This is a genomic window from Lysobacter brunescens, assembly GCF_042677005.1.
Classification (GTDB): domain Bacteria; phylum Pseudomonadota; class Gammaproteobacteria; order Xanthomonadales; family Xanthomonadaceae; genus Lysobacter_I; species Lysobacter_I brunescens.
On record NZ_JBHTIF010000002.1, the window covers coordinates 284,799 to 394,805 of the forward strand.

A 110,007-nucleotide genomic window follows, 5' to 3' on the forward strand; every position below is an offset into this window, starting at 1 on the left:
ACCGCACCGCGTCGAATCGCATCCTGCCGAATCGATGCCGTCGCGCGGCGTGGCACAGACGGCGGCCGCTGGTGCAGTCCCGGTCGCGGTCGACCTGCTCGAACTGCGCATCGCCGTCGTGTTCGACGATGGCGATTGCCTGCTCGGCAATGGTGCCCGCGCCACGCGCGCGGTGAGCTGCCTCGTCGAGCCGCACGCCGGCGACCGCGTGCTGGCCAGCGCGGGTGCGGACGGGCGCTGGCACGTGCTGCATATCCTCGCGCGCGAGGCGGGCGGCGCCGCACAGCTGAGCGTGCAGGGCGCGGATGCGCTGGCGCTGCGCCAGTCGCGCGTGTCGCTGCACGCGGTCGAGGCGCTGGAGCTGGCCTGCGCCGGCGACGCCTCGCTGACCTCGGCACGCACGCTGTCGATCAACGCCCGCACGCTGTTCTGCACCGTCGCAGGCACGCTGGTCGAACAGGCCGCGCAGTATGTCGGGCGGATGGGCCAGTACCTGCTCGACGCCCGGGAACTGCTGCGCCTGCACGGGCAGCACGCGCTCATCACCGCCGAACGCGACGTCAAGGTCGACGGCGAACGCATCAGCATGGGGTGACCGATGTTCGCGAACACCAATCTCTTCGTCATGAACCTGGGATTCCCCGACGTGTGCATCGTCGGGATCATCCCGGTGCCGCTGGTCAACATCGATTTCTCGATCACCAACATCCCGACGGTGTTCAACGTGCTCTACGGCGGCGGTCTCGCCGAGAACCTGGTGACGATCAGCGCACTGAGCACCGCGGACGTGGGCGTCGGCGTGGTCTCGGGCATGTGCATGGGCCAGAAGCGCTCGTTCCTCGGCAGCTTCAAGCTGCTGGTCGGCGCGATCTTCGCGTCGCGGCTGACCTCGATCAACGGCCAGAACGGCATGCTGCCGAACACGGTCGGGATCAGCCTCACGCCTGCGCAGTTCCGCGTGCTGGTGCTGTCATGAGCGGGTTCGCCATGCGCACCAGGCCGGTCCTCCGCACGCTCGCCGTGCTGCTGTGCCTGGCGCTGCTGTCCGGCTGCAGCGTCAAGCGCATGCTCGGCATCGGCCCACCGCGCCCTTCGGTGAAGACCGTCTCGGTCGGCGCGGACATCGACGCCAACCAGGGCAACGCGACGCGGCTGGATGTCGTGGTCGTGTACAGCGACGCGGCGAAGAACGCGATGCCGAAGACCGGGCCGGAGTGGTTCCGTGACCGCGACGCGCTGCGCACGATGCTCGCCACCGACGTGGACGTGGTCTCGCTGGAAGTGCCCACGCCCAGCCCCGTCTTCCAGGTGAAGCTGCCGAGGAAGGCGCGCAACAAGGGTCTCGCGGTCTTCGCCTACGCCAACTACGTGGCGCCGAGCGGCTGGCCCGTGGTCGCGCTCACCCCCTTCAAACACCCGACGCTGCAACTGCAGGCCGCGAAGATCGCGGTCCAGGATCCATGAGGCCACCGGCATGTCACAGAACCACACTCCGTCCAACGCACACCTTGGCGCCGCGATGAACGCGGACTTCCTGCCCGATGCGGTGCAGTGGTCCGAGGGCATGCTGCTCTCGCCGCAGCACTTCCAGCAGAACGACATCCACGCCCAGGCGATGCTGCACCAGCGCTTCACCGGTGCCGTGCCCTACGGCTGGGGCCTGCGCCACCTGCGCATCGATCCGGTGCGGCTGGCCGACGGCATCGTCTGCGTGCACGAATGCGACGCGGTGATGCCCGATGGCCTGCCGCTGGTCTATCGCGCGACGCATTCCGCGAGCAGTCTCGCGGTCGACGTGAAGAAGCATTTCGAGGGCGATGCGAAATCGGTGCGCGTGTACCTCGCGATCCCGCCGCGCGCCGGTGCGCTGGACGTGCCCAGCACCTCGATCCGTCGCTACGACAGCCTGCCGGGCCGACCCACGCTGGACGAGACCCTGGGCATGGGCGATGTGGTCGTGGAACGCCAGCGCGTGCGCATGGAGCTGTACGCGGGCGCGCCGCCGGTCGGGCATCCCGCATTGCCGCTGCTCGACGTGGTGCGCGACGCCAGCGGGACGCTGGTGCTCGGTGCCTACCACGGCCCCATGCTGCGCATCGACGCCTCGCGCGCGCTCGGCGTGCTGGGCCTGCAGCAGCGCTTCGGCGACCTGCGCACGACGATGTGGAAGAAGCTGCGCGAGCTGTCGCCGGATGCGGTCGATGATGCGCCGGAAACCGCGGCATCGATGGGCAGCGAAGCGCGTACCCATCTGCGTGCCGCGCGCGAGATCGGCGCCTGCCTGCCGCTGGTCGACACCGTCCTGTCGGACCCGCTGGTCTCGCCCTCGGTGGCCTGGTGGGCGATGTCGCAGGTGGTCGGGCGCATGGCCGCGATCGGCAGCAATCCGCGTCCGCTGGCGATGGATCCGTACCGGCACGACGACTGCCAGCCGCAGTTCGACGCTGCGATCACCTACATCCGCCGCAAGCTGGCGATGCTCAACACCGACTGGGACGTGATGGCGTTCGAGCGCATCGCCGACGGCCAGTACGCGCGCCGCCTGCCGGGCGATGCCGGCAGCACCGTGCTGGTCGAGCTGCGCACGGGCGAAGGCCAGAGCGCGCACGACCTGCACCAGTGGATCTCCGAGTCGCGCATCGCGAGCGAGGATCTGCTGCCGCTGCTGCGCCAGCGCCGCATGCCCGGTGCCGAGGTGCGCGTGCTGGGCGCGCGCGAAGTCGCAGAGCTCGGCCTGCGTCCCGACGCGATCATCTGCGCGCTGCGCAGCCGTCGGCTGGAGGCCAACAACGGCCAGCTGGTCGACTGTTTCCGCGCCGGGCATCGCCTGGTGATCCAGGGTGAGCGCGCGCAGGCGCCGGCCGCGATCATCCTGCACCACCGCAAGGGCGCGGAGTCCGAGCAGCGTGCGCAGGACAGCACCGGCGCGACCTTTGGCGCGACCTCGAGCGCGAATGCCGGTGCCCACGGCGCTGCGCATGGAGATTCCCATGCCTGAACGCGTCGGCGCCCCGCTGTTCCTGCTGGCCCGCTTCGCCGAGTACTTCGACGAAGTGGTGGCCATCAAGCTGGCCATCGCGGATGGGCGGCTGGGCGCGATGCTGGCCGTCGGCGACGAACCGACGCCCACCGAACCGGCCGACCTGGCTGCACGGACGAGTGCGCGACTGGCGATGACCCTGCTGGCCCAGCGCAACGAGATCGCGCGCACCGGCACCGCGCGCGAGATGGATGCCTACGAACAGGCGCTGTACGTCATGACCGCGCTGACCGATGAGCTGTTCATCCTCGAAACCGACTGGTCAGGCAGCGATGCCTGGATGGACACGCTGGTCGAACACCGGATCTTCCGCAGCCGCAATGCCGGGGTGCGCGTGTTCGAGATGGCCGAAGCGCTGCTGGCCGAGCCTGCGGTCGATCGGCTGCAGGCCGATGTCGCGGCGGTGATGGTGCTGGCGCTGCGCCTGGGCTTCCAGGGCTGCTATCGCGGCGAGCACGGCGAGCCCGAGCTGCGTCGCGTCCGCGCCCGGCTGTACCGGCTGGTGCAGCGCGAGCACGACGGTGGCCTGCAGTTGCCGACCTTCCCGCAGGCGGGCGAGCAGACGCAGGCAGGCGGCACCCCGGCGCGGCTCGCGCCGCTCACGCCCTGGTACATCGGCGCCGCGATCGCGCTGATCGTCTACCTGGTGCTGTCCAGCGCGGTGTGGCTGGTGTTGATCGAACCTTTCAGGCAGGCGGTGGGGACGCATTGATGGATCTCGAGACTGTCACCGCAATGTTGCAGAAGCTCGATGTCGGGAGGACATCGGGACTGGTCGCGGGCATCGCCATCGGTCTGCTCGTGCTGGTCTGGTGGTTCCGGCGCATGCTGCGCAAGCCGAAGATCGTCGGCATCGAGGTGCCCGGCGACGGCTGCGTGTTCTGCGCCCGCGTGCGTGGCTGGTTCAGCGGATTCCTGGATGCGCTGGATTACCTGGCGACGCGGCGCGAGTGGCGCTACGCGCAGCCATGGGTGCTGGTGCTGGGCGGCAGGGGTGCGGGCAAGAGCAGCTTCGCGGCGTCGGTGTCTGCGATCGAGCGGCATCCGAAGCCCGCGAGAGCCGGCGAGCTGAAGGCCGACGGCATGCAGTGGACCTTCCTGCGCCGGGGCGTGCTGATCGACGCCGACGGCGCGCTGGCCAGCGCCGCCGAAGGCAGCGACGGCGCGCGCGCGTGGCTCAAGGGCCTGGACATGCTCGATGCGCTGCGCCCGGAGCGCGCGCTCGACGGCATCGTGCTGTGCGTGTCCGCGCGCAGCCTGCGCGGCGCGAAGCGGTCCGAGCGCGCCGCGCTCGCGGCCGAAGCCAATCGCCAGCTGGGCCAGCTGCAGTCGGCGGTCGAGTTCATGCTGCCGGTGTACGTGGTCGTGACCCAGTGCGACGACCTGCCGGGCTTCGGCGCGTTCTGGTCCAATCTCGCGCCGGAGCATCGACGCGAGATGTTCGGTTATTCGGCGGTCTCGCAGGACCTCAGCCACGCGCCGGCGGAGTGGGCCGAGGCTGCGTTTGACCGGATCGGCGAACGCCTGCGCGAAGTACAGGTCAACGTCGCTGCGGCGAGCGAGCGCGTCGAGGACGTCGACGGCTTCTTCCTGTTCCCGGCGCGATTCCACGAACTGCGCGCGCCGCTCTCGGAGTGGCTGGAGACCGTGTTCCGGACCACCGCCTGGCAGAGCGGCCACCTGTTCCGCGGCCTGTATTTCACCGGCGCGGTGCATGGCGCGGGCGAACGGCGCAGCGGTGCGCGCACCGATGTGTCCTTCGTCGATGCCCTCGTCGCCGACAAGGTGCTGCGCGAGACGGCCCTGGCGCGACCGACGCGCCAGGGCGTGTGGTCGCGGAACGACGTGATCCGCCGCGTGCAGTACGGCGCCATCGCCGGCCTGGCCGCGCTGCTGGTGGCGCTGGGCGTGGCCGGCTATCGCGTGTCGCGCCAGGTCGACACCCTGGTGACCGGCATGCACACGCTGCGCGAGGTGGTGCCGCGCGTGCCGCCGGCGGAGAGCGGCGAATGTCTCGCCAGCGAGGACGTCTATCCGCTGCTGGCGCATGTCTCGCGCGTCGATACCCGTTCGGCCCGACTGGCCATCCCGCTGTCGTGGGTCGACAGTCGCCTGACCAACCGCAGCGCGAAAGTCGTCGGCACCACCACCGTCGAAGGCGTGCTGCTGCCGACGCTGTCCTGTCTGCTGGAGAAGCGCGCGCGCGACCTGCTCGGCAGCAGTCGCCTGACCGCGGCGAGCGAAGGCGCGGGCTATTCCGTGCAGCGCACCGCATTCCGCGACCTGTTGGCCGAAGCGCGGGCGCTGGAAGACAATCTGAAGCGCTACGAAAGCCTGTCCAAGCGCGCCCCGATGATGGCCGAAGGCGAGGTCCTGGCCACGCTCGCCCAGCTCTCGCAGTACGCCTTCGGCGAGCCCGTGCCGCGCATCGTCATGCGCCGCGGCGGCGTGGTCGACGACGCCTTCCGCAACCTCGAAGGCAAGGTGCCGCAACCGGTGATGCCCAATGGCCTGCAGGCGCGCCTCACCTCGGCCATCGACGCGCGCGCGGCGAGCCTGCGCACCGCGCTGGGTCGCGAGGTCGCCGCCGGTTCCTCGCTGCTGACCGCGCTGGACCAGGGCCGCCAGCCGATCCTCGACAACACCTGGCGGATGGGCCGGTGGCTGACCTGGGTGCAGGGGCAGTGGTTGGGCTCGTCGCCGGAGCGCAATCCGTGCCAGGAAATCGTCGATGCCAACAAGCCCGATGTCGAGGCGCTGATCGCCTACTACGGCAGCAGCGACACGCTCGAACGCCTGCTGCGCAAGTTCGGCGAAACGCAGTGCTACCAGCCCGAGATGCGCGTGCTGGCGCAGATGGAGATCGCGCCCTACGGGCCGCTGTTCCTCACTGGCAAGGCCGGGCTGACGCTGTCGCCTGCGGTGCAGGGCGAACTCGGCGGCATGCCGGCGCTGGTCGCGCTGCCGTTCATGCAGTTGCGCTCCGCCGCGCCGTTCCGCTGCCTCGGCGGCGCCGCACGCTGGCGCGCGAGCGAGATCGCCGAAGCGGCCGGCTATCTCGACCAGTACGAAGCGTTCGCCAAGGCGCGCAAGCTGCCGTCGCTGCCCGAGGGCGGACGACCGCTGTACGACCGGCTCGCGCGCGCCTCGCTGGCGCATGCGATGGACGACGCGCTGCGTCGCGCGCAGCAGGCCTCGGCCGATATCGAAGCCGAAACCACCGCCGCCACGCGCAGCGATGCTGCACTGGCGGAAGTCGGCAACGAACTGGCGCGCGGACTGCCGTCGCTGCAGCGCGTGCTGACCGCGTACGCGCAGCTGGGTTTCGCCGACGACGGCGCGAAGGTGCGCCAGTGCGCGCGCGATTTCGCGGCCGACAACCTCGGCGGCGTCGATGCGCTGGCCGACGCCAGTCGCCTGTATTCGCCGACCGTGCCCGCCGGCGGCGAGTTCCTGTATGCGCTGGGCAGCGTGCCGGTCGCGAAGGACTTCCTCGCCCGCCAGGTCGCGCGCGCCGAAGTGCTGGCCGGCTATGCCGATCCGTTCCTGTCGCTGCTGTCCGGCAGCACCGGCGTGGACGATGCCTGGCGCGACACGCCGCAGACCGACGCGTTCTGGCGCAACACGCGCACCGAGATCGCCAGCTACACCAAGGGCAAGGAGCCGAGCGGGCAGGTGGCGAACCTCGATGCGCTGGTGATCGGCCAGCTCACCGGTATGACCTACCAGAACTGCGGCAGCCTGCTCGCGGCGTACAAGTCGCCTGAGTTCGGCAACGACCTGTTCTCCGAGCGCCGCCGCAGACTGGAGCGCCAGGTGCAGTTGCGCTGCACGGATCGCCGCGCAGCCGATGCCGAAGAGGTGTACGGCACGCTGGCCACGCGCTTCAATCGCGACCTGGCCGGGCGCTATCCGTTCGGGCCGCTGGAGGCGCGCGACGCCAGCCCGGCGCTGGTCCGCGAGTTCTTCCTCGACTTCGCCCGCGACCGCGCGCGGATCGGCGATGCGCTGCGCGACCTGCAGGGCGCGCGCTGGCGCGAAGCGAACGCCTTCGTCGAAGGCCTCGATGCCGCCGCTGCCTTCCTTGGCGCGAATGTCGCCGCACCCGAAGGCATGGGCGTGATCGGGCTGGACGCGACCTTCCCGGCCGACGCCGCGCGCGCCCTCGGCGCCAACGAGGTCACGACCTGGCGCCTGCGCATCGATGACATGGCCTCGGAGTTCCCCAATGCGCAGAAGGCGCTGTCCTGGCTGCCGGGCGACGGCGTGGCCCTCGAACTGCAGTGGGCCGAACGCTCCGGCTGGCGACCGCTGGCCGATGCGCTGCAGCCGCAGCTGCAGGCGCAGGCCGCGACCGCGCGCTTCGCCTTCGAGGGCCCGTGGGCGCTGCTGCGCATGATCGACACGCATTGCCCGCCCGGTGCCGGCGGACGCACTGCATCGCCGCTGCTGCTGCGCTTCACGCTGCCGGTGCAGTCGGTTGCGCCGGGCGCGGATGGCAAGCCCGCGCAGGCAGAAGCCCGGGTGTTCATGCAGTGGCGACTGACCGGCACCGACCCGGCGAGCAAGGCGGTCAGGCCGCTCGCGCTGCCGGCGGAATTCCCGCGCAGCGCGCCGACGCGATGAGGCCTTCCATGATGCGAAACGAAACAGGATTCGAGCCAGTGCGCGACGGCATGTCGGAACAGGTCGCGCACGCCACCGCCGGAGAGACCAGATGAACGAACAACAGCAGGCCCATGATCGCTACTTCCGCGCCACGGTCGGGCAGGCCTGGGACGCCTTGCTCGCGCCGCTGCCCGGCGCATCGCCCGCCGGCCATCCCGCGCACGAGGACGAGGACTATCGGCGCATCCGCCACGAACGCACCGAGGAGGATGCGACCCTGCCGCAGGGGGCGTGGGAACGCGAGCTCAAGCGCGCGGACTGGCAGGCAGTGGGCGAACTCTCGGCGCGCGCGCTGGCCTATCGCAGCAAGGATCTGCAGTTCGCAGCCTGGCTGTTCGAGTCGCTGATCGTGCGCACCGGCTTCCAGGCGCTGACGCCCTGCCTCTCGCTGGTCGAAGCGCTGATGTCGTCCTACGGCCAGGACCTGCATCCGCGATCGGAGGAACACGTCGCCAACCTGTGGACGTGGATCGCACACAAGTTGCTGTTGCCGCTGCGGAAGGTGCCGCTGACCGCGACCGGCGGCGACCGCGACTACGCCTGGAACGACTGGGAACAGGCGCGGCGCAACGAGCAGATCCGTGCCAGCCTCGGCCGCCAGCGCGAATCGGAAATCGAAGGCGCCAGCCTGGCCGATGTCGGCGCGGGCCTGGCCTGCACGCCGAACGAGCGCCTGGCCTTCCTCCACGGCTGCATCAGCGATGGCCTGCAGGCGCTGGATCGACTGGAGCACGCCGGCGATGCGGTCTGGGGCGACAAGCTGCCGAGCCTGGCGCCGATGCGCGACCTGCTGGAGGAGATCGGCATCCTGCTCACCGGCGAAGCGCGTCGTCGCGGCCTGGTGTCCCTGCCCGCGCAGGAAGAGGACGCGTCCGACGACGAAGCGGCCGACGGCATGCATGCGCCGGCCGTCGTCTCGGGCAACCACGACCGTCGCCAGGTCTACGTCGCGCTGGCCGAGATCGCGCACGCGCTGGAAGTGATCGAGCCGCACAGCCCCGTGCCTTACCTCATCCGTCGCGCCGTCGCCTGGGGCGGACTCAATACCGCGCAGCTCTACAGCGAAGTGTTCGTGCGCTGCGGCGGACAGATCAACATCTTCGAGCTGCTCGGCCTCGGCGACCCGGTCGCCGGGCAGGAGCGGTCGGCCGCAGGCTGAGGCGCCGCGTCGCGCGCGTCATCGCAGGAGACACACCATGTCCAGCACGCCCACACGCAGTCCCGGGCAGAAGCCCCTGGCGATCCTGATCGCCGCGCAGATGCGCCCCATGCCGGGCGGGTTGCCCGGTGGCGTCAAGTCGGGCAAGCCGATCAATGTCAACAAGGCCCTGCGCAAGGCGATGAACAGCTCGCCGCAGGCGAAGGTCGCGTTCAAGCAGAACAAGGCCGCCGTCAACCAGGCGAAGCCGCATCTGCAGGCGCTCGCCAACCGGCAGGGGCAGGGACTGATGTCGTCGCTGAAGCACGGCGTGTCGGCGATGCGCTCGCTCAAGCAGGTCACGCGCGACATGGCCAAACAACCGGGTGCGAACAAGCTGAAGGTCGAATCGAACGTGCCGCTCAACGCCAAGGCGCAGAAGCACATGGACGGCATCACCCAGGCGATGGAAGGACCGAAACCGAAACTGTTCTCGGCACTGGGCCAGGGCATCGGCCTGATGCGCGAACTGCGCAAGACGACCCAGCAGATGAAGCAGGAATCGAAGCGCGCTCAGCACGCCGACGCGCGCACGCTGTCGCCGATGCCGAAGACCGGCGGCGGCCCGGAACCGGGCGATGGCAAGTCGACGACTCAAGCGATCGGCAAGTCGACGGCCAGGCAGACCGGCAAGCCTTTCGCCGAAACCGTCGACCTGCTGCGCACCCTCGGCCAGGGCGTGCGGATGATGCAGGGCCTGAAGCAGGTGACGAAGACGATGAAGACCGCGGAGACGCAGGGCACGCTCATGGACGGCGCGCTGCGGTTCCAGTCGCTGTCGTCCACGTCGCCCCGCAACGGCGAGAGCCCGCTGGCGATCATGCTGATCGCGCGGCGCGGTGGATCGTCGCCCGGCAACGAGTCCAAGGACTGAGTCATGGCCGCCGAGCCGGGACGTGCGATCGAACAGGCGCTGCCTTCTCGGGAGGCGCAGCCGCTCGTGGGTCGCTTGCGCCCGGCCTGGCAGGCCGGGCGGGTCCGTGCGCTGCGCGAAGCGCAGGACGATGCGCGCGTGGTCCAGGCGTTCCTGCAGGCCGGCATGCGCAACCGCTGCATCGATCCCATGCATGCTGTCTGGGTCGTCGATCTGTCGCCAGGCGATGGCGAGCGCGCCTGGCACCTGCTGCGGATCCTCGCCGCCGAAGCGCTGCGCGGACCGCCCGTGCGCTACCTGGCCTGCTGTCCGGACCCGGCACAGCACGACGCGCTGGCCGTGCATGCACCGTTCGCGGAGTGGCGTGCCGACGGTCGCATCTGCCTCGATCGTCACGATCGAGGCCTGCCGCCGCACCCGCTGCGCAATCCGGTGGTCGTACTCGCACACGACGCACTGTCCGCCCGCGAGCAGCATCTGTTCCGGATCCGCAAGGGCGAAGTCATGCAGGCGTGGCATCGCCTCGATGGTCGGATCGAATGGCGCGATCTGCGCCGGCGCGATGGTGCCTGCCGTCTGTTGTCGGGCCAGCGCAGCGTATCGGATGGCGTGTCGCTGACCTTGCCGCATGCGGGCATGGCCCTGCTGGATGCGTTGCTCCATGCCAGCGGCGGGCGCATGTTGCTGCGCGCGACAGACGATGGGGTGTTCGAACCCGAGCGCATCGCTGCCGAAGGCTTGCGTGCCGACGACGAAGCCCCGCCACAGGTCAATTTCGAGGCGCTTGCCCGTTGGCATCGTGCCAATGGCGGGCAAGTCCTGCAGTCGCGCAGTACGCGGCATGGACGTGTGCTTCACCATGCGCTGCATGATGTCGACAACGGCCGGTTGCGCGAATGCCTGCCCGAACTTCTGGCGCTGCCGCACCCGGACGATCATGTCGAACTGCTCGGGACGCTGGCTGCGCTCTCGCATCCGACGCTGTCGCAGTGCATCGCACTGCTGCGTGCGCATGGCGGCGATCCCCGTGCGCTCGATGCGCTCGTCGCGCACCTGCCTGAGGCACCTGTGCTCGTGGATGCCGATGCGACCGCCACCATCGTGACGACCTGGCGGAGCGTTTCGGCCTGGTCGGAGTCGATGCGTTATCCGATCGATCCCACTGCAGCCAGCCTGGAGGTGGGGAATGAGTAACGGCTCCGGGCGCGACGACGGCCCACCAGTGAGGAAAAAGCAGAAGCTGGACAATGGCGTCCCCGTGACGCCGACCGGGGTCACCCAGCGGCAGCAGTCCAGTGCGACGACGTTGACGCCCCAGCCGCAGTTCATGCAGCCGCAGACGCCGTTCGTTCCGTTCCCCTCGTCGCAGTTCTCCTCTTTCCAGTTCTCGTCGTTTTCGCAGCCGACATCGCGGCCACAGTCGAAGAGCCTCGTCCAGAGGCCGAGCCCGCAGCCACCGCTGTTCGGGCAGGGCACGTCACCCTCGTTCGGACAGAACACGCCGCCACCCAGTTTCTTTCCCTTCGTACAGAGCACACCGTCCTCGAATCCTTTCTCCTTCGGGCAGAACACCCCGTCCCCGAATCCGTTCTCGTTCATGCAGAACACGCCTTCGCAGAATCCGTTCTCGTTCATGCAGAACACGCCTTCGCAGAATCCGTTCTCGCTCATGCAGAGCACGCCTTCGCAGAATCCGTTTTCGCTGATGCAGAGCACGCCTTCCCAGAATCCGTTTTCGTTCGTACAGAACACGCCGTCCTCGAATCCGTTTTCTTTCGGATCGAACACGCCGACTCCGCCCGTGCAGAACAGGCCATCCCTGTCCAGCCCGATCCAGTCGCCGCAGCAGAACACCACGCCCAATCTCGCCTTCCCGCCGATCCTCTCCACGCCCTCCAACCAGAACAGCACCGTCCCGAACGTGGTCAGCACGCCACCGGTCGATTTCTCGAAAATGGACCTGCACGACAGCGTGAACAAGTCCGGCCTGTGGCAGATGACCGGGAAGCGCCTGGACGCCGTGAACAAGCAGGTCTCGCCGTACGTGAAGTCGAAGAGCCCGAGCAACGACATGATCCGCATCGACTCGGTGACCGGCAGCAACGAGAGCTGGGGCAACAGTGCCGACGAGAACGTCCGCACCCAGATGCTGCGGGACAATCGCGGGAAGATGACCGACCTGGAGGCCGAGGCCTCGTTCAACCAGCGCAGCCACCAGGCCACGCTGGTCTGGAAGACCGGTTCGTCCACGTTGACCCAATACAACATGGGTTCCGATGCCACCGTGCCGATCAGCAGCCACACGCCAGGCATCAAGAACCAGTCGGTACCCGGCACGAAGGGCGCGCTCACGAAGGAGCATGCGCATCGTGACATCCTCCGCGTGGACGTGGTGAAGGCGACCCTGGAGGACGACAAGCGGGGCAGTCATGATGTTCCCATCGTGTCCAAGCTCGCGACCGTGCAGCTCATGATGTCGCCCAAGGAAGAGCTGATGACGGTGCGCGACAAGGTCGTGAACTCGAAGACGCCGATCATTTCCCAGTTCAAGGACATCGGCACGATGTCGGACGGGGTCGGCTCGAATTTCGACAAGTTCGCCGATCGTGTCCAGGTCGTGCGCGAAACCGAGAAGATGCATGCGGCCAAGAACCTGTTGATCTCCGGTCATCGCAGCCTGGTGCCGAAAGGCCACCAGGACCTCCTGGAGAAGTCCGGCGGGGATGTCGAGGGCGCCATGCGCCTGCTCCATGCGGAGAGCACCAGCCAGAGTCCCACGATGACGTTCAACACCGCCACGAACTCGCAGACAGATCGGCTGGATCAGCAGAGCCTGAGCCAGATGTCGAAGCAGACGGTCGGCCGGCCGCGTGCGTTGAGCGATCCGCGCCGCATCAGCGCCCCGAAGTTCGATTTCAAGAACTGACCTGCCGAAACCAGCCGTCCTGCCGCGCCCGATCCACCCCATGAATGCACAGGAGAGTCCCATGTCATGGTTCACACGCAAATCCGCGCCGAAGCCGGAGCCCGTCGAGATCGAAATGCAGGAGCTGCCGCCGAAGCGGTCGGTGGTGGAGACGCCAAGCGGGCGCAGGGGCAGTTTCAGCGGCCAGCTGGTCACCCACAGCGGCTGGACGCATACCGGCACCACCGACTACTACTTCTCGGCGACCAGTCGCGAGATGGATGTGCAGCACATCCAGTCGCATGCGCCCGGTTCGGGTTCGCAGATGATGCAGGCCGTTGAGTCGCGTGCGCGCGAGGTCGGTGCCACGACGATGGTGACGGCGACCAGCCGACCCGGCTTCTTCAAGAAGATGGGCTTCGATTACACCGAGCAGCAGAAGCGGACCAACGCGCTGAAGGAGGAGCTGGATCCCGGCAAGGTCGCGCGCGACGAGAACAACAAGGGCGAACAGGGCGGGGGCGGCTACGGGATGTTCAAGCCGCTGTGATTTCCGGTGTTCTTCCTTGTCCGTGCCTTCATTTCGGCCGGTGAATCCGGCCACCCAGCCGGGAGATCGACATGTCCGACAACAACCAGGGGCGCAAGTCCACCGTGTTCCTCACCAAGGAGGACGGTCGTGCGCCGTCCGCCTACCACATCGACCAGCAGAGCCATTCGCAGCGCGTGCGCCAAGAGCATCGCCACGGGCCGACGGTGACCTCCGAGAAGCTGCGCTATCAGGCGTTCACGACCACCAAGCACATGGCGAAGGCGGTGTCGAGCCTGGTGCAGCAGGACAGCCAGCGCCTGGGCGTTAGCAACGAGTTCGCGCTGCGCATGCAGATCATGGATGGCCTGGCGACGCCGACCATCCGTGCCGGCAGCGCGCATCTCGAAGTCAGCACCGGTACGTTCGGCAAGGGCAATCCTCACGTCAGCGGCGGTACGGTTATGTTTCCGCAGCAGGGCTCGCCCTTGTCCGATTTCACGCAGCTGGAAGCCACCACGAACCAGCGCAGGCAGCAGGCCAAGCAGCACCAGCCGGTCTCGCCGCCGGTCACCGCGAGCATGAGCCAGCAGATCACGCCGCAGGCGCAAGCCTTCAATCAGCAGGCACTGAAGGACCAGCGATCGTTCGTGAAGAAGTTCTCCGGTAGTGACTGACGTGCGCCGTCATGCCTGGTGTCCGCATGTGCCTGCCCGAGCTCGGACAGATGCTCGCGCTGCCGCGTCTCAGAGCTTCAGCTTCAGCTCGATTCCGCACTTCCGCGACGATGGGCTGGCGTCGGTGATGTCGCCGTTGATCGCGCGGCGGACGTTGTCCGGCACTCGGTGCGAGAGGATGGTCTGCGTGCGCGTGGGCAGCGGTTCCTCGATCGCCGCCGGCGGTTCCTGCCGGACGGCATGCACGTCCCAGCCCCAGTGCGAGGGCAGGTCGGCGCGGCGCGTGTCTTCGGTCGGGTGCGCCATGCCCAGTTCCGGATGCGGCTGGTCCACGCGCTGGATCACGCGGACGCGCTCGCGCTCGTTGCGCAGCTCCAGCAGTAGTTCCACGCGCATCGGCAGCTTCATCGTCCGCAGTCCTTCGGGGAGACGTCCGAAGTATGCGAGCCTGCGCATGGGCGGACAAGACAGGGCGTGGGGCAACTGACGAATGGCACGCATCTACCAGGCGCCGACGATGGGCGAGGCGCATGTGCGCGCGGCGCTGGTCTCCGCGCGCGGCATGGCCGATCTGCTCGTGCACCGCGTGGGCAGCTGGGGACAGGCGCATGGCGACGGCCTTTGGTACATCACCCGAGACAAGCAGGAAGCGACCGCCTGGGTGCATTTCTGCAGCATCGGCATGGCCGAGGTGCGGATCTTCTTCGTCGACAACTATTCGGAAGCCGGTTGGCGCAACGCATCGCACCGGTTGCGCGGGCGATTCGGCTGAGCGGCAGCCTGCGCACGAAACGTATACGGACGCATCGTCGAAAACGCGACCTGCAACGCTCGTCGCATGTCATCTGCGTACGCTAAGGTATGGGTCCCGATCACGATCCCGATCCCGCCGCGCATGCCCATCCGACCGCCGACCGTCGTCTTCCTGCTGTCCGTTGCTGCCGCCATTCTCGGCGCCATGCTGCCCGGGGAGATGCTCGGCGGCCACGCGCTGTGGCTGCACTACATCGGGAAACCGCTGGCGACCGTGCTGCTGTGCTGGAAGGTGCTGCGCGTCGAGGTACCAGTGTCGGCGCGCTATCGACGCGCCGTCGCGTTCGGCATGGTGCTGTCGCTGGTCGGTGATGTCTTCCTGATGCTGCCCGGCGATCTGTTCGTGCCCGGACTCGTTGCGTTCCTGCTCGCGCACATCGGCTATATCGTCGCCTTCGCACCGGGTTCGAATGCGAAGGCGAGGGCGGCGGCTTTTGCGCTGGTCGCGATCATCGGCACCGCGAACCTGGTCGGCCTGCTGCCGCGCGTCGATCCGGCGTTGAAGATTCCAGTCGTGGCCTACACCGTCGTGCTCGCCGCGATGGCTGCGTTCGCGCTCGCCCGGGCGTGGACGCCTGCGGTGTCGTCCGCGCTGCCGCACAGCGCGCGCTGGGTTGCGATCGGCGCGATGCTGTTCATGACCAGCGACAGCCTGCTGGCCTGGGATCGCTTCGCCGGCGGCATCCCGATGAGTCCGCTGCTCGTGCTCGGCACCTACTACGCCGCGCAGTGGTGCATCGCACGATCGGTCGAGCGGGCGTGAGGGCCGGGCGATGACGATGCCGTCCGCCGAGACGATCATGCTGTTCGCGATCCCGATGTTCTTCGTGCTGATGGGCGTGGAACTGCTCGCGGCGCGGCTGATGCGTCGCCGCGTCTACCGGCTCAACGATGCGATCAACAGCATCGGCCTGGGCGTGCTGTCGCAGGTGGTCGGCGTGTTCGCCAAGCTGCTCACCGTGGGCTTCTATGCCTGGGTGGTCGAACGCGTCGCGCTGTTCGACCTGCCGACGGACAGCGTGTGGGTCTGGATCGGTGCGCTCGTCCTGTACGACTTCTGCTACTACTGGCTGCATCGGTGCGGCCACGAGGTCGGCATCCTCTGGGCCGCGCACGTCGTGCATCACCAGAGCGAGCGCTACAACCTCAGCACCGCGCTGCGCCAGACCGGCAGCGGCGTGCTGCTGGGCTGGCTGTTCTACCTGCCGCTGGCGGTGCTGGGCGTGCCGGTCGAAGTGTTCGCGGTGATCGCGGTGATCGACCTGCTGTACCAGTACTGGATCCACACCGAACTGGTGCCGAAGCTGGGCTGGTTCGACCGCGTGTTCGCCTCGCCCTCGAATCATCGCGTCCACCATGCGGTGAACGACCGCTACCTCGACCGGAATTACGGCGGCATCTTCATCCTCTGGGATCGCTGGTTCGGCACCTTCGCCGAGGAGCGCGACGACGAGCCCGTGGTGTTCGGCACGCGCGCACCGCTGCGCAGCTGGAACCCGTTGTGGGCGAACATCGAGGTCTACTGGGCGCTCGCCAAGGATGCGTGGCATGCGCGCCGCTGGCGCGACAAGCTACGCGTATGGATCGCGCCGCCGGGCTGGCGGCCGGCCGACGTGGCCGAACGCTTCCCGAAGCCGGCCTTCGATATCGCGCGCCCGGAGTACGACCCGCCCGTCTCGACGACGATGCGTGCCTACGCCTTCGCGCAGTTCCTGCTGCTGCTCGCGCTGGGCGTCGATTTCCTCGGCGTCGCAGCCCGGCTCGATGCGCTGCACGCCCTGGCCTACGCCGGCGTGCTGCTGTGGGGACTCATCGCGCTCGGCGCGCTGCTCGAAGGCCGACCGTGGGGCTTGGTCGTCGAACTGCCGAGGCTCGCCTTGCTCGCGGCATGGCCGATGCTCGTCGCGCGCGTGCCCGGCTACGTAGGTTTCGTCGACGATCTGTCCATCGTGCTGCCGGTCCTTGCGGTCGCCAGCTTGCCGATGCTGCTGCTCGCTTGGCGCGGCACCCGGGCACTGCATGCCCCGGGCGCGCCAGAAGCATCACCAGGGCCGTTGTAAGAAGCATTGAGAAGGCGTTGTAGGAGGGCGAGGCTGTGCGGCACGTGTCCACTCGTCTCGCCGATTGAGACCGTCGGCGGCTACAGTACGCCCCAGCGCTGCCCGCCCATTCAACGAGATCCCCGTGAGCAAAGCCCCCGGCAAGTCCGCCAGCAAGAGCCGCACCGCCTACGTCTGCGGCGAATGCGGCGCCGAATACAGCAAGTGGCAGGGGCAGTGCGGCGAGTGCGGGGCGTGGAACACGCTCAGCCAGGTCGTGGTGGAGAGCGCCTCCGACGCCCCGGCCGCCGCGCGTCGCGGCAGTTGGGCCGGCAAGATCGATCCGCCGAAGGTCACCGCGCTGAAGGACGTGCTGCATCGCGAGGACGTGCGCACCAGCACCGGCATCGGCGAATTCGATCGCGTGCTCGGCGGCGGTCTCGTCGAAGGTGCGGTGGTGCTGATCGGCGGCGATCCCGGCATCGGCAAGTCCACGCTGCTGTTGCAGGCGCTGGCGAGCATGGCCGGTCGCCTGCCGGCGCTGTACGTCACCGGCGAGGAATCGCTGGCGCAGGTGGCCGGTCGCGCGTCGCGACTTGGACTGCCGCTCGACGGCCTCAGCGCGCTGGCCGAGACCGGCGTCGAACGCATCCTCGAACAGGCCGTGCAGACCCAGCCGAAACTCCTCGTCGCCGACTCCGTGCAGACGCTCTGGACCGAATCGCTGACCGCCGCGCCCGGCTCGGTCAGCCAGGTGCGCGAGAGCGCCGCGCGCCTCGTGCGCTACGCCAAGGAAACCGGCACCGCGATCTTCCTCGTTGGCCACGTCACGAAAGAGGGTGGCATCGCCGGCCCGCGCGTGCTCGAACACATGGTCGATGCCGTGCTGTATTTCGAAGGCGACAGCGGCAGCCGTTTCCGCGTGCTCCGCGCCTTCAAGAACCGCTTCGGCGCGGTGAACGAGCTGGGCGTGTTCGCGATGAGCGACAAGGGCCTGCGCGAAGTGCCGAACCCCTCGGCGATCTTCCTGTCCGGTACGGGCCGCCAGCCCGGCAGCTGCGTGATGGTCACGCGCGAGGGCACGCGTCCGCTGATGGTCGAAGTGCAGGCGCTTGTCGATGCCTCGCCGCTGTCGAATCCGCGCCGCGTCGCCGTCGGTCTGGAGCAGAACCGTCTTGCGATGCTGCTCGCGGTGCTGCATCGCCATGGCGGCGTGATGGTCGGCGACCAGGACGTGTTCGTGAACGTGGTCGGCGGCATCCGCGTACAGGAAACCGCTGCCGACCTGCCGGTGCTGCTGGCGGTGCTGTCCTCGCTGCGCGACCGACCGCTCTCCGAAAAGACGATCGCTTTCGGCGAGATTGGTTTGTCCGGCGAGATCAGGCCCGTGCCCAACGGCGAGGAACGCCTGAAGGAAGCCGCGACCCATGGCTTCCTCCGCGCCATCGTGCCCAAGGCCAATGCGCCGAAGGCCGGCAGCTACAAGGGCATGGAAGTGATCGCTGTCGAGCGGCTGGCGGATGCGCTGGAGGCTGCGGCGGAGTGAGTCGCGACTGATGGCGGCGGCGTGGGCATGTGAAATCTCCTGCCCGATCTTGCATTCTCGCTCGAACGGTTGATTTCTGGACATCGAACGACGCCTTGCCCGCCGTTCGTCGCAGCCCGCCTGTTTTCGCGAGACATGCGGCAATGCCTGCGCTACGGTCGTGGCTCGTTCCACGCTGGAGAATGCGTCATGCGTACGATCTGTCTGGTGGCGATGCTGGGTCTGATGCCGTTGATCGGCGTTGCCCAAACCGGGTCTTCGGGAAGCGACATGCAGGCCAAGGCGCCGGCCGACGATACGAAACTCGTGTGCGAGCGGAAGAAGGCGCTAGGCAGCAATCGCCCGGAGCGCGTCTGCAAGACGCAGGCGGAATGGGATGCCGAACGGGCGAAGGCGCAGGCCGACCTGCAGCGGTATGGCCGCTGCAGCGGCAACGACAACCATTGCGTGGCGCAGCCTTGATTCCTGCAGGCATGCGCCCGTCCTGAGCGTTGGTCTTGCCTGCGGCGGCGTTCAGCGCTGCCGCACGGCCCCGATGTCGACCGTGGCGTCCTTGCGGACTTCGACCTGCACGCGCGGGTTGCCGCGTTCGTCCTCGATCACCCAGGGCAATGGCAGGTTGTCGGGAATGACGAGCAGATCGTGCGTGCCGACTGCGACGCGGTCGAAGCGGAAGCGACCCTGTTCGTCGGTCTTCGCGGAGAAGCGGCCGTCGAGCAGCACGGTGATGTTCGCCGCAGGTCGTTCGCTGGCGCTGCGCACGCCGTCGTTGTTCTCGTCGAGGAAGATCGTGCCGACGATGTCGCCGGTCGCGGCGTTCGGCGGGCCACCGAGCACGCCGCGCGGCTGGCCGGCGCGGTAGTCGTAGCGCAGGCTGAGGAAGATCGAGCGGTCGTGCGGCAGGGTTTCGAACACCGGCTGGTTGGTGATCGGATCGAGCACGAAGGGCGAGCGGCGCGAGCCGCGGCTTTCGATCAGGTTGCCGAGCAGCGACCAGCGCGAGGCGATGCGCCAGCGCCAGCCGAGGTTGAGGTCGGTGCCGCGGCTGTCGTCGGCACCGCTGCTGCGCGCCCAGCGCACGCTGCCGTCGACGGAGAAGGTGTCGGTGAGATCGACGCCACCGTAGGCGGCCAGCGTGGCGGTGCGGCTGGCGCCGTCGCGGTCCTGCGCAAGCTCGCCGAAGCCTGCGGAGAGCGACAGTCGCGAACCTTCGCGCATGCGCAGGGCATGATCGACAAGAACCTGCCAGCTGTCGGCGCCGCTGCTGTCGTGGGCGCGGTCGTACTGCAGGCGCGTCTGTCCCCAATCGGAAAGGCGGTCGACGAACAGCTGCAGCGTCTGCGCGCTGTCGTCGCCGCCGTCGCGCCCGCTCTGGCGTGCGGTCAGGCCGCCGCCGAAACCGGTGCGCGGGCTGGCCTGGTAGCGCACGTAGCCGTTGCCGTACCAGCCGTCGAAGCCCATGCCGGAGACCGAATCGATGCGATCGAGGGCGGCGTTCGCACTCCAGCGCGCACGGTTGTAGTCGATGCGGTAGTAACCGCCGCGCACGTCGTTGTTGATCGGCCAGGCGCCCCAGGCCAGATCGGGTTCCAGGCGGAACAGGCCGTAGCGATGCACGAAGCTGCCGCGATCGCTGCGTCCATCCAGCCAGATGCCGGCGGCGCTGTCGCCGTTCGCGTCGCTGGCGAGCATGTTGAGCTGCAGGCTGTCGCGCGCGCCGTTCCAGCGGTGGCCGGTGAACAGCGCGCGCGTGCGGCCGTTCTGGAAGTCGGGCAGACCCTGATCGTCCGGCACGATGCGGCCGTCGGTGAGCAGCACGTCGACCGCACCGTCGATCCGCGGCGACCAGCGCCATTGCGCGGCGGCGGTGAACACCGATCCGTCGCCGATTTCGAAGCCGTTGAGGCGCGAGCCGGTGTAGCTGCCGCCGCGACCGAGGCCGGCCTGCACGCGCAGGCCGCGCTCGCGCTGTCGCCAGTCGGTGCTGGCGCCCACCATCGGCACGCTGGGCAGGATGAAACGGTACTGGTCGCGCAGCAGGTCGGGCATCGGCGTGTTGAGCACGCCCAGACCGTTGTCGAGCGACCAGCCGCCCGGCATCTGCAGGCCGCGCTGCCACAGCGTCGCGGTGCCACGCAGGCGCTGGCCCTCGTCGCGATCGCGATCGCTGTGGAAGAGCAGGGCGTCGGCGCTGATCGCGCCCCAGTCCGAGGTGTCCCAGTAGCCGCCGAATGCGGCGCCCAGTTCGACGCTGCGCTCGCCACCGAAACGCGTGCGGTGCGCAATGGCTTCGACATGGAAGGCGCGCGGCGGACCGGCGAGCGCGTCGTCCTCGTCCTCGTCGGGCGGCAGCGGTTCGAGTTTTTCCGGCGCGATGATCCGGTCGCGATAGGTCGACGGCGGTTCGCCGGCGTCGTCGGCGGGAAAGCCGAAGGCGCGGAACGGGTCGTAGACGCTGCCGTCGTAGGTGGTGCTGTCTTCGCTGCCCGTGTCGTTGCCGCTGCCGGGCGTGTCGCGTTGCGCGGCAGGTGCCGCGCCCGTGCCGCTCGTCGCGGCCGTGGCCGGCGTTGCCCACGCCGCAGCGGACAGGGCCGCACAGAGCGCGATTGCGAGCGCGCTGGGTGCCGGAAGCAGGCGATGTGGCAACGCAATGCGTCGGGTCATCGATCCAGGGTCGTATCGATGTCGAGGCGCTGGCGCTCGGCGTCCAGCCGACCCTTGATGCGCAGCGGATACACGATGGCAGGCGCTTGCGCGCCATCGGCCGAGGGCTGCGGATAGAGCGGAATGTCGCGGGTGGCGCCGACCAGGATCGGGCTGTTGTCGGGCACCAGCACGAAGCGCTGGTTCTTCGCGTCGACGCCGGCCAGGTAGCCGTCGAGGCGGCCGTGCATGTCGCCGTCGTTGCGCACGCGCAGCGCCGGGATGCGTTGGCCCTGCGCATCGACGCCGCGCGTTTCCGCGACGACCAGCTTCGGCGCGGCGTCTCCGATCGCGAGGTAGACGATCACGCCGATGCGGCCGCTGATCGGCAGCGGCATGTTGCCGCGCGCGGGCTGCGGTTCGCCTTCGATCATGATCGCGAACCGGCACTCGCCGCGAGGTGCGTCGGCCGGGACCGCCACTTCGAAGCGGAAGCGGCGCTTGCCGTTGCCCTTCACGGTGATTTCGTTGGTTTCGATGCCGACCCATGGCCGGCAGCTGTCCTTCGACAGCGCCTGGCTGAACACCGGCGCGCCCTGGGCGTCCAGCACCCAGTCGGCGGTGCTGACGGTGAACTTCGCGGCCTTGAGCGAGGTGTTGTTGAGCTCGAAGACGTTGCGGTAGGTCTTGCCGGGCTGGGTGCGGTCCTCGAAGCGCGGCGGCGAGACCACCAGCGCGAATTCCTGCGCCAGCGCCGGCAGCGCGTTCGATGCCAGTGCGACGGCGAGCAGCAGGCGGACGGGAGCGAAGGCCTTCATGGCGACTCCGGTTCGAATTCGAAGCTGAAGTTCAGATCCTGCGGACGCAGGACGCGGTTGCCGTCGGCCTGGATGGTCAGGCGGAAGGTGTCCTCGATGCGCTCGGACGCGATCGCACCGCTGTACACCAGTGCGCGCTCGCCGTCGCGTACGCGGCCGGGCAGCAGCGGGCCGTTCGCGGCCCAGACGGCGGTGACCGGGCCGTTCGGCACGGATGCCAGACGCTGGTAGATGCGTCCACGGCGTCCGCGCCATTGCGCGACATCCAGGCGTACCAGCACGACGACCTGACCGGTCATCGTCGAGGGCTGGCCGGGCTTCGGCACCAGCGAATCCCAGCGCATCTTCAGCGGCCCGCTTTCCAGCACCTGGCTGGCGCTGTCGTCCACCGGGAAGGTCTGCGCCATGGCGGCGAAGCAAGGCAGCGCGAACAGCAGAGGCAGCAGCAGGCGCGCGTTCATGGCGTCGCCAGCGTGTAGGTGGCGCGCGCGTTGTACGTGCCGGCGGCACGGATCGCGGCATTCGCGTAGCTGAAACTGTGGCAGCTCTCCGCCCAGGTGTTGCGCAGCAGGGTCGCGAGGGTCTGGGTGCCGCCGGTGAAGGTGCCGGCCGGGAAGGGCTGGGCGCCTGCGTCGCCGTTGCCGCTGCTCGTCCAGCTGATCTGGGTGATGGGAATGGTGTCGCCGCCGACACTGGTGAGGTTGACCGGCGTGTTCACGCGCAATGTCGCGCTCTGGTTGGGGTTGGTCGGCAAGCGGAAGAAGGCGCCGATGTAGACCTGGCCGGCGTTGCAGAACGCGAAGCCGTCCCAGTCGCTGGTGACGCGACCCGTACCGGTCATGGCCTGCGCAGTGGCGTTGCCGACCGATGCGGCGGGTACGGTCACGCTGACCAGGTTGACGGTGGTGTTGTCTGCGGGCGTTCCGCCGGCGCTGTAGTTGCCGCCGGTGATGCTGCCGTCGCCGACGCGCAGGTAGGCGGCTTTCGTGCCGGTGCCGATCGTCACGGTGTAGGCGGCGGCGTCTGCGATGCCCAGCGACGCAAGCAGGAAGAGGAGTGCGGCGAAACGGAGGATCCGATGGCCGTGGGAACGCGATTCCATGGCGTGTACCTCTCGAACGAAGGGGCTGCCCGCGAGGACAGCCCCTTTGCGGTCATCGACCCGGTGCGGGCCGGTGAATGGAGCGAGGCTGTCGTCGATTACGGCAGAGCCGCAGTATAGGTGACGCGACCGTTGTTGACGTTCACGCCGCCGTAGCTGCCGGCGCCGACGAAGTTGGTGTTGCTGTAGGCGAACGACCAGTTGGCCGTGCGGTTCACGACGCGGGCGCCGACGTTCGGCGTGACCGTGACCGCGGCGCTGGTGCCGCCATCGACGAGGGTCGGGACGTTCAGGTTCGGGTCCGAGCTGGTCGAGAGGATTTCGGCGAACGAGATGTTCTCGCCGGCGCCGTTGTTGAGCTGGCCGAGCGTGGTGCCGGTCAGGCTGACGTTGCCGTTGTTGCTCTGCAGAAGGACCGGCACGGTGCCGCCGTTGGTGCGGGCGATGTCGCTGCCGTCGCCGACGTTGGCAGCCGGGACCGAGAATTCGACGAGGTCGACGACCGTGCCGGCGCTGCCGACCTGGAAGCGGATGAACTTCGGAATGACCACGCGGAAGTCGAGGCGGGCATTGGCGTTGAGCGCACCGGCACCGGTCTGGAAGTCGGATTCGGCATGGGCGGGGAGGGCGGCGGCGAGGGCAAGGGCGACCAGGCTCACTGCACCGGCACTGCGGAAATTGCGGGAAAGCTTCATCTGGGCTCCAAAGAAAAAGTGAAGTGTTGAATTGACCTTTCGAGTCCGAACCATTCAGGTATCCGGACTTGCGGATGGACGTAGCATGGAGCATGCCAGTGATGACACCGCTCGTCTGTTGAATAAAAGCAACGCTTGTCGGGGATTTGCTTCGGAAGCGTGGGCGGGAAGGGCAAAAAGTGACCTTCTGCGGCGTCATGAAGTGACGGATTATCGACTTTGGTCGTAGAGCGGGCCCGCCGAGGGCCTTCGGGAAGTCGACGAGGTCGCTCCGCAGCGGACCGCTCCGCCGTGCGCCGGGGGCAAGCCTGTTCCGAGGGCCGGGCTCAGCCGCGGCAGACGCGCTGATGGGCTGCTGGCAGGGAGGAGGGCGGGCACGCGTCAAGCCGAAGGTCGTACACTGTCACGCTTTGGGGACTGCCGGGGGGCGGGATGACCTTGCTGAACATCGGGTTGGTGGTGCTGGCGACGCTGCTGGGCGTCGTCCTGTTGTTCTGGTGCCTGCTGCGCTACGCCCTGCCCTGGTGGCTGAAGCGCAAGCTGGCCGCGCTGGCCGCCATGCCGCAGACGGGCATCGCGGCGCGGATCACCCTGGTCCCCGATGTCACGCCCTTCGGTCGTCCGGAGACCGAAACCACCATCGCCCTGATGCGCGACGCCGGGTTCTTCGAGGTGGGACGCTATGCCGTGCCGGAGATGCCGGGCATGCGCCTGTGGGCTGCGCATCATCCCGGCGACGGCCTGGCAGCGGCGGTCTACGACCACACCACCATGCCGAGCTTCTTCGACGTGGTCCGCGTGGCCGAGGACCACTCGACCTGCACGGTCAGCACCAATCCCATCCACGATCCCGACAACGTGCCGCCCGGCAGCCGCTGCATCGCCGATCCAGCGCTCAGCCCGATGCAGGCGCTGGCGATGATCCGCGCGGAAACGCACGTCACGCCCCAGCTGCACGTGGATGCGGGCAACTTCGAGCCGGTGTTCATCGAACTCTACGCGCGCTCGATCGACCACATCCTCGGACGCGGCGTGCCGGACGCAGAGAAGATGCGCGAAGTGGGCGAGCGTGTCGCTGCCGCGACCGGCGAGCCGATGCCGCAACTCGACGACCGGCAGATGGCGATGGCCGTGGACATGCAGCGCGCCAGCCGCCTGGCCGCGCTGGAAGAGGCGATCATCGACCGCTTCCTGCAGTCGGGCCAGGTCGACGCACGCGAGTGGGAGCGCCTTCGCGACCGGGTGTCCGTCGTCCACGACCTGCTCAGCCGCGAAGACGCCGCCGACCTCGCGCGCAGCCGCACCGACTGGGAGGCGGCGCAGGCGCTCGTGGATGCCGCACTGTCGCACGCGCTGTCGCCGTCGGAGACGTTCGATCGTGTCTCGGCGTCACTGCCTGAAGCGCAGCGCGTGCGCGTGATCGGCGAGGTCGATCATCCGCTGTACGCGCAGATCCTTGTAACTGGCTGATTCCTTCGGGCGGCCGTGATCGCCGCCCGACGACGATGTGCGGAGATCAGACCTCCAGCGTCGCGAGGTCGCCCTTGTTTTCCAGCCACGTTTTCCGATCCGACGCGCGCTTCTTCGCCAGCAGCATGTCCATCAGCGCGTGGGTTTCCTGCGCACCGTCGACGGTCAGCTGCACGAGGCGGCGCGTATCGGGATGGATCGCGGATTCGCGCAGCTGCTGCGGGTTCATCTCGCCCAGGCCCTTGAAGCGGGTGACGTTGATCGCGCCCTTGATCTTCTCGCGCTCGATCTTCTCCAGCAGCAGGCGCTTTTCCTCTTCGTCCAGCGCGTAGAACACCTGCTTGCCCACGTCCACGCGGAACAGCGGCGGCATCGCCACGAAGATGTTGCCGGCGTTCACCAGCGCGGGGAAATGCTTGAGGAACAGCGCCGACAGCAGGGTCGCGATGTGCAGGCCGTCGGAGTCGGCGTCCGCGAGGATCACGACCTTGCCGTAGCGCAGGCCGGAAATGTCGTCCTTGCCCGGGTCGCAGCCGATGGCCACGGCGAGGTCGTGGACTTCCTGCGAGGCGAGCACGCTGCCGCTCGCCACTTCCCACGTGTTCAGGATCTTGCCGCGCAGCGGCAGGATCGCCTGGAAATCCTTGTCGCGCGCCTGTTTCGCCGAGCCGCCGGCCGAATCGCCTTCGACCAGGAACAGTTCGGTGCGCGAGAGATCCTGTGAAATGCAGTCTGCGAGCTTGCCGGGCAGGGCCGGACCCTGGGTGACCTTCTTGCGGACGACCTGCTTCTCGGTCTTCAGCCGCGCCGCGGCGCGTTCTATCGCCAGCTGCGCGATCTTCTCGCCGAGTTCGACGTGCTGGTTGAGCCACAGCGAGAACGCGTCGTGCGCCGCACCTTCGACGAAGGCCGCAGCCTGGCGCGAAGACAGTCGTTCCTTGGTCTGGCCGCTGAACTGCGGGTCGGTCATCTTGATGCTGAGCACGAAGGCGACGCGATCCCACACGTCCTCGGGCGCCAGCTTCACGCCGCGCGGCAGCAGGTTGCGGAAGTCGCAGAACTCGCGCAGCGCATCGGTGAAGCCCGTGCGCAGGCCGTTCACGTGGGTGCCGTGCTGCGCGGTCGGGATCAGGTTGACATAGCTTTCCTGCACGAGATCGCCGTCGGCGACCCAGGCGGCAGCCCAGTCGACCACTTCCGAATCCTTCTTCAGCTGGCCAACGAACAGCTCCGGCGGCAGCGCTTCGGTCGCGCCCAGCTCGCCCTTGAGGTAATCGCGCAGGCCGTCCTCGTAGTACCAGGTGTCCTTCTCGCCGGTGGCGGCGTCGAGCAGGGTGACGGTCAGGCCCGGGCAGAGCACGGCCTTGGCGCGCAGCAGGTGGCGCAGGTGGCGCACCGCGAACTTCGGGGTGTCGAAGTACTTCGCGTCCGGCCAGAAGCGCACGCGCGTGCCGGTGTTCTTCTTGCCGACGCTGCCGACGACTTCCAGCGGCGTAGCGCGGTCGCCGTTGCGGAAGGTCATGCGGTATTCGTTGCCATCGCGCTTGATGTGCACTTCCACCAGGGTCGACAGCGCGTTCACCACGCTCACGCCGACGCCGTGCAGGCCGCCGCTGAAGGTGTAGTTCTTGTTGCTGAACTTGCCGCCCGCGTGCAGGCGGGTGAGGATCAGCTCGACGCCCGGAATCTTCTCCTCCGGGTGGATGTCCACCGGCATGCCGCGACCGTCGTCGGAGACCTCGCAGCTGCCGTCGGGGTGGATCGTCACCTCGATGTTGCGCGCGTGGCCGGCGAGGGCCTCGTCGACCGCGTTGTCGATGACTTCCTGCGCCAGGTGGTTCGGGCGCGCGGTGTCGGTATACATGCCCGGCCGGCGCTTGACGGGGTCCAGGCCGGAAAGGACTTCGATGTCTGCGGCGTTGTAGCGACTGCTCATGCGTGTCTGCGAATCGGGGGGAGGCCGGAGGACGCCCGGCCGTGGCCGGCGAGCTTGGCGGCAGCGGGGTGGCGGGTCAAGCCGTTCAGCTGCGCCGGGGGTGTTCATGGCGCAGTCCGCCACGCGGCGCTATGGTGCCTGCGCCCCGAAGAAACCGCCCATCCGGGCGCCGCGGGCCCCCGAAGCGCCATGAAGACTCTCCGTCGAACCCTGCTCGTCCTGCTGCCGGTGGCGGCGCTGGGCCTGCTCGCCGCCGGAATTGCCACCGCGCAGCCGCAGTCCGCCGCTTCCACGCAGTCCAGCCAGGATGCCGACAAAGCCAAGGCCGAGGCCGAGAAGCGTCGCCAGGACGAGGCCGCCAAGGCCGAAGCCGCACGCAAGGCCGAGGCCCGCAAGCCCAAGCGCGACAAGTCCGCCGACCGCAAGGATCCCGAGCGCGAGCTGGAAGAGGAAGAGGACATCTGATCCTGATCCGCGCCCCGCGAACGCGACCTGCGCGATCCACCCGACGCCCCGGCCTGCCCGGGGCGTTTCTTTGCCTGCGAAATCAAATGCTTGCGCGCGCCGTGTCGCCTCCGGAGCCGCTTCCCGGTACACTACCGCTTTCCAGCGACCCGCTGCCGCCATGAACTCCCCCAGCTCTGCGACTCCCCTCGTTTTCGTGACCGGCGGGGTGGTGTCCTCGCTTGGCAAAGGTATTGCCGCCGCCTCCCTCGCGGCCATCCTCGAAGCCCGCGGCCTGCGGGTGACGATGATGAAGCTCGATCCCTACATCAACGTCGACCCGGGCACCATGAGCCCGTTCCAGCACGGCGAGGTGTACGTCACCGACGATGGCGCCGAGACCGACCTCGACCTCGGCCACTACGAGCGCTACGTCAACACCCGCCTCACCGGCAGGAATTCGATCACCACCGGCAAGATCTACGAGTCGGTGATCCGCAAGGAGCGCCGGGGCGACTACCTGGGCGCGACCGTCCAGGTCATCCCGCACATCACCGACGAGATCAAGCGCTGCATCGACGCCGCCACCGAGGGCTTCGACGTGGCCCTGGTCGAAATCGGCGGCACGGTCGGCGACATCGAATCGCTGCCGTTCCTCGAAGCCATCCGCCAGATCCGCACCGAGCGCGGCGCGGACAAGGCGATGTTCATGCACCTGACCCTGGTGCCGTACATCGCCGCCGCCGGCGAACTGAAGACCAAGCCGACCCAGCACTCCGTGAAGGAATTGCGCTCGATCGGCATCCAGCCCGACGTGCTGCTGTGCCGCAGCGAGCAGCCGCTGCCGGACGGCGAGCGCCGCAAGATCGCGCTGTTCACCAACGTCTCCGAGAAGGCCGTGATCTCGGCGGTCGACCTCGACAACATCTACAAGATCCCGATGTGGCTGCACCAGCAGCAGCTCGACCAGCTGGTCATCGAGCGCCTGCGCCTGGAGCAGAAGGCCGCGCCGACCGCCGACCTGTCCGAATGGCTGGCCGTGGTCGACGCGTCCGAGCATCCGATCGACGAAGTCACGATCGCCGTGGTCGGCAAGTACGTCGATCACCAGGACGCCTACAAGTCCGTGGCCGAAGCCCTGAAGCACGGCGGCCTGCGCCAGCGCAGCCGGGTGAAGCTGAAGTGGCTGGAATCCGAGGACATCGAGCGCGAGGGCGCGGACAAGGTGCTGGCCGGCATCGACGGCATCCTCGTGCCGGGCGGCTTCGGTGACCGCGGCTTCGAGGGCAAGGTGCTGACCGCGAAATACGCGCGAGAGCAGGGGATTCCCTACTTCGGCATCTGCTACGGCATGCAGGCGGCGGTGGTCGACTACGCCCGCCACGTCGCCGGCCTGACCGACGCCAACAGCACCGAGAACGATCGCCAGAGCCCGCATCCGGTGATCGGCCTGATCACCGAATGGCGCACGTCCACCGGCGAGATCGAGCGCCGCAGCGAAAAGAGCGACCTCGGCGGCACCATGCGCCTGGGCCTGCAGGAACAGCGCATCAAGCCGGGCACGCTGTCGCACCGCATGTACGGCAAGGACGTGGTCGGCGAGCGTCATCGCCATCGCTACGAATTCAACAACCGCTATCGCACGCAGCTCGAAGACGCCGGCCTCGTCATCGCCGCCAAGTCGATGGACGACCTGCTGGTCGAGATGGTCGAGCTGCCGCAGTCGATGCATCCGTGGTTCCTGGCCTGCCAGGCCCATCCGGAATTCCTGTCCACGCCGCGCCACGGCCACCCGCTGTTCATCGGCTTCATCCGCGCCGCGCGCGAGCACAAGGCGAACGAAGGGCAGGCCGGTGGCAAATTGCTGAAGGAGGCGAACGCGTGAAACTCTGCGGATTCGAGGTCGGCCTCGACAAACCGTTCTTCCTGATCGCCGGTCCCTGCGTGATCGAGTCGGAGCAGCTGCAGCTCGACGTCGCGGGCCAGCTGAAGGAGATCACCTCCTCGCTGGGCATCCCCTTCATCTTCAAGTCGAGCTTCGACAAGGCCAATCGCACCTCCGGCACCAGCTTCCGTGGCCCGGGCATGGAAGAAGGCCTGCGCGTGCTGGCGGAAGTGAAGCGCCAGATCGGCGTGCCGGTGCTGACCGACGTCCACGAATACACGCCGATGGACGAAGTCGCCAGCGTGGTCGACGTGCTGCAGACGCCTGCCTTCCTCGTGCGCCAGACCGATTTCATCAGAAAGGTCTGCAGCGCCGGCAAGCCGGTGAACATCAAGAAAGGCCAGTTCCTCTCTCCATGGGACATGAAGCCGGTGGTCGAGAAGGCCAAGTCGACCGGCAACCACGACATCATGGTCTGCGAGCGCGGCGCCAGCTTCGGCTACAACAACCTGGTCAGCGACATGCGCAGCCTCGCGGTGATGCGCGACACCGGCTGCCCTGTCGTGTTCGATGCCACCCACTCCGTGCAGTTGCCGGGCGGGCAGGGCAGCAGCAGCGGCGGCCAGCGCGAATTCGTGCCGGTGCTGGCGCGCGCCGCCACCGCCGTCGGCATCGCCGGCCTGTTCATGGAAACCCATCCCGACCCGGCGAACGCGTTGAGCGACGGTCCGAACGCATGGCCGCTGCCGAAGATGCGTGCGCTGCTGGAAACGCTGATGGCGCTGGATGAAGTGACCAAGCGCAACGGATTTCTGGAAGCAAGCGCATAAGCGGCGCCCCGGCGCACCGTTCCCCGGGGCCACGACAACAAGCCGGTGCGCCAAGGCGCACCCTATCGAATCCACCTCAACTCGACGCCCATGACCACGATCACGAAGATCCACGCCCGCGAAATCCTCGACAGCCGAGGCAATCCCACGCTCGAAGCCGAAGTCACGCTCGCCGATGGTGCGTTCGGCCGCGCGATGGTGCCGTCGGGCGCCTCCACCGGCACCAAGGAAGCCGTCGAGCTGCGCGATGGCGACAAGACCCGCTACCTCGGCAAGGGCGTGCAGAAGGCCGTCGGCAACGTCAACACGACGATCGCCCAGGCGCTGACCGGTTTCGATGCCGCCGACCAGGCCGGCCTCGACAAGCGCCTGATCGATCTCGACGGCACCGAGAACAAGGGTCGACTCGGCGCGAACGCGCTGCTCGGCGTGTCAATGGCCGCCGCGCACGCGGTCGCCGCCTCGCGCAAGCAGCCGCTGTGGCAGTACCTCGCCAATGGTCGCGAAGCTGTGCTGCCGGTGCCGATGATGAACATCATCAACGGCGGTGCGCATGCCGACAACAACGTCGACCTGCAGGAATTCATGGTGCTGCCGGTCGGCTTCGATTCGTTCTCCGAATCGCTGCGCTGCGGCACCGAGATCTTCCACGCGCTGAAGTCGGTGCTGAAGGGCAAGGGCCTGAGCACGGCGGTCGGCGACGAAGGCGGTTTCGCCCCCGACCTGCGCAGCAACTCCGAAGCGCTCGATACCATCCTCGAAGCGATCGGCAAGGCCGGCTACAAGGCCGGCGAAGACGTGCTGCTCGGCCTCGACGTGGCGTCCAGCGAATTCTTCGAGAACGGCAAGTACAACCTCACCGGTGAAGGCAAGCGCCTGACCAGCGACCAGTTCGTCGATTTCCTCGCCGGCTGGTGCAACGAATACCCGATCATCACCATCGAGGACGGCATGGCCGAGCACGACTGGGCTGGCTGGAAGCTGCTGACCGAGCGCCTGACCGGCAAGGTCCAGTTGGTCGGCGACGACCTGTTCGTCACCAATCCGAAGATCTTCAAGGACGGCATCGACCAGGGCGTGGCCAACGCGATCCTGATCAAGGTCAACCAGATCGGCACGCTCACCGAAACGCTGGAAGCCATCGCGATGGCGCATGCCGCGAACTATGCGTCCATCGTCTCGCACCGTTCGGGCGAGACCGAAGACACCACCATCGCCGACATCGCGGTCGCGACCACGGCGACGCAGATCAAGACCGGTTCGCTGTGCCGCAGCGACCGCGTGGCGAAGTACAACCAGTTGCTGCGCATCGAACAGCAGCTCGGCGCCGCCGCGAAGTACGCGGGCCGCGACGCGTTCGTGTCGCTGAAGCGGGGCTGATGTTGCGCGGATGAACGACGCCGCCCGCCCGCTCCGGATCATCGCGCTGTTGCTGTTCGCGCTGCTCGCGTGGCTGCAGTACCGCCTGTGGTTCGGCGAGGGCGGGGCGGTCGCCACGGCGAACCTGCAATCGCAGGTCGATCGCCAGGCAGCGGAGAACCGCGGCCTGGCGCAGCGCAACGACCTGCTCGCCGCCGAGGTCGAGAACCTCAAGTCCGGCGAGGCGGCGGCCGAAGAGCGCGCGCGCAGCGAGCTGGGCATGATCAAGCCCGGCGAAACCTTCCACCGCGTCGTCGAGCCGCCGGCATCGGTGGACGTGCCCGCCGCAGTGGACGAGGCGCCGGCACCGTGAGCGGGCTGTGGGCCGTCGTGCCCGCTGCCGGTCGCGGCACGCGCTTCGGCAGCGAACTGCCGAAACAATACCTGCAGGCAGGTGGGCAGCCGCTCATCGCATGGACGCTGCAGGCGCTGCTCTCGCATCCGGCGATCGTCGGTGCGATGGTCGTGCTCTCTGCCGAGGATGCGCATTGGCCCGGCTGGACCGAGCTTGCCGGCAAGCCTGTGCTGACCTGCATCGGCGGCGCCGAGCGCGCGGATTCTGTGCTGGCCGGGATCAACGCCTTGCCCGATGACGTGCGCCAGGACGATTTCGTGCTGGTCCACGATGCCGCGCGTCCGAACCTCGCGCATGCCGATCTCGATCGCCTGCTCGACCTGGGACGCGCGGATCCGGTCGGCGCGATCCTCGCCGCACCTGTGCGTGACACGCTCAAGCGCGCGGGCGACGACGGCGGCATCGACGGCACCGAGCCGCGCGAGCGCCTGTGGCGCGCCTTCACGCCACAGATGTTCCGTCGACTGCAACTGTCGAAGGCGCTGGACGCCGCGCATGCGGCTGGCATCGCCATCACCGACGAGGCGATGGCGATGGAACGCCAGGGCCTGCGCCCGCTGCTGGTCGAAGGCCGCGAGGACAATTTCAAGGTAACCACGCCAGCGGACCTGGCGCGGTTCGAGTTCGAGTTGGCGAAGCGGTGAGGGGACGGCAAGTCGCCGAATCGACCAATGATTCACGTCGCCACCGTGACGACGGTCGGTGGCTCGGTACCTTTCTCGGCGACCACTGCGAAGTCCTGTGTCCTCGATGCGGTCGCCCCGGCGTCGTCCGGTATGCAATGGCAGCCAATTCGGCGATGGCCGCGAAATTCGCCTGCCCGCAGTGCGTTCTGGCGCTCGAATCCGGGCCTCAGTGGCCTTTCTCGATCGCACTGGTGCCAGGTGTGCCCTGGTATGGTCGGTTGAGATTCAGTGGCAGCCGCATCTGCGGGTATTGCGGTGAGAAATGGTTGCGCCGGAATATCGAGTCGGACTCGGTAATGCCGGTGCCTTTCACAGCCGAAACGATCGTTGCCTGTCCTGTTTGCGGTCGCGAGCATCCGCTGGAATTGCAGGCGGTCCGGATTCACGACAATGTACGCGGTTGCGAACCTGCGTTCGGCATCGCCTTGGCGTTGAGCGAGCCTGTCGCTTCGCGGCAGTACGTCTGGGCATACAATCGCGAGCATCTCGCTGCCTTGAAATCATTCATTGGCGCGAAGTTGCGCGAACGCGGGCCGGTCGCGAATGCAAGTCTCTTCTCGCGCCTGCCTGCCTGGTTCAAGTCGGCCCGCAATCGCGAAAAGTTGACGAAAGCCATTTCCAGAATCGAACAGCGCTACGGCGCAATGAGGTGAATCGAGTGTCGACTTCAGGTTTTCGCATCGGCCAGGGTTTCGACGTCCACGCCTTCGGCGAGGGCGACCACGTGATGCTCGGCGGCGTGCGCGTGCCGCACGCGCGCGGCATCGTGGCGCACAGCGACGGCGACGTGGTGCTGCATGCGCTGTGCGATGCCATGCTCGGCGCGTTGGCGCTGGGCGACATCGGCCGGCATTTCCCGCCGAGCGATCCGCAGTGGAAGGGTGCCGACAGCCGCGCGTTCGTGCGCCATTGCGACCATCTGGTCCGCAACCTAGGCTGGAAGGTCGGCAATGCCGACATCACCGTGATCTGCGAGCGCCCGAAGGTCGGGCCGCATGCGGACGAGATGCGCCGGCTGATCGCGTTCGACCTCGGCATCGACATTGGCGATGTCAGCGTGAAGGCAACGACGACCGAGAAGCTGGGTTTCACCGGTCGCGGTGAAGGCATCGCCGCACAGGCGGCGTGCCTGCTGGTGCGCGCGTGAGCGAAACAACGGATACACCGCGCGACGACGGGCTTGCGCGCGCGCATGGTGCCCCCGCGCTGGCGGCGCGGATGCGCACGACGCCCGAGGATTTCGTCGTCGAGGAAATCGATGCCTTCGAGGCTAGCGGCTCGGGCGAGCACCTGCTGCTGACGATCGAGAAGCGCGGCATGAACACCGCGTTCGCCGCCAAGCGCATCGCGCAGTGGGCGGGCGTGGCGGAATCGGCGATCGGCTACGCCGGGCTGAAGGATCGCCACGCGGTCACCCGGCAGCGGGTGAGCGTGTGGATTCCGAAGAAGATCGCGCCCGACATCGCGACGTTGCAGTCCGACGAGCTCAAAGTGCTCGCGCATGCCTGGCACTCGCGCAAGCTGCCGCGCGGCGCGCTGGCGGGCAACCGCTTCGTGCTGACCCTGCGCGAGGTCGAGGGCGATGCGGCGGCGATCGAGGCGCGCCTGCAGGCCATCGCTGCGCGGGGCGTGCCGAACTATTTCGGCGAACAGCGTTTCGGACGCGGCGGGCGGAACATCGACAAGGCACTGGCGATGTTCGCGGGCCGCCGCGTGCCGCGCGAGGAGCGCACGCACCTGCTGTCCGGCGCGCGTTCGGAGCTGTTCAATCGCGTGCTGTCCGCGCGGGTGGCTGCAGGGCATTGGGACGCGCCGCTCGACGGCGAGGTCTGGTCGCTCGACGGCAGCCGCAGCGTGTTCGGGCCGGAACCGTGGAGCGAGGCGCTGGCCGCACGCCTGGCCGCATTCGACATCCATCCGAGCGGTCCGCTGTGGGGCAGGGGCGAACTGCGCAGCGAAGGTCTGCTGAAGGCGCTGGAACAGGCGACGCTATCCGGCGAACAGGCCCTGGCGTTGCGCGACGGGCTGGAGCGTGCCGGGCTGGAACAGGAGCGGCGCGCCTTGCGCCTGCGTCCTTCGGAACTCGCCTGGGACTGGCCGGCGCCTGCCGTGCTGCGCCTGCGCTTCGCCCTGCCGCCAGGCTGCTACGCGACGACCGTGCTGGCCGAGCTGGGCGATGTGGTCGACGCATCCGGCGCCACCGGGCCTGTTTGACATGCGCCGCACGCGGCGGAACCGGTCAGGTGTCGCCGCTCATCGGAAAGCCCGATCGGAAGGCCGCAGCGGCAGAGGCGAGGCGTTGCGCATGGGCGTATAAGCGGATCGATGGCGCCTTGCGCCGGGCAGGGCACGGTGCCGTCGCGCATCCACCGTCCACCGGAGGTTCCCCCATGAACACCTGCATCCGCCTGTCGCTCGCGCTGGCCGTCGGTTTGTCGCTGTCGGGCTGCGCCACCACATCGGAATACGCCGCGTCACCGGCCGCCAAGCCCGCGCCACCGGGCACGAAGTACTCGCCCCGCCTGGAAGACGACGCGGCCTACGTCGCCTACGTCGAACGCACCGCGCGTCGCCGCGGCATCACCGTGCACTGGGTGCACAAGCCGGTGAAGCGCAACGTCGACGTCAAGGAAGACTGACCGCCGCCAGCAGCGTCAGCGCGCGGCCAGCAGCACCAGCACCGCGCCGGTCCCGCCCTGTGCGGGCGGCGCCGAATGGAACGCCAGCACGTCCGCGCGCTGGCGCAGCAGCCGGTCGACGAGGTTCTTGAGCGTCGGCACGCCGTCGGGCGCATGCAGTCCCTTGCCATGGATCACGCGCACGCAGGTATAGCCGGCGTCCACGGTTTCGCGCAGGAAGCGACGCAGCATCGCCTCGGCCTGCGCGCTGGCGGCCAGATGCAGGTCGAGTTCGTCCTGTGCGGCGTACTCGCCCCGCGCCAACCGCTTGAGCACGCGCGGCGGCACCTCGTCGCGGCGATGGCTCAGGGTGTCGCCGGCCAGCAGCGGGGCTTCGTCGAGCGCACGCTGGAACTCGCTGCGCGCATCCGCCTCATCGAGGTCGCGCATGCGCGTGGTCGGCCGTGGCCTCGGCTTCGGAGGCGGCGCGGGCGGCGCCGGCAGTTCGCGCACCGGTCCGATCGCGGTGCGGAACAGGGCGGCATCGTCGTCGTCGGGAGGCGTCTGCGCGGTCATGCAGGGATGCTAGCAGGCTTCGCGGACACCACGAATTCCGCTGATCCTGACGCATGAGACGCCATCGCCGCGCCGCGCGGGGTGCGGATGACCACTGCGATTGGATATGATTCGGCTTTGTTTTCGAGCCGAGACCGCATGCGCATCCTGGTCAGCAACGACGATGGCGTCGACGCCCCCGGCATCCGGGTTCTGGCCGAGGGCCTGCGCTCGGCGGGGCACGAGGTCCTGGTGGTCGCTCCCGACCGCGACCGGTCCGGCGCCAGCAATTCGCTGACCCTCGACATGCCGATCCGCGTGGTCCGCCAGGACGATGCCACCTGGCGCGTCCACGGTACGCCCACCGACTGCGTCCACGTGGCCATCACCGGGATGCTCGAGCGCGAGCCGGACATCGTGGTCTCCGGCATCAACAATACCGCTAACCTGGGCGATGACGTGATCTACTCCGGCACCGTCGCCGCCGCGATGGAAGGCCGCTTTCTCGGCCTGCCCGCCGTCGCGGTGTCCCTGGTCACCGCCGATCACAAGGGTCTGCACTACGAGACCGCCGCGCGCGCGGCCGCCGAGATCGTCGCGCGCCTGCGCGTCGATCCGCTGCCGGCCGACACCATCCTGAACGTGAACGTCCCGGACCTGCCGTGGGACGAGATCGCCGGCTTCGAAGTCACCCGCCTGGGCAACCGCCACCGCGCCGAAGCCTGTACGCCGCAGGAAGACCCGCGTGGCCGCCAGTGGTGGTGGATTGGCGCCGCCGGTCCCGAACAGGACGCCGGCCCCGGTACCGATTTCCACGCCGTGCGTCGCGGCTGCATCTCGATCACCCCGATCCATGTCGACCTGACCCGCTACCAGGCGCTGGAACATGTCGCCAGCTGGGTCGGCGGCCTGGCCGCATCGCTGCGCGAGGATGGCGTTTCGAACGAGGGCGATGCCGCATGACCGCGCGCATGCGCCTGCAGCCCGAAGCCATCGGCATGGGCATGACCTCGCAGCGCGTGCGCGATCGCCTGATCGAGCGCCTGCGCGAACAAGGCATCCGCGACGAGCGCGTGCTCAACGCTATCCGCACCGTGCCTCGCCACCTGTTCGTCGATGAAGCCCTGGCCGCGCGTGCCTACGAGGACAACGCGCTGCCGATCGGCCATGGCCAGACCATTTCGCAGCCCTGGGTCGTCGCACGCATGACCGAGGCCCTGTTCGAGGACGGCGCGCAGCCGAAGAAGGTGCTGGAAGTCGGGACCGGATCCGGCTACCAGGCCGCGATCCTCGCCGCGCTGGGTCTGGAAGTGCATACGGTCGAACGCATCGGCGACCTGCTGCGCACCGCGCGCAAGCGTTTCCGCAATCTCGGTCTGAACGTGCGCAGCAAGCACGACGACGGTCGCATCGGCTGGCCCGAGAACGGCCCGTTCGATGCCATCGTGGTCACCGCCGCCGCGCCGGCGCTGGTCGACGCGTTGACCGAACAGCTCGCCCCGGGCGGCACGCTGGTCGCGCCGGTGGGCGGCAGCGGCGGACAGTCTCTGGTCAAACTGCGCAAGGACGCCGATGGTGCGATCGAGCGCATCGAACTGGCATCCGTGGTGTTCGTGCCGCTGCTCTCGGGCATGGTGGACTGATGACGAAGACCCCGTTTCCCGATGCTTCCCTCGGCGAACAGCTCGCCAAGGTCATCGACCAGCTTCCGCCCGATGCGCTCAGCCTGCAGGAACTGCTCGACGTGTTCGGTGACGAAGGCCTGTTGCTGGTCACCATCCTGCTGACCCTGGTGTTCCTGATTCCCGTCTCGATTCCTGGCGTCAGCACGGTGTTCGGTGCGGCGATCCTGCTGGTCGGCATCAGTCGCCTGATCGGCCGTCCGCTGTGGCTGCCGCAGCGCCTGCGCACGCGCGCGCTGCCTGCCGACAAGCTGCGCCCCGGCCTCACCGGTGGGCTGGTCTGGGTGCGGCGCCTGGAGAAGATCAGCCGTCCGCATCGCCTGCGCCTGCTGGCCGACGGCACTCCGGTGCGGCTGGTGAACGACCTCGCCTTCATCCTCGCGGCCCTGCTGCTGATGGCGCCGTTCGGCTTCGTGCCCTTCAGCAACACGCTGCCCGCATTGGCGCTGCTGCTGTACGCCATCGGCTTCATCCAGCGCGACGGCGTCGCCGTGCTGCTCGGTCACCTGGCCAGCATCGGCACCATGATCTACTTCGGCGTGCTGATCAGCGGCGGCGGCCTCGCCGTGCGCGAACTGCTGCAGAGGGTCGGGCTGTGATCCCTGCCGCTGTCACGGGCATGATGCTGCGCATCGCCGCGGCTGTGGCGCTCGCTGGGATGGTGATGCTCACCGGTTGCGCGAAGAGCACCGTGGTGCGCAGCCCGTCGGCATCGAGGGCGCCGGCATCCGCGGCACCTTCCCGGCCGCCGGCCAGTGGTAAGAGCATCACCGTGCGCAAGGGCGACACGCTCTACCGCATCGCGAAGGCGCAGGGCGTGAGCGCGCTCGACCTTGCGATGTGGAACCGCATCGCGCCGCCGTACACCATCCATCCCGGCCAGACCCTGCGCCTGTCGGCGCCCGAAGCGCCGAAGCCGACGCGGCCCAGCACGCCGCCACAGACGGCAGCGAACCGGCCCGCCCCGGGTGGATCGAATCCCGCCACCGGCAAGCCCGGTGATGCCGCCCGGCCGGGCGCGACCGACAAGCCTGCCACTGACAAGCCAGGCACCGACAAGCCCGGCGCGCGGCCGGTCGCGACGACGCCAACCCGCCCCGCGCCGGGAGCCGGTTCGGGCAAGCCCGCCGCCCCGGTCGCCACGCCCGCGCCCGACGCCGGTTTCGCCTGGCGCTGGCCGGCCGATGGCAGCATCGTCGGCCGCTTCATCGCCGGCGATCCCACCCGTCAGGGCATCGACATCGCCGGCAAGAGCGGCGCCCCGGTGCGCGCGGCGGCCGATGGCGTGGTCGTGTATTCCGGTGCCGGCCTCGTCGGTTACGGCGAACTCATCATCATCAAGCACAGCGAGCAATGGCTGTCGGCCTACGGCCACAACCGCGCGCGGCTGGTCAACGAAGGCCAGCGCGTGAAAGCCGGCGAACAGATCGCCGAGATGGGCCGCAGCGGCGCTTCGCGGGACATGCTGCATTTCGAGATTCGCTACAACGGCAAGCCGCAGGATCCGCTGCTGGCGCTGCCGAAACGCTGACCGCCCGCTTCAACGTCCGCAAGGAACCGCCGATGCTGCGCCATCGACTCGCCGTGCTCTGCCTGTTCGTTGTTGCCCTCATCGCGCCGCCGCTGCCCGCCGCCGCCGCCCAGGCGACGTCCGCCGCACCGCAGCCGCTGTCGATCGGCGAAACCTTCACCCTCGATTCGAAGGTGATGGGCGAAACCCGGCGCATCAACGTCTACCTGCCGGCCGGCTACCACGAGCGCGCCGATGCGAAGGTCCCGGTGCTGTACATGCCCGATGGCGGCATCGCCGAGGATTTCCTGCACATCGCCGGCCTGATGCAGGTGTCGATGGCGAATGGCACGATGCGCCCGTTCATGCTGGTCGGCATCGAGAACACCCAGCGTCGTCGCGACATGACCGGTCCGACCGATGTGGCATCGGACCGGAAGATCGCCCCGGTCGTCGGCGGCGCCGCGACCTTTCGTGCCTTCATCCGCGACGAGCTGATGCCGGAGATCGATCGCCGTTACCGCACCACGGGCGAAACCGCGATCATCGGCGAATCCGCCGCCGGCCTGTTCATCCTGGAAACTCTGGTGCTGGCGCCGGAGATGTTCGACGCGTACATCGCGATCGACCCGATGCTGTGGTGGAACAACAAGGCCTGGATGAAGGGTTTCCGGGGCTTCCTCGGCGCGCATCCTGATCTGCAGGCAAAGCTCTTCGTCGCGATGAGCAGCGAACCGATGATCGCCGAAACGGTGGTCTGGGTGCCGGCGGTCTTGCAGGACGCCGCGCCGAAGGGACTGGTCTGGCGCTTCCAGTCGCTGCCGGACGAAACCCACGGCACGGTGTTCCACCCCGCTGCGTTGCGCGCATTCCGCGCGCTGTTCGCGCCCGAACCGCGCTGACGCGCGTCAGTCCCGCGTGACGCACAGCGAGCTGCATCGCGTGCGGTCGTTGCCCCAGGTGCGGAAGCCCGAAGTGTCGATGTGGATCGCCGTGGGCGTGTAGAAACCGAGGCCCATCCTCGCTTTCTTGCCGTGCGTGCGCCACCACGCGCACAGCGCGGTCACGCTGCCGGGCCGCTCGGGCAGGTCGAAATCGATCGCGTTGTTCTGCAGGTGCTTGCTGCCCGATGCGCCGCCCGCGCAGCGGTTCACGCGCGCGTCGCGCCAGCCCGAGCGCGCCTGCGCCGGATCGAGTAGTCCCGCTGAGTGGAGTCGCGCGACCACGTGCAGCGTCGGTGCGATGTTCGGCTGCAGGGCGGGCGGGGGCGTGGCGAATTCGTCGTCCAGGCAGAGCCGCCAGCGGCGGGAAGTCTTCAGCAGGGCGTCCATCGGCATGACGTCCGCCAGCCCCTGACGTTCGAGATGCGCGCGATAGCTCGCGACCTGTTCGCGATGCCCTGCATCGGCCCAGGCGTTGAAGCGCGGTTTCGCGGGTGCTCGCTGCGACACGGGTGCGCGATCGTTGCAGGCGGGCAGCAGCAGGAGCAGGGCAGGGACCAGGCAGGCCAGCGACCCCGGTCGCCGATGCCCAGCCACGGGCTCAGCCGGCGAGCACGAAGCCCGCGACCACGCGCCGGCCTTCGCTGGCCAGCACGTTGAAGGTGCGGGCGGCGGCGGCATTGGTCATCGTTTCCAGGCCAATGCCGCGCGAGAGACAGGCGGCCATCGTCGCCGCAGGCGGGAAAGCCTGGGTCGCGCCGCTGCCGAGCAGGACCAGTTCCGGGTCCAATGCGAGGAGCGGTTCGAGGTCGGCCGGCGTCATCGCGCGCACGTCGCGGACCGGCCAGTCTTCGACCAGTTGGCGCGGCGAGAGGATGAAGCTGCGGCGGAGTTCGCGCTCGTTGACCTTCGCATGGGCGCCGTCGGCGCCGCGGAGGAAATACTCGAAGTCGGGCTGTTCGAGATGGAGCAGCATCGGCGGTCAGGCTCGGAAGAGGCGGCTCGGGAGGGGGCGAGGCCGGACGCGAGGCCCGGCGACGCTGCCGTCAGGCCCTCGGCAGCACGATCTGCCGGTGGTCCTTGCTCTGGCGATACAGCACGGCGATGTTGCCGATGCGCTGGACCAGCGCCGATCCGGTGCGTTCGACCAGATCGCCGATCATCGCGTCGCGGGCATCACGATCCTCGGCCGCCACGCGGATCTTGATCAACTCGTGGTGCTCCAGCGCCAGATCGACTTCGGCTGCCACGGCGTCCGTCACCCCCTTGGCTCCTACCTGGAGCATGGCCTTGAGGCCGTGGGCCTGGCCACGGAGGAATCGGATCTGGGCGTTCGTCAGGGAGCTGGGCATGCAGTACGGGCGTGGATGGATCGTCGCGCAGGGTATCATGGCCCGCAGGCAGCCCGCTGGCCGGGCCTTGTCCGCGCCGGTCGTCGGCCCGGTCGACACCACTGCCTCCTTTCCCTTCCGAGCCCCGTATCCCCCGCATGTCCCGCAGCAAGAGCAGCCACCGCTGGCTCAAGGAGCATTTCTCCGACCCCTACGTCAAGAAGGCGCAGGCCGAAGGCATGCGTTCCCGTGCCGCCTACAAGCTGGAGGAGCTGGTCGAACGCGACCGCCTGCTCAAGCCCGGCATGGCTGTGGTCGATCTCGGCGCGGCCCCGGGCGGCTGGTCGCAGTGGGTGCGCCAGAGTCTGGGCGACACCGGCCGGGTGGTCGCCCTGGATATCCTGGACATGCCTTCGCTGGCGGGGGTGGAGTTCATCTGCGGCGATTTCCGCGAGGACGCGGTCCTGGCCCAGCTGGAAGCCCTGCTGAATGGTCAGCCCGTGGACCTTGTGCTCTCGGACATGGCCCCCAATATGAGCGGCGTGGATGCCGTGGACCTGCCCCGGGCCATGCATCTGGCGGAACTGGCGATGGACTTCGCCGATCGCCACCTGCGTCCCGGGGGCACCTTCCTGATCAAGCTGTTCCAGGGGGTGGGGTTCGATGATTACGTCCGGGCCTTGCGCAAGCGCTATGCTCGTGTCGTGATCCGCAAGCCGGCAGCGTCGCGCAAGCGTTCGCCCGAGGTGTACGCCCTGGCACAGGGCAAGCATGCGGCACCGGTCGGATGACCGGGTCGATGTCCAATCCGTTGTGTGATCTGACATGGCCCTTCGCGGGGCCGAGAGTGGAAGGAACAAGACCTTGGCCAAGAATCTGATCCTGTGGGTGATCGTCGCCATCGTGCTGATGGCGGTCTTCAACAGCTTTTCGCCCCCGGGCCTCGGCATGGGCGGCGCAAGTTCGCTGGCCTACGACGAATTCGTCCAGATGGTCGACGACGACAAGGTCCGCGAGGTCAAGATCCTCGAAGACCGCGTCACCATCGAGGGCGTGGCCAAGGACAACACCCGCTTCGTCACCTACAACCCCGGCGACAGCGAACTGGTCGGCGACCTGATCAACCACAACGTCAAGGTCACCCAGGTGCCGCCCTCGTCCGGGCGCAACATCTTCCTCAGCCTGCTGCTCAACCTGCTGCCGATCGCGCTGCTGATCGGTGTGTGGCTGTACTTCATGCGCCAGATGCAGCAGGGCGGCGGCAAGGGCGCGATGTCCTTCGGCCGCTCGCGCGCCAAGCTGCTCAACGAAGACCAGACCAAGGCCACCTTCGCCGATGTCGCCGGCTGCGACGAGGCCAAGGAGGAAGTCGCCGAACTGGTCGAATTCCTGCGCGATCCGGGCAAGTTCCAGAAGCTCGGCGGCAAGATCCCGCGCGGCGTGCTGATGGTCGGCCCGCCGGGCACCGGCAAGACGCTGCTCGCCAAGGCCATCGCCGGCGAAGCGCGCGTACCGTTCTTCAGCATCTCCGGTTCCGACTTCGTCGAAATGTTCGTCGGCGTCGGCGCCAGCCGCGTGCGCGACATGTTCGAGCAGGCCAAGAAGCACGCGCCCTGCATCATCTTCATCGACGAAATCGACGCGGTCGGCCGCCATCGCGGCGCCGGTCTCGGCGGTGGCCACGACGAGCGCGAGCAGACCCTCAACCAACTGCTAGTCGAAATGGACGGCTTCGAGGGCGGCGAGGGCGTGATCGTGATCGCCGCGACCAACCGTCCCGACGTGCTCGACCCCGCGCTGCTGCGCCCGGGCCGCTTCGACCGCCAGGTCGTCGTGGGCCTGCCCGACGTGAAGGGCCGCGAGCAGATCCTCAAGGTGCACATGCGCAAGGTGCCGCTGGCCGACGATGTCGAGCCGATGGTGGTCGCGCGCGGCACCCCGGGTTTTTCCGGTGCTGACCTGGCCAACCTCGTCAACGAGGCTGCGCTGTTCGCGGCGCGCGAGAACGCGAAGGAAGTCCGCATGGACCACTTCGACCGCGCCCGCGACAAGATCCTGATGGGCGCCGAGCGCCGCTCGATGGCCATGAGCGAGGACGAGAAGCTCAACACCGCCTACCACGAGGCCGGTCACGCCATCGTCGGTCGACTGGTGCCGGACCACGACCCGGTCTACAAGGTCACCATCATCCCGCGCGGCCGTGCGCTGGGCGTGACCATGTACTTGCCCGAAGGCGACCGCTACAGCTACAACCGCACCCACATCGAGTCGATGCTGTGCTCGCTCTACGGCGGCCGCGTCGCCGAGGAACTGATCTTCGGCGCCGACAAGGTCACCACCGGTGCGTCCAACGACATCGAGCGCGCGACCAAGATGGCCCGCAACATGGTCACCAAGTGGGGCCTGTCCGACGAACTGGGCCCGATCGCCTACGCCGAAGACGAGGGCGAGGTGTTCCTGGGCCGCAGCGTGTCGCAGACCAAGAACGTGTCCGACGACACCGCGCGCAAGATCGACGAAGTCGTGCGCGGCATCCTCGACAAGGCCTATGGCCGCACGACGCAGCTGCTGACCGACAACATCGACAAGCTGCACACGATGGCCAAGCTGCTCATGCAGTACGAAACCATCGACGCGCCGCAGATCGACGCGATCATGGAAGGCCGCGATCCGCCGCCGCCGGCGGGCTGGGGCAAGTCGGGCGGTTCGCAGGGCAAGGACGGCAACTCCACGCCGGCCCCGCTGATCGGCGGGCCTGCGGCGCAGACCTGAGCGCGCGGCGATCGCCCGAAACAGCCCTGCAGACGGCGCCGGCAACGGCGCCGTTCCTGTTTGTGGCCTGGACGATGCGGACGCGAGCAAAGACGCTAAGCTCTGCGCGGACCCGAATCGCGAATTCCGCCCATGTTCGACATCTCCCCCCAGCTTGACTGCGCCGGCCGCGTGCTGGTGCTGGACCGCCCGCGCGTGATGGGCATCGTCAACGTCACGCCGGATTCCTTTTCCGATGGCGGCGAACACGCGAGCCTCGAGGCGGCCGTGGCGCATGCGCTGCGTCTGGCCGAGGAGGGCGCCGACATCCTCGACATCGGCGGCGAGTCGACACGGCCCGGTGCGGCCGAGGTGTCGATCGACGAGGAACTGGCCCGGGTGATCCCGGTGATCGAGCGTCTGGCGAAGGAGACCGCGCTGCCGATCAGCATCGATACCTCCAAGCCCGAGGTGATGCGCGCTGCGGTCGCGGCGGGCGCGGGCATGATCAACGATGTGTACGGGCTGCGTCGCGACGGCGCGCTCGACGCGGCGGCGGCACTGGGCGTGCCGGTGGTGCTGATGCACATGCAGGGCGAGCCGCGCTCGATGCAGCAGGCGCCGGAGTACGACGACGTGGTCGCCGAGGTGCATCGATTCCTCGCCGAGCGGATCTTCTCGGCCGAGATGGCCGGCATCGCGAAGAAGAAGATCGTCGTGGACCCGGGCTTCGGCTTCGGCAAGACCACCGCGCACAACCTTGCGCTGCTGGCGGGGCTGGAGCGTTTCGTCGACCTCGGCGTACCGGTGCTGGCCGGGCTGTCGCGCAAGCGCAGCATCGGCGAGCTGACCGGGCGCGAGGATGCTCAGGCGCGGGTGCATGGCTCGGTCGCCGCGCACCTGATCGCCGCGCAGCGCGGCGCGACGATCCTGCGCGTGCACGATGTCGCCGCCACGGTCGACGCGATCAAGGTCTGGGATGCGGTCGCGAAGGTGCCTGCGCCCCGGCCCAAGGCCGCATCGCCGGGCATCCGCTGGCCGGACGACGTCTGATCTCGACGCGATCGGCGGCGGTGATGTTCCACGGATCCGGTCGGTGCTGCAGTTGTGCACAACCGCTGTGGACAAGGTGTGGCGTCTTCCTGTGGACAACCCTGCGCAGCCCAATGGTGGCGGGGGCTGCAGCTGGTCTGGTGAAATAATCGCCAGTGGTTTCGGGGCGATCCAGTGGCGAAAATTTGATCGAACAGTCTGCGGGGCCCGTGAACGTTGGCCTGCAGCGGTTCATCCACAGACTTGCGCACGCGTTGTCCACAGCCGCTGTGGATCACGCCGCGAGACATTCCATCCGGATCACTGCGCGCGCTGCGCGTGGAACCTTCTGACGCGCGGATCGATGATCCGGAACCACAATGGCGGGCACAGCGCCAGCACGAACATCGCCGCGTAGCCGCCGGGCAGCTGCGGGCTGTCCGGATGGTGGCGCAGCGTCTGGTAGCGCCGGCGCGGCGTCTCGTGATGGTCGGAATGCCGCTGCAGGTGGAACAGCAGCAGGTTGCTCAGCAGGTAGTCCGAGTTCCACGAGTGCAGGTGCGTGGTGCGCTCGTAGCGGCCATCGGGGCGCTTTGCCCGCTCCAGGCCGTAGTGTTCGATGTAGTTGATGATTTCCAGCGAGCACGCGGCGAAGAAGCCCTGGGCGATGAAGAAGACCGTGCCGAACGGGCCCAGCCACAGGCCAGCCGCCATCGCCATCGCCAGCCACAGTGCGGTCCAGCGCAGCAGTTCGTTGTCCGGATGCCAGGCGCTGCGTCCCAGCCGGGCAAGGCGCTGGGCTTCGAGCCGCCAGGCGTTGGCGGTGTTGCGCAGCAGGGCGCGCGGCAGGAAATGCCAGAGCGACTGGCCGAAGCGCGCGCTGGAGGCGTCCTCGGGCGTCGAGACGTGGACGTGGTGGCCGCGGATATGCTCGATCTTGAAGCCGGCGTAGCCCACGGTGGTGAGGAGCAGGCCGCCAAAGGCGCGTTCGATCCGCGTGTCCTTGTGGATCAGTTCGTGGGCGACGTTGATCGCCAGCACGCCACCGACGATGCCCTGCGACAGCACCCAGCCGGCGACGCCCGCTGGTCCCAGGTCGGCGTTCACCACATGCCAGCTCGACCAGGCCAGCACCGCGAGCTGGGCGGGCAGGGCGGCGAGGGTCATCCACCGGAAGTCCGCAGCGGCCTCCAGTAGGGACGCTTCAGTGTCGGTGGGATTGCGCGGATCGTGACCCAGCGCGTAGTCGGCCAGCGGCAGCAGCACGAACAGGAAGAACAGCGGGAACCAGGCCATCAGGTCCGGATGGCCGCTGCGCGCGCCGAGCCATGCGGCGGCCGGCATCAGCGCCGGCACCATGAAGACGAGCAGGAACCCGAGGCGTTTCCACAGCGGCATGCCGCCAGCGTACGCCAAGGCATGGTCGGCGCAAGTGATCGCCGTCGACGACCACCACGCCTGGCCCATCCCCCGGCCTGCCTCGCCGGCCTGCGGCCTCGGGGTATGCTTCGCGCTTCGCCCTGTGCGGGCAACGACCATGGACTCGACGATGACCGCTGGCCAGCCGCTGCTCATCACCTTCGGCATCTACCTGATCGCCATGATCCTGATCGGCGTGTGGGCCTGGCGCTCGACCCGCAGCTTCGACGACTACATCCTCGGTGGCCGTTCGCTGGGCAGCGTGGTCACCGCGCTGTCCGCAGGTGCCTCGGACATGAGCGGCTGGCTGCTGATGGGCCTGCCGGGCGCGCTGTATCTCAGCGGCGTGTCCGAGGCGTGGATCGCGCTGGGCCTGATCGTCGGCGCCTGGTGCAACTGGAAGTTCGTCGCCGGCCCGCTGCGCGTCTACACCGAGCGCACCAACAACGCGCTGACCCTGCCGGACTACTTCACCCATCGCTTCGAGGACCGCAGCAAGGTGCTGCGGGTGTTTTCGGCGGTGGTGATCCTGGTGTTCTTCGCCGTGTACTGCGCCAGCGGCATCGTCGCCGGCGCGCGCCTGTTCGAGAGCGTGTTCGGCGTGCCCTACGCCGAGGCGCTGTGGTGGGGCGCCGCCGCCACCATCCTCTACACCCTGATTGGCGGTTTCCTCGCGGTGAGCTGGACCGACACCGTGCAGGCCTCGCTGATGATCTTCGCGCTGGTGCTCACCCCGGTGATGGTGGTGATGGGCAGCGGCGGCTTCGATGCCAGCCTCGCCCTGATCGAGCAGACCGACCCGTCGAAGCTCGACTGGTTCAAGGGTGGCGCATTGGGCTGGGTGGGCATCGTCTCGCTGCTGGCCTGGGGACTCGGGTATTTCGGCCAGCCGCACGTGCTGGCGCGCTTCATGGCCGCCGATTCGCTGACGACCATTCCCAAGGCGCGACGCATCGGCATGGGCTGGATGGTCCTGTGCCTGTTCGGCGCGATGGCCGTGGGCTTCTTCGCCAACGCCTACTTCGCGCAGCATCCGGACCAGGTGGGCCCGGTGGCCGACAACGCCGAGCGGGTCTTCATCCAGCTGTCGACCGTGCTGTTCAACCCATGGGTCGCGGGCGTGCTGCTCTCGGCGATCCTCGCCGCGATCATGAGCACGCTGTCGTGCCAGCTGCTGGTGTGTTCGAGCGCGCTGACCGAGGATTTCTACAAGGGTTTCGTGCGCCCCGGCGCCAGCCAGCGCGAACTGGTGTGGTTCGGCCGCGCGATGGTGCTGGCGGTCGCGCTGCTGGCGATCTGGATCGCCCGCGATCCCGACAGCAAGGTGCTCGGCCTGGTGTCCTACGCCTGGGCCGGATTCGGCGCCGCCTTCGGCCCGGTGGTGCTGTTCTCGCTGTTCTGGGCGCGCATGACCCGCAACGGCGCGCTCGCCGGCATGCTGGTCGGCGCGGCCACGGTGATCGTCTGGAAGGAGTTCGTCGTCGCAGGCGGGATCAGCGAACTGTATGAAATGGTCCCGGGCTTCCTCGCCGCCTGCGTCGCGATCGTCCTCGTCAGCAAGCTTGGCCGCGCACCCTCGGATGCCGTGCAGTTCCGCCACAAGGGCGTGCAGGAGACGCTGAAGGTGCATGGGTATTGATCTGCCGGGCCCGCATGCCATGGTGATGGGCTGTGCGAACAGCAAATCCCCCCGCCATCGCTCCGCGCTGTCGGCCCCCTTTTTCAAAGGGGGCGGGCGGCCGCGAAGCGGGCGACGGGGGATTTGCCTTTGACCTTCAATCTCCGAGTCCATCGTCATGGGTCCTCGCTTGCGCGAGGATGACGATCGTTTTCCTGCGCTCTGCCATTCTTCCTCCATGCCCGCCGACACCCGCCCGCTCGCCATCGCCCTGATGGGCCCGACCGCGTCGGGCAAGACCGCGCTCGCGCTGGAGTGGGCGGCGCGTTTCGGCGGCGAGATCGTCAGCGTGGATTCCGCGCTGGTCTATCGCGGCCTGGACATCGGTGCGGCCAAGCCCAACGCAGAGGAGCAGGCGAGGGTGCCGCACCACCTGATCGACGTCCGCGACCCGTGGCAGACCTATTCGGCGGCGGACTTCGCCCGCCATGCCCGGGTGGCGGTCGAGGGCATCGTCGCGCGCGGCGCCCTGCCGATCCTCGCCGGGGGCACCGGCCTGTATTTCCGCGCCCTGCTGCAGGGGCTGTCGCCGATGCCCGAGGCCGATCCGGCCGTGCGCGCGCAGCTGGAGGCCGAGGCCGCCGAGCGCGGCTGGGCCGCCCTGCATGCCGAGCTGGGCCGGATCGACCCGGTCGCCGCCGCGCGCATCCACGCGACCGATCCGCAGCGGATCCAGCGGGCGCTGGAGGTCTACCGACTGAGCGGGCGGACGATGACCGACTGGCAGCGCGAGGCGCGGCCGGCCGCCGAGCGGTTCCCGTGCCGGGTGCTGAAGCTTGCGGTCGCCCCGCAGGACCGCGCCGTGCTCCACGAACGCATCGAACGTCGTTTCGACGCCATGCTCGACGCAGGCTTCCTCGACGAGATGCGCGCCCTGCGCGCCTTGCCGGCGCTGCGCGATCATCCGGCGCCGCTGGACCTCCCCGCGATCCGCGCCGTCGGCTATCGCCAGGCCTGGGAGCATCTCGACGGGATCACCTCCGCCGCCGAGTTACGCGACCGCGCCATCTTCGCCACCCGCCAGCTCGCCAAGCGCCAGCTCACCTGGCTGCGCGGCGAGCTGGACCTGCGCCTCTTCGACCCGCAGCGGCAGTCCGATGCACTCCGTGATGCCGTCCACGCTTTCATGGCAAGTGTCTGATCGGACTGTCCGAAAGGGACACTTCGGCCGTCTTCCTGTCCCGGTCGGGTTGTGTAACCATCGCCTGCCCGACCGGGGAAAATGCCGCGTCCCCCGACGCGACAGGTCGGCGCGGCAATCTGCTGAACCCTTCCTGCAACCATGACCTTTCCAATAACAAGACCCAAAGTGGGGAACACCATGTCCAAAGGGCAATCCTTGCAAGACCCTTTCCTCAACGCCCTCCGCCGCGAACGCGTTCCGGTCTCGATCTACCTGGTCAACGGCATCAAGCTGCAGGGCACGATCGAATCCTTCGACCAGTTCGTCGTCCTGCTCCGCAACACCGTGAGCCAGATGGTCTACAAGCACGCCATCTCCACCGTCGTGCCCGCGCGCAACGTCCGCGTCGGCCCGGGCGGCGGCTATGTCCATTCCGCCAGTGAACAGGACGACGAGTCGGCCCCGGCCGGCATGCTCGCCACCAGCAACGGCTGATCCCGGACCCGAGCCGTCCAACCCGCTGGCCGCCCCTGCGGCCGGCGGGCCGGGAGAGAGGTTCGCGACGCCGCGCGCCCGCCGCAGGCCTCATACTGTCGTTCCGACCCCCACGGTAGCTCCGTTTTGTTCGAACGTTCCCGCAAGGGCGAGACCGCCCTGCTGATCCAGCCCCATGCCGGCGGTCCGCCGGAACCGGATGTGCTGGAAGAATTTGCCGACCTCGCGCGTTCCGCCGGCGCCACCGTCGCGGCCATGCTGCATGCCCGCATCGACCGCCCCAATGCCGCCATCCTCATCGGCAGCGGCAAGCTGGAAGAGTGCAAGGCGGCCGCCGATGCGATCGGCGCCGATCTCATCCTGGTCAACCACACCCTCAGTCCGGTACAGGAGCGCAACCTCGAAAAGGCGCTCGGTCGCCGCGTGGTCGACCGCACCGGCCTGATCCTCGACATCTTCGCCCAGCGCGCGCGCAGCCACGAAGGCAAGCTGCAGGTCGAACTCGCACAGTTGCGGCACATGGCCACGCGCCTGGTGCGCGGCTGGACCCACCTCGAACGCCAGCGCGGCGGCGCCATCGGCCTGCGCGGCCCCGGCGAAACCCAGCTCGAAACCGACCGCCGCCTGCTGCAGAAGCGGGTCGAACAGCTGCAGCGCCGGCTGGAGAAGGTCGAGGTCCAGCACACCCAGATGCGCCGTGCCCGGGTACGCAGCGAACTGCCGCGCGTCGCCCTGGTCGGCTACACCAATGCCGGCAAGTCCACCCTGTTCAACGCCTTGACCGGCGCCGAGGCCTACGCCGCCGACCAGCTGTTCGCCACGCTCGATCCCACCGTGCGGCGCGTGACGCTGCCCGGTGGCGGCATGGTGCTGGCCGACACCGTCGGCTTCGTCCGCGACCTGCCGCACGACCTGGTCGCAGCGTTCCGCTCCACGCTGTCGGAAGCGCGCGAGGCCGACCTGCTGCTGCATGTCATCGATGCCGCCGATCCGCACCGCGCGGATCGCATCGCCCAGGTCGATGAGGTCCTGGCCGAAGTCGGTGCAGGCGACCTGCCGCAGCTGCTGGTCTACAACAAGATCGATCGCATCGAAGGCGCCGAACCCCGCCACGACCGCGCCCTGGCCGAGGACGCCGAGTCCCTGGGCCTGGAGGAGACCGCCCGCGAACGCGTCTGGGTCTCGGCGCGCGACGGCGTCGGCCTCGACCTGCTGCGCGACGTGCTGGTGGCCCGCCTGGGCCTGCAGCGCGTGCTCGGCACCGTGCGCCTGCCGGCCCGCGCCGGTCGCCTGCGGGCGCGCCTGTACGCGCTCGACGCCGTGCGCAGCGAAGTGCATGAAGACGACGGCGGCTGGACGCTCGATCTGGACATGGCCCGTCCCGATGTCGAGAAACTGGCGGCCGGCCCCGATGGGCACGCGCTCGACGGCCTGCTTCCGCCCGACGATGACAACCCCGAATGGTGATCGCGGCACTCGCCACGGATCGCACCTTGTAAACTCATTCCCTCGCCCGCATTCCTGCGGGGCGCATTCCCAGATGGAGCAGGCATGGCCTGGAATACTCCCGGCAACAACAACGAGTCCAATTCCGGCGGCGGCAACCGCAACCCGTGGAAGCCACGCCAGAACGGGCGCGGCGGCGGGGGCGGTGCCTTCGACGAACTGATCGAGCGCCTGCGCGGTTTCGGCGGTGGCGGCGGTGCCGGCAGTCCGCTGCGCTGGGTGCCGGTCGTGCTGGTCGTGGTCCTGCTGCTCAACAGCTTCGTGCTGGTCGCCGAACAGGAGCGTGGCGTGGTCCTGCGCTTCGGCGCGTTCCATCGCGTCATGGCCCCGGGCCCGAACTTCAAGCTGCCCTGGCCGATCGAATCGGTGGTCAAGGTCAACGCGACGCAGATCAAGACGCACAGCGAGAACGTGCCGGTCCTGACCAGCGACGAGAACATCGTGCAGGTCGAGATCAACGTGCAGTACCGCATCAGCGATCCCAAGCTCTACCTGTTCGGCACCCGCGACAGCGAGGAAGTGCTCAAGCAGGCGGTGGTCAGCTCGGTGCGCGAGCAGGTCGGCCGCTCCACGCTGGATACCGTGCTCGGCGCCCGCGATGCCCTGTCCGTGGCCGCGCGGCAGAGCGTCGACAAGTCGCTAAAGGCCTACCGCACCGGCCTGGTCCTGACCGAGCTGAACCTGCCGAACGCGCGTCCGCCGGAAGCGGTGAAGCCCGCGTTCGACGACGTCAACTCGGCCCAGCAGGACAAGGACCGCCTGATCAGCGAAGCGCGTGCCTACGCCGCCAAGATCGTGCCCGAGGCGCGCGGCCAGGCCGCCCGCATCCGAACCGTCGCCGAAGGCTACAAGACCGCCGAGATCGCCCGCGCCACCGGTGACGCGACGCGCTTCACCCAGCTGGTCCAGCAGTATCGCGGTGCGCCCGAGGTCACCCGCAAGCGCCTGTGGCTGGAAACCGTGCAGTCGGTGCTGAGCCAGAACCGCAAGATCGTCGGCGGCGACAGCCGCCAGCTGCTGTACATGCCGGTGCCTCCGGCACGTGGCGGCACCGGCGCGGCGCAGATGCAGACGCCGCCGCCCGAACTGATCGCGCCCACCGTGACCTCGACCCCCGACGACACAACGCAGACGTTACGCCGGCCCCGCAGCCAGGGCCGCGATGGAGGCAGCCGATGATGAGACCGTCCCTCTGGATTCCCGTTGTCCTGGTGGTGCTGTTCGGCCTGCTGGGTTCGGTCTACGTGGTCCGCGAAGGCCACACCGCCATCGTCCTGAACCTCGGCAAGGTCGTGCGCAGCGACATCGGCCCCGGCCTGCACTTCAAGTGGCCGCTGGTCGAGACCGCGCGCGTCTTCGACGCCCGTCCGCAGGTGCTGCCCGCCGACTCCGAGCGCTACCTGACCTCCGAGCGCAAGGACGTGTCGGTCGACTTCTTCGTGATCTGGCAGATCCGCGACGCGCGGGCTTTCTTCCGCGCCACCGCAGGCGACGAGCGCGCGGCGATCGACCGTCTCGACCCGATCATCAAGGACGCGGTGCGCAACGAGATCAACGCCCGCACCCTGTCGCAGGTGGTGTCCGGCGAGCGCGGCAAGATCGCCGGCAGCCAGTTGGACATCATCAACAAGGGCGCCGAGACGCTGGGCGTGCGCATCGTCGACCTGCGCATCAAGCAGATCGACCTGCCCACGGACAGCAAGGTCATCGAGGACGTCTACAACCGCATGCGCGCCCAGCGCCGCCAGGTCGCAAGCAAGCTGCGCGCCGAAGGCGAGGAGCAGGCCAACACCATCCGCGCCCTGGCCGATCGCGACCAGAACGTGATCGTGGCGGAAGCCGAGCGCGACGCGCAGAAGCTGCGCGGTGAAGGCGATGCCGAATCCGCCCGTATCTACGGCCTCGCTGCCAATGCCGACCCCAGCTTCTTCGCCTTCCAGCGCAGCCTCGAGGCCTACCGCGAGTCCTTCAAGGATGGCGACGCCGTGATCGTGCTCGACAAGGACGACCCGTTCCTGCAGTACATGCGCAGCGATCGCTGATCCGATCGCTGCACGCTCCATGACCGACCTCTGGGCCGCCCTGGCGCTGGTCGCCGTGCTCGAAGGCCTGGTGCTGTTCGCCTTCCCGGGCGCCTGGCGCCGAACCGCCGAGCAGCTGCTGTCTACCCCGGTGCGCCGGCTGCGGGTGATCGGGGCCCTGGTCATGGGCGCCGGCCTGGTGGCCCTTTATCTTGTCCGTCATTGAGCGGATAGCGCTCCGGATCGACGGGCGGTCATGTTGCGATGCAAAAAATCATGACGAAAGGGTGGCCCCCGGGACCCTAAACCCGGATAATGCACAAAAGCCGGACGGGGCCTAAGCCCCTCCGGCTTTTTCCGTGTCGAACACACATGTCATTCACAGATGTCATCCCGAGCCGGAAGCGAGGGACCTGCTGGCCCGCGCATCGGGTGCATGCAGGCCTCCCGTGGCGCCCGGCATGACAGGAGAGCAGCGATGGGTCAGTCGGTTGTGGTGTTGGGCGCCCAGTGGGGCGATGAGGGCAAGGGCAAGATCGTCGATCTGCTTACCCAGGACATCGGCGCCGTGGTGCGCTTCCAGGGCGGCCACAACGCCGGCCATACGCTGGTCATCGGCGGCAAGAAGACCGTCCTCCATCTGATCCCGTCCGGCATCCTGCGCGACGACGCGCTGTGCCTGATCGGCAACGGCGTCGTGCTGCACCCCGGCGCGCTGCAGAAGGAAATCGCCGAGCTCGAAGCCAACGGCGTCGAAGTGCGCAGCCGCCTGAAGATCAGCCCGGCCACGCCGATCATCATGCCGTACCACATCGCCCTCGATCAGGCCCGCGAGAAGGCCGCCGGCAAGGGCGCCATCGGCACCACCGGCCGCGGCATCGGCCCGGCCTACGAAGACAAGGTCGCGCGTCGCGGCATCCGCGTCGCCGACCTCAGCTATCCGGCCGAACTGGCCGAGAAGCTGCGCAGCACGCTCGATTACCACAACTTCGTGCTCACCAATTACCTGAAGGTCGAGCCGGTCGACTTCCAGAAGACGCTCGACGAAGCGCTGGCGTTCGGCGAATACATCGAGCCGATGAAGTCCGACGTCGCCGGCATCCTCCATGACCTGCGCAAGCAGGGCAAGCGCGTGCTCTTCGAAGGCGCGCAGGGTTCGCTGCTCGACATCGACCACGGCACCTATCCCTACGTCACCTCGTCGAACACCACCGTCGGCGGCGCGCTCGCCGGCACCGGCGTGGGTGCCGATGCCATCGACTACGTGCTTGGCATCGCCAAGGCCTACGCCACGCGCGTCGGCGGCGGCCCGTTCCCGACCGAACTCGACGACGAGATCGGGCAGGGCATCCGCGATCGCGGCCAGGAATACGGTGCGACCACCGGCCGCCCGCGCCGCTGCGGCTGGATGGACATCGTCGCGCTGAAGCGTGCGGTCGCGATCAACGGCATCACCGGCCTGTGCATCACCAAGCTCGACATCCTCGACGGCATGGAGAAGCTGAAGATCTGCATCGCCTACGAATACCGCGGCAAGCGCACCGAGTACGCGCCGCTGGATGCCGACGGCTGGAACGAGTGCAAGCCGGTGTACCTTGAATTCCCGGGCTGGAGCGAATCCACCGCCGGCATCACCGAGTGGGACAAGCTGCCCGCCGCCGCACGCGCCTACCTGCGTGCGCTGGAGGAACTGGCCGGCTGCCCGCTCGCGATCGTCAGCACCGGCCCGGACCGCGACGCCAACATCGTGTTGCGCGATCCGTACGCCTGATCGCTGGCTGTTCCGCACCGCAATCCCGGAAGCCCCGCCTCGCGCGGGGCTTTCGCTGTCGGTGGCCTTGCAGTTGCATCGCGTGGTCGGCGCGGCCTGAGGCATCATGTCCTGCCTGCAGCACGCCAACGCGCGACGGCGCCGTCGACGATGGAGACGAGATGATCGAGAAACCCCATTCCCCCAGCTGCGACCGCAACAAGACGCCGATCCTGAATGTCCTGCGCACGCATTTCGCCGATCGCCGGCATGTGCTGGAGATCGGCAGCGGTACCGGCCAGCATGCGGTGCACTTCGCCGAGGCGATGCCGTGGCTGATCTGGCAGTGTTCGGATGACGAGGTGTACCTGCCCGGCATCCGCATGTGGCTGGACGAGGCGCGACTGCCGAACACGCCATCCCCATTTCCTCTGCAGGCGGTGGCAGCCCCGGCCGCGCATTTCTCACCGCAACCGGTGCCGATGCCGGACGCTGGTTACGACGCGGTGTTCAGCGCGAATACGCTGCACATCATGGGCTGGCCCGAGGTCGAAGCGTTGTTCGCATCGCTGCCGACCCTGCTGGCCGATGACGCGATGGTGGCGGTCTACGGGCCGTTCAACATCGGCGGCGCGTACACCAGCGAGAGCAATCGCGAGTTCGACGGTTGGCTGAAGGCGCGCGATCCACGCTCGGGCATTCGTGATCTCGAAGCGGTGAACGCGCTCGCTGCAGGCATCGGTCTGCGCTTGGTCGCCGACGTGGAGATGCCGGCGAACAACCGGATGCTGTTGTGGCGGCGTGGCACAATCGCGCCGGTCTGAATGACGATCCGACCGACGATCCAACCCCTGGAGTGATGCGATGCGAGCGATCCGTGTGGCCGCGCTGCTGGCCTGCTGTCTGTGCGGCCCAATCATGGCCCAGGACGATCCGGGCTCTCCCGAGGTGCGTTATCCGCAACTGCCTGCAAGCGGGGGCACCGTGCAGGCCTTCGTGCCCGACGGCTGGACGATCGAGTTCCAGCAGGCCGGCGACCTGAGCAAGGATGGTCGCGACGACCTGGTGCTGGTCCTGCGCATGCAGGATCCTGCGAACGTGGTCGAGAACGAGGGCCTGGGCGTCAGCGAGTTCGACACCAATCCGCGCCTGCTCGCGGTTCTGTTCGCCGACGCGGCGGGCGGCTATCGGTTGGCGTTGCAGGATCATGCGCTGATCCCGCGCCCGGACAATCCGGTGATGGATGACTACTTGGGCGACGGGGAGTCGATCCAGGTGCGGCGTGGAGCGTTCACCGTGACCCTGCGCAGCTGGGCCAGCGCAGGCACCTGGTACACCAGCAGCACCACCTTCACCTTCCGTCACCAGGACGGCTGCTTCCGGCTCATCGGCCATGACAGCACCTGGATGCATCGCGGCAGCGGCGAGACCGGCACCACGAGTCTCAATTTCGCGGCAGGCAAGGGTGTCTTTGAGGAAGGCACCATGGAGTCCGATGCCCCGACGCGCACGAAGACCGTGTCGATTCCGCGCGGCGAATTGCCCTGCCTGGAAGACATCGGCAACGGCTTCGAGTTCGATCCCGGGGTGAAATCGCCCTTCAACGATTGACCGCATCGATCTTCCGGGATGTCGGCGGGACGTTTTGCGGCGGAAGCGAGGATGTTTGGGCGTTTCGCCCCGTGGACGGAGGGCGCAGCCGACTAGATTGGAGACGCGTCGCCGGAACAGGCGACCACGTCCGGCGCCAACGCAGCGCCTGATGTCCAGTCATCCAATCGGGAGGAGAGTCTCATGAAGCGAGTGTTGTTGACGGCGCTGCTGGCGCTGGGTTGCGTGTCCACGGCCCAGGCCGTGCCGCCGTGCTGGCCGGGTTCCGTGGTGAACGTGGGACCGGCGCAGTCCCTCAGTCCGGCCCAGCTGAGCACCTGGCTGGCCACCTACGGCGTGCCGGCCGGCGTGAGCGATCCGCATGCCTACGTGGCGTTCCATGCGACCGACCAGCGCTGCAAGGCGCTCTACGGCAGTGGCGCCTGGGCCCAGATCACGGGTCCCTACACGCTGACCAACATGGTCAACAGCTACAACATCAGCCAGGGCGTGACCTTCCAGTGCAAGAAGTGCTCGGGCGGCGTGATCGGCGTGCCGATCGAAGAAAAGGCGCGATAAGCACTGTCCCGGCCAGGGATGGCCGTTACACGCACAGGGCCCGCAGCGGGGCCCTGTGCGTGTTGCCTGTTGCGCTGTCCGGGTCGGATGCGCAGGATCAGGCGATGGCGTGGATGGCGTCGCCCTTGTCCACGTCCACGTCGACGCCCACGACCTGAGTCCCGCTGCAATCCAAGCCGGTCGCGCAAGGCTGTCCTGCGCACGGGATCGAGCCCGTCGATCAAGGCGCCATGCCAGCGTCGGAGCACTTCGATCAGCACCGGATCCTGCACGTCATGCGATGCGCTGCAGCAGTCCAGCAGCGTATCGGGTCTGCTGTCTGGCGCTGCATCAACGCGTCATCTGCCGCAATCAGGCCAGCATGCACTGTTCCGTCTGTGCGAGTGCGGAGACCATCACGAAATGTCCGTTTCCTGCGCCGCACTCCCGTTCGGTCGGTGGCTCATATCGAGCTGACCACGAACATGGACGATGCAATGAAAACGATGACGACCTCGAGAGTTCCCGCCGCGACAACGATCATCCTGCAGGCGGCGTGCGCGCTGCTGCTGGCCAGCATGGCAGACGCTGCGCATGCGGATGCGCGTGTGTTCTTCACGCAGATGGTGGTGAATGACTGCAACGAGATCGGTACGTGCGACTGGAAGCTTTCCTGCGGTCTTGGCAACCAGCAGGAAACCGAATTCTTCAGCATGGCCGAGGCGAATACCAACGAAACGGTGACCATCAATCGGGCGCTCAGCCAGCGCGAATTTCCGCCGCTGACGGTGAGTTGCACGGTGATGGAACATGATGGCGGCATTGGTGCCGAATGGGAGCATGTCGGTGCGGGATCGGTGGTCGTGCGAACCACCGGTGACCATCTGCTGCGTCTGAATCAGCACCGCGATGAAGGCGATGTGACCGTGCGTTTCACGGTAGAGGATATCGGTTCCACTGGCCAGCCACTGACTCGCGCTGCAGATCGCGTGCAGCGGAGCACGTCCCAGGCGCCACGCGACATCGGCGGCGTCGTGCGACGGATGCGGGACCGCAATATTCGCAGCGGTGCGGGCAAGTGCCTGGATGTGCATGCCCCCGATCAGCACAACAACGGCGGTCATGTGCAAGTGTGGGACTGCAACGGGAGCCAGCAGCAGGTCTGGCGTTTCCAGGATGGCGCGATTCTCAGCGGTGCCGGCAAGTGCCTCGACGTGCACGCACCCGACCAGAACAGCAATGGCGCCCGTGTGCAGGTGTGGGATTGCAATGGCAGCCTGCAGCAGACCTGGACCTTGCAGGGCGATGTGATCCGCAGCGGTGCAGGGCTGTGCCTGGACGTGCATGCGCCCGATCAGGACAAGAATGGCGGCCGTGTGCAGGTCTGGGCCTGCAATGGCAGCCGGCAGCAGACCTGGTCGCTGCAGTAAGGTTCGACAGGCGATGCAGATGGACGAAACGGCGGATGGCCCGCCGTTTCGTCGTTCGCCGGAAGTGCGCAGGCTGACCTGTACGGGCGACCCGTGCGGGCGCTTACGCCTCGATCGCGTCGTCCTTGTACGCATCCACCGGGATGCAGGCGCACATGACGTTCTTGTCGCCGTAGACGTTGTCGACGCGGGCAACCGGCGGCCAGTACTTCTGCTGCCTGAGCGTGGCCAGCGGGAACACGGCGAGCTCGCGCGGGTAGGCGTGGGTCCACTCGCTGCCCGACACCATGGTCACGGTGTGCGGGGCGTTCCTGAGCGGGTTGTCCTCGCGGTCCAGGCGGCCGTCTTCCACCGCGCGGATCTCGTCGCGGATCTGGATCATCGCGTCGATGAAGCGGTCGAGTTCGTGCTGCGACTCGGACTCGGTGGGTTCGACCATCAGCGTGCCGGCGACCGGGAAGCTCAGGGTCGGGGCGTGGAAGCCGAAGTCGATGAGGCGCTTGGCCACGTCTTCGGCGCTGATGCCGGTGGCGTCCTTGATCGGGCGCAGGTCGAGGATGCACTCGTGCGCGACCAGGCCGTTGCGCCCGGTGTACAGCGTGGCGTAGTGCGGCGCCAGGCGCTTGGCGATGTAGTTGGCGTTGAGCAGCGCGACCTGGGTGGCGCGGCGCAGGCCGCCGGTGCCCATCATCGTGATGTACATCCAGCTGATCGGCAGGATCGAGGCCGAGCCGAACGATGCCGCGCTGACCATGCCGACCTTGCCTTCGCCGACGCCCTGCGTGCGCAGGCCCGCGGTGCCGAAGGCGTTGGGCAGGAAGGGCGCGAGGTGCGACTTCACCGCGCACGGGCCGACGCCCGGGCCGCCGCCGCCGTGCGGGATGCAGAAGGTCTTGTGCAGGTTGAGGTGCGAGACGTCCGAGCCCCACTTGCCGGGCTTGGCGACGCCGACCAGTGCGTTCATGTTCGCGCCGTCGGTGTACACCTGGCCGCCGTGCGAGTGGATGATCTCGCAGATCTCGACGATGTCTTCCTCGAACACGCCGTGCGTGGACGGGTAGGTGACCATCAGCGCAGCGAGGCGGTCGCTGTACTTCTCGGCGGCGCGGCGCAGGTCTTCCACGTCGACGTTGCCGTTGGCGTCGGTCTTGGTGACGACCACGGTCATGCCGCACATCTGCGCGCTGGCCGGGTTGGTGCCGTGCGCGGAGTCGGGGATCAGGCAGATGTCGCGATGGCTTTCGCCGCGCGACTGGTGGTAGGCGCGGATCGCGAGCAGGCCGGCGTATTCGCCCTGCGCGCCGGAGTTCGGCTGCAGGCTGACGGCATCGTAGCCGGTGCATTCGACCAGCATCGCTTCGAGGCTGGCGATCAGTTCCTGGTAGCCCTGCGCCTGGTCGGCCGGGGCGAGCGGATGGATGTTGCCGAACTCCGGCCACGTGACCGGGATCATCTCGGCCGTTGCGTTCAGCTTCATCGTGCACGAACCCAGCGGGATCATGGTCCGATCCATCGCCAGGTCCTTGTCGGCCAGCGAACGCAGGTAGCGCAGCAGTTCGTGCTCGCTGTGGTGGGTGTTGAACACGGGGTGGGTCATGAACGAGGAGGTGCGCAGCAGCGACGCGGGCAGGGCGTCGGTGGTGGCGGCGTCCAGCGCGTCGATATCCGAGGCATCGGCGCCGAACAGCGCGGCGATCGCAGCCACGTCCTCGCGGGTGGTGGTTTCGTCGAGGCTGATGCCGACGCTGCCGGCGTCGATCGCACGCAGGTTCATGCGCGCGGCGCGGGCTTTCGCATGTACGGCGGCGGCGTCGATGCCGGTGACGTGCAGGGTGTCGAAGAAGTCGCTGCCGACCGCGACGCCGGCCTTGCGCAGCGCGGCGGCGAGGATCGCGGCGAGGCGGTGCGTGCGGCGGGCGATGCGGGTCAGGCCTTCGGCGCCGTGGTAGACGGCGTACATCGAGGCCATCACCGCCAGCAGCACCTGCGCGGTGCAGATGTTCGACGTGGCCTTCTCGCGGCGGATGTGCTGCTCGCGGGTCTGCAGGGTGAGGCGGTAGGCCGGCTTGCCTTCGGCGTCGATCGACACGCCGATCAGGCGGCCCGGCATCGAGCGCTTGAACGCGTCCTTGCAGGCCATGAACGCGGCGTGCGGGCCGCCGAAACCGAAGGGCACGCCGAAGCGCTGCGAGTTGCCGACGACGATGTCGGCACCCCATTCGCCGGGCGCGGCGATGAGCGTGAGCGCGAGCAGGTCGGTGGCCACGGCGACCAGGCCGCCGCGCGCGTGCACGGCATCGGCGACGGCGCGGTAGTCGCGCACGTTGCCGAAGGTGTCGGGGTACTGCAGCAGCACGCCGAACCCGTCGGTGGCGGCGGCCTGCGCGTCGTCGCCGAAGACCAGCTCGATGCCCATCGGCTCGGCGCGGGTCTTCAGCACTTCGACGGTCTGCGGATGCACGCCGTTCGAGACGAAGAACACGTTCGACTTCGACTTGGCCGAACGCTTGGCGAGGGTCATGGCCTCGGCGGCGGCGGTGCCTTCATCGAGCAGCGAGGCGTTGGCGATCTCCATGCCGGTGAGGTCGGCGCACATCTGCTGGAAGTTGATCAGGGCTTCCATGCGGCCCTGCGAGATCTCCGCCTGGTACGGCGTGTAGGCCGTGTACCACGCCGGGTTCTCGAGGATGTTGCGGAGGATGACGTTCGGCGTGTGCGTGCCGTAGTAACCCTGGCCGATGAAGCTGCGGAACACCTGGTTCCTGTCGGCGATGGCGCGGATCTTGGCCAGCGCCTCGACCTCGGTGATCGCTTCGGGCAGGGCCAGCGGCGCGGGCGACTTGATGCTGGCCGGCACGATGGCGTCGGTCAGCGCGTCCAGCGAGTCCTGGCCGACGATGCGCAGCATGTGCGTGATCTCGGCGTCGTTCGGGCCGATGTGGCGTTCGAGGAAGGCAGAATGGTGCTCGAGGTCGCGAAGCGTCGCGCGGGGTGCGGCATGCTGGGTCATGGAGAAGGCATCGTCTGGCGCGGCGGGGCCGCGGGAGGGGCGTTGCGACCCGTCGAGCCGGGTCGAAGTGAGTGCCCCTCTGTCCTTCTGCCTGAGAGTTTGGAAGCGCGATCCGCGGGAGGCGGGGGGAGGGTCGCTCCCGTGACGCGTTTCTTGCCCCTTCGGCGCCGGCACTGCCCGTGTCGCGGTGGGCGGCCGATCTCTCCAGAGTGTTTGGATCGACGGTGGTTGTGGGGCCTGAGCGATTACGGGCGTTTGCGCCTTCGGCAGCGGCCTGGCGTCATCGTGACGCCGCTGGCCGCTTCTCCCACCGTGCGGGCGGATTATAGCGGGTCGGCGATCGCCACGGCGACCGCCCGGGCCGCCGCCGGTCGCCTGCACCGAGGCCGATACAAGTCGTTGATTGCAGGTGGCGAGGCCGGGTCGGGGCCCCGTTCGTGGCCCCGACCTGCCTCGGTCGCCCTTGCCTACTTCAGGGTGACCTTGAAGTGGTGTTCGACGCACTTGACGTAGTCGCCGGGGACCAGGGCGTTGAACGGGGTCTGGTACGCGACCAGCTTGCAGGCGTAGGTCTTGCCGTCGGGCCGGGTCGGGTCGTAGCTCCAGTCCTGTTCCCAGTTCAGCGGCTGCGCGCCGGCGCCGTTGGCGGGGAAGGGTTTCTGCGTGGCGCAGCTCAGCGACTCGGTGGTCGGCACGGGCACGACGAAGAACTTCGCCATGTCGCGGTAGTAGCTGATGCGGTTGGCGGCCTGCGGCTTGTCGGTGCCGGAGTTGCACTCGATGCCGCCGTTGATGATGTTGATCGTGGCGCCGAAACCGGCGCTGATGTTCGCGGCGGCATCGGCGGCGTTGGGTTTCCAGGTGCCGTCGACCACGTGCAGCATCGACGGCTTCGGCGGCTGCGGATAGACGTAGAAGAAGGTCGCGGACGCGAGGTTCAGCCAGGTGTCCGAGACCAGTTCCGGCCTGTCGAGCAGCGTGCGCACGGTGCCGAACATCGCCAGCGAGAACGGGCCGTAGTTGTAGTTGTACGACAGCTGCTTGGCGCCGCGGCCGTAGTACTTCTTGAAGCTGCCGTCGGCATTCTTGCCGCAGGGCCAGGTCTGTCCCTGCCAGGTCGAAGGTGCGCATTCGGCGTTGTAGCCGCAGCTGGTACCGGTGTCGCTGCATCCGGCTTCGCGCAGGAAATACAGGCCCTGCCGCCATTGCTGGATCGGCGAGTTCGGATCGTGCGCGCCGGTTTCCTGCGCGAAGTGGGCGAACATCGTCGCCAGGCCCTTGCTGCAGATCGCGTCGGCGTTGCGGCCATCGCTGTAGTCGGCGCAGATCGCGGGGAATTTCGCGACGGCCTGGAGGAAGCGCGTGTAGCTGTAGCTGGCGTCGCGCATCGGGAACAGCAGCTGCCAGTCGTTCGCAGTGAGCAGGCGTTCGACGCGTCGCACGTTCGCCGGGTTGGTGGTGCGGCCGGGAACGACGGCTTCCACGGACGCGGTGTCGAGCGTGCGCACCGAAGCCTTGATCTGCTGGAACAGTGGACTCGCCGTCAGGCGGACTTCGTTCGCTTCGGCTTCGCGCCTGGTCGGGATGCCGGTGGGCGTGCCCGTGCCCGGGCCGGTGCTGCCGTCGAAGCTGCATTCGCCGGTGGGCCGGGTTTCCCACACGTCGTTCTTCGCCGGCTCGTTGTTCTGCGTCCACCACTTCGCCCGCCACGTGGTGGTGTTGTGGACGACGTACTGTCCACCGAGATAGACCTTGCTGGCCTGCCAGGCTCCGCAGGTGGGCAGTGCCGCGGCGAGTCGCGTGGGGCGCGGCGATGCGGCGTGGACATCGAGGGTGGTGGCGCCGAGCAGCAGCAGGCAGAGCAGTGCGCTGGCACGGGTTGGATCGGGTCTGGACATGGAGATATCTCCTGAATGCATGCGTGCGATCCAGGCATGCGCCACGAGGCGCGCCTGCAATCGATCGAAGGGAATGCGCGCGTCGTTGCGCGCGGAGGGGCGGCGCGCATGACGCGCGCCGCCCGGTGTCCGGCCGAAGCCGGTCAAGCCGCATCACTGCAGTTGAATGCGGATCAGGGCAGGTAGGGCAGCCAGGGCTTCTCTTCGCGGATCGCGTAGCTCTTGCCGCCCAGGGCGACCGTGTAGTTCGACGGCCCGGAGATCGGGTACTGGTACACGATGGTCAGGGTCACGCTCTGGCCGGCCGCCAGCGTCTGCCACGCGGGCAGCTTCACCGCGACACGGTGGAAGTCGCCCTTCAGCCCGCCGATGTTGTTGCCGCTGTGGCCGGTGACGACCGTGCGCAGGCCGAAACCGGACTGGTCGGACATGTTGGCGGGCGCGGCGGTGGGCACGTCGAACTGGAACTCGGTGCCGCCGGGCAGGGCGCGGGTCGAACGATTGGTGATGGTCAGCTTGGGCGAGATCGGATAGTTGCTGTCGCCCAGTGCGAACCCGGCGAGCGCGAAACGCACGTCGATCGCGGCCGTCGGCGCTGCGATGGTCGGCGCCTGCACCTGCACCGGCGTGACCGTCGCGCGGCTGAAGGTGTCGTGCAGCAGCGTGGTCAGCGTGGTGCCGATGAAGTACTCGCCCTGGCCGTTGTTGCGCTGCGGATGCCAGGCGTAGTCGCCGGCCAGCTCCCAGAACATCACGCCGCCGACATCGTTGCGTTCGGCCCACGCGGCCTTGCGCGCGATCGACACTTCGTCCTCGGTCGACAGGAATACCTTCTTCGTCGCGTTCCACAGCCACGGCGCGACCAAGGTGGCGTCGTAGAAGCGCTGGTAGTTGCCGGTGATCTGGTTCTCCGGGCGCGACGGGTCGAGGCCGTAGCTGGCCAGGTAGCTGCCGCCGTGCTGGCGTTCGAGGTTCTTCGCGTGCCACATCGGGTTGGAGCCGGCGCCGACTTCGCGTCCCTGTTCTTCGTCATGCCAGAGATTGTCGATGCCCATCGCGCCGTCGCCGCAGGTGGTCAGCCCGATCGGGCATCCGCCGCTCTTCAGCGCCTTGCCCCACAGTCCGTTGGTACCGCCGGTGACGTTGCGCCAGCCGCGCGAGTAGTAGGGCACGCCGATGTTGATGCGCGAACCCGGCAGCGCGCCACGGTAGTAGTGCCAGGCCCAGTCGGTGTTGAGGTAGCCGATGCCGCCGTACTGCGCGCTTGAATAGACGTTCCAGCGCACCAGTTCCGCATCCTTGCCATCGTCGAACAACGCCGCGTTCGGGCCGACGAACTCGTTCCATGCGCCGTGCAGGTCGTAGGACATCACGTTGACGAAGTCCAGATACTTCAAGCTGTCGAAGGCCTCCATGCCGCGCAGCAAATAGCCCGAGGCGGGCACGGCGGCGGTGAGCTGGTAGTAGCGGCCATCCTGGGCTGCGGCGCGGTCGAGCTTCTCGCGCAGCGTCTTCATCAGCGCGTTGTAGCCCTTGTTCAGATGCGCGCGACGTGGGTTGGCGACCGCCCAGTCCAGCGGGTTGCCGGCGTCGAGCATCGAGGTCGGGTATTCGTAGTCGATGTCGAGGCCGTCGAAGCCGTACTTGCGCAGGAAGGCCACCGACGAATCGGCGAAGGCGTCGATGCCGGCCTGGTTGATGCTGCCGTCGGCGTTGATGGTCATGCTGTAGAAGCCGCCGCTGTTGATGCGGTTGCTGCCGGCATCGAAATAGCCGCCGGTTTCGGCCCAGCCGCCGACCGAAATCAGCGTGCGCACGGCCGGATTGAGTCGCTTGTGCTTGGTCAGCAGGTTGAAGTGGCCCTTGTACGGCAGCGACGGGTCGAGCTCGGCGCCGGCCACGCCGGGCCAGCTCATGTCGGTCGCGGCATTGCCGGGGACGTTCTCGCCGACCGAGATGCGGTTGTTCGCATCGACATGCGCGAAGGCGTAGTTGATGTGGGTGAGCTTGCCCCAGGGGATGTCGTTGGCGAGATAGGCCGGCTGGCCGTTCTTGCCGGTGCGCCAGCTGGTGAAGTAGCCGATGATGCGGCGCCGGCTCTGGTTGGCGAGCTTTTCTTTTCCGCCGGTCTGGTAGGTGTGGCAGTAGGGAACGTCGATGTCCGGTGTGCGCGCCAGGCGCTCGGGCAGGCACAGCAGGTGGCCGGTGGGCGCGGGCACGGTGACCAGCGTGTCGCCCGGCGGATTGGTGCCGCCTCCGCCACTGCCGCAGTTGGCCACGAAGGCCCACGGGTCGCCGGCGCTGGGCACGTTGCCCTGGGTCCACCACTTCGCCTGGTAGGTCTTGGATTCGTGGGTCACGCGCTGGCCGCCGGAATAGGCGAGCGTGGCGCTCCACACTGGGTCGGGACAGCCGCCCGGGGGCGTGGTGCCGCCACCGCCGCTGTCGCCACCGCAGTTGGCGATGAACTTCCACGGGTCGCCGGCGGTGGGCAGGTTGCCCTGGCTCCACCACTTGGCTTCGTAGGTCTTCGATTCGTGTGTGACGCGCTGGCCGCCGTTGTAGACGGCCGTGGCGCTCCACGCGGGGTCGGTGCAGGCGGCGGCGACCGCGACATTGCGTGCGCCGGGGGCGAACTTCGTCGACACGGTGCCGTGCAACTGCCACGCGGCGGCGCTGGTGATCACCGCCATGACACCGATCTTCACGGACAGGGAGGATCGCAACATGGTCTTTCCTTGATGGGCCCGCGGGGGCGGGCGTGGTGCGGGGGAGCGGTGTGCCGTCGGCGCCCGGCGCGTGCGCGTCTGCGGGGCTTAGGATGACAACGATGGTCATCCTGTATTCGATGGCGATCGGTGCGCATCCTGATGGAAATGATGACAACGTTTTCCCCAGTCAATCACGTTTTCGCCCGTCGGGGCGTGGTGCCGCCATGGCGGTGCGTCATGACTTCAGTGCGCGCTGCGATGGCGCGATGGGCTGTCTGTCGGCTGTCCTTCTGGCGTCCCGCCGTGTCCCTCGCGTCCTGTCGCCTGCACGCTCTGGTCACGACACGACTGTCAGCGCGCGATTTCCGTTCGCCTCGGGCCTGTGCTTGAATGCCCGGCCACCTCCGCTCATGTCCCCGGTCGCGCCGTCGCGCGTCGCCGGGTGAGGATCCGTTGCATGCAAGACCACGATGCCGCCCGCAAGCCCGGTTCGCGCCGCCTCTCGCTGATCCTCGGCGGCCTGGCGATGCTCGGGCCGTTCTCGATCGACACCATGTTCCCGGCGTTTCCGCAGATCGGCGCGCAGTTCGGTGCCGACAAGGTGGCGATGCAGCAGACGATCAGCGTCTATCTGCTGGCCTATGCCTTGATGAGCCTGGTGCATGGTCCGCTGTCGGATGCGATTGGCCGCAAGCGCGTCATCCTGGGGGGCTTGACCGTGTTCGGATTGGCATCCGTGGGCTGCGCGCTCGCGGACAGCCTGCCGCAGCTGCTGTTCTTCCGCGCGTTGCAAGGCATGTCGGCGGGCGTGGGTCTGATCGTCGGACGCGCGGCGATCCGCGACGTGTTCCAGGGCCAGTTCGCGCAGAAGCTGATGAGCCAGGTGTCGATGATTTTCGGTATCGCACCCGCGCTGGCGCCGGTGCTCGGCGGCTGGATCCTGGGCTGGGCGCGCTGGCCGGCGATCTTCTGGTTCCTCGTGCTGTTCGCGGTGGTGATGATCCTGGTCACCTGGCTGGGCCTGCCCGAGACGCATCCGCCGGAAGCGCGCTTTCGCCCATCGCCGAAGCAGTTGCTGCGCAACCACGCGTACATCTTCCTCAACCGGCGTTTCCAGCGCTTCGCCGCGGCCGGTGCTTTCAACTTCGCGGCGCTGTTCCTCTACATCGCCTCCGCGCCCGCATTCGTGCTCGACCATCTGAAGCTGCGCGAGGACCAGTTCGGCTGGTTCTTCGTGCCGACCATCGCCGGCATGGTGTTCGGTGCGTTCCTCTCCGGGCGCGCGGCCGGTCGCATGAGCGGCACGCGGCTGGCGGGCACGGGCTTCGCGCTCTGCGGCTTCGCGGCGGTGCTGAACATCGGCTACACCCTCTGGGTGCCTGTGCCGACGGTGCCCCTGGCTGTGCTGCCGATGGCGATCAATGCCATGGGCATCTCGCTGGTGTTCCCGATCCTGACCCTCGCCATCCTCGACATGTATCCGCGCCAGCGCGGCGCGGCGTCATCGCTGCAGGCGTTCACCAGCCTGATCCTGCAGACGGCGGTCGCCGGGCTGTTTTCGCCGATGCTCAGCCACCATCCGCTGTGGCTGGCGCTGGGCGCCGCTGCCGGCACGCTGATCGGCTTCGTGCTGTGGTGGTGGGAAGTGCGCCACACGCGCTTGCCGCCGGAGTCCGAACCCGTCGCCGCAGGGCCGCCGGCGCTCTGAGGCGCCGGTCTGGAGGCCTTCGCTCAGCGGCGCTGCGCGTTGCCGCCGCCTGACGCCGGGCGCAGCGACTGCAGCTGCGATGCCGTCGACATCGTCTTGTTCGCCGGGCGCGGACGCAGCAGCGGGCGCGAACCGTTGGCGGCTTCCGGTTCGGGTTCCAGCCAGTTCTTCAGGCTCGGGAAATCGACGTCGAAGCGCGAGTATTCGTCCCAGTTGGCCGAATTCGCGAGCGAACCGGTGTTGCTGCACGAGGCATCGCCGCGCCACAGGCCGCCACGCAGCACGTAGCCGTTGGGGCCGATGCTGAACAGGCCGGAGCCGCTGCTGCCGCCCTCGGTGGTGCCACTGAGCCAGCCGACGCGGGTGACGGTCGTGTTGATGCTGCGCGTCTGCCCGGTGGAGACCATCTTCGAATCGCCGGCCGGGTGATGGATGCCGGTGATCGCATCGCTCGCGTTCAGCGGCTTCGCGTTCCAGCCGGCGAAGAACGCGCCGGCCGGCGCGGGATTGTTGAGCCGCAGCAGCATGCCGTCGGTCAGATGGCTGGAATACAGGTAGGTGGCGCCGCCGGTGACCTGGGTCGTGGTCGTCTGGACGAGATTGCCGCAGCCGGTGGTTTCGTAGTTCCAGATGGTGATCAGCGTGTTCGCCACCGACTGCATCTGCGACGCGACCGGTGCGATCGATCCGTTGTCGGTGAAGCAGTGGTTGGCCGTGTGGAAATAGGGGGTCTGCGTCGCCGGTACCGTGTCGTTGAGCAGGGTGCCGGTGCAGATGAAGGTGCCGCCGCCGGTGCGCACGTAGCGCATGTGCGCGACCGCGTTCTTCACGCTGGCGAAGGCCGGTCCGAGTTCGTTGACGCGGCAGACGACGTCGACGTTGCAGCTGCCGGACTCGCCGATCTTCTCGATCAGCTTGAAGCTGCTGCGGGTGTCGGCGATCAGGTGCGACAGCATCGGCGCTTCGATCGCGACGCTCGTGGCCTTCACGCCGGCCGGCTTGAAGAGTTCGATGATCTGCGCTTCGCCGTCGGTGTTCGGCGTCCAGTACAGGCCGTCCGGCCCGGGCAGGCGCTTCGCGTCGGCGGCGCGCACCATCGCGACGATCTCGTCCGGTCGCGCCGAGCCCGCGAAACGAAGCTCCACGCCATCGGGCAGGCGGCTCACGTCCAGCCCGACGCGCAATCCCATCGCGTCCGGCGAGGCGATGCGCAGGCGTGCGACCGCATTGCCGCGGCTGTCGCCCATCCACTGCAGGCGCGGCAGCCGGGCCTGTCGGCTCTCGATGCCGGCGCGACGTCCGATGCCGATCTGCGGCGCCTTCATGCCGTTCGCGGCGTTGCGTCGCTGCAGCTGCAGCAGTTGCTCGGCGGGCATCGCGTCGTAGCGGACCTCGCTGCTCCGCAGGTTGCGATAGGCCGCGCCACGCCACGAGAGCGAAGCCGATTTCGGCGAGAGACTGGGTTCGCCATGGGCCATGCCGCTTGCGGAGAGTGCGGCGGGGCTGGCGAGGCAGAGCGCGATGGCGCAGGACAGCAGACGGAAACGGTGCGACATGGAACGGACTCCGGGAGAAGAAACCTGGCAGGCGACACGACGGCCGGGCGTCATTATCGCAGCGCCGCGTGCGGCGGACGCGGGGCATCCTTCACGCCTGTCATCGGCGGCTGCTGCTTCAGCGCCGCGCGTACTTCAGCGCCAGGTGCAGGGGCAGGCCCGCCCCGACTAGGGCTGCACCCCAGAGCAGGGCTTCGTGGCCGGTGCCGATCAGGGCGTAGAGGCTGTAGAGCAAGGCCAGTACCGCGACCACGCGGCCGCTGCGGCCCAGCTTCAGCCAGGCGGCGCTGCTGAACACGTACGGCAGCAGGGTTGCGGCCGTCGACAGCAGGATCGCGAAGGTGAACACCTTCGCAAGCGATTCGGTGTAGTTCGCGACCACCAGCAGGCTGGCCAGGGTGGTGCTGGCCAGCACGCCCACCCTGGGCGTGCCCTGCGAGTCGACGCGGGCGAAGATTTTCGGGAACAGGTCGTCGTGCGCCGCCGCCATCGGCAACTGCGCCGAGAGCAGCACCCAGCCGTTGAGCGCACCGAAGCAGGAGATCGCGGCGACGACGGCGATGGCCACACCCGCCGCAGGACCCCACAGCGACTTCGCTGCGTCTGCCATCGGCGCGGTGGACGCGGCCGCGACCTCCGGCGGCACGAGGCCGAGCACCGCGGTGCAGGCGAGGATCGTGGCGATGCCGGCGAGCAGCGTGCCGATCAGAGTGGCGCGCGGAATCGTCCGCTCCGCATGGTGGATCGCGCCGGCCGGGACCGTCGCCGCTTCGAGTCCGAGGAAGGCCCAGAGGGTCAGTGCGACGGTCATGTGCAGGGCGCCGAGCCAGGTCGCGGGCGCATCGGCGGCCTTCGCTGCTGCGATCGCCGAGGCGTCGTCGGCGAGCAGCCTCGCATCCAGCCACCAGATCGCGATGCCGCCGAACACCAGCAGCGGCACGAGTTTCAGCACGGTGGCGACGATCTGCAATCGTCCGGCTTCGCGCACGCCGGCGAGGTTGATCGCCGCGCACAGCCACAGCGCGGCGAGCGCGCAGGCCGCGCCGCGGAACGGCGTCGAGACCAACGTCGGGAACAGGCTGCCCAGGCTGCCGGCAAACGCCACCGCGATCGCCGCGTTCGCGCACCAGATCGAGATCCAGTAGCTCCAGGCAATCACGAAGCCGGTGGTGTCGCCGAACGCCTCGCGTGCGTAGGCATACGGTCCGCCTGCCTGCGCACCGCGTGCTGCGAGGCGGGAGAAGGTCAGCGCGAGCAGCAATGCGCCGCCGAGCGTGATCGCCCAGCCGTAGAGGCTCAGCGTGCCGTAGGGCGCGAGCGACGCAGGCAGCAGGAACACGCCGCTGCCGATCATGTTGCCCGCGACCAGCGCGATCGCCGACCAGAGGCCGAGCGGACGTGCGGCTGCCGTCGTCTGGCGATCAGTCATTCGGCGCTACGCCCGCCTTCGAGCGCCATGCGATAGGTGCGGCGCAGCAGTTCGTGGAAATGGTGCACCGCATTCTCGCGCAGCGGATTCAGCCGGCCGGCGTGATACGAACCCGAGGCCAGTCCGCGCTGCACGTCGATGCAGATGCCGATGTCCTCGTCCTGCACCACGTCGCTGAACGTCAGGTCCGCTTCGCGCCGGGCCTTGCCGGCGTCGGAGTCGTCCATCGCGTAGTAGAAATCGAATTCGACGCGGCAGCGACCCACGCCACGCGGGATGATGCGGTTGGTCTGCAGGCGGCCGGGCAGGATGTTGAGCATGGTGTTCGGCCACATCCAGTAGTACAGCGCGTCGCCGCTGCCGTAGAGGCCATCGCCGCTTTCCAGTGGGCTGAACTGGAACGAATACCACTCGGCCGTATCGGTGACGTAGCTGCGGTAGTCCAGCAGGCGGTTGAGTTCGGGATGCACGTGCGGGACGTGGTAGCCCTCGAGATAGTTGTCTACGTAGACCTTCCAGTCGCAGTCGATGTCGTAGCCGACGCGATGGTGGTGGCCGAACTGTTCAAGGCCACGATCCGCACCGAGTCGCGCATCGATGCCGGCGACGAACGCGTCGAACGGTGGCGCGGCGGCGTCGTCAACGGCGGCGAAGACCATGCCCTGCCAGACGCGCACCGCGAGCTGCGGCAGCTTCACGTCGGCGACATCGAAATCCGGCGTCGCACTCATTTCCGTGGCGGTGCGCAGCTGCCCGTCGAGCGTGTAGGTCCAGCCGTGGTAGCGACAGCGCAGCGATTTCGCGCCGAGGCCGTCGCACTGCGCCAGCGGACCGGCGCGATGCCGGCAGACGTTGTGCATCACCCGGATCACGTCGTCGGCGCCGCGTACCGCGATCACCGGCAGGCCGCCGAGATCGGCGACCACGTGATCGCCGGCGCCGCGCAGCTGGCAGACATGAGCGACGAGCTGCCAGCTGCGATCGAAGATGCGGGCCCGGTCGATCGCAGCCATGCCCGGTTCCGTGTAGTACCGCGCCGGCAGCGCGGTGGAGTGGTCGAGGGGCTGCGGGGCGAGCTCGGCGGCGTGGTCGTGCAGGTTCATCGGCCGAGTATGGCGCAGCGCCGACGGGCCGCGCCAGCGCGGTGATGTGGACGGATCAATCGCCGTCGGCCACCGTGCCGCGCAGCCGGCCCAGGGCGGTTGCGATCAGGCGGCGGATGGCATCGGCATCGAACTCGTCGCGTCCCGCCTGGGCGAACATGGCGGCGACGGCCTGCCAGACCAGCGTGTCGCGCAAGGCGTCGGTATCGAGGGGCGTTGCCGGCATGTCCCGGCCTATTCGCTCGGCGATACGCTGCAGATAGCCGGCCACCAGGGCCAGGCCCGCGTCGTCCAGGCCAAGGTCGACGGTCAGCGAGAGGCCCGGGCGCAGCTCGCGGGATGCAGTCCCGGAGGCCCCGGCGATCACCATCAGCGCATCCTGCGTGGCGGTGACGCATGCGTTGTCACTGTTCATGGCGATCCCTCCGTTCGAGGCCCGCGACGCAGGGTCGCGGGCACGCCTCGCTCAGGCCGACAGCCGCACCAGCCGCTCCACCGACACTTCGAAGCACCGCGCCAGTTCCCGCGCGATCCGGAACCTGACCGGATGCCCGCACTCGGCCCGCTTGATCGTCGCGATCGACACCTGGATCCCCCGGTGCCAGCAATCGTTGGCCAGGTCCTGCTGGCTCATGTAGCGGGACAGGCGCAGGCGGCGCAGGGTGTCGCCGTCGAGCTGGATCCAGCCTTTGCGCATGGTCTCCAGCAGAACCTCCACCGTGGGCGAGGGGGGCGGCAATTCGACCGGGATGGGCGCGCCGGAGTCGATGCAAGAGATCGAAGGGGCGGCAGGGGGGGCGATATGTGAGCTGAGGCTGTCGTTCATGACGGGCTCCGATGGGTGTCGATTGGCACCCCGCCGCCAAGGGAATCAGATTGGCGGCGGGGTGTGCGGAGCCTGCGAAAGGGCTTCCTGGATGTCTCTTCCGGGAATCTTCCGGATGGCAAGTGATTGTTTTTGTTGAATAGGATTGGCTGCGATCAGGTCTTTGTCCCGTTTTCGACCTGGGGGTCGCAACTGAAGATCCTGTTCAGATATTTGCGATCCTTGACGAGAACGTCGATGTAGAAGCTGTCGCTGGTCATCATGTCCAGAGAAAAATGCAGGGACGGCGCCTTCGCGATGGAAGATTCATGCGGCGGATGCGACGGGCCGTGCGAACCCGCGACGGTGTAGTTCGTGATCTTGTCCAATCGGCTTGTCGCGAACTGGTGCAGTTCGAATCGATCGGTTCCATCGGGGAGCTTGCTCAGACAATTGAAGATGATGTTCAGCTTCTGGGGGGAGGGTTGGCCGCCGAACGAAATCGAGCCTTTGGGGCCATAGACATAGCGGGCCTCTTTGTCGTGGGCGTCTTCCCAGACGAACAACAGCAAGGTGATTTCAGGAACTGGAGGAAGGAGGCTCGATGTGGTGAGTTGCAGCATGGTGTTCTCCTGTCGTTTTCGAGGCTGGTGCGCAACATGTCGCCTGTACCACCCGAATGCCTCAGGTGCGCACGATGTCATGCGCGGTTGCTTTGGCTTCGAGTTGGTGTGCCGCACGGCCGGGCGCTGGGGCGATGACATCTGTGGCCGCCTTCGTGCGTGCCGAACCGATGCTCAACCATGGCCTGGGCGACAACGAATGCTTGCCGATGGCTCAGGATTTTTTTCGCTGCAACTGGTCGCTCGCTGGAATCAGATAGGCCTTTGATTCGTCCTTGGGGTCACGTCTTCGTGCCGTTCTCGACCTGTGGGTCGCAGTCGATGATCGCGCTGGTTTTGCTGTCGAGCACGATGATGCTGATGTATGTCGTATCCATATGCATATTGAGTGAAAGCGTAATGACGATTTCGTCTGCATCGGTCGTCGAGATGTCGCTCGACGCGCCAAGAGGGAATTTGTTGGGGTGGCTGCCGACATCTTCTGGAAGCGGATTGCCCCCTTTCTTTCCGGTCGCGCCAACGATGAATTCGGAATCCTGGGTCGCATGTCCGATGATACGAAAGCGTTGGGCGCCTCTATGCAATTCGCTGCTGATGAGCTTGATGGAAAGTGTCTGTATTTTTTTATTTGTCATGAACCTGGCGTCGCTGCCTGGCGTATAGGCAAAGCGGACTTTTTCGTTGATGCCGATCCTCTCTACCCAGATGTGAAGATTCATTTCGATTTTTTCAATTTCTCCATGAGCAGAGAGAAGGTTTACGGGGTTGCCGCTTGCTGCGTCAATTTCGATCGGCCAGATCATCTTGATCATTTCAGATCTCCGTTGGTGGACTGGCGAATTTCATATCATGGCGAATGACGTGCCGAAGAATTGCATTTCTAGCGAGAAGATACTCCGTATTTTTCTGGATTACGTTTGTGCGAATGATTAATGTGTCCCGCCATCGCCCAGGCAGTCGACTGATCGTAGCCGATAAGTTTCAGCCAATCCGACTGCGAAGAAGCTTCTTCTGGCGTGCCGCGAAGCACATGCAGCGCAATCCATGCGGAAGCGATTCTAGTGTTCTTTTCGTCAGCAGATGACTTGAGTTCAGCTATCGTGCGCTCGATCATTGTCTCGGCCTTTTTTCGATTCCCGTTGGCGATGAGAAAGGAGGATGCCGCGATGCGTGCTTCTATGACTGCCATGCGCGCCGAGTGTTCCTGGGGTGTGATCGCCTCGAGTGACTCCAGGCTCTTCAGTGCGGACCGAAATACAGACTCTTCCTGCAATTTCTTGGGGCTGTCTCGGAAAATTCTCATCTTGATCAGCGAGTGCAATCTTTTCCATTCGAGGACTGTGTCTTCGCTTTCAAGAAGAGAGTCCAGTATGGATGCCGCGTTGTGGTACTGCTTTGAGGCGATTTCCAGGCCTTCTTGGGATCTTGCAATGTCGCCGGATATCATCAGTGCATACGCAAGATCGCGTCTTGCGCTGGCGTCCATGGATGTGGATTCGGTGACTCTATTGAGTATCGAAATGCTTTCCGCTATCTTCATGCTGGCGTTATCCTTGTCGCCCATTGACATTGCTAGGTTTGCGCTTCGTGCAAGGGAGTTTCCGAGCCAGCGCAGGAGATTCATGTTTCCGGGGTCGTGCGTGACCGCAATGCGGAGCGCGGCCTGGTCCTGCGAATTCTGCATGGCGGATTCGACAAGATTTCCTGTCGATTCCTTGATACTGGCGATCTTCGACCTCGTATCGGTCAGATCCTTGATCCAGTCGGGACGATCTGGTGCCAATTGAATGGCTTCTGATTTAAGAGTCGCAGATTTTGAAAAAAGACGCGCGGCCGATTCGTTTTTTCCGCGTTCCTTTTCGATGGTTCCGATGTTGTCGATGGCATAGGATTTCTCAATGATCCACTCCGGGTTTCGCGGATCTTTCGCGATGAGAAGATTGCTGTTTTCAAGGTAATCTCTCCAGTTCCTTTCTGCGCCGTCCAAGTCTCCGGAGAGGTAGTCGCAGTATCCTAAGTAGTAGGCGATCTGCCCGTATTCGTTCATGCCTTGAACATTCTTTGATTTACTGGACGCTGCTGCCTTTGCGCTGTGTGCTGCAGCGATCAACGTCTGTCTGGCTATGGCGATCTTCCCCTGCTTTATCTTGACTTCCGCAACGATTCGCAAGGATTTCGCTCTATTCAGTAGCTCGCTCTCGTTCAGGTCTTCGATTTTTTGTGGCGAAAGGGATTCCAGTGCTTCGGTTGCGATCAGGTCCAGTAGTTCGAGCTTGTTCGTCGGGCGGATGGCATCCGCCAGTTCGCCGAGTACGTTTGCCGAAATTCGCTGTGAGTTTCTGCGATGCTCGATTGCTTCCTGGCTTGCCTGCCTAGCAGTCATCCACAGAACGCTGGTGGCCACTGTCAAGCTGCCGAGCATTGCTATCGAAGCGCTGCGTATGCGCCTTCGAATATTCTGTATTCGATTCGATCTTGCGATGAATGTCGCCTCGTCCTCGCTGATCCCGTCGCCGGATGCAGTGGCTGCTGACTCTGCTTCCCGCAATTCATCGCGTGATGTGATGAGATGGTCGTCGCGCCTGCCTTCATCCGCCCATCGCTTCGACGCGCGGTGCAGTCGGATGCGGGCAAGCAGTAGTCTGCGATTTTCACTGATCCACTCGACTGCCCTCGGCCATCGGCGGAGTAGTGCTTCGTGTGACACGCGATAGTGCGCATTGCCGTTTTCATGTTCAGCGACGAAAAGGCGTGCCTGGACGAAGGCTTCGGATAGCGCGATTGCTGGGGCGTCGAGTATGTGGCGTGCGATTCGTCTCGCGCTCACGCGGTCGTCTTCCGGTTGCATCACCACAATCCGCGAAAGCACTTGGTCGAGGCTGGCCTGTATCTCGTCTGGAAGCCCTGTGAAGATCTGTTCGGCGTGATGAGCGAGCGCGCCTTCCAGTCCACCGATTGCTTGGTAGGCGTCGAAGCACAGCTGCATGCTTGTGTTCCTACGCTCGTACAGCATCTGCAGGGTGTGTTGCAGCAGCGGCAGCGCATCGGGTTGTGCCACCGCAGCGCGGAGCAGGACGTCGTCGAGGTAATCCTTCGATTCGGGATGCTGCTGGAATTCCAGTCCTGCGGATGCGGCGGGGATCCGGATGATGTCGCCGATCTCTCCGGTGCGCGGCGCCAGGACATCGACGTGGCCATCGCCCGATTTCCTTTCGGTCATGCCGGGCAGGGCTTCGGCCAGTGCGAGATAGAAATCGCCGCGCACGATGACGATCACGCAGACATGCCTGGATTCGCATAGGTGATGCAGGAATCGGTCGATCTCCGCGTGATCATCGCTGCCGAAGGACGGATCGGCCACGATGGCTTCCGCGTGGTCGATCACCAGCAGCAGGTGCGGATGCGACAGTGCTGACATGTCACGGCTGGCATGGCGCCGGAATGCATCCTCCAACGTGTCGGGTAACGATTCGGGTTGTCCGCGCAATGTTCCCGCAAGCGTTTCGACGGGTTGCGGCGGAAGGATTTCGCGCCTGTCGAGCGTCCATTGCATCAACGCAGCAGCCAGCCTCGGAAGCGCGTCTTCCCTGCGGGTTCCCGCCAGATCGCAACGCGCGACGCTCAGCGCGCGCAGGCCATCGTAGCCGCCCTTCTCGGTCAATATCGGGATCGCGCCGGCGTTCACGAGCGAGGTCTTGCCGCAGCCGCTCGCACCCACGACCAGTACCAGCCGACGCTGTTGGTCGAGCTGGCGACGTACCGCTTCGATCAACTCACCCGTTGTACGGCTGCGACCGAGGAAGACGCTGGCATGACTGGAGTCGAATGCGTTCAGGCCGACATACGGACTGCCTGTGGTCCAGATTTTCCTTGCCACAGCAACCCGGCGATAATGATCCTGATACACCACCCGGGCAACCAGTCGATATCCTCGCTTGCGGATCGTTTCGATGTATCGCGGGGATTTGGGGTCGTCGCCGAAGACCTTGCGTAGATGCGTAATCGCTTTGTGCACCGGATTCTCGGCCTGCATCACGTCTATGTGCGGGTCGGCGACGTTGTCTTCTGCGTGCGCTCTGCCTATCCAGGCCCGGATGTAAAGATTGACTGCGCTGAGCACTTCATTGTTCTGCGCCGCACTGGCAAGTGCGATGAGGACCTCCATGATCCTCGGCTCGATCGCATGCTCCTCATCATTGATCGAGATGATCAATCGATCGGGATAGACCATCGCATCGCCGACGCGAAAGTGCGATTGATTGTGAGTTGGCTTCTTTGGCATGACGGCGATTCCAGTCCGGGCGGCCGTTCAATGTGGATGGCGCAGATCTTTGAGCGCATGGCATGCATGCGCCGATCCGATCACGCTGTATGCGGATGCGCGCTGCGTTTGTGTCGGTGGGACCGTGGGCGCTGGTCAGCGACTGCGCCGGGGAAGTCCACGTGTGCGTGGACATGTCCGTTGCGCGCCTTTCGTTCGATGCGAATACGTACGTCCTGATCCATTCCCTGCCCCCTGTGGCTGAGGATCACCTGCGCGTCGAGCCTAGCAGAGCGAATATCGGTGCGAGAAGGGGCCGGACGTCATGCTTCAGTGTGCGATAGGGAGCGCCGCTCGTCGTCCAGCAGGCCGGCCCGGATCGCGTCGGCGTAGCGGGCCGGTTCGGCACCGTTGGCGATGATCCGCTCCAGCGACCAGATCGCGCCGCCGCCGAGGCGGGCTTCGCGGGCGTGGCCGCGCATGGATTCCCTGATTTCCTGCGGCATGTTCTCCGCCCATTCGGCGGCGATGATGAAACCGCTGGCGTCGAAGCCGGGGGCGGCTGACTCGAAGGCGGTCGCCCAGTCCCCGGGAACGTTGCCGCTGCCCTTGGCGTGGCATTGCAGGTGGCAGCGGCGCACGCGTCCGGGATGGCGCGCGTGCAGCGCCGCGAAGGCGGTGACCCAGAACTCGCGGAACATGCTGGGACGCAGGGCGAGGTCGAAACCGAGGTCCGCGAGCAGCGAGGCGAAGGCGACGAAGGAGTCGTGGTCGTAGGTGTCTTCGCAGCACAGTTCGATGCTGTCCAGCCATGGCATCGCATCGCGCAGCGCGATGAGGTTGCGTCGCAGCCCGCTGTCGACGAAGGCCGCGCCATGGCGGGCGTGCAGCAGGCGGATCGCGCGGAAGTCCTGATGGCCCGCGCCGCCGAAGACCAGGGCGATGCGCAGGCTCTGTGTGCCGGCGGCACGGGCCAGGGTGTCGGGCCAGTCGGGCGGTCCGACGTAGCGGCCATCGGAGAAGAGCAGGGTGTCGTTGTAGCGCAGTTCGCCTGCGATGACCCAGCTCTCGTCGAACTTGCCCTCGTCGCGGCCCACGTGCAGCAGGCCGAGGCTCAGCGCATCGAATCCGGCCGCACTGACGTCGCCGAGCATGCGCGCCAGGGTCGATCGCGGGAGGCCCGGATCGAACTCCTCTTCGGCATGCAGGACGATGGCGGTCATGCGATGGCTCCTGGGCGGGCCGGGCGGGCGGGAAGCGGAGATATACAGGTGGTCCTGCCAGGCGCCGACCGCGGGCGGTCCCGATCCGAGACCGGTGTCGGTGCCCCGGACTCAGGCGACCAGTGGCTGCGGCGATGCGGCCGGGTCCCGGGGGCGCAGGATGTCGCCCACCGGCACGTCGAAGCAGCGGGCCAGTTCGCGGGCCACGCGATAGCGGACCGCGTGACCGGCCTCGGCGCGCTTGATCGTGGCGATCGAGACCCGGATGTTGCGGCGCCAGCATTCGTCGGCGAGATCCTGCTGGCTCATCAGGCGGGCGGTCCGCAGGCGGCGCAGCACGCCGCTGTCCAGGATCACGCTGCCATGGTTCCGGGCTTCGCCCGGCATCGACACCGGGACCGCGTGGAACAGGGCGGTCGGGTCCAGGGCGGCCTGGAAGTGCGGAAGGGCGGTGTGCGTATCCTGGATGGCTGAGACGGTGAGCGTCATCGTGGGGTCCTCGGTGCGTGGTGCGTCACGGATCTGGGCGATGCCTCGGTCCGGAATGCCGGACCGGCGGTGGCCGCCGGGGCCAGCCCGGGAGCGGGCCGCCAGGGCAGGACCACGATGCCCCGGGCATCCTTTTCGCGCCTTTCGGAAACCTTACGGTTTGCAAGTCGTTGTTTTTGAAAGGGCAGGCTGTCGCGGGTGACAGGCTCCGAAAGCCAGTCAGGAACCGCCGTGCTGCTTCCGGAAAGGCCGTGTCGGGGCCCGGGAACGACAAAGCCCGCCTTGCGGCGGGCCTGGTCGGAGAGCAGGGGCAACGATGACGCGGGTGGATCAGTCCGGATCCGGGTTGTTGCCGACCTGCGGATCGCAGTCGTGGATGGTATGCGGATCGGTGCCGATGTCGCAGACGTAGACCGTGAAGTAGGTCTGGTTCGCGGATGTGGTGTCGAAGGTGAAGGCGAAGACCACGCTGGTGGTGCCCTCCCCGAACCCGCCGCTCTCGCCAGGTTCCGGGGTCGGCACCGGCTGGACCACGCTCGAGGCGTACTCGCTGATGTAATAGCGCCAGGCGTACTGCGACCTGTCGACCACCAGGTTCACCGTCAGGGTGTCATCGGTCGTGCCCTTCGGGAATTCGAAGGCCCCATCCGCGTTCAGGTTGGTGTAGCTGTAGCCACGGAAGCTGCCGTCCCCGTTGGTCCGCACCGTCAGCGTGGTCGTGATGTTGGCCGAGGGGCCGTTGACCACCGCATTGGTTGCCGAATCGACCTTGATGATGCTGGCCGTGGCGAGCGCGAGCAGGTCCGGGTCGGGGTTGTTGCCCACCTGGGGGTCGACGTCGGACGGCCTGCCCTTGGCCCCGCATTCGTCGGTGATCTCGAAGATCAGGTCCGCGCTGATCTTCTGCCCGTTGAACTGGAAGGTCAGGTCGAGCTTGTCGCTGTCGAGGCCCTTGTCCTTGACCTGCACGTCGGGGGCATCGTACGTGTACCCGACGAAAACGAAGTCGCCCGGGATGCTGTCCTCGTCGATGCGGCACTTGAGCACGCGCGAGGCGCGCTTCGAATGGAATTCGATCGACGTCGGCGACGTCGTGTAGGTCAGGTTCCCTGAGGAATCGCGGCCGGTGATCTTCACCTTCAAGGTCTTGCTGGCGGTGTCTGTGGCGGTCACGGTCGCGCTGGGCGTGGACATCGGGAACTCCTGTGTGCAATGGGGCGTGGCCGATCAGGGCGATCGGACGAGGCGGCGAAACGGGCCGGAGTATCGCATGGCATCAATGGCGGCTTCACCGGGCGAGTCTCGATGGACCGGCATCGATGCGCATCGGACTCTGGGCGGTCATTGTCGCGCGCGCGGTCGTCAGGACGGTCGCGGCAAGGGATCGCATCGGGATCAGTTCGTGGCCCGGGCGGCGACCGGCACCGGCCATCCATTCGCCACCGCGATGCCGCGTTCCTCCAGGCGCCTGCGTGCATCGATGACCGCGGCGTCGCGTCCGAGCAGTTGGTGCGCTTCGATCCAGGGCGCGAGGATCTTGGGATCCGAGGACGCGGTGGCGCTGGCCCGCAGGCGGGTGATCAGGTCTTCGGCCTGGCGCGATGCGGCAGCGGTATCGCCCATGTCGGCGAAGGTGCGCGCCAGTTCGATGCCCAGGCGGGCGAAGGCGCGCAGGCCGGACATGTCGTCCGGCGCCTGGTCGAGCAGTGCGCGCAGATCCCCCGCGGCGCGCGACATGCCGCGCATGTCGCCGTCGAGCCAGGCCAGCCGGAACCGGATCAGCGCATCCAGGCGCTGCCAGGCCGGAAGCCGTGCGCTGCGCGCCTGTGCGGACTGCAGATGGACCTGTGCCTGGGCGAGCAGCGGGCGCGCGGCTGGATCGTTGCCGGCGAGCAGTTCCACTTCCGCAGCCTCCAGATAGGCGTGCGCAAGGTCGCGTCGCCATCCCTGGTTGCTGGCATCGCTGCGGATCAGGCGCGACAGGCGGTCGATGCCTTCGCGCGCCTGTGCCCGCGCTTCGTCGGTGCGCCTGAGGATACCGAGCAGTTGCGCGCTGCTGCGCAGGCGGATCGCCAGCTGGCGTTCCCAGGCGCGCGCTTCGGGATTCCGGGTGAGCATGCCGCGCAGCAGTGCGATCTGTTCGCTGTATCCGGCGGCGGCATCGTCGAACTGGCCCAGGGTTTCCTCGCCTGTGCTGATCCACGACAACGTATCGATCAGTTCGTAGCGCAGGCCGTCGTCGTCGGGGCGCGCGGCGATCGCCTGTTTCTTCAGCGCGGCGGAGCGGCGGAAGAATTCGATGGCTTCGCGGGTGCGTCCCTGGTCCTGCGCGAGCGTGCCGAAGTTGTTCAGCGCGTAGGAGTGCTCCAGTTGCCTGTGCGGATCGCCGGGCGTGCGCTCCAGCAGCCTGCGGGTGGCGTCCAGATAGGTCGCCCAGTGCGCCTGCGCATCGCTGAAGCGTTTCTGTCGATAGCGGTAATAGCCCAGCCAGTAGCCCGCGAGCCCGGATTCTTCCAGGGCGTCGACCGAGTCCGGCGTGCGTCGCAGTGCGGCCGCGGCGGCGGCATTCGCACGCACGAACGCGGATTCGGCATCTTCCAGCTTCGACTGTTCGAGCATGACCTCACCCAGCGTGCGCAGCGCGCGCGAGGTATTGATGAGGTCTTCGGTGCGCATGCGCTGTTCCGGTCGCTGCGCCAGCTGCGCGAGCGCCTTTGCGCTGATGCTGTCGAGCAGTTTCAGGTTGCCCAGCGGGCGCAGCTTGTCGGCGAGTTCCACCAGCATGAAATCGGTGAGCTGGAACGCTTCCTCGCGGCGCAGTTCCGCTTCCTTCTGCGCGGTGACCGCCCACAGCGCCAGCGCGCTGGAGGTCAGCGCGAGCAGGGACAGCATCGCCACCGCAGCGGTGCGGATGCGCTTGCCGCGACGATGATGCCGCTGCGATGCGCCGAGCAGCGCGCGTTCGTCGTCGCCGAGCATGCCCGGCAGGCGTTGCGCGGCTTCCGTCGCTTCGATGAGTGGACGCCCGGCGTTGAGCAGGTGGTCCTGGCGTCGTCCTTCCTCGGCCCAGCGCCGCGTCGCATGGCGCAGTCGCGCGTGCGCCTGGAGCAGCCGGCGGTTGTCGCCCGCCCAGTCGCGCGCACGCGGCCACTGGCGCAGCAGGGCTTCATGGGCGACGCGGAACCCCGGGATGCCGTCGCTCAGCTCGCTGACGAACAAGCGCGCCTTCACGAAGGATTCGACCAGCGCACGCGCATCGTCGTCGGGCAGCGAGGACCACAGCACCCGGCGTGCGTTGATGCTGTCGCTGTCGGGATGGATGACGATCAGCTGGGACAGCACGGCATCGAGCCGCGCCTGAGCGTCCTGCGGCAGCGACGTGAACACCTCTTCGGCGCGGTGCGCCAGCGCCCCTTCGAGTTCGCCGATCTCGTGGTACGCGGAGAAGGTCAGCGTGCCGTTCTCGTCGCGACGTTCGTACAGCGCCTGCAGCGTGTGCTGCAGCAGCGGCAGCGCATCGGGATGCTGGGTCGCCGCATCGCGCAGCACGTCGTCGAGCCGCGCCAGCGTCTGCGGATTCTCCTCGAAACCCAGTCCCGCGAGGATCGCCGGCATGCGGATGATCTGCGCGATCTCGCCGGGTCGCGGGGTCAGCACGTCGATGTGGCCATCGCCGGCCTTGCGTTCGGCGATCCCGGGCACGGCTTCGATCAGTTTCGGGTAGAAATCGCTGCGCGTGACCATCACCACCATGATCCGCGCGCAGTCGCACAGGCGCTGGAGCAGGGTGGCGAACGCGGCGCGCTCCTCGTCGCCAATGCCTGGTGCGGCGACCAGCGCTTCGGCATGGTCGACGATCAGCAGCAGATGCGCGCGCGGATGTTCGGCGAGGCTGCGGTCCGGATGCCGGCGGAAGGCTTCCTGCACGGTCGCGTCGATCGCCTCCGGCCGCTGCAGCAGTTCCGTGGCCAGCGTGTCCGCCCGCTGCGGCGGGAACACCTGGCGCGATTCGATCGACCAGGTGCCCAGCGCCAGCGCCAGATGCGGCAACAGGTCGCCGCCGTTGCAGCCGGCGAGGTCGCAGTAGGCCACCGACAGCGCCTGGGTGCCGTCGAAGCCGCCCGGTTGCTGCAGCAGGGGCAGCATGCCGGCACGCAGCAGCGAGGTCTTGCCGCAGCCGCTGGCGCCGACCAGCAGCACGAAGCGACGCTGGCTGTCGATCTGGTTGCGCACGGTCGCCAGCAGCTCGGCGGTCATGCGGCTGCGGCCGAAGAAGACGTCGCTGTGACTGTCGTCGAATGAGGCCAGGCCCACGTACGGGCTGCCGCCGGTCCAGGCGTTGCCCTGCTGCGCGCCGCGTCGATAGTCGTCCGGGAACGAAACGGTCGCGATCAACCGGTAGCCGCGCTTGCGGATCGTCTCGATGTATTTCGGCGCGCGGCTGTCGTCGCCGACCAGCTTGCGCAGCTGCGCGATGACCTTGTGGACCGGGTTGTCGCCGTAGAACGTGCCGCGCCAGACTTCGATCAGCAACTGCTCGGCGCTGACCACTTCGCCGGCGTGCTCGGCCAGCGCGATCAGCACTTCCATCATGCGCGGCTCGAGCGCGATCTCCTCGCCGTCGATGGCGATGGTCAGCCGTTCCGGCTGCACCAGCAGCGCGCCGATGCGGAAGCGGCCGCGCGAAGCCAGCGATCTGATCCTGTCCGAGCGTTGCGTCATGGGTCCGTGCGGGCTTCGGTTGCGGCACGGATGTTAGCAGGCTTGCACGCGCACCCGCGATGCGTCTCGCAGGCTGCGGTCCGAGACGCTCGGCCCTGCGATGCAGTGCGCTCCAGGTATCCTCGTGGTGGTGCAGGCGATGACCGGGGTGCGTCTGCGCATCCCTTCTCGCGCCAGGCGACCGGCGCATGGCGCGGGAAGATCGGCACGCTGCGGGGATCAGGCAGCCGCTTCGGCCAGCGTCGTCAGCGCAGGCACGCTCAGCGTGGCCCACTTCTGATTCTGCCCGTGGTTCAACGGCCAGATGAGGACCGGATTGCCCGGGTTCGCGTTGCCGCCGGAGTTGTCGATCACCATGCTGGGATAGGCCTGGTTGGAGATGTACGGCGGACTGCCGACCCAGTTCCAGCGCTGGCTGTCGCGGCCGAGGACCAGTTTGGCGACGATGAGCTGGCCCTGCTGGCCGTTGAAGCCCTGGACATCGAGGCACAGGCTGGGGTCGGCGGCGAGGGTGATGTAACCGGTGTTCTGGTCCATCAGCCACTGCGACGACTTCCCGCCGATGCCCGAGAGGGTCTGGAGGGTCACGAGCGCGCCGGCGGAGACCGAGGCCACGCCGATGCAGAGGTTGGTGTTCTGCAGGCTCTGGAGAATGTAGGTACTCATGATGGTTTCGTCCTGATTGAAGTGAGGATTGACTGCGATGTGCGGCGAAGCGGGTTCCGTTGTCCCGCAAGCCCATCCTGGTCCCCTGCGAAGCGAGGCGTGGTGGCTTCGCGGTGCGTGGCCGGTGCCACTCCGGGGCGGGTCACGATTCCGCCGTCTCACCGGGCGAGTGGATGCGCAGGAGTCGCATCACCGGAATGTCGAAGCTGCGCGCGAATTCGCGTGCGATGCGGAAGCGTACGGGCCGCCCCGCCTCGGCGCGCTTGATCGTGGTCAGCGACAGCTGGATGTTGCGGCGCCAGCAATCGTCGGCCAGGTCCTGCTGGCTCATCAGCCGTGACTGCCGCAGGCGGCGCAGCAGAGTGGCATCGAGCATCACGTGCCCGAGGTGCAGGCGTGCCCCGGGCGGCAGCGGGGGCAGGACATCGATGGCGGTCGCCTCGCGCGGGGCGATACGCAAGGGCGTGTCTGGCACGCGATCCGGGGGAAGCGGGGCGCTGCCGTGCAAACGGCGGGGTGCGAGTTCCATGGTGGTCACCTGGTCTGGAGGGCGTGGCCATCGCGGACGATGGCGGGTGGAAGGATTGCGGCCGCGGCCTCGTCCGGAGACCGCGGCGGCAGTCTCCGGACGATGGCCCCGGCGTTCCTTCCGGGAACCTGCCAGGATTCAAGTGACTGATTTGAAAGGAAGAGGGCTTTGTCCCGACGGATTGCATCCGAAAAAGTGCATCTGTGGAGACGGGAGCACGACCTTCTGTGTTTTTCACGGTGGCGGAGGGGAGGCACTCGTTCCGCTTGTCCTGGACGGCACGACCATGGAGGGATCAGCCCGGGTAGTCAGGCATGATCGGCGTCTTGGTCGGATCGTTGCTGGCCTGGGGGTCACAGAAGATCGTCTGCATCGGCGTCTTTCCGTCGAGCGGGCCGACGTCGATGAACATGCCGAAGTTGATCAGTTGATGGGGGCGCAGATGCATCCGGAACCTGGCGGTCTGTCCATCGTTCTCGATGTGGAATCCCCGTATCGGCCTGCGGAACAGGCCCAGTCCGCTGCTGGCGTAATTGGTGATCCGGGCAATCAAGGCCTTGTCGTACGTCAGGTCGATGCGGACATGGGTGGTTCGATGCTTGACGAAGAAGTGTGGCTCGGAGTAGCTGCCTTCGTAACCGTTCCTGGTGGTACGGATATTCAGTATCAGCTCGACATGCCCCGCTGCATCGTCATGCTTGCGGTGGTGGCGTGCGAATCTCGTCATCGTGTACTCCTCTTTTCCGGGGGACGAAAGCGGGTGGGTGGGCGACATGCGCGATGTGGGATGTGCGCTGCCAATGGTCGTGCGTACTGCGCGTGTGGTTGGGGGCGCCGATTGTTGCAACGTCTCCCATGCCGCTCGGCGCCTTTGCGGCGTCACTGCGGATCGGCCGGGCCATGGGCGGTGATGCGTCCGGAGTGCGCCTGTGCTTGCAGGGCCGGGAACTGCGCATCCCGGTAGCCGATCTCCTCCAGCCAGGCGATCCGTGCCTGCACGCGATGTCGTTCGCCGAGCAGGACGTGCGCGCTGGCCCACGGCGCGATGACGTTCGGATCCCGGGAGGTCCTGGCCGGCACCGCGAGCAGCGCGATCGCGTGCCGCCAGTCGCGACGGGCAGCATCCGGTCGGCCGGCATCCACGTGGTGCCGGCCGCGTGCGACCAGGGCCTTTGCGAGTGCCGACGTTTCCTGCAGGTCGTGTTTCGATCGCGCGGCGTTGTCTTCGAACGTCGCGATCGCTGCATTCCATCCAGCGTCGGTGGCGTCGTTCGCAGGATGGCTGGCGACGAGGAGTTGCAGTGCCGCCTTCAGGCGCCTGACCGCTGGCGTGGGCTCCGACGACGACTCGATGTCGCGGATCAGCGCCTCTGCGATCCGGGCATGCGCGCGACGGCTGCCATCATCGCCGCGTATCCATGCGATCTCGCTGGCCTCGACGTGCGCCAGCGCGAGGTCGTGCGCCCAGCCCTTGTTGCCGGGCTCTCGCGCGGTCAGCTTCGACAGTAGCGCGATGGCTTCGTCGATCTGCGTCTTCGCATCGTCCGGCAGTCCGCGCGAGGCGGACAGCGCGCCGCTGGACAGCAGCGATGTCGCCAGCCGTCGCTGCCACAGCAGCGCATCGGGTTTGCTGGCGACCAGCCGGCGCAGCATGCCGATCTGTTCCGAGTATCCGGCCGCCGCTTCGCGCAGGCGCCCTTCGGATTCGTCCACGCTGCTGATCCACGACAGCGTATCGACCAGGTCGTAGCGCAGCGCGTCATCGTCGGGCCGGGTCGAGAGCACTTCGGACTTGATGCGCGCTGACCGCCTGAAATAGGCCTGCGCTTCGACCATGCGTCCCTGGTCGCGCGCGACCGCGCCGAGGTTGTTGAGCGCGTAGGACAATTCGATGCGCCAGTCCATCCTGCCGGGCTGCAGCGCCACCAGCGTCTCGCTGGTGCGCAGGTAGGTCGTCCAGTGCGTCCGCGCCTGTTCGAATCTGCGCTGCCGGTAGTGGTGCAGGCCGAGCCAGTACGCGGCGATCCCCATCTCGGCCTGCGCTTCGGCGGCGTGCGGTGCGGTGGCGATTGCGCTGCGCGCGGCATCGACCGAGCGCGTGAAGGCCGACTCCGCTTCGTCGAGTCGTCCCTCGCCGAGCATCACTTCGCCGACGGTGCGCAGTGCGCGCGAACGGTTGACGAGATCGCCGACGCGCATCTGCGCCTCCGGCCGGCTTTCCAGCTGGGCCAGCGCCTTCGTGCCGATGCTGTCGAGCAGGCCGAGGTTGCCGAGTGGGCGAAGCTTGTCGGCGAGGTCGACCAGCATGAAGTCCGAGAGCTGCAGGGCCTCTTCGCGACGTCGGTCGGCTTCGCTGCGGGCCTGCGATGCGATCACCGCGAACGTCGCGGCGATCACCGCAGAGAGCGCCAGGCCGGCGATCCCGCCCGCGCGCAGCCGTCGGCGGCGCCGGTCCTGCCGCGTGGAGGCGTCGAGGAACAGGCGCTCGTCCGGATCGAGGTCGAATGGTGACTGCCGCGTGGCTTCCAGCGCTTCCTGCAGGGGACGTCCGCGGTTCAGCAGCAGGTCCGGATTGCGTCCTTCCTCCATCCACCGCGCTGCGGCACGGCGCAAGCGCGCCCTGGCCTGCAGCAGGCGGCGGTTGTCCTGGAGCCAGTCGCGGGCGCGGGGCCATTGCCGCAGCAGGGCTTCGTGCGCAACGCGGACCCCGGGTTCGCCGTCGCCCAGTTCGCCGACGAACAGCCGGGCGCCGACGAAGGCTTCCGCGAGCGCGCGCGCATCGTCGTCCAGTGCCGACCACGCGACGCGGCGTGCGCTGACCGATTCGCTGTCCTCGCGCAGCACGACCAGCAGCGGCAGCAGTTGATCGAGGCTCCGCTGCGCGGCCTCGTCCAGCGTGGCGAACACTTCTTCGGCGCGATGCGCGATCGCGCCTTCCAGGCCTCCGATCGCGCGATAGGCCTCGAAGCCCAGTTCTCCGTCGTCGCTGCGCCGCTCGTACAGGGCCTGCAGGGTGTGCTGCAGCAGCGGCAGCGCATCGACGTGTTCGGTCGCGGCGTCGCGCAGCACGTCGTCGAGGCATTCGGCCGTCTGCGGATGTTCCTCGAAGCTCAGGCCGGCCAATGCGGCGGGCGCGCGGATGATCTGGGCGATCTCTCCTGCGCGCGGCGTCAGCACGTCGAAATGGCCTTCGCCCAGCTTGCGTTCGGCGATGACCGGATAGGTTTCGATCAGGAGCGGATGGAAGTCGCTGCGCACGATCATCGCAACGAACACGCGCGGTGTTTCGCACAGGTGGTGCAGTGCCTTGGCGAACCCGGGGTCGCGCTCCGGCTTGCGCGCGCGGGTGGCGACCAGCGCTTCGGCGTGATCGATCACCAGCAGCAGGTGCGCATGCGGCTGCGCCGCGAGATCGCGCGAGGCGTGCCGGCGCAGTGCGTCGTCGACGATCGCACCGATCGATTCGGGCGCCTGTCGCAGCGAGGTCGCGAGGTCCGTCGGCGATTGCGGCGGAAACACCGGGCGTTCGCCGAGCGACCATGCGGACAGCGCGATGGCCAGGCGGACCATCGCGTCGCCGGCTTCGCTGCCGGCGAGGTCGCATCGCGCGATCGTCAGGGCGTGCAGGCCGTCGAAACCGCCGTCCTGGCGCAGCAGCGGAAGGGCGCCGGCATTGAGCAGGGACGTCTTGCCGCAACCGCTGGCGCCGACGATGAGCACGAAGCGCCGCTGGTTGTCGATCTGGTGGCGCATCGCGGCGAGCAGCTCGGCGGTCGTGCGACTGCGCCCGAAGAACACGCCTGCATGCGCATCGTCGAACGCGGCGAGCCCGACGTACGGACTCGTGCCGTGCCATGCCGAGATCCGCGTGGCCACGCGCCGGTAGTCGTCGGGATACGAGACGCTGGCGATCAGCCGATAACCGCGTTTGCGGATGGTCTCGATGTAGCGCGGCGACTTGAGGTCGTCGCCGAGCACGCGGCGCAGGTAGGCGATGGCCTTGTGCACCGGGTTGTCGCCGTAGAAGGTGCCGCGCCAGACTTCGATCAGCAGTTGTTCGGCGCTGACCACTTCGCCGGCGTGCTCGGCCAGCGCCACCAGCACTTCCATCATGCGCGGTTCGACCGCGACCTCCTGTCCCTGGCGGCTGATGACGAGACGGTCCGGCTGCACCAGCTGGCCACCGATGCGGAAGCGCGAACGCGTCGCGAGGCTCCTGATCCGGTCGGTGGGCAGTTCCTTCGACATCCTGGGCAGCCTGTCCGTGGCGAGTCGTTGGTCGGAACGCCCGCAGGTGCAGGGCGGTCCGGGGCGTCCGGGGGATGATAAGGCCACCCCCTGCGCGCATTCCGTGCGCGATGTCGGGCATCGATGTCGGGCATCGCGGCCGTTCGCCCGACATGCGAAGGCCGGCATGCGCCGGCCTTCGCGAGGAACGCGCCGCGTGCCGGGGGTCAGCCCTTGGCCGGCGCCTGCCAGCCGCAGCTCTGGCCTTCGTTCTGCTGCTTCAGCCAGGTGCGCAGCGGCGCGAAGTATTCCAGCACGGCGGTGCCGTCCATCTTCTCGCCGCCGGTGAGTTCCTTCATGGTCTTCTGCCAGGGCTGGCTGGCGCCCTTGCCGAGCATCGCCCAGTAGCGCTTGCCGGCTTCCTGGTTGCCGTAGAAGCTGCACTCGTACAGCGGTCCGGTGTGGCCGGCGGCGTCGCACAGCGACTTGTAGAACTGGAACTGCAGGATGTGCGACAGGAAATAGCGCGTGTACGGCGTATTGCCCGGCACGTGGTACTTCGCGCCCGGATCGAAGAATTCCTCGCCGCGCGGCGAGGCCGGGGCCACGCCCTGGTACTTCGCCTTCAGGTCCCACCAGGCCTTGTTGTACTGCTCGGGTTTGATCGAGCCGTCGAACACGCCCCAGCGCCAGCGGTCGATCATCAGGCCGAAGGGCATGAACGAGATCTTCGCCAGCGCCATGCGCATCTGCGCGTTGATCAGCGTTTCCTGGTTCTGTTCGCCGGCCTTCGCTAGGCCGATCGATTCCAGGTACTTCGGCGTCATGCCGAGCACGATGGTGTCGCCGATGGCCTCATGGAAGCCGTCGTGCGCGCCGTTCTGGAACAGCGGCGGCTGGTGGTTGTAGGCGAGGTAGTAATAGACGTGGCCGAGCTCGTGGTAGATCGTGGTGAACTCTTCCTCGTTCGGCTTGATGCACATCTTGGTGCGCACATCCTGGGTCTTGCCGTCGGGGCCGCCCATGGTCATGTCCCAGGCGCTGGCGTGGCAGACCACGTCGCGGTCGCGCGGCTGGATGAACTGCGTCTTCTTCCAGTAGCTCTCCGGCAGCTTGGGCATGCCGAGCGAGACGTAGAAATCCTCGGCGCGCTGCGTCATCTGCTTGGCGGTGAGCAGGCTGGCTTCGCGCTCGAGCTCGATCGCTTCCGCGGCCGATGCGTTCGGCTTCTTGGCGCGCAGTTCGGCCAGGTTCTTCGCCTGCTGCGCCATCAGCGCGCCGTTGATGTCGAGACTGCCGGCCTTGGGGTAGGGCGCGAGCACGTCCCAGAGGTTGCCCCAGTCCTGCTGCCAGAGGTTGCCCATCAGGTGCGCCGGCAGCAGGCCGCCGGCCACTTCGCCCTTGTCCGCGCCGTACTTGGCCTTGAGACGGGTGCGCGCATAGCAGTGCAGGTCGTCGTAGAGCGGCTTGACCTGTCCCCACAGGCGATCGGTTTCGGCGGCCAGCGCAGCGGGCGCCATGTCGTAGCCGGAGCGCCACATTTCGCCGGCGTCGGCGAAGCCCATTTCGCGCGCGCCTTCGTTGACCAGTTCGACGAAGCGCACGTAATCCTTGCGGATCGGCTGGGAGATGGTATGCCAGCCCTGCCAGGCATCGAGCTGGGCGTCGTAGTCGCGGCTGCTGGCCAGCACTTCGCTGAGCTGGCCGATGTCGCGGCAGACCTTGGCCGGACCTTCGCCGGTGCAGTACTTGCCGGCGCCGTAGTCGCCTTCCATCTTCGTGGCGATCTTCGTCAGTTCGGCGACCTTCTTCGGATCGCTCGGCGGCGGCATCGCCGTGGCGAGCTTCAGCAGCAGGATGGCGCGCGCGCTGTCGGGCGACATCGGCTTGCCTTCATAGGCCTTGGCTGCCTTGATCCAGCCGTTGAGGCGGGTCAGGTACATCTCGTTCGCTTTCGCCGCCAGCAGTTGGCTGTCGTCGTTGATGTAGGTGGACGACAGCCACTGGGCCGCCGTCTGTTCCGGATAGATCGCCTTGTACTCGTCGTTCACGCGCTTGACGAAGGCATCCGCGCTGGCGTCGGTGGCGGTCGCCGCGGCCGGGCTGTCGGGCGTCGATCCGGTCGATTCGGCGGCATCCCGGCTGCAGGCGGCGAGCGTGAGCAGGCCGGTGCCGATGGCGAGGGCCAGCAGGGTGTTGCGATGGATCACGGTGGTTCTCCGGAGCGGTGGGCGCCGCCGTCCATCGGCAGCATCGGATGGGCCCCGGTCGCGACACGCGGCGACGGGTCGGGACGCAGGCTAGCAGGTTGCCCGGCCCGGTTCACCGGGTGCAGGAACTTTTTCCGCTGGAGGGTGGCCAGCGCTCAGGCCGGCGGCGCGGCCAGCTGGCTGCGGATGCGCGCACGCAGGCGTTCGGCGCGGCGTCGCAGCTTGCGCGCGCGCAGCCAGGGTACCCACCGCGAGACCGGGACGATCTCGCGGCCGTCGAGGATCGATTTGACGTCGACGCAGACCAGGCGCAGGCCGCAGGGCTGCCCGGCATCCTCGATCACCACGACATTGCCGCTGTTGAGGTCGAACAGCGGGATGCCGTGATGCAGCAGCCAGGCTTCGAAGGCATCGACCGCAGCGCACAGTCGCGCCGCCGTGTAGGGCGTCGATTCGAACAGGTGCGCATACAGGTTGCGCGCAGGAAGGCCCTGCGCATCGCGTACCAGCGCGCAGCGCAGCGCAGTGCCCTGCGGCGTCTCGACGATGCCTTCGCAGGGCGCGACGAAATCCGCGAGCGCGTCGCCGAGCCGCGCGTGCAATCCGCGCCAGGCGCGCAGTTCCGTGCGGTTTTCGCCGAGCGCCGGGATCCGCCGCGCGAACCAGCGGCGCAATCGCTGGCGCGCACCGACACGGGTGCGCTGCTGCGGCGGCAGCTCGTATTTCAGGCAGTGCCCGTCGGAGGCCGGATCGCGCACGCAGATCCGGTTGGCGCCCTGCGCGAGCACGCGATCGGGCGGGAACGTCAGCATGCTCAGCGATACAGACTGTCGATGACCGGATTGGTCGAACCGTCCCGCTGCTCGCCGACGCAGTCGGCTTCCCATGCGAGGAAATCGGCATCGGCGAGCAGGGTGTCGCGATACGCGGTCGAGGCCTCCGACAGCTGGACGGCATAGGTGCGCAGCCGCGTCGCGACCGGAGTGAAGAAGGCGTCGGCGATGCTGCGCGTGCCGAACAGCCACGGTCCGCGATGCGCATGCTGCGCGCGCAGTCCGGACCAGAGTTCGTCGACACGGGCGAGCTGTCGGCGGGTGTCGTCGGGCCAGTCGGGTGCGCGATCCATGCGGCGAACGATGTTCATCGACAGGTCGCGTCGCACCGCGGCGAAACCCGAGTGCATCTCGCAGGTCGCCGAACGCGCCTGCGCGCGCAGCGCCGGATCCTCCGGCCACAGCACGCCGGGCGCGACCTGTTCGGCCGCCCATTCCACGATGGCGAGGCTGTCCCATATCACGAGTTTGTCCACCAGTCCGTTCGCGTGCAGCGCCGGCACGGTGCCGTTGGGCGCGACGGCCTTGATCTCGGCGATCTCCTGGCGACCGTAGCCGGGCTGGTCCAGCCGCACGAGGCGTTCCTCGAAGGGGATGCCGGCCCAGCGCAGCGCCAGCCACGGGCGCAGCGACCACGAGGAATAGTTCTTGTCGCCGATGAAGAGAACGTTCGACATGGTGCGCTCCTGCGCGTGGCGTGGGTGATGGTCAGTCCGGGACCGATGCCAGCCGCGCCGGCAGCAGGCCATCGAGGTGCTGCAGGTCGCGCAGGTAGTCGGCGGCGTCTTCGGCATCCTGTTCGAACCAGCCGCGCGCCGAGCCCAGCCGGAAGCTGTAGCCCCAGGCATCCATGTCGGCGAAGGCGCGTTCGATGCCGAAGCCCGGGATCTCGTCGGCGAGCAGCAGCTGCAGGTAGCAGGTCGCGTCCTCCTCGAACTGCGAATCGCTGGCATCGGTGTGGATGCGCACGCGCAACTGCGGCGGGATCACGATCAGGTGGCAGGCTTCGTGCAGCAGCGAATGCAGCGGCGTGTCGCGACGCGCGAACACCTTCGCACCGATCAGCCCGGCTTCGCGTTCGCCCCAGAAACTGCCGGGGATCGGCTGGCCGTCCTCGACCAGCTCGAAGCGCAGGCCGTAGCGGTCGAGCAGGGCCGCGATGTCGTCCAGCGACACGTCGGCCAGGGTCAGTACGTCCGCTGGATGCTCGCCGGCGACATCGGCGAGGGCATCGGTGGCGTCATGCATGGCGTTCATGCGGGGCGGGCGCGAACGGTTCGCGCCCCCGGATCAGCCGGCGGACGGACGGTCGTCGGGCAGGGCGACCGAGATGTCGAGCACGTCGTGGTCGCCGTCCTTCGCCATCTCCACCTTCACCGCGTCGCCGTCGACCGAGACGTACTTGCGGATCACTTCCAGCAGCTCGCGCTGCAGCAGCGGCAGGTAGTCGGGCGCGCCGCGATGGGTGCGCTCCTGCGCGACGATGATGCGCAGGCGCTCCTTCGCGATCGAGGCCGTGGCGGTCTTCTTGGGCTTGAGGAAGTCGAAGATCGACATGCGTCAGCCTCCGAAGATCTTGCTGAAGAAGCCTTTCTTTTCCTGCTGGGTGAAGCGCATCGGGCGTTCGTCGCCGAGCAGGCGCGCGACGGCGTCGTCGTAGGCCTGGCCCGCGTTGGATTCCATGTCCAGGATCACCGGTTCGCCCTTGTTCGAGGCGTTGAGCACGTCCGGTGATTCCGGGATCACGCCGACGGTCTTCAGGCCCAGCACGTCCTCGACGTCCTTGATGCTCAGCATCTCGCCGGTTTCCACGCGTGCAGGGCTGTAGCGGGTGAGCAGCAGGTGTTCCTTGACGCGCTCGCCGGCTTCGGCGCGGCGGGTCTTGGACGAGAGCAGGCCGAGGATGCGGTCGGAGTCGCGCACCGACGACACTTCCGGGTTCACGACCACCACGGCCTGGTCGGCGTAGTACATCGCCAGGAACGCGCCCTTCTCGATGCCGGCCGGCGAATCGCACAGGATGATGTCGAAGCCGTCGTCGGCCAGTTCCTTGAGCACCTTCTCGACGCCTTCCTTGGTCAGCGCGTCCTTGTCGCGCGTCTGCGACGCGGCGAGCACGTAGAGGTTCTCGAAACGCTTGTCCTTGATGAGCGCCTGCTTGAGCGAGGCCTCGCCATGGATGACATTGACGAAGTCGTACACGACCCGGCGCTCGCAGCCCATGATCAGGTCGAGGTTGCGCAGGCCGACGTCGAAGTCGATGACCGCGACCTTCTTGCCGCGACGCGCGAAACCGCACGCGAGGCTTGCGCTGCTGGTGGTCTTGCCGACGCCCCCCTTGCCCGATGTGACTACGATGATTTCAGCCAAAGTCGTTCTCCTGTTGCGTGTGTCCGCGGCTCAGGCGAGCGCGGCGATGTGGATTTGTCCGTTGTCCAGCCAGACCTGCACGGCCTTGCCGCGCAGGTCGGCCGGAATGTCCTCCATGACCTTGTAGTGTCCCGCGATCGCGACGAGTTCGGCGTGGAACTCCCGGCAGAAGATCCGTGCCTTCTCGTTGTCGCGCGCGCCGGCGAGCGCGCGTCCGCGCAGCGCACCGTAGATGTGGATCGAACCGTCGGAAATGACTTCCGCGCCAGCGCCGACGGTCGCGAGGATAGTCAGGTCGCGCTGTTCGGCGTAGATCTGCTGGCCCGAGCGGATCGGCGCGGACACCATCATCCCCGGCTCGCCTGGCGGCGCCACGACCCGCGCGGCTTCACTGCGCGACGGCGCCGGTTCCGGACGTGGCGCTTCGGCCCGGGCCGGCTCGGCCGCAGCAGGCTCCTGCGACTCGTACTGCGCGCGGAACTTGGCCAGCAGCGGCAGGCCAAGTTCGACCGCCAGCCGCTCGTTGTCGGTGCTGCCGTAGGCGAGCGCGACCGGGATGACGCCGGCGGCCCGCAGCGCATCGAGCAGGGCGCGGGCGGTGGCCACGTCCGGCGTGCCGGGCAGGCCGCCGAAGTCGACGATCACTGCGGCGCGCTCGAACAGTTTCGGGGCGCGCGCCACACGCTCGCGCATCTCGGTGCCGAGGCGCTCGACGTCGAGCGTGCGTACCCGCAGGTTGGCGATGCCGACCTGGCCGATCTTCAGGTCGCCGGCCAGTTCGTAGTTCATGGATGCGGCGCCTGCGCTCATGCGCCGGTGCCCGTCGCCAGCGCACGCGGCGCGGCGGCGCGCGGCGGCGCCAGCCAGGGCACGTCGGGCAGCTGCGTGCCGTACGTGTCGCGGACCCAGGGATAGCTGCACATGTCCTTCATCAGCATGGCGGCGCGCAGCCCGGTCTCCGGCATGACCTGCTGGCCGACCTCGCGGAAGCCGAAGCTGCCGTGGAAGAGCAGGGCAGGGTCGGGCAGGCTGGGGTCGTTCGCGGTGTCGAGGAACACCTCGCAGGCCAGCAGCGGGTAGCGCAGCTCGGCGTAGCTCTGGGCGTCGGCGTAGAACGCGCGGCCCACGCCGCCACCGCGGCGGCGGCTGGCCACCACGATGCGGTCGATGTAGAAGAAACGGTCGTAGCGCTCGGAGAACCAGCGGAAGTTGCTGCTGTCGTGGCCGGCCTGGCTGCCGACGCCGATCATGAAGCCGACCAGGGTGCCGTCCCGTTCGGCGACCCGGAAGTACTCGGCGGTCTCGAAGAAGTAGCGTAGGCGGGCCTGGTCGAAGGGCAGGATGGTCGGGCCGGCGGCATTGTTGAGGGCAAGGACGGAATCCAGCTCGTGCTCGCGCACGTCGCGGATGACAATCGACATTCCAATGGCTCCGGCGGTCTGTGGGACGGGGCGGGGGCCCGCCCGGGGGGACATCGGATTATCGCATGACCGTCACAGGGGCGACATCCGCCGCCCGTCCGCCGAGGCCGCATCGGACAGGATGCTGGCCGCGCGGCGCGCCATGGTCGGCCCGACCCATGACTTCCGGTCGAGTGCAGGGCGGCGGGGGTGGCCTACACTGGGGCATGTCCTCCCGAATGAGCCACATCCAAGTCCTGCGCTATGCAGGCCTGTTCACCTGGTCGCTGGTCGGGTTCCCCGTCTATCTGGTCTCGCTGCCGGCCGAGCAGGGCGGCGTGCCCGGCATGGACAAGCTGGCCTGGCTGGGCCTGGGCTGCTGGGTGCTGTTCGGGCTCTGTTTCTGGCTGGCCAGCCGCGCGCTGGGCCAGCGTCGCGTCACTCTGGCCGACCACGCGATGCTGGTGGTGATGAGCGCCAGCGCGATCGGCGTGAGCTACGCCGCCGCCAACGGGCTGGGCAGCGTGCTGCTGATGCTGGCGGCCTGCGTGCTCCCCTGGGTTATGTCGCCGCGTGCCGGTCTGGTCTGGATGCTGACCAGCCAACTGGTCATGGTGCCGGTCTTCGTCAGCGGTCTCGGCCTGGCCTGGCACGAAGCGATCATGCAGTCGCTGCTGTACACCGGTTTCGCCGGGTTCGTGTACGCGAACAGCTTCGTCGCCCGCCAGCAGGCGCAGGCCCGCGAGGAGCAGCGCCGGCTGAATTCTGAACTGCGCGCCACCCGCGCCCTGCTCGCCGAGAGCGTGCGCGTGAATGAACGCACCCGGATCTCGCGCGAGCTGCACGACCTGCTCGGCCACCACCTGACCGCGCTGAGCCTGAATCTCGAAGTCGCCAACCACCTGGTCGAGGGCAAGGCCCAGGAACATGTCTCGCAGGCGCATACGCTGGCGAAACTGCTGCTGAGCGACGTGCGCGAGGCGGTCAGCCGCATCCGCGACAGCGATGCCATCGACATGAACGCGACCCTCCAGCCGCTCACCGACAACGTCCCGGGCCTGAGCGTGGACATGCGCATGCCGGCTCCGTTCATGCTCGACGACGCCGAGCGCGCCCACGTCCTGCTGCGCTGCACCCAGGAAATCATCACCAACGTGGTCCGCCACGCCCAGGCCTCGACCCTGGCCCTGCACTACCGCTGGCACGACCAGGGCGTCGAACTGAGCGCCCGCGACAACGGACGCGGCGCAGAGGATCCCGCCACCGGCAACGGCCTGCGCGGCATGCGCGAGCGCCTGGCGGCCTACGGCGGCGAGGTCGAGATCGACACCCGGCCCGGCGAAGGTTTCGCGCTGCGCCTGTACCTGCCGCTGGCGGCCGTGGCCGTCGCCGGGGTGGCCTGATGGCACGCCGGATGGGCACGCAAGCCCCATACTCCCCCGATATCGAGCTCCAGGAGGCACCATGATTCGCGTTTGTCTGGTCGACGATCAGACCCTGGTCCGGCAGGGCATCCGCTCCCTGCTCGCGCTGGCCGAGGGCATCGAGGTCGTCGCCGAAGCCGTGGATGGCCGGCAGGCGGTCGAAATGATTCCCCAGGTCCGCCCCGACGTGGTCCTGATGGACATGCGCATGCCCGCCATGTCCGGCCTGGAGGCCCTGCAGGCCCTGGCGCGGATCAACCAGCTGCCGCCGACGATCATCCTGACCACCTTCGACGACGACCAGCTGGTGCTGGCCGGCATGAAGGCCGGCGCCAAGGGCTACCTGCTCAAGGACGTGTCGCTGGACCAGCTGGTGGGTGCGATCCAGGCGGTCGCCGACGGCGGCTCCCTCGTCCAGCCGGCGGTCACCCAGCGCCTGCTGTCGGGCCTGGAGCACATGCGCAACGATTTCGTCAGCCTCGATCGGCCCGATCCGCTGACCGACCGCGAGACCGAGATCCTGCGCCTGATGGCCTCGGGCTTCTCCAACAAGGAGATCGCCAACTCGCTCGGTGTGGCCGAAGGCACGATCAAGAACCACGTCTCGAACATTCTTTCCAAGCTCGGCGTGCGCGATCGCACCCGCGCCGTGCTCAAGGCTTTCGAGCTGCAGCTGATCTGATCGACGGGAGGGGCGCCGGACTTTGCCGGACGCCGGCCCGGTTGCGGCCTGCGTGCCCTGCAGCGCGTGCGTGCATGCGCCGAAGTACGGCCTGCGCGGGGCGTGACCGCGGTCGCGGCGATGTCCGGACCTTGGCCGTAACGCCGATACAGAGGTGCCGGGGCTCTCGCCCCGGGCCAGTCTTCCCTGATACGATTCGGGTCTTGCCCGTCTGGAGCGGGCATTGGTCCTGGAGAGCCCCTGAATGACCCGTCTGCTCGAGATTCTGATTTCCCTGGCGATCGTTGCCGTGCTGTTCCTCCTGGTCGGCGTCGTTCTGCCGTCCAGTCGATTCCTGACCGAGCGGATCGAAACGAACCGCAAGCTGACCATCGTCTACGACACGCTGAACAATTTCAGCCGGTTCAAGGACTGGAACGCGATTCCGCTGCGCGATCCCAAGATGCAGATGCGCATTGCCGGCCCCGATTCGGGCGTCGGCGCCGAGTTCCACTACGAGTCCGACAACGCACAGGTCGGCAAGGGCACGTGGAAGATCGTCGAGAGCGTGCCGAACGAGCTGGTCGCCATCGCGATCGAGAACGATCGCATGGGCAACGACAAGCGCACCGAGTTCAAGTTCAAGCCCACGGGCAAGAACAACCGCAACGTCGAGATCACCCAGACCTACAAGGTGAACTACGGCTGGAACCTGCTGGGCCGCTACGCCGGTCTGTACGTGCGCAGCCACGTGGGCGACGACATGAAGTTCGGCCTGGCCAAGCTGGTCAACGTGCTGGCTTCGATCCCGAACATCGACCACACCGTCTACGGCGACAAGCTGACCGGTCTGGCCGTCGTGCCGGTGCCGTCCGAGCACCTGCTGTACGTGTCCTCGGGCACGCTGGAGTTCGATGACGACATCATCGAAGGCTCGATGAAGGCGAACACCGAGTGGATCAACCGCACGATGGCCGCCAACGGCCTCGTCGCCGCTGGTCCGATGCGCATCATCACCAGCGAACAGGGCCGCGAGACCTACACCTTCGACATCGCGCAGCCGGTCCGCAAGACCGCCGATCCGGAAGGCGCGCCGGCCACTGCCGAGCTGACCGGCCTGACCCTGCAGGGTCCGGTGAAGTACCAGCTGACCCCGGCCCGTCGTGCGGTCACCGCCAAGTTCACCGGCTACATCCGCGAGCTGGAGAACGTCCGCAACGCGCTGCGCGCCTGGTCGGCGCCGCGTGGTCTCGAAGTCACCGACCGTCCGTACGAGGTCTACGACAGCGGCATCGCCGGTGCGTTCACCGAGGAAGGCAAGTTCACCGCCTACTGGGCGATCAAGTGATCGATCCCGTGATCCTGCGCGACGGCCCGTCCGTCGCGTAGTTGTCCACCGAAGCGCCGCCTCGTGCGGCGCTTCGCGTTTCCGCCGTCCGCGCGGCGAACCCGTCCACATGTGCGTGCAGGAGAGCGCGGATGACCTCCGACTCCACCGCTGAAGCCACCTCCGGAGCCCTCCGTCGTCTGCTCACTGCTTCCGGCGCGGTCTTCGCCTCTGCCGGCGTCGTCCTGTCGGCCTACGCAGCGCATGCGGCCGAGATCGCCGCGCGCGCCAGCCTGCAATCCGCAGCCTTGTTCGCACTGCTGCATGGCGTTGCCCTGGCCGCATTGTCGCGTCATGCCGCGCGCCGGACCGGTCTGGTCGCGCTGTTCATGCTCGCGCTCGGCACCTTGCTGTTCTCCGGCACCTTGGTTGCCGCACACGCATTCGGTATGCCCACGCGGCCCGCGCCGTTCGGCGGCATGCTGCTGATTCTCGGCTGGCTGCTGTTCGCGATCGACGCGATGCGGCGCTGACACGGACCTTCGCGACACCTCGGCCTCGTGCCGATCCGCACACGCGCGGCCTACAATCGATCGCAATCCTGCCCGTCATGCCGGAGCACCTGCATGCCTCGATTCGCACGCGGCTTCGATACGCGCGAAGCCCATGACCATCTCGCGCGCCGCGACCGCAGGCTCGCGACCTGGATGAAGCGTATCGGGCCGATCGCGCCCGATCCGCGCTGGAAGAAATCCTTCGACCCGGTCGATGCGCTGGCGCGCGCGATCCTCTACCAGCAGCTCAGCGGCAAGGCCGCTGCGACGATCGTCGCCCGCGTCGAAAGCGCGATCGGCAGCGACCGTTTCCATCACGACACCCTCGCGCGCTGCGACGACGCGACGATCCGCGCCTGCGGCGTTTCCGGCAACAAGCTGCTCGCGCTCCGCGACCTGGCGCTGCGCGAATCGCGCGGCGAGATTCCCGACCTGCGGCGCATGGCGACCATGGACAACGAGGCGATCATCGCTGCGCTCACGCCGGTGCGTGGCATCGGCCGCTGGACTGTCGAGATGATGCTGATGTTCCGCCTGGGGCGTCCCGACGTGCTGCCGATCGACGACCTCGGCATCCGCAAGGGCGCCCAGCGCGTGGACAAGGCGGAAGCGATGCTTTCGCCGAAAGCGCTGGCCGAACGCGGCGAACGCTGGGGCCCGTATCGCACCTACGCCAGCTTCCATCTCTGGCGCATCGCCGATTTCGCGGAGCAGGCGAAGACGCCGACGAAGCGCTCGCAGGATTGACTCAGGAGCGTGTCGTTCCATTGACGGCGCCGAGCGACGCCTGCGATGAGCCGCGCTTCCAGCGCAGCGCCGGGCGCTCCACGAGGAACCACGAGGCGGCGGCGCAGGCCAGGGCCAGCGCGGTGGCGACGAGCGTGTTGGTGGTGACGGTGGCGGCGCCGGCGAGCAGGGCGAGTTGCTGCATCGGCCAGCCGTAGAGATACAGGCCGTAGGACAGGTCGGCGCGCTGGATGCGCGGCAGCGGCGCGCGGAAGGCGAGGCAGAACACGCCGTAGGCGACCGTCGCGAAATAGGTCGGTACGAACCATGGGCTGCCACGGGTCAGCGCGGCGGCGACCAGCATCGGCAACCACAGCCACCACGACAGGCGCACGCGTGCGCGCAGCACCCAGAGCAGCGTGCCGGTGATGAAGAAAGCGGTGACCCAGAGCAGGTACACCAGATGTTCGGGCAGGGGATGCGACATCCAGGCGAAACCCGCGGCCCCCGCGATCGCCAGTGCCCACGCCGGCACGTAGCGCTTGGGCGCGAGCATGCCCAGCAGCCCGGCGACGAACAGCATCAGGTACAGGCGGCCTTCGATCGGCAGGGTCCACAGCGATCCGTTCACCGCCGTGCGCGGCAAGGCCTCGAACACGCCGGGAAGCTGGAACTCCGCGCGCCACAGCGTGGCGTTCGACCACAGGTAACGCCAGGTGCCGGCATTCGAGAAATAGTCCGGTGCGGTGCTCAGCACGGGTCCGAGCACGCCGACGGTGAGCAGGATGCACACGACCAGCGCCGGATAGATGCGCAGCGCGCGGGCACGGAGGAAGTCGCGCCAGGTGTTGCGCTGCAGGCTGGCCGCGACCAGGAAGCCGCTGATCACGAAGAAGACGTCGACCGCGAAAGCGCCGGCCGAACGCGTGGTCAGGCGGGCGAAGTGGTCGTTGCCGGCGGTGCCGGTGATCGCCCAGGCGTGGCTCCAGATCACCAGCCAGGCGGCGACCAGGCGGATCAGGTTGAAATGGTTGCGGCCCGTGCGCCAGGCGGCGTCGAGCGTGGGCATCGCCTGCATCGATCAGTCGCCTCGCCAGCCGTCGCCACGCCAGCACCAGTGCCAGGGCTCGTAGACGATGCCGTGCGGGTTGTCGCGGGGGAAACTCATCGCGAAGCCATGATCGCCGGCATGCGCCTGCAGCCAGGCGAAGGCGTGCGTGCCCTCGAACGATTCCTCGGCCGGTGGCTCGTCCGGCGTGCCGATGTCCAGGGCATGGCCGCCGTGGTGCTCGCTGTAGCCGGGCGCGGCATTGACGGTCAGGATCTGTTCGACCGTGAGGCCGCGCGCCAGCTTGCGTTCGAAGATGCCCCACTGGTAATCGTGGCTGCGATAGCCGGAGATGGCCTCCAGGATCACGTCGTCGTCCCGTGCGGCCTCGCGCATGCGCGACCAGGCGCGTGCGGCGCCGGGGTGCAGCCACAAGGGGCGGCGGTAGCGATCGAAGCCGGCATGGGCGAGCCAGCTCGGCTCGGCGACCAGTGCCAGCCCCGTGCGTGCGGCGTAGTCGTCGGCGTCGAGGCCCAGGGCGTGAAGGCGTTCCTGCAGGGCGTGCAGCGGTCGGGCCTGCGGTCCACGCCCGGTCGCCGGCGGTGACGCGACGACCTGCAGTGCCTGTGCGAGCCCGGGTTCGCGCGTCCAGCCGGGCATCAGGCCAATGCATCCGGCCTCGCCGATGGCGGCGACGAAGCGGCCGTCGCGCTTGCGGCGGATGACCTGGCGGGCCTGCGCCAGCGCACGCGCATCGTGGTTGCTGCGTGCGCGCAGCAGCGATGCGGGCCAGATGTCGAGGACATCGGTATTCAGCAGGATGCGGGGAGACGGACGCATCCACACAGGGTAGAGCCTGCGCCGGTGTTTTTCATCACCTGCCCGTCGCGCGATGCCCGCTCTCGGTCAGTGGCCGTGCACGCCGCGCAGCAGCTCGATCCACAGGGCGATGTCGTCGATCAGCTCGGCCGAGACCTTGCCGGGGACTTGGTAGCTGTGCAGCGAGCCCGGCCCGCGCTCGTGCATGCCGAGGTGGTTGAGCGTGTCGTGATAGGCGAAGGTGACCCGCGGCGTGTCCACGAACGCGCGCTGCCAGCGCAGCCAGTCGGCGGACACCACCTGCAGGTCGCGCCCGCCCTGCAGCAGCAGCATCGGTTGCCGGATCGCCTTCGCCTCGGCGACGGGATCGACGGCGTCCACGCTGCGCCAGTAGCGCGCGGACAGGCCCATGGGCAGTCGCGATGCCGGAGGCTCGAGGCCGGCACGGATCGCGCGCGCGCCTTCGACCAGGCGACGCAGCGCCACCTGTTCGGCATCGTTGATCACGCCATCGTCGAGCAGCCCGACCCGGCGCTGCTGCTCGGCCAGCAGATCCAGCAACGGTCGTGCAGGTGCGGCGAGCAGGATCACGCCCGCCACATCGGGCGCGCGACCGGCGATGCGCGGTGCGAGCATGCCGCCCTGGCTGTGGCCGAGCACGAAGATGCGCCGGTGGTCGATCATCCGCGTCTGGCGCAGCCGCGCGATCGCCAGCAGGGCATCGTCGGTGGTCTCGCGATCGATGGTGAGCTGGTCGTCCGACAGCAGGCGCGGATACCGTTGCGTGCGCTTCTCGTAGCGCAGCACGGCGATGCCGCGTTCCGCCAGGCCGTGGGCGATGTCGCGAAAAGGCCTGTTCGCGCCGATGGTTTCGTCGCGATCGTGCGCGCCGGACCCATGCACCAGCACCACCACCGGGAAGGGGCCGGCACCGCGTGGCAGGGTCAGGGTGCCGGGCAGGCTGTCGCGATCGCCGATCCGGACTTCGATGTCGATGCGTCGCGCCACCGCCAGTTGATTCGCCGGGGCGGGATTCGGGCCAAGGCCGGCGACGATGCCGATGGCCACGATCAGCATGCATTTCCTGGCCATCCAGGCATGCCACCGGGAAGGATTCTCGACGTGCTGCTTTGCTGGATGCGACGGGATGCGAGTCACGACTGCGCTTCCTTTTGCGTGTTGTCCCGGGGGAGGGTGATCTGTGCTGCCCGATCATCCTGCTCCGCTTCGCGTCCGTCGACCGTGATCTGCATCAAGTTCACGATGCTTCGTCGCGAATGCGGCGATCGCTTCGTCGTTCATGAATTCAGGCCTGTTTTCAGGCCTGTTTTCAGGTATTTCATGCGCACTTCGAATCGTCGATGCGGTTCGCATCGAAGGTATCAATCATCCAGTCCTGCATGCGTGCGTTCTGCACGATGATGATGCGATTCGATGATGGAATACAGCGCGCTGAATCGATGCAGTGAATCGATTCGATGCATCGATTCGACCGGCTGCGATGCTTCAGGCGCGGCGCTTGCTCGTTCCACGCGCCGCTCCGACAGATCGTTCCCGAACGTTCAGCCGAGGCGATGCCGCGTCGAAGGCGCGCGATGTGTCAGCGATCGGTCTTCGGGGCTGCAGTTGCCTTCGGTGCCTTGATCCAGGCGGCCACGTCCGCGATCAGCTCCGGCGCGACCTGTCCCGGCCGCGTGTATTCCGCCAGGCTGCCATCGCCTTCGCCCGGGATGGCGAGATGGTTCAGCGATTCGTACAGCTTGAAGGTCACGCGCGCATCGTCGTGGAAGGCTTCGCGCCAGTTCTGCCAGTCGGCATCGACCACCTGGATGTCGCGCGCGCCCTGCAGGATCAGCATGGGTTGCTTGATTCGCGCGGCCTCGGCCACCGGATCCACGGCTTCGACCGTGCGCCAGTACTCCGGCGACAGCCCGAGCGGCCCTTGCGCCGCCGTCATCTCGCGACCGTCGCGCACCGCCTTCACGCTGTCGCTCAGGCGCATGATCGCGGCGTTTTCCTGTTCGCTGATCCGGCCATCGTCGAGCACGGCGAGGCGCTTGTTCTGTTCGATCAGGATGTCGAGCAGCGGCCGCGATGGCGCTGCCAGCAGCACGATGCCCGCGATCTTCGGGTCGCGCTGCGCGATGCGCGGGGCCATCATCCCACCGAGGCTGTGGCCGAGCACGAAGACGCGCTTCGCGTTCACGCCGGGCAGGGCGCGCAGCGTCTGCACGGCGAGCAGCGCATCGTCGGTGGTCTCGCGATCGATGGTCGCGCCGCCGTCCATGAACGCCTGCGGCTGCGCCTTCGTGCGCTTCTCGTAGCGCAGCACCGCGATGCCGCGCTCGGCCAGACCACGCGCGATATCAAGGAACGGGCGGTTCGGGCCGATGGTGGAATGACGATCCTGCGGCCCGGAGCCGTGCACCAGCACCACGGCGGGGAAGGGACCCTTGCCCTTGGGCATCGTCAGCGTGGCCGGCAGGCCGGTGGCGGCGTCGCCGATGCGCACTTCGCTTTCCTCGTACATGGCATCGGCAGGCACGGGCGGTACTTCGGCCGCCGGTGCCTTCGGCGGGCGCAGCGCGAAGCCGGCAATCCGCCTGTCCTTGTCGAAGGCGACGAGGACGACCAACTCGGCACGCTCGAAGCGCAGGGACTGCGTCACCAGCGCGCCGTCCTCGCGCAGGTCGCTGGTCGGTTCGCCGCGCGACTGCAGCGCGCCGGCACTGGCCTGGATGCTGGCGAGTCCCTGCGCGAGCTGTTCCGCGCTCACGGCCGCAGCCATCGTCGCATCGAACCGCGCGTGGACCGCCGCGGTGTCGCCGGCCAGGAAGGCGTCGATCACCTGCAGCGCCTCGCGTACCGCATCGAAAGCCAGGGTCTCGGCATTCACGGGCGCAGATGCGGGCGCGTCCTGCGCCCGTGATTCGGTCGCGACGAGCACACCGGTGCCGAGCGCGAGGGCCAGCGCGGAGGCGAGCAGCAGGCGCGGCGCGAGCCTGCGGCGTTGCGAAGCGGGCAAGCGACGTTCGATCTGGCGGATCACGTGGATCATTCGGATTCTCCGTTGGATGGGGCATCGTCCGTGGACGGCGTCTTCAGGCGCCCGGCCTTGCGCAGCGCATCGCGCAGGACGTATTCGATCTGGGCGTTGAGGCTGCGCAGCTCATCGTCGGCCCAGCGCTGCGTGGCCGCGAGGATCTCGGCGTTGATGCGCAGCGGATAAGCCTTCTTCTCGCTCATGGCCTGGTGCCCGGGCAGGTGCGGCGGACGCCGCGATCAGTACAGCGAACCGGTGTTGACGATCGGCTGCGTCGCGCGTTCGCCGCACAGCACGACCAGCAGGTTGCTGACCATCTGCGCCTTGCGCTCCTCGTCGAGCTGAACCACGCCGTTCTTCTGCAGCTCGGCGAGCGCCATCTCGACCATGCCGACGGCGCCGGCGACGATGCGCGTACGCGCGGCGATGATCGCGTTCGCCTGCTGGCGCTGCAGCATGGCCTGGGCGATTTCCGGGGCGTAGGCGAGGTGGCTGATGCGCGCGTCGAGCACGGTGACGCCGGCATCGGCGAGTCGCTCCTGCAGCTCTTCCTTGAGGTGCTGGCCGACCTCGTTGGCGTGGCTGCGCAGCGCGAGCTGGCCGTCTTCGTGCTGGTCGTAGGGATAGCTCGTCGCCATCGCGCGCACCGCCGATTCCGACTGGATGTGCACGAAGCTCTCGTAGTCGTCGACGTTGTAGACGGCCTCGGCGCTGTCCACGACCTGCCAGACGATGACTGCGGCGATCTCGATCGGGCTGCCGTCCAGCTCGTTGACCTTGAGCTTGCTGCTCTCGAAGTTGCGCACGCGCAGCGACACCTTCTTCTTGCCGTAGAAGGGATTGTTCCAGCGCAGGCCGTTGTCCTTCACGGTGCCGACGTACTTGCCGAAGAGGTCGAGCACGGCGGCCTGGTTGGGTTCGACCTTGTACAGGCCCAGCATCAGGAAGACCGAGCTCAGCACCAGGGCGATGCCGGCGATCCACCCCGCCGTACCGTCGCGGGCGCTGGTGCCGACGAGCCAGGCGCCGAGCATGACGGTGGCGAGCAACAGCAGGAGGGTCGGGATGCCGGGGAGCGAACGGAAGTTGTTCTCTTTCATGGCGCAGGCTCGGTGGTCGGGAATGTTGATGTGATATCAAAAAGATATCACTCTGCGCAAGCGAGTTCGGACAGGCGGTGGTGCCGGTATGCGGCGTGATCGCCGGCCTTTGTGCAAACCCTTGATTTAAAATGCCGGCTTTCCGCTGGAACCATGCCCATGTCCGCCTTCCCCGAGATCGAATTCGGTACGCCCCTGTCGCCTTCCGCCGTCCGCGTGCTGCTGCTGGGCTCCGGCGAGCTGGGCAAGGAAGTCGCGATCGAACTGCAGCGCTTCGGCTGCGAAGTCATCGCCGCCGATCGCTACGCCGACGCACCGGCGATGCAGGTCGCGCATCGCAGCCACGTGCTGAACATGCTCGACGGCGACGCCCTGCGCACGCTGATCGCCGAGGAGCGTCCGACCCTGATCGTCCCGGAGATCGAGGCGATCCACACCGAAACCCTGGTCCAGCTGGAGCGCGAATTCGCCGAGCGCGGCACCCATACCCGCGTGGTCCCGACCGCGCGCGCCGCGCGCCTGACCATGGACCGCGAGGGCATCCGCCGCCTCGCCGCCGAGACCCTCGGCCTCGCGACCTCGCCGTATCGCTTCGTCGATACGCTGGAGGACTACCGCGCGGCCGTCGCGGAGATCGGCATTCCCTGCGTGGTCAAGCCGGTGATGTCCTCCTCGGGCAAGGGCCAGAGCCTGGTGCGCACCGCCGATGACGTCGACGCGGCCTGGGACTACGCGCAGACCGGTGGGCGTGCCGGCGCCGGGCGCGTGATCGTCGAAGGTTTCATCGATTTCGATTACGAAATCACCTTGCTGACCGTCCGTCATGCCGGCGGCACCGATTTCTGCGACCCCATCGGCCACCTGCAGCGCGACGGCGACTACCGCGAAAGCTGGCAGCCGCAGCCGATGTCGGCGAAAGCGCTGGAACGCGCGCAGGCGATCGCGAAGACCATTACCGACGACCTCGGCGGTTGGGGCCTGTTCGGCGTCGAGCTGTTCGTGAAAGGCGACGAGGTGTGGTTCTCCGAAGTCTCGCCGCGCCCGCACGACACCGGCCTGGTCACCCTGATCTCGCAGGACCTGAGCGAGTTCGCCCTGCACGCGCGCGCGATCCTGGGCCTGCCGATTCCGAAGATCGGCCAGAACGGCCCGTCGGCTTCGTGCGCGGTGCTCGCGCATGGTCATGGCGTGCCCGCGTTCACCGGTGTGGCCGATGCGCTGCGTGTGCCCGATACCGCGCTGCGCCTGTTCGGCAAGCCGAAGGTGGAAGGCCATCGCCGCGTCGCGGTGACCCTGGCGCTGGGCGAGGACATCGACGAGGCCCGCGCGAAGGCGCGCGATGCCGCAGCAGCGCTGTCGATCGAGCTGCGCTGACCGCGACAGGCCCTTGTAGAGCGGAGCTTGCTCCGCTCATGCATCTCCATCAATCCGAGCGGAGCAAGCTCCGCTCTACGACGGGGAACTGATACGCTCGCCCGACGCCGTCACAGGACCCCGCGATGAACGATACCAGCGGCTATGCCGTCTTCTTTTTCCCGCAGGCGCTCGAAGTGCTGGGCGACCCGATCCGCCCATTCCTGCAGGACGGCCCGGCCGGCCCGCACGTGGCCTGCGCCACCATCGACACCGGCGGTGCCTTCATCGAAATGACCATCGAAGGCCGCACGCCGGAAGGCCGCGAAGTCTCGCTGGAACTGATGGTGCCCAGCGGCATGGTGCGCATGGTGGTGTCGACGCAGAGCGAGGCGATGTTCGGCTTCGGCCTGCGCGACGCGGACCCGCTGCCGGCCGCCTTGCCCGTGCTGGGTCCGACGGCTGAGCCGGCCAGCGCACCGTCGGAGGCGTTGCCGTCCTCAGCGGATGGCACGCCTGCCAGCGCAGCATCGCCCGGCAATTGATGAGGCGGGTCCGGCGCGGTCGGTCGACTGCACGCCGGCGCTGCGCTGTCATCCCGAGCCGCAGGCGAGGGACCTGCTTTCCCCTCGACTCACTCCATCCGCGGCAGATCGAACGCCAGCACTTCCGCGTCGTCTCCGCCTTCGATCTCGATGCGCGGCTCGTCGCGATACAGCAGCGCATCGCCGGCCCTCAGCACGTGGCCATTCACCAGTGCATTGCCTCGAACGACATGCACGTAGCCGAGCCGGCCTTCGTGCAGATCGAGCGTCGCGCGTTCGTCGCCATCGAACAGGCCGGCGTACATCCGCGCATCCTGCTGGATCGTCACGGAATCGTCGGCGCCGTCCGGACTGACCACCAGGCACAACCGGCCGCGCTTTTCGGCATCGCTGAAGCTGCGCTGCGCATAGCCCGGCGTCACGCCCATCCGGTCCGGAATGATCCAGATCTGCAGGAAATGCGTCGCGCCGCGCGAGTCGTGGTTGTACTCGGAATGGGTGACGCCGGTGCCCGCGCTCATCCGCTGCACTTCGCCGGGCACGATGCTGGCGGCATTGCCCATCGAATCCCGATGGCCCAGCGCGCCGGAAATCACGTAGCTGATGATCTCCATGTCGCGATGGCCGTGGGTGCCGAAGCCCCTCCCCGGCTGGACGCGATCCTCGTTGATCACGCGCAGCGGGCCCCAGTGGACGTGGCGCGGGTCGTGGTACTCGGCGAAGGAGAAGCTGTGCCAGGAATCGAGCCAGCCGTGGTTGGCATGGCCGCGTTCAGCGGCGGGGCGCAGGGCGATCATGAGCGATGGACTCCCGAGGTGCCGGGGCGGGGCGCGGCATGCGCCCGGAGGCCGGTCGGCGAGTGATATCCTCGTGAATCTTCAAATTCAGAACAATAATTGAATTCAGCAATTATTGTTCTGAATTTACGATCAGTGGGCGGTCGCCGTGCGCCGCCGGCTGCCACGCGGCAGCGGGCGCGGCTTGCCGAACAGATAGCCCTGTCCGAACTGGCAGCCCTGCTCGACGAGGATCTCGCGCTGGGCCTCGGTCTCGATGCCTTCGGCGATCGTGT

Annotated in this window: 102 protein-coding genes and 1 riboswitch (1 of these 103 cut by a window edge); of the genes, 56 read left to right on the forward strand and 46 right to left on the reverse strand. The window is 67.6% G+C overall.

What is annotated here, in order from left to right; genetic code table 11:
• The 12 genes from ACFQ0E_RS13360 to ACFQ0E_RS13415 all read left to right on the forward strand — a co-directional run.
• A protein-coding gene (locus tag ACFQ0E_RS13360; RefSeq protein WP_386824564.1) for a DUF3540 domain-containing protein crosses the window boundary here: on the forward strand, positions 1-595 show its 3' portion. 32 nt of this gene lie to the left of the window's left edge; 595 of the gene's 627 nt are visible here — the last part of the coding sequence; its start codon lies beyond the left edge, outside the window; its stop codon occupies positions 593-595.
• 3 nt (positions 596-598) lie between these two features.
• Positions 599-976 (forward strand): PAAR-like domain-containing protein, encoded by a 378-nt coding sequence (locus ACFQ0E_RS13365; protein WP_137852436.1) that lies wholly within the window; start codon positions 599-601, stop codon positions 974-976.
• An 11-nt stretch (positions 977-987) separates the two neighbouring features.
• Positions 988-1,464 (forward strand): hypothetical protein, encoded by a 477-nt coding sequence (locus ACFQ0E_RS13370; RefSeq protein ID WP_386824567.1) that lies wholly within the window; start codon positions 988-990, stop codon positions 1,462-1,464.
• A 10-nt stretch (positions 1,465-1,474) separates the two neighbouring features.
• Positions 1,475-2,998 carry a type VI secretion system baseplate subunit TssK gene (gene tssK / locus ACFQ0E_RS13375; RefSeq protein WP_386824569.1) on the forward strand — a complete coding sequence of 508 codons (1,524 nt, stop codon included), beginning with the start codon at positions 1,475-1,477 and terminating at the stop codon, positions 2,996-2,998.
• A complete protein-coding gene (locus tag ACFQ0E_RS13380) occupies positions 2,991-3,752 on the forward strand; it encodes a DotU family type IV/VI secretion system protein (protein ID WP_386824571.1) in 762 nt (253 codons plus the stop codon). Before tssK ends, ACFQ0E_RS13380 begins: the two co-directional genes overlap by 8 nt.
• Positions 3,752-7,666: a type VI secretion protein IcmF/TssM N-terminal domain-containing protein gene (locus ACFQ0E_RS13385; RefSeq protein WP_386824573.1), complete on the forward strand. Its 3,915-nt coding sequence runs from the start codon at positions 3,752-3,754 to the stop codon at positions 7,664-7,666. Before ACFQ0E_RS13380 ends, ACFQ0E_RS13385 begins: the two co-directional genes overlap by 1 nt.
• 91 nt (positions 7,667-7,757) lie before the next feature.
• Positions 7,758-8,867 carry a type VI secretion system protein TssA gene (gene tssA, locus ACFQ0E_RS13390; RefSeq protein WP_386824575.1) on the forward strand — a complete coding sequence of 370 codons (1,110 nt, stop codon included), beginning with the start codon at positions 7,758-7,760 and terminating at the stop codon, positions 8,865-8,867.
• A gap of 37 nt (positions 8,868-8,904) precedes the next feature.
• On the forward strand, positions 8,905-9,780 hold the full coding sequence (locus ACFQ0E_RS13395) for a hypothetical protein (RefSeq protein WP_386824577.1): 876 nt from the start codon (positions 8,905-8,907) through the stop codon (positions 9,778-9,780).
• Positions 9,781-9,783: 3 nt separating this feature from the next.
• On the forward strand, positions 9,784-10,974 hold the full coding sequence (locus tag ACFQ0E_RS13400; RefSeq protein WP_386824579.1) for a hypothetical protein: 1,191 nt from the start codon (positions 9,784-9,786) through the stop codon (positions 10,972-10,974).
• A gap of 403 nt (positions 10,975-11,377) precedes the next feature.
• Positions 11,378-12,706, forward strand: coding sequence for a hypothetical protein (locus ACFQ0E_RS13405; RefSeq protein WP_386824581.1), 1,329 nt, complete (start codon positions 11,378-11,380; stop codon positions 12,704-12,706).
• A gap of 61 nt (positions 12,707-12,767) precedes the next feature.
• A complete protein-coding gene (locus ACFQ0E_RS13410) occupies positions 12,768-13,235 on the forward strand; it encodes a hypothetical protein (RefSeq protein WP_386824582.1) in 468 nt (155 codons plus the stop codon).
• Positions 13,236-13,306: 71 nt separating this feature from the next.
• Positions 13,307-13,891: a hypothetical protein gene (locus ACFQ0E_RS13415; protein ID WP_386824584.1), complete on the forward strand. Its 585-nt coding sequence runs from the start codon at positions 13,307-13,309 to the stop codon at positions 13,889-13,891.
• Positions 13,892-13,960: 69 nt separating this feature from the next.
• Here the strand turns inward: ACFQ0E_RS13415 and ACFQ0E_RS13420 are convergent, their stop codons facing one another.
• The gene (locus ACFQ0E_RS13420) at positions 13,961-14,299 is read right to left on the reverse strand and encodes a hypothetical protein (protein ID WP_386824586.1); all 339 of its coding nucleotides are present in this window, start codon (positions 14,297-14,299) and stop codon (positions 13,961-13,963) included.
• A gap of 82 nt (positions 14,300-14,381) precedes the next feature.
• Between ACFQ0E_RS13420 and ACFQ0E_RS13425 the strand changes: the two genes are divergently transcribed.
• The 5 genes from ACFQ0E_RS13425 (at position 14,382) to ACFQ0E_RS13445 (ending at position 18,751) form a co-directional block, all read left to right on the forward strand.
• Complete coding sequence (locus ACFQ0E_RS13425) at positions 14,382-14,663, forward strand: DUF6150 family protein (RefSeq protein ID WP_386824588.1); 282 nt, start codon at positions 14,382-14,384, stop codon at positions 14,661-14,663.
• Positions 14,664-14,786: 123 nt separating this feature from the next.
• Positions 14,787-15,467 carry a lysoplasmalogenase gene (locus tag ACFQ0E_RS13430; RefSeq protein WP_386824590.1) on the forward strand — a complete coding sequence of 227 codons (681 nt, stop codon included), beginning with the start codon at positions 14,787-14,789 and terminating at the stop codon, positions 15,465-15,467.
• 10 nt (positions 15,468-15,477) lie between these two features.
• Positions 15,478-16,764, forward strand: a complete 1,287-nt coding sequence (locus ACFQ0E_RS13435; protein ID WP_386824591.1) for a sterol desaturase family protein — start codon at positions 15,478-15,480, stop codon at positions 16,762-16,764.
• Between the two features lie 124 nt (positions 16,765-16,888).
• Complete coding sequence (radA, locus tag ACFQ0E_RS13440; protein WP_386824593.1) at positions 16,889-18,289, forward strand: DNA repair protein RadA; 1,401 nt, start codon at positions 16,889-16,891, stop codon at positions 18,287-18,289.
• Between the two features lie 207 nt (positions 18,290-18,496).
• The gene (locus ACFQ0E_RS13445; RefSeq protein ID WP_386824595.1) at positions 18,497-18,751 is read left to right on the forward strand and encodes a hypothetical protein; all 255 of its coding nucleotides are present in this window, start codon (positions 18,497-18,499) and stop codon (positions 18,749-18,751) included.
• 51 nt (positions 18,752-18,802) lie between these two features.
• Here ACFQ0E_RS13445 and ACFQ0E_RS13450 read toward each other — a convergent pair whose 3' ends face one another.
• The 5 genes from ACFQ0E_RS13450 to ACFQ0E_RS13470 form a co-directional block, all read right to left on the reverse strand.
• Positions 18,803-20,953, reverse strand: a complete 2,151-nt coding sequence (locus ACFQ0E_RS13450; protein ID WP_386824597.1) for a carboxypeptidase-like regulatory domain-containing protein — start codon at positions 20,951-20,953, stop codon at positions 18,803-18,805.
• Positions 20,950-21,750: a hypothetical protein gene (locus ACFQ0E_RS13455; protein ID WP_386824599.1), complete on the reverse strand. Its 801-nt coding sequence runs from the start codon at positions 21,748-21,750 to the stop codon at positions 20,950-20,952. The genes ACFQ0E_RS13450 and ACFQ0E_RS13455 overlap by 4 nt, the downstream gene beginning before the upstream one ends.
• On the reverse strand, positions 21,747-22,211 hold the full coding sequence (locus ACFQ0E_RS13460) for a hypothetical protein (protein WP_386824600.1): 465 nt from the start codon (positions 22,209-22,211) through the stop codon (positions 21,747-21,749). Before ACFQ0E_RS13460 ends, ACFQ0E_RS13455 begins: the two co-directional genes overlap by 4 nt.
• Positions 22,208-22,852 carry a hypothetical protein gene (locus tag ACFQ0E_RS13465; RefSeq protein ID WP_386824602.1) on the reverse strand — a complete coding sequence of 215 codons (645 nt, stop codon included), beginning with the start codon at positions 22,850-22,852 and terminating at the stop codon, positions 22,208-22,210. The genes ACFQ0E_RS13460 and ACFQ0E_RS13465 overlap by 4 nt, the downstream gene beginning before the upstream one ends.
• Positions 22,853-22,950: 98 nt before the next feature.
• Entirely contained in the window at positions 22,951-23,547 is a 597-nt protein-coding gene (locus tag ACFQ0E_RS13470; RefSeq protein WP_386824604.1) for a hypothetical protein, read from the reverse strand.
• A gap of 432 nt (positions 23,548-23,979) precedes the next feature.
• On the opposite strand from ACFQ0E_RS13470, the gene ACFQ0E_RS13475 reads away from it, so the two are divergent.
• Positions 23,980-25,017, forward strand: a complete 1,038-nt coding sequence (locus ACFQ0E_RS13475) for a hypothetical protein (protein WP_386824606.1) — start codon at positions 23,980-23,982, stop codon at positions 25,015-25,017.
• Between the two features lie 46 nt (positions 25,018-25,063).
• Here the strand turns inward: ACFQ0E_RS13475 and parE are convergent, their stop codons facing one another.
• Positions 25,064-26,953, reverse strand: a complete 1,890-nt coding sequence (gene parE / locus ACFQ0E_RS13480) for a DNA topoisomerase IV subunit B (protein WP_386824608.1) — start codon at positions 26,951-26,953, stop codon at positions 25,064-25,066.
• 189 nt (positions 26,954-27,142) lie between these two features.
• Here parE and ACFQ0E_RS13485 point away from each other — a divergent pair, with 189 nt between their 5' ends.
• The 10 genes from ACFQ0E_RS13485 to ACFQ0E_RS13530 all read left to right on the forward strand — a co-directional run bounded on the left by ACFQ0E_RS13485 (position 27,143) and on the right by ACFQ0E_RS13530 (position 35,211).
• Positions 27,143-27,418 carry a hypothetical protein gene (locus tag ACFQ0E_RS13485; RefSeq protein ID WP_386824610.1) on the forward strand — a complete coding sequence of 92 codons (276 nt, stop codon included), beginning with the start codon at positions 27,143-27,145 and terminating at the stop codon, positions 27,416-27,418.
• A gap of 160 nt (positions 27,419-27,578) precedes the next feature.
• Positions 27,579-29,282: a CTP synthase gene (locus ACFQ0E_RS13490; protein WP_386824612.1), complete on the forward strand. Its 1,704-nt coding sequence runs from the start codon at positions 27,579-27,581 to the stop codon at positions 29,280-29,282.
• A complete protein-coding gene (gene kdsA, locus ACFQ0E_RS13495) occupies positions 29,279-30,112 on the forward strand; it encodes a 3-deoxy-8-phosphooctulonate synthase (protein WP_386824614.1) in 834 nt (277 codons plus the stop codon). The genes ACFQ0E_RS13490 and kdsA overlap by 4 nt, the downstream gene beginning before the upstream one ends.
• Before the next feature lie 90 nt (positions 30,113-30,202).
• Entirely contained in the window at positions 30,203-31,492 is a 1,290-nt protein-coding gene (eno, locus tag ACFQ0E_RS13500; protein ID WP_386824616.1) for a phosphopyruvate hydratase, read from the forward strand.
• 10 nt (positions 31,493-31,502) lie between these two features.
• On the forward strand, positions 31,503-31,844 hold the full coding sequence (gene ftsB, locus ACFQ0E_RS13505) for a cell division protein FtsB (RefSeq protein ID WP_386824618.1): 342 nt from the start codon (positions 31,503-31,505) through the stop codon (positions 31,842-31,844).
• Positions 31,841-32,530 carry a 2-C-methyl-D-erythritol 4-phosphate cytidylyltransferase gene (gene ispD, locus ACFQ0E_RS13510; RefSeq protein WP_386824620.1) on the forward strand — a complete coding sequence of 230 codons (690 nt, stop codon included), beginning with the start codon at positions 31,841-31,843 and terminating at the stop codon, positions 32,528-32,530. Before ftsB ends, ispD begins: the two co-directional genes overlap by 4 nt.
• A 137-nt stretch (positions 32,531-32,667) precedes the next feature.
• Positions 32,668-33,225: a hypothetical protein gene (locus ACFQ0E_RS13515; RefSeq protein ID WP_386824622.1), complete on the forward strand. Its 558-nt coding sequence runs from the start codon at positions 32,668-32,670 to the stop codon at positions 33,223-33,225.
• Between the two features lie 5 nt (positions 33,226-33,230).
• On the forward strand, positions 33,231-33,719 hold the full coding sequence (ispF, locus tag ACFQ0E_RS13520) for a 2-C-methyl-D-erythritol 2,4-cyclodiphosphate synthase (RefSeq protein WP_386824624.1): 489 nt from the start codon (positions 33,231-33,233) through the stop codon (positions 33,717-33,719).
• Positions 33,716-34,786 carry a tRNA pseudouridine(13) synthase TruD gene (truD, locus tag ACFQ0E_RS13525; RefSeq protein WP_386824626.1) on the forward strand — a complete coding sequence of 357 codons (1,071 nt, stop codon included), beginning with the start codon at positions 33,716-33,718 and terminating at the stop codon, positions 34,784-34,786. The genes ispF and truD overlap by 4 nt, the downstream gene beginning before the upstream one ends.
• A 176-nt stretch (positions 34,787-34,962) precedes the next feature.
• Positions 34,963-35,211 carry a hypothetical protein gene (locus ACFQ0E_RS13530; RefSeq protein WP_386824628.1) on the forward strand — a complete coding sequence of 83 codons (249 nt, stop codon included), beginning with the start codon at positions 34,963-34,965 and terminating at the stop codon, positions 35,209-35,211.
• A 15-nt stretch (positions 35,212-35,226) separates the two neighbouring features.
• On the opposite strand, the gene ACFQ0E_RS13535 is transcribed toward ACFQ0E_RS13530, so the two are convergent.
• Positions 35,227-35,766 (reverse strand): Smr/MutS family protein, encoded by a 540-nt coding sequence (locus tag ACFQ0E_RS13535; protein ID WP_386824630.1) that lies wholly within the window; start codon positions 35,764-35,766, stop codon positions 35,227-35,229.
• A 138-nt stretch (positions 35,767-35,904) separates the two neighbouring features.
• Here ACFQ0E_RS13535 and surE point away from each other — a divergent pair, with 138 nt between their 5' ends.
• Genes surE through ACFQ0E_RS13560 form a run of 5 tightly spaced genes read left to right on the forward strand, consistent with a single transcriptional unit; the run spans position 35,905 to position 39,839 of the window.
• The gene (gene surE / locus ACFQ0E_RS13540; protein ID WP_386824632.1) at positions 35,905-36,708 is read left to right on the forward strand and encodes a 5'/3'-nucleotidase SurE; all 804 of its coding nucleotides are present in this window, start codon (positions 35,905-35,907) and stop codon (positions 36,706-36,708) included.
• A complete protein-coding gene (locus ACFQ0E_RS13545; RefSeq protein WP_386824634.1) occupies positions 36,705-37,388 on the forward strand; it encodes a protein-L-isoaspartate(D-aspartate) O-methyltransferase in 684 nt (227 codons plus the stop codon). Before surE ends, ACFQ0E_RS13545 begins: the two co-directional genes overlap by 4 nt.
• Positions 37,388-38,026: an exopolysaccharide biosynthesis protein gene (locus ACFQ0E_RS13550; RefSeq protein WP_386824636.1), complete on the forward strand. Its 639-nt coding sequence runs from the start codon at positions 37,388-37,390 to the stop codon at positions 38,024-38,026. Before ACFQ0E_RS13545 ends, ACFQ0E_RS13550 begins: the two co-directional genes overlap by 1 nt.
• 20 nt (positions 38,027-38,046) lie before the next feature.
• On the forward strand, positions 38,047-38,958 hold the full coding sequence (locus ACFQ0E_RS13555; protein ID WP_386824638.1) for a peptidoglycan DD-metalloendopeptidase family protein: 912 nt from the start codon (positions 38,047-38,049) through the stop codon (positions 38,956-38,958).
• 32 nt (positions 38,959-38,990) lie between these two features.
• A complete protein-coding gene (locus tag ACFQ0E_RS13560) occupies positions 38,991-39,839 on the forward strand; it encodes an alpha/beta hydrolase (RefSeq protein ID WP_386824640.1) in 849 nt (282 codons plus the stop codon).
• Between the two features lie 6 nt (positions 39,840-39,845).
• On the opposite strand, the gene ACFQ0E_RS13565 is transcribed toward ACFQ0E_RS13560, so the two are convergent.
• From ACFQ0E_RS13565 to yhbY, 3 genes are all read right to left on the reverse strand, one after another.
• On the reverse strand, positions 39,846-40,388 hold the full coding sequence (locus ACFQ0E_RS13565; protein WP_386824642.1) for a D-Ala-D-Ala carboxypeptidase family metallohydrolase: 543 nt from the start codon (positions 40,386-40,388) through the stop codon (positions 39,846-39,848).
• A gap of 91 nt (positions 40,389-40,479) precedes the next feature.
• Complete coding sequence (locus ACFQ0E_RS13570) at positions 40,480-40,854, reverse strand: Mth938-like domain-containing protein (protein ID WP_386824644.1); 375 nt, start codon at positions 40,852-40,854, stop codon at positions 40,480-40,482.
• A gap of 70 nt (positions 40,855-40,924) precedes the next feature.
• Positions 40,925-41,230, reverse strand: coding sequence for a ribosome assembly RNA-binding protein YhbY (yhbY, locus tag ACFQ0E_RS13575; protein WP_386824645.1), 306 nt, complete (start codon positions 41,228-41,230; stop codon positions 40,925-40,927).
• Positions 41,231-41,367: 137 nt separating this feature from the next.
• Between yhbY and rlmE the strand changes: the two genes are divergently transcribed.
• The 3 genes from rlmE to folP all read left to right on the forward strand — a co-directional run bounded on the left by rlmE (position 41,368) and on the right by folP (position 45,013).
• Positions 41,368-42,000 carry a 23S rRNA (uridine(2552)-2'-O)-methyltransferase RlmE gene (gene rlmE, locus ACFQ0E_RS13580; RefSeq protein ID WP_386824647.1) on the forward strand — a complete coding sequence of 211 codons (633 nt, stop codon included), beginning with the start codon at positions 41,368-41,370 and terminating at the stop codon, positions 41,998-42,000.
• Between the two features lie 34 nt (positions 42,001-42,034).
• Complete coding sequence (gene ftsH / locus ACFQ0E_RS13585) at positions 42,035-43,981, forward strand: ATP-dependent zinc metalloprotease FtsH (protein ID WP_386824649.1); 1,947 nt, start codon at positions 42,035-42,037, stop codon at positions 43,979-43,981.
• Positions 43,982-44,113: 132 nt separating this feature from the next.
• A complete protein-coding gene (folP, locus tag ACFQ0E_RS13590; RefSeq protein WP_386824651.1) occupies positions 44,114-45,013 on the forward strand; it encodes a dihydropteroate synthase in 900 nt (299 codons plus the stop codon).
• Between the two features lie 300 nt (positions 45,014-45,313).
• On the opposite strand, the gene ACFQ0E_RS13595 is transcribed toward folP, so the two are convergent.
• Complete coding sequence (locus tag ACFQ0E_RS13595; protein WP_386824653.1) at positions 45,314-46,408, reverse strand: alkane 1-monooxygenase; 1,095 nt, start codon at positions 46,406-46,408, stop codon at positions 45,314-45,316.
• Positions 46,409-46,541: 133 nt separating this feature from the next.
• On the opposite strand from ACFQ0E_RS13595, the gene putP reads away from it, so the two are divergent.
• The 12 genes from putP to ACFQ0E_RS13655 all read left to right on the forward strand — a co-directional run bounded on the left by putP (position 46,542) and on the right by ACFQ0E_RS13655 (position 58,562).
• A complete protein-coding gene (gene putP, locus ACFQ0E_RS13600; RefSeq protein ID WP_386824655.1) occupies positions 46,542-48,050 on the forward strand; it encodes a sodium/proline symporter PutP in 1,509 nt (502 codons plus the stop codon).
• A 217-nt stretch (positions 48,051-48,267) separates the two neighbouring features.
• Complete coding sequence (gene miaA / locus ACFQ0E_RS13605; protein ID WP_386824657.1) at positions 48,268-49,230, forward strand: tRNA (adenosine(37)-N6)-dimethylallyltransferase MiaA; 963 nt, start codon at positions 48,268-48,270, stop codon at positions 49,228-49,230.
• A 180-nt stretch (positions 49,231-49,410) separates the two neighbouring features.
• Positions 49,411-49,707: an RNA chaperone Hfq gene (hfq, locus tag ACFQ0E_RS13610; protein WP_386824659.1), complete on the forward strand. Its 297-nt coding sequence runs from the start codon at positions 49,411-49,413 to the stop codon at positions 49,705-49,707.
• 126 nt (positions 49,708-49,833) lie between these two features.
• Positions 49,834-51,174 carry a ribosome rescue GTPase HflX gene (gene hflX / locus ACFQ0E_RS13615; RefSeq protein WP_386824661.1) on the forward strand — a complete coding sequence of 447 codons (1,341 nt, stop codon included), beginning with the start codon at positions 49,834-49,836 and terminating at the stop codon, positions 51,172-51,174.
• Positions 51,175-51,258: 84 nt separating this feature from the next.
• A complete protein-coding gene (hflK, locus tag ACFQ0E_RS13620; RefSeq protein WP_386824663.1) occupies positions 51,259-52,392 on the forward strand; it encodes an FtsH protease activity modulator HflK in 1,134 nt (377 codons plus the stop codon).
• Complete coding sequence (gene hflC, locus ACFQ0E_RS13625) at positions 52,392-53,255, forward strand: protease modulator HflC (RefSeq protein ID WP_386824777.1); 864 nt, start codon at positions 52,392-52,394, stop codon at positions 53,253-53,255. Before hflK ends, hflC begins: the two co-directional genes overlap by 1 nt.
• Before the next feature lie 19 nt (positions 53,256-53,274).
• Positions 53,275-53,460, forward strand: coding sequence for a DUF2065 domain-containing protein (locus tag ACFQ0E_RS13630; RefSeq protein ID WP_386824665.1), 186 nt, complete (start codon positions 53,275-53,277; stop codon positions 53,458-53,460).
• Between the two features lie 252 nt (positions 53,461-53,712).
• Positions 53,713-55,005 (forward strand): adenylosuccinate synthase, encoded by a 1,293-nt coding sequence (locus ACFQ0E_RS13635; protein WP_137852768.1) that lies wholly within the window; start codon positions 53,713-53,715, stop codon positions 55,003-55,005.
• A gap of 161 nt (positions 55,006-55,166) precedes the next feature.
• Positions 55,167-55,808, forward strand: coding sequence for a DUF938 domain-containing protein (locus tag ACFQ0E_RS13640; protein ID WP_386824667.1), 642 nt, complete (start codon positions 55,167-55,169; stop codon positions 55,806-55,808).
• A 40-nt stretch (positions 55,809-55,848) separates the two neighbouring features.
• On the forward strand, positions 55,849-56,595 hold the full coding sequence (locus tag ACFQ0E_RS13645) for a hypothetical protein (protein ID WP_386824669.1): 747 nt from the start codon (positions 55,849-55,851) through the stop codon (positions 56,593-56,595).
• Positions 56,596-56,778: 183 nt separating this feature from the next.
• A complete protein-coding gene (locus ACFQ0E_RS13650) occupies positions 56,779-57,153 on the forward strand; it encodes a hypothetical protein (RefSeq protein ID WP_386824671.1) in 375 nt (124 codons plus the stop codon).
• A gap of 437 nt (positions 57,154-57,590) precedes the next feature.
• The gene (locus ACFQ0E_RS13655; protein ID WP_386824673.1) at positions 57,591-58,562 is read left to right on the forward strand and encodes an RICIN domain-containing protein; all 972 of its coding nucleotides are present in this window, start codon (positions 57,591-57,593) and stop codon (positions 58,560-58,562) included.
• 103 nt (positions 58,563-58,665) lie between these two features.
• Here the strand turns inward: ACFQ0E_RS13655 and gcvP are convergent, their stop codons facing one another.
• From gcvP to ACFQ0E_RS13670, 3 genes are all read right to left on the reverse strand, one after another.
• Positions 58,666-61,572, reverse strand: a complete 2,907-nt coding sequence (gcvP, locus tag ACFQ0E_RS13660) for an aminomethyl-transferring glycine dehydrogenase (protein ID WP_386824675.1) — start codon at positions 61,570-61,572, stop codon at positions 58,666-58,668.
• Between the two features lie 69 nt (positions 61,573-61,641).
• Positions 61,642-61,790: riboswitch (glycine riboswitch) on the reverse strand.
• 249 nt (positions 61,791-62,039) lie between these two features.
• Positions 62,040-63,470, reverse strand: coding sequence for a glycoside hydrolase family 19 protein (locus tag ACFQ0E_RS13665; RefSeq protein WP_386824677.1), 1,431 nt, complete (start codon positions 63,468-63,470; stop codon positions 62,040-62,042).
• Between the two features lie 173 nt (positions 63,471-63,643).
• Positions 63,644-66,199, reverse strand: coding sequence for a chitinase C-terminal domain-containing protein (locus ACFQ0E_RS13670; RefSeq protein WP_386824678.1), 2,556 nt, complete (start codon positions 66,197-66,199; stop codon positions 63,644-63,646).
• A 439-nt stretch (positions 66,200-66,638) separates the two neighbouring features.
• Here ACFQ0E_RS13670 and ACFQ0E_RS13675 point away from each other — a divergent pair, with 439 nt between their 5' ends.
• Entirely contained in the window at positions 66,639-67,889 is a 1,251-nt protein-coding gene (locus ACFQ0E_RS13675) for a multidrug effflux MFS transporter (RefSeq protein ID WP_386824679.1), read from the forward strand.
• A gap of 23 nt (positions 67,890-67,912) precedes the next feature.
• Here ACFQ0E_RS13675 and ACFQ0E_RS13680 read toward each other — a convergent pair whose 3' ends face one another.
• The 24 genes from ACFQ0E_RS13680 to ACFQ0E_RS13795 form a co-directional block, all read right to left on the reverse strand.
• Positions 67,913-69,445 (reverse strand): hypothetical protein, encoded by a 1,533-nt coding sequence (locus ACFQ0E_RS13680; RefSeq protein ID WP_386824681.1) that lies wholly within the window; start codon positions 69,443-69,445, stop codon positions 67,913-67,915.
• A 118-nt stretch (positions 69,446-69,563) separates the two neighbouring features.
• Positions 69,564-70,874: an amino acid permease gene (locus tag ACFQ0E_RS13685; protein ID WP_386824683.1), complete on the reverse strand. Its 1,311-nt coding sequence runs from the start codon at positions 70,872-70,874 to the stop codon at positions 69,564-69,566.
• Entirely contained in the window at positions 70,871-71,977 is a 1,107-nt protein-coding gene (locus ACFQ0E_RS13690; protein WP_386824685.1) for an aromatic ring-hydroxylating oxygenase subunit alpha, read from the reverse strand. Before ACFQ0E_RS13690 ends, ACFQ0E_RS13685 begins: the two co-directional genes overlap by 4 nt.
• A gap of 55 nt (positions 71,978-72,032) precedes the next feature.
• Positions 72,033-72,392: a hypothetical protein gene (locus ACFQ0E_RS13695; protein WP_386824687.1), complete on the reverse strand. Its 360-nt coding sequence runs from the start codon at positions 72,390-72,392 to the stop codon at positions 72,033-72,035.
• A 51-nt stretch (positions 72,393-72,443) separates the two neighbouring features.
• Entirely contained in the window at positions 72,444-72,803 is a 360-nt protein-coding gene (locus ACFQ0E_RS13700; RefSeq protein ID WP_386824688.1) for a helix-turn-helix domain-containing protein, read from the reverse strand.
• A 155-nt stretch (positions 72,804-72,958) separates the two neighbouring features.
• The gene (locus ACFQ0E_RS13705; protein WP_386824690.1) at positions 72,959-73,405 is read right to left on the reverse strand and encodes a hypothetical protein; all 447 of its coding nucleotides are present in this window, start codon (positions 73,403-73,405) and stop codon (positions 72,959-72,961) included.
• A gap of 281 nt (positions 73,406-73,686) precedes the next feature.
• A complete protein-coding gene (locus ACFQ0E_RS13710; RefSeq protein ID WP_386824692.1) occupies positions 73,687-74,217 on the reverse strand; it encodes a hypothetical protein in 531 nt (176 codons plus the stop codon).
• Positions 74,218-74,285: 68 nt separating this feature from the next.
• Positions 74,286-77,687 carry an nSTAND1 domain-containing NTPase gene (locus ACFQ0E_RS13715; protein ID WP_386824693.1) on the reverse strand — a complete coding sequence of 1,134 codons (3,402 nt, stop codon included), beginning with the start codon at positions 77,685-77,687 and terminating at the stop codon, positions 74,286-74,288.
• Between the two features lie 302 nt (positions 77,688-77,989).
• Complete coding sequence (locus tag ACFQ0E_RS13720; protein ID WP_386824695.1) at positions 77,990-78,889, reverse strand: hypothetical protein; 900 nt, start codon at positions 78,887-78,889, stop codon at positions 77,990-77,992.
• A 111-nt stretch (positions 78,890-79,000) separates the two neighbouring features.
• Complete coding sequence (locus ACFQ0E_RS13725) at positions 79,001-79,378, reverse strand: helix-turn-helix transcriptional regulator (protein WP_386824697.1); 378 nt, start codon at positions 79,376-79,378, stop codon at positions 79,001-79,003.
• 330 nt (positions 79,379-79,708) lie between these two features.
• The gene (locus tag ACFQ0E_RS13730; protein WP_386824699.1) at positions 79,709-80,572 is read right to left on the reverse strand and encodes a hypothetical protein; all 864 of its coding nucleotides are present in this window, start codon (positions 80,570-80,572) and stop codon (positions 79,709-79,711) included.
• Between the two features lie 201 nt (positions 80,573-80,773).
• On the reverse strand, positions 80,774-84,100 hold the full coding sequence (locus ACFQ0E_RS13735) for an nSTAND1 domain-containing NTPase (RefSeq protein WP_386824701.1): 3,327 nt from the start codon (positions 84,098-84,100) through the stop codon (positions 80,774-80,776).
• Between the two features lie 219 nt (positions 84,101-84,319).
• Complete coding sequence (locus ACFQ0E_RS13740; protein WP_386824702.1) at positions 84,320-84,766, reverse strand: ricin-type beta-trefoil lectin domain protein; 447 nt, start codon at positions 84,764-84,766, stop codon at positions 84,320-84,322.
• Positions 84,767-84,908: 142 nt separating this feature from the next.
• Positions 84,909-85,226, reverse strand: coding sequence for a hypothetical protein (locus tag ACFQ0E_RS13745; RefSeq protein WP_386824704.1), 318 nt, complete (start codon positions 85,224-85,226; stop codon positions 84,909-84,911).
• A gap of 364 nt (positions 85,227-85,590) precedes the next feature.
• Positions 85,591-86,022, reverse strand: coding sequence for a hypothetical protein (locus ACFQ0E_RS13750; RefSeq protein ID WP_386824706.1), 432 nt, complete (start codon positions 86,020-86,022; stop codon positions 85,591-85,593).
• A gap of 152 nt (positions 86,023-86,174) precedes the next feature.
• Positions 86,175-89,543 carry an nSTAND1 domain-containing NTPase gene (locus ACFQ0E_RS13755; RefSeq protein ID WP_386824708.1) on the reverse strand — a complete coding sequence of 1,123 codons (3,369 nt, stop codon included), beginning with the start codon at positions 89,541-89,543 and terminating at the stop codon, positions 86,175-86,177.
• Between the two features lie 206 nt (positions 89,544-89,749).
• Positions 89,750-91,732 carry a M2 family metallopeptidase gene (locus tag ACFQ0E_RS13760; protein ID WP_386824710.1) on the reverse strand — a complete coding sequence of 661 codons (1,983 nt, stop codon included), beginning with the start codon at positions 91,730-91,732 and terminating at the stop codon, positions 89,750-89,752.
• Between the two features lie 155 nt (positions 91,733-91,887).
• The gene (locus ACFQ0E_RS13765) at positions 91,888-92,544 is read right to left on the reverse strand and encodes a YrbL family protein (protein WP_386824712.1); all 657 of its coding nucleotides are present in this window, start codon (positions 92,542-92,544) and stop codon (positions 91,888-91,890) included.
• 2 nt (positions 92,545-92,546) lie between these two features.
• Positions 92,547-93,242: a glutathione S-transferase family protein gene (locus tag ACFQ0E_RS13770; RefSeq protein ID WP_386824714.1), complete on the reverse strand. Its 696-nt coding sequence runs from the start codon at positions 93,240-93,242 to the stop codon at positions 92,547-92,549.
• Positions 93,243-93,273: 31 nt separating this feature from the next.
• Positions 93,274-93,813 carry a hypothetical protein gene (locus tag ACFQ0E_RS13775; protein ID WP_386824778.1) on the reverse strand — a complete coding sequence of 180 codons (540 nt, stop codon included), beginning with the start codon at positions 93,811-93,813 and terminating at the stop codon, positions 93,274-93,276.
• A 42-nt stretch (positions 93,814-93,855) separates the two neighbouring features.
• Positions 93,856-94,122: a cell division topological specificity factor MinE gene (minE, locus tag ACFQ0E_RS13780; protein WP_137853104.1), complete on the reverse strand. Its 267-nt coding sequence runs from the start codon at positions 94,120-94,122 to the stop codon at positions 93,856-93,858.
• Between the two features lie 3 nt (positions 94,123-94,125).
• Positions 94,126-94,935 (reverse strand): septum site-determining protein MinD, encoded by an 810-nt coding sequence (minD, locus tag ACFQ0E_RS13785; protein WP_137853105.1) that lies wholly within the window; start codon positions 94,933-94,935, stop codon positions 94,126-94,128.
• 30 nt (positions 94,936-94,965) lie between these two features.
• Positions 94,966-95,745 carry a septum site-determining protein MinC gene (gene minC, locus ACFQ0E_RS13790; RefSeq protein ID WP_386824717.1) on the reverse strand — a complete coding sequence of 260 codons (780 nt, stop codon included), beginning with the start codon at positions 95,743-95,745 and terminating at the stop codon, positions 94,966-94,968.
• Positions 95,742-96,356 carry a GNAT family N-acetyltransferase gene (locus ACFQ0E_RS13795; protein ID WP_386824719.1) on the reverse strand — a complete coding sequence of 205 codons (615 nt, stop codon included), beginning with the start codon at positions 96,354-96,356 and terminating at the stop codon, positions 95,742-95,744. The genes minC and ACFQ0E_RS13795 overlap by 4 nt, the downstream gene beginning before the upstream one ends.
• Positions 96,357-96,562: 206 nt before the next feature.
• Between ACFQ0E_RS13795 and ACFQ0E_RS13800 the strand changes: the two genes are divergently transcribed.
• The 5 genes from ACFQ0E_RS13800 (at position 96,563) to ACFQ0E_RS13820 (ending at position 101,048) form a co-directional block, all read left to right on the forward strand.
• Positions 96,563-97,738, forward strand: coding sequence for a sensor histidine kinase (locus tag ACFQ0E_RS13800; RefSeq protein WP_386824721.1), 1,176 nt, complete (start codon positions 96,563-96,565; stop codon positions 97,736-97,738).
• Positions 97,739-97,799: 61 nt separating this feature from the next.
• Positions 97,800-98,441, forward strand: coding sequence for a response regulator (locus tag ACFQ0E_RS13805; RefSeq protein WP_386824723.1), 642 nt, complete (start codon positions 97,800-97,802; stop codon positions 98,439-98,441).
• Between the two features lie 244 nt (positions 98,442-98,685).
• Positions 98,686-99,768 (forward strand): polyketide cyclase, encoded by a 1,083-nt coding sequence (locus ACFQ0E_RS13810; protein WP_386824725.1) that lies wholly within the window; start codon positions 98,686-98,688, stop codon positions 99,766-99,768.
• A 131-nt stretch (positions 99,769-99,899) separates the two neighbouring features.
• Positions 99,900-100,280, forward strand: a complete 381-nt coding sequence (locus tag ACFQ0E_RS13815; RefSeq protein ID WP_386824727.1) for a DUF423 domain-containing protein — start codon at positions 99,900-99,902, stop codon at positions 100,278-100,280.
• 93 nt (positions 100,281-100,373) lie between these two features.
• The gene (locus ACFQ0E_RS13820; protein ID WP_386824729.1) at positions 100,374-101,048 is read left to right on the forward strand and encodes a DNA-3-methyladenine glycosylase family protein; all 675 of its coding nucleotides are present in this window, start codon (positions 100,374-100,376) and stop codon (positions 101,046-101,048) included.
• Between the two features lies 1 nt (position 101,049).
• On the opposite strand, the gene ACFQ0E_RS13825 is transcribed toward ACFQ0E_RS13820, so the two are convergent.
• The 6 genes from ACFQ0E_RS13825 to ACFQ0E_RS13850 form a co-directional block, all read right to left on the reverse strand.
• Complete coding sequence (locus tag ACFQ0E_RS13825) at positions 101,050-102,096, reverse strand: acyltransferase family protein (protein ID WP_386824731.1); 1,047 nt, start codon at positions 102,094-102,096, stop codon at positions 101,050-101,052.
• 12 nt (positions 102,097-102,108) lie between these two features.
• Positions 102,109-102,915, reverse strand: a complete 807-nt coding sequence (locus ACFQ0E_RS13830) for a M15 family metallopeptidase (RefSeq protein ID WP_386824733.1) — start codon at positions 102,913-102,915, stop codon at positions 102,109-102,111.
• A gap of 66 nt (positions 102,916-102,981) precedes the next feature.
• Positions 102,982-103,971, reverse strand: a complete 990-nt coding sequence (locus tag ACFQ0E_RS13835; RefSeq protein WP_386824735.1) for an alpha/beta hydrolase family protein — start codon at positions 103,969-103,971, stop codon at positions 102,982-102,984.
• Between the two features lie 523 nt (positions 103,972-104,494).
• The gene (locus tag ACFQ0E_RS13840) at positions 104,495-105,952 is read right to left on the reverse strand and encodes an alpha/beta hydrolase (protein WP_386824737.1); all 1,458 of its coding nucleotides are present in this window, start codon (positions 105,950-105,952) and stop codon (positions 104,495-104,497) included.
• Complete coding sequence (locus ACFQ0E_RS13845) at positions 105,949-106,140, reverse strand: Arc family DNA binding domain-containing protein (RefSeq protein WP_386824739.1); 192 nt, start codon at positions 106,138-106,140, stop codon at positions 105,949-105,951. The genes ACFQ0E_RS13840 and ACFQ0E_RS13845 overlap by 4 nt, the downstream gene beginning before the upstream one ends.
• Positions 106,141-106,176: 36 nt before the next feature.
• The gene (locus ACFQ0E_RS13850) at positions 106,177-107,037 is read right to left on the reverse strand and encodes an SPFH domain-containing protein (protein ID WP_386824741.1); all 861 of its coding nucleotides are present in this window, start codon (positions 107,035-107,037) and stop codon (positions 106,177-106,179) included.
• 159 nt (positions 107,038-107,196) lie between these two features.
• Between ACFQ0E_RS13850 and purT the strand changes: the two genes are divergently transcribed.
• Positions 107,197-108,411 carry a formate-dependent phosphoribosylglycinamide formyltransferase gene (gene purT, locus ACFQ0E_RS13855; protein ID WP_386824743.1) on the forward strand — a complete coding sequence of 405 codons (1,215 nt, stop codon included), beginning with the start codon at positions 107,197-107,199 and terminating at the stop codon, positions 108,409-108,411.
• Between the two features lie 125 nt (positions 108,412-108,536).
• Complete coding sequence (locus ACFQ0E_RS13860) at positions 108,537-108,935, forward strand: hypothetical protein (protein ID WP_386824745.1); 399 nt, start codon at positions 108,537-108,539, stop codon at positions 108,933-108,935.
• Positions 108,936-109,024: 89 nt separating this feature from the next.
• Here the strand turns inward: ACFQ0E_RS13860 and ACFQ0E_RS13865 are convergent, their stop codons facing one another.
• The gene (locus ACFQ0E_RS13865; RefSeq protein WP_386824747.1) at positions 109,025-109,732 is read right to left on the reverse strand and encodes a pirin family protein; all 708 of its coding nucleotides are present in this window, start codon (positions 109,730-109,732) and stop codon (positions 109,025-109,027) included.
• Between the last annotated feature and the right edge of the window lie 275 nt (positions 109,733-110,007).

Excerpts from the sequence above, each read along its gene's own strand:
- ACFQ0E_RS13455 (WP_386824599.1), bottom strand. The coding sequence starts at position 21,750 with ATGAAGGCCTTCGCTCCCGTCCGCCTGCTGCTCGCCGTCGCACTGGCA.
- ACFQ0E_RS13475 (WP_386824606.1), top strand. The coding sequence starts at position 23,980 with ATGACCTTGCTGAACATCGGGTTGGTGGTGCTGGCGACGCTGCTGGGC.
- ACFQ0E_RS13470 (WP_386824604.1), bottom strand. The coding sequence starts at position 23,547 with ATGAAGCTTTCCCGCAATTTCCGCAGTGCCGGTGCAGTGAGCCTGGTC.
- hflK (WP_386824663.1), top strand. The coding sequence starts at position 51,259 with ATGGCCTGGAATACTCCCGGCAACAACAACGAGTCCAATTCCGGCGGC.
- ACFQ0E_RS13560 (WP_386824640.1), top strand. The coding sequence starts at position 38,991 with ATGCTGCGCCATCGACTCGCCGTGCTCTGCCTGTTCGTTGTTGCCCTC.
- ACFQ0E_RS13730 (WP_386824699.1), bottom strand. The coding sequence starts at position 80,572 with ATGTCCACGCCCAGCGCGACCGTGACCGCCACAGACACCGCCAGCAAG.
- ACFQ0E_RS13695 (WP_386824687.1), bottom strand. The coding sequence starts at position 72,392 with ATGAACAGTGACAACGCATGCGTCACCGCCACGCAGGATGCGCTGATG.
- ACFQ0E_RS13705 (WP_386824690.1), bottom strand. The coding sequence starts at position 73,405 with ATGCTGCAACTCACCACATCGAGCCTCCTTCCTCCAGTTCCTGAAATC.
- ACFQ0E_RS13680 (WP_386824681.1), bottom strand. The coding sequence starts at position 69,445 with ATGTCGCACCGTTTCCGTCTGCTGTCCTGCGCCATCGCGCTCTGCCTC.
- ACFQ0E_RS13380 (WP_386824571.1), top strand. The coding sequence starts at position 2,991 with ATGCCTGAACGCGTCGGCGCCCCGCTGTTCCTGCTGGCCCGCTTCGCC.
- ACFQ0E_RS13535 (WP_386824630.1), bottom strand. The coding sequence starts at position 35,766 with ATGACCGCGCAGACGCCTCCCGACGACGACGATGCCGCCCTGTTCCGC.
- ACFQ0E_RS13365 (WP_137852436.1), top strand. The coding sequence starts at position 599 with ATGTTCGCGAACACCAATCTCTTCGTCATGAACCTGGGATTCCCCGAC.
- ACFQ0E_RS13840 (WP_386824737.1), bottom strand. The coding sequence starts at position 105,952 with ATGATCCACGTGATCCGCCAGATCGAACGTCGCTTGCCCGCTTCGCAA.
- ACFQ0E_RS13450 (WP_386824597.1), bottom strand. The coding sequence starts at position 20,953 with ATGACCCGACGCATTGCGTTGCCACATCGCCTGCTTCCGGCACCCAGC.
- ACFQ0E_RS13865 (WP_386824747.1), bottom strand. The coding sequence starts at position 109,732 with ATGATCGCCCTGCGCCCCGCCGCTGAACGCGGCCATGCCAACCACGGC.
- purT (WP_386824743.1), top strand. The coding sequence starts at position 107,197 with ATGTCCGCCTTCCCCGAGATCGAATTCGGTACGCCCCTGTCGCCTTCC.
- ACFQ0E_RS13770 (WP_386824714.1), bottom strand. The coding sequence starts at position 93,242 with ATGTCGAACGTTCTCTTCATCGGCGACAAGAACTATTCCTCGTGGTCG.
- ACFQ0E_RS13430 (WP_386824590.1), top strand. The coding sequence starts at position 14,787 with ATGCCCATCCGACCGCCGACCGTCGTCTTCCTGCTGTCCGTTGCTGCC.
- ACFQ0E_RS13810 (WP_386824725.1), top strand. The coding sequence starts at position 98,686 with ATGACCCGTCTGCTCGAGATTCTGATTTCCCTGGCGATCGTTGCCGTG.
- hfq (WP_386824659.1), top strand. The coding sequence starts at position 49,411 with ATGTCCAAAGGGCAATCCTTGCAAGACCCTTTCCTCAACGCCCTCCGC.
- ACFQ0E_RS13465 (WP_386824602.1), bottom strand. The coding sequence starts at position 22,852 with ATGGAATCGCGTTCCCACGGCCATCGGATCCTCCGTTTCGCCGCACTC.
- ACFQ0E_RS13845 (WP_386824739.1), bottom strand. The coding sequence starts at position 106,140 with ATGAGCGAGAAGAAGGCTTATCCGCTGCGCATCAACGCCGAGATCCTC.
- ACFQ0E_RS13530 (WP_386824628.1), top strand. The coding sequence starts at position 34,963 with ATGAACACCTGCATCCGCCTGTCGCTCGCGCTGGCCGTCGGTTTGTCG.
- ACFQ0E_RS13805 (WP_386824723.1), top strand. The coding sequence starts at position 97,800 with ATGATTCGCGTTTGTCTGGTCGACGATCAGACCCTGGTCCGGCAGGGC.
- ACFQ0E_RS13740 (WP_386824702.1), bottom strand. The coding sequence starts at position 84,766 with ATGAGTACCTACATTCTCCAGAGCCTGCAGAACACCAACCTCTGCATC.
- ACFQ0E_RS13685 (WP_386824683.1), bottom strand. The coding sequence starts at position 70,874 with ATGACTGATCGCCAGACGACGGCAGCCGCACGTCCGCTCGGCCTCTGG.
- ftsB (WP_386824618.1), top strand. The coding sequence starts at position 31,503 with ATGAACGACGCCGCCCGCCCGCTCCGGATCATCGCGCTGTTGCTGTTC.
- ACFQ0E_RS13750 (WP_386824706.1), bottom strand. The coding sequence starts at position 86,022 with ATGACGAGATTCGCACGCCACCACCGCAAGCATGACGATGCAGCGGGG.
- ACFQ0E_RS13485 (WP_386824610.1), top strand. The coding sequence starts at position 27,143 with ATGAAGACTCTCCGTCGAACCCTGCTCGTCCTGCTGCCGGTGGCGGCG.
- ACFQ0E_RS13650 (WP_386824671.1), top strand. The coding sequence starts at position 56,779 with ATGAAGCGAGTGTTGTTGACGGCGCTGCTGGCGCTGGGTTGCGTGTCC.
- ACFQ0E_RS13515 (WP_386824622.1), top strand. The coding sequence starts at position 32,668 with ATGGCAGCCAATTCGGCGATGGCCGCGAAATTCGCCTGCCCGCAGTGC.
- tssK (WP_386824569.1), top strand. The coding sequence starts at position 1,475 with ATGTCACAGAACCACACTCCGTCCAACGCACACCTTGGCGCCGCGATG.
- ACFQ0E_RS13550 (WP_386824636.1), top strand. The coding sequence starts at position 37,388 with ATGACGAAGACCCCGTTTCCCGATGCTTCCCTCGGCGAACAGCTCGCC.
- ACFQ0E_RS13570 (WP_386824644.1), bottom strand. The coding sequence starts at position 40,854 with ATGCTGCTCCATCTCGAACAGCCCGACTTCGAGTATTTCCTCCGCGGC.
- rlmE (WP_386824647.1), top strand. The coding sequence starts at position 41,368 with ATGTCCCGCAGCAAGAGCAGCCACCGCTGGCTCAAGGAGCATTTCTCC.
- ACFQ0E_RS13735 (WP_386824701.1), bottom strand. The coding sequence starts at position 84,100 with ATGACGCAACGCTCGGACAGGATCAGATCGCTGGCTTCGCGCGGCCGC.
- ACFQ0E_RS13545 (WP_386824634.1), top strand. The coding sequence starts at position 36,705 with ATGACCGCGCGCATGCGCCTGCAGCCCGAAGCCATCGGCATGGGCATG.
- putP (WP_386824655.1), top strand. The coding sequence starts at position 46,542 with ATGACCGCTGGCCAGCCGCTGCTCATCACCTTCGGCATCTACCTGATC.
- ACFQ0E_RS13635 (WP_137852768.1), top strand. The coding sequence starts at position 53,713 with ATGGGTCAGTCGGTTGTGGTGTTGGGCGCCCAGTGGGGCGATGAGGGC.
- ACFQ0E_RS13860 (WP_386824745.1), top strand. The coding sequence starts at position 108,537 with ATGAACGATACCAGCGGCTATGCCGTCTTCTTTTTCCCGCAGGCGCTC.
- ACFQ0E_RS13820 (WP_386824729.1), top strand. The coding sequence starts at position 100,374 with ATGCCTCGATTCGCACGCGGCTTCGATACGCGCGAAGCCCATGACCAT.
- ACFQ0E_RS13725 (WP_386824697.1), bottom strand. The coding sequence starts at position 79,378 with ATGACGCTCACCGTCTCAGCCATCCAGGATACGCACACCGCCCTTCCG.
- ACFQ0E_RS13830 (WP_386824733.1), bottom strand. The coding sequence starts at position 102,915 with ATGCGTCCGTCTCCCCGCATCCTGCTGAATACCGATGTCCTCGACATC.
- ACFQ0E_RS13755 (WP_386824708.1), bottom strand. The coding sequence starts at position 89,543 with ATGTCGAAGGAACTGCCCACCGACCGGATCAGGAGCCTCGCGACGCGT.
- ACFQ0E_RS13460 (WP_386824600.1), bottom strand. The coding sequence starts at position 22,211 with ATGAACGCGCGCCTGCTGCTGCCTCTGCTGTTCGCGCTGCCTTGCTTC.
- ACFQ0E_RS13405 (WP_386824581.1), top strand. The coding sequence starts at position 11,378 with ATGCAGAACACGCCTTCGCAGAATCCGTTCTCGTTCATGCAGAACACG.
- surE (WP_386824632.1), top strand. The coding sequence starts at position 35,905 with ATGCGCATCCTGGTCAGCAACGACGATGGCGTCGACGCCCCCGGCATC.
- ACFQ0E_RS13815 (WP_386824727.1), top strand. The coding sequence starts at position 99,900 with ATGACCTCCGACTCCACCGCTGAAGCCACCTCCGGAGCCCTCCGTCGT.
- ACFQ0E_RS13370 (WP_386824567.1), top strand. The coding sequence starts at position 988 with ATGCGCACCAGGCCGGTCCTCCGCACGCTCGCCGTGCTGCTGTGCCTG.
- ACFQ0E_RS13665 (WP_386824677.1), bottom strand. The coding sequence starts at position 63,470 with ATGTCCAGACCCGATCCAACCCGTGCCAGCGCACTGCTCTGCCTGCTG.
- ACFQ0E_RS13775 (WP_386824778.1), bottom strand. The coding sequence starts at position 93,813 with ATGCATGACGCCACCGATGCCCTCGCCGATGTCGCCGGCGAGCATCCA.
- ACFQ0E_RS13425 (WP_386824588.1), top strand. The coding sequence starts at position 14,382 with ATGGCACGCATCTACCAGGCGCCGACGATGGGCGAGGCGCATGTGCGC.
- gcvP (WP_386824675.1), bottom strand. The coding sequence starts at position 61,572 with ATGACCCAGCATGCCGCACCCCGCGCGACGCTTCGCGACCTCGAGCAC.
- ACFQ0E_RS13395 (WP_386824577.1), top strand. The coding sequence starts at position 8,905 with ATGTCCAGCACGCCCACACGCAGTCCCGGGCAGAAGCCCCTGGCGATC.
- ACFQ0E_RS13715 (WP_386824693.1), bottom strand. The coding sequence starts at position 77,687 with ATGCCAAAGAAGCCAACTCACAATCAATCGCACTTTCGCGTCGGCGAT.
- minC (WP_386824717.1), bottom strand. The coding sequence starts at position 95,745 with ATGAGCGCAGGCGCCGCATCCATGAACTACGAACTGGCCGGCGACCTG.
- ACFQ0E_RS13490 (WP_386824612.1), top strand. The coding sequence starts at position 27,579 with ATGAACTCCCCCAGCTCTGCGACTCCCCTCGTTTTCGTGACCGGCGGG.
- eno (WP_386824616.1), top strand. The coding sequence starts at position 30,203 with ATGACCACGATCACGAAGATCCACGCCCGCGAAATCCTCGACAGCCGA.
- yhbY (WP_386824645.1), bottom strand. The coding sequence starts at position 41,230 with ATGCCCAGCTCCCTGACGAACGCCCAGATCCGATTCCTCCGTGGCCAG.
- folP (WP_386824651.1), top strand. The coding sequence starts at position 44,114 with ATGTTCGACATCTCCCCCCAGCTTGACTGCGCCGGCCGCGTGCTGGTG.
- ACFQ0E_RS13765 (WP_386824712.1), bottom strand. The coding sequence starts at position 92,544 with ATGCTGACGTTCCCGCCCGATCGCGTGCTCGCGCAGGGCGCCAACCGG.
- ACFQ0E_RS13700 (WP_386824688.1), bottom strand. The coding sequence starts at position 72,803 with ATGAACGACAGCCTCAGCTCACATATCGCCCCCCCTGCCGCCCCTTCG.
- ACFQ0E_RS13630 (WP_386824665.1), top strand. The coding sequence starts at position 53,275 with ATGACCGACCTCTGGGCCGCCCTGGCGCTGGTCGCCGTGCTCGAAGGC.
- tssA (WP_386824575.1), top strand. The coding sequence starts at position 7,758 with ATGAACGAACAACAGCAGGCCCATGATCGCTACTTCCGCGCCACGGTC.
- ACFQ0E_RS13420 (WP_386824586.1), bottom strand. The coding sequence starts at position 14,299 with ATGAAGCTGCCGATGCGCGTGGAACTACTGCTGGAGCTGCGCAACGAG.
- ACFQ0E_RS13835 (WP_386824735.1), bottom strand. The coding sequence starts at position 103,971 with ATGCTGATCGTGGCCATCGGCATCGTCGCCGGCCTTGGCCCGAATCCC.
- hflC (WP_386824777.1), top strand. The coding sequence starts at position 52,392 with ATGAGACCGTCCCTCTGGATTCCCGTTGTCCTGGTGGTGCTGTTCGGC.
- ACFQ0E_RS13795 (WP_386824719.1), bottom strand. The coding sequence starts at position 96,356 with ATGTCGATTGTCATCCGCGACGTGCGCGAGCACGAGCTGGATTCCGTC.
- ACFQ0E_RS13710 (WP_386824692.1), bottom strand. The coding sequence starts at position 74,217 with ATGATCAAGATGATCTGGCCGATCGAAATTGACGCAGCAAGCGGCAAC.
- ACFQ0E_RS13850 (WP_386824741.1), bottom strand. The coding sequence starts at position 107,037 with ATGAAAGAGAACAACTTCCGTTCGCTCCCCGGCATCCCGACCCTCCTG.
- ftsH (WP_386824649.1), top strand. The coding sequence starts at position 42,035 with ATGGCCCTTCGCGGGGCCGAGAGTGGAAGGAACAAGACCTTGGCCAAG.
- ACFQ0E_RS13675 (WP_386824679.1), top strand. The coding sequence starts at position 66,639 with ATGCAAGACCACGATGCCGCCCGCAAGCCCGGTTCGCGCCGCCTCTCG.
- ACFQ0E_RS13690 (WP_386824685.1), bottom strand. The coding sequence starts at position 71,977 with ATGAACCTGCACGACCACGCCGCCGAGCTCGCCCCGCAGCCCCTCGAC.
- ACFQ0E_RS13435 (WP_386824591.1), top strand. The coding sequence starts at position 15,478 with ATGACGATGCCGTCCGCCGAGACGATCATGCTGTTCGCGATCCCGATG.
- miaA (WP_386824657.1), top strand. The coding sequence starts at position 48,268 with ATGCCCGCCGACACCCGCCCGCTCGCCATCGCCCTGATGGGCCCGACC.
- ACFQ0E_RS13825 (WP_386824731.1), bottom strand. The coding sequence starts at position 102,096 with ATGCCCACGCTCGACGCCGCCTGGCGCACGGGCCGCAACCATTTCAAC.
- ACFQ0E_RS13640 (WP_386824667.1), top strand. The coding sequence starts at position 55,167 with ATGATCGAGAAACCCCATTCCCCCAGCTGCGACCGCAACAAGACGCCG.
- ACFQ0E_RS13645 (WP_386824669.1), top strand. The coding sequence starts at position 55,849 with ATGCGAGCGATCCGTGTGGCCGCGCTGCTGGCCTGCTGTCTGTGCGGC.
- ACFQ0E_RS13410 (WP_386824582.1), top strand. The coding sequence starts at position 12,768 with ATGTCATGGTTCACACGCAAATCCGCGCCGAAGCCGGAGCCCGTCGAG.
- ACFQ0E_RS13400 (WP_386824579.1), top strand. The coding sequence starts at position 9,784 with ATGGCCGCCGAGCCGGGACGTGCGATCGAACAGGCGCTGCCTTCTCGG.
- minE (WP_137853104.1), bottom strand. The coding sequence starts at position 94,122 with ATGTCGATCTTCGACTTCCTCAAGCCCAAGAAGACCGCCACGGCCTCG.
- ACFQ0E_RS13415 (WP_386824584.1), top strand. The coding sequence starts at position 13,307 with ATGTCCGACAACAACCAGGGGCGCAAGTCCACCGTGTTCCTCACCAAG.
- ACFQ0E_RS13385 (WP_386824573.1), top strand. The coding sequence starts at position 3,752 with ATGGATCTCGAGACTGTCACCGCAATGTTGCAGAAGCTCGATGTCGGG.
- parE (WP_386824608.1), bottom strand. The coding sequence starts at position 26,953 with ATGAGCAGTCGCTACAACGCCGCAGACATCGAAGTCCTTTCCGGCCTG.
- ACFQ0E_RS13800 (WP_386824721.1), top strand. The coding sequence starts at position 96,563 with ATGTCCTCCCGAATGAGCCACATCCAAGTCCTGCGCTATGCAGGCCTG.
- ACFQ0E_RS13670 (WP_386824678.1), bottom strand. The coding sequence starts at position 66,199 with ATGTTGCGATCCTCCCTGTCCGTGAAGATCGGTGTCATGGCGGTGATC.
- ACFQ0E_RS13720 (WP_386824695.1), bottom strand. The coding sequence starts at position 78,889 with ATGACCGCCATCGTCCTGCATGCCGAAGAGGAGTTCGATCCGGGCCTC.
- ACFQ0E_RS13555 (WP_386824638.1), top strand. The coding sequence starts at position 38,047 with ATGATGCTGCGCATCGCCGCGGCTGTGGCGCTCGCTGGGATGGTGATG.